Below are 88,034 nucleotides of genomic sequence, written 5' to 3' on the forward strand. Positions count from 1 at the left end.
TTGCCAAGTGCCCATTCAGATTACTGTCTGCATAGGCAAAGGGGTTTTGTAACGAGTAACGTACCCCTGCCTGTGCTGCAAGATGGATAACGCGGTCAAAATTCTCTTGAGTACACAGCACCAACACTTTTTCACGGTCTGTGATATCAAGAGGAATAAAGCGGAACTGCGGATATTGTTCAAGAATATGCAGGCGAGACTGTTTCAAACCCTGATCGTAATAAGCGTTCATGTTGTCGATACCGACAACTTCATGCCCATTTTCTAACAGTCTTTGGCACAATCTAAAACCAATAAATCCAGCACTTCCCGTGACCAAATATTTCATATTTGTTATCTTCTTTCGTTATTAAATGATGGTTTATCAATATTCTAGCATTAATTAGAGATAAACTACTTAGCCTCATCTTTATTGGCGACACCCAGCACATGATAAACATAGTGGCGGTAACCATCGAGTAACTGCTTATCTTCACAGTCATTTAGTTTACCGTCACACAAATGGCGCATCTTAATATTGGCTTCATAAAACGGTGATACTTTGAGATTTGCACGTTCCAATAACATTCCACCTAAGAATGAAATATCTGTTAATTCACCCGACTTTATTGAAGTGCCTGATTTCAGATTATCTCGTAAGGTGAACTGCGTTGTATACGCAGGTGAAGAGAATGGAGACTGGTATTTATTTAAACTGATACCCGGTTGATGATCCCCAAAATAGAGGAACATAAGTGGACGTTGACGTTTTTCCATAAACGCAACAAAATCACGAATAGCATCATCTGAGTGGACAATTTTTTCCATATAGTGACTAAACTCACCGGCTGAATCTTTATTATCAAGTTTATCTTTAATCCCATAATCATCACTGTGTCCCTCTTTATAAGGTCCGTGTTCATACATGGTTAAAGAGAAAATAAAGACCGGTTTATCGGTTTCTTGTGCCAAAATTTCTTTCACATACTTCAGCATATCTTCCGTGCTGATCGTCCATAAATTATCTTGCAACTTACCTGGGTAACCCAACTCCTGCGGTTGAATAATTCGGTCAACCCCCAAGGTTTCATATGCATGCCCAGAGTGATAAGCCCCTTTATTAAACGGCGTCAGTACGACCGTATAATAGCCATTCGCTTTCATCTCTTTAAATAAGCTGTTATTTAAATGGTCAACGACAAAATAGAACACGCCACTTTTTTGTGCACCAAAATCATCGCTATTTAATCCAGTTAATGCCGAAAATTCGGATAACCACGTACCACCGCCAAAGGTTTGTACGCGCATCGGACTGTGTGCAACCAAATTAGCATCTTGCTGGAACATAAATAATTCTGGCAATTTAGTTCCCGCAGGCAAATCGTAAACTGTTGGATTAACTGTAGATTCTTGTAATAGCAATACAATGTCAGGCTTTTCGGTTTGCACGTTATTCACAAGAGAAATATTCGCGGCTTTTTGTTCGAAATAGCTAGAATCGCCTACAAAATGCGGTGATTTATATTTTGCATTCTGTGCAGACATAACCAAGTTAGTGACTGTACCACGCCCTTTAGGTAAGGTTTGTGACCATTTATCGAAGTAATGCGTACTTGCCCAATCAGCACCGAAATACCCTACAACAATCATAAGCACACTCACCACTCGGGATATCCATCGTTTGCAGGGTGTGGACAAACGCCAACTGATCACACCATTGATGATAAGCAGAATAAATAATCCGAGAACCGCCACTCCCGCTAACCAATAGTGGCCTAATGTCCCTAAGTTAGAGGTATCCGTCATCAAATTAATGTCCGTGAAGAAAAGTTGCTCTTTGTAATAGTGCACTTTCAACTGGTTAAACATTTTGATGATAATAAACAGGGTGCTTGTGATAATTGCAGAGAAAAGCCAGCGTGCTGTCAGCGTAAATAGGGCGCCAAAAATGACAGCATAAACACAAATGGAAATCAGACCTGGGTAGATAACGCCGCTTTTTTCAAAGACTAAAAATAGCGAGCCAATAAAAATCAGCGCCAGATAAATACTCGCAATTAGTTTTTTATTCATTTGATTTCCACAATTCAAAAAATATCAGGGTTAATAAAACAGCCAACATTATAACGACGATAACACGACAATTTATTCAACGAAAATGCCTTTGTCTCGTAAATAATGCCCATCCTCTTTACGTCGAGTGAAACCACTCTTGTCAAAAAACTCTAAAATTTGGATGGCGAGCTTACGCCCAATACCGAGCTCATTACGAAAATCAGCGGCAAAAATCACCTCATGCTCAGTACAATAGCGCAAAATAATCTGCGCAAATTGACGAATTTGTTCACTGCTATAGTATCTGTCTCTCACAATCGCAATGATGAGTCCCATTTGCGCTGCTTTTTTCAAAACGCGGCGAATCGTGTCTTCATCATGACCTGTTTCTACCGCAATATCACGGACCCAACGTGCTTCAGGATGAGAAAACAGCCCTTCCACTTGTCGCCAAATCTCTTGTTGTTTCGCATCAAACACTAACCCATGTTGCGGCATATGCAGCCAACCACGAGTCTGTTTTATAGTTCCCTCGGCAATCAAATCGTTAATCAGTTTGAAGACCAAGTTTTCTTCCATCGTGGGTAATGCCATGCGTTTTAAACGCGCTTTACCAACGCCAATCTGATCGCTATGAACTTCATTAAAGTTTTCAAGGGATTGGATAAGCTTATCTTTGGCAACCTGCGCTTTAAACTCAGACAACACCACATCCCCGACACGCACAATTGCCACTTGCTCCAATAGCGAATTTAATGCGAATTGGGTGAGCTGACGCGCCCAACCGTAGTTGTTTAAGTTTAGCTCACCGCTGGGTAGCTGTAAGTTCAGCTGTGTAAGCTCATCATTCGTTGTACACAGGCGGGATAACCAATCAAGAAATTCAGGCTGTCTTTTACCACGACGCGGAGAGACTAAGCGGATAACTCGAGCGCCCGCCAGCGTTTGTCGTGCACTGATATCACGGATAATTAAGCGATCGTTATCCACCAGCCACAGTGGTGTATCTAAAATCAACTCAGCCAACATCGGCGTTTCGCCCACTTCTGTGAGCAAGGAGACTCGCCCTGTAATATGGCTAGCACCATGGTAAAGGTGCACTGACTGCCAATGCTTGAGTGGGGCATCACACGCGAGCTCCACAATCACACGAGATGCAATAAACGCAGGCTGTTCTGCAAGTAACCAATCACCACGGGTGATCGACTCTTTATCGATATTCCCGGTTAAGTTAAGTGCAACACGGTCTCCTGCTTGCGCAAACTCGGCCATTTGGTTTTGGCGATGGATCCCACGAATACGCACCGGGGTATCTGCCCCCGTGACCCATAAAGACTCACCTACACTCACTTTGCCTGCCAGCGCCGTTCCTGTTACCACAATCCCCGCGCCTTTCACATGGAAAATACGGTCAATCGCTAAACGAAAACGTCGTTGCAAATCGATATCAGCATCTTGTTGTTGATGCAGCTGTTGTAGGTATTGGCGCAGTTCATCAATACCTAATCCTGTACTGGCTGACGTGATAAAGAGGGGAGCATTTAACCAACCTTGACGGCGCAGCTCTGATTGAACTTGTTGAATGACTTCATCCACGCGATGCGCATCAACACGGTCGGCTTTCGTTAAAACAACCGTAATAGCTTGGCAGCCCGCAAGACGTAAAATAGCGAGGTGCTCAAGGGTTTGAGCCATCACCCCATCATCACAGGCGACCACTAACAGTGCGTGGTTAATACCACCAATACCCGCCAACATGTTAGCGAGGAATTTTTCATGCCCAGGAACGTCAATAAAACCGATTGAACACCCATCTGACTGAGGCCAATAAGCATAGCCAAGATCAATGGTCATTCCCCGTTTTTTTTCTTCCGGCAAGTGCGCCGTATTAACGCCTGTCAGCGCTTGAATTAAGGATGTTTTACCATGGTCAACATGACCCGCAGTCGCAAAAATCATGACAATAAAGCCTGTACTAATCCGTGTTCATCATCAAGACAGCGTAGGTCTAACCATAATTTGCCATCTTTTAAACGACCAATCACGGGTTGAGGTAATTGACGCCAATCGCTAGCAAGACGTTCTAAGCCGCCGCCTTTCCCATCAAGGGGAGCAAACGTAATGGCGTAGCTCGGTAATCGGTCTACGGGCAGTGAACCACTACCAATCTGCGACAAACACGGTTCCGCTTCCACGAAAAAACGGTCGCCATAATACGCTTGTAGCTTCACTAAAATATTGTCGGCACTCTGTTTGATAGTATCTTGAGAACGCGTTAACCAGCGCAATGTTGGAAGTTCAGCAGTTAATTTTTCCGGCGTCAAATAGAGCTTCAGGGTCGCTTCTAATGCTGCCAGTACCATTTTATCCACGCGAAGTGCACGTTTTAATGGGTGTTTTTGAATGGCATCAATCCATTTTTTCTTACCAAGAATGATCCCCGCCTGAGGACCTCCTAGTAGTTTGTCTCCAGAGATGGAAACCAAATCAATGCCTTGAGATAAATATGCTTGTGGCATTGGCTCCGCGGGTAGCCCATAGGCAGTCATATCAATCATGGAACCACTGCCTAAATCAATCGCTGTCGGTAATTGGTATTTTTGCCCTAATTCCGCCAGCGCTTCCCCTTCGACTTCCGCAGTAAAACCTTCAATACTGTAGTTACTGGTATGCACTTTCATTAATAACCCAGTTTGGTCATTAATCGCATTTTCATAATCCCGTAAATGCGTTCGGTTAGTCGTACCAACCTCGACTAACTTGCATCCCGCTTGAGCCATCACATCAGGAACACGGAATGCCCCCCCAATTTCCACCAGCTCACCACGGGAAACAATGACCTCACGCTGCTGGGCAACCGTCGCTAATAACAGTAAAACAGCCGCCGCATTGTTGTTCACAATACAGGCATCTTCAGCACCAGTAAGTTGACACAGTAAGTCAGCAATGGCGCGGTCGCGATGCCCGCGCGTTGCGCCATCAAGAGAATATTCTAAGGTAACGGGTGAACTCATGACTTGCGAAACTGCATGAACCGCAGCATTGGACATCACTGCACGCCCTAAATTGGTGTGCAACACTGTCCCCGTCAAATTGTAGACGTTTCTTAATGCGCTTTGTTGCAGCCTATCATGGCGAACAGAAAGTTCTGCTAACCAATCACCGTGCCAATCCGGTAAACATCCGTCTTGTGCAATAGACGTTCGAGCTTGTACCTGCATTTCTCGTAAACATTCGGTTACCCAATGCAAACCCGATTTTTCCACCAATATTTGCGCTTCATCGAATTGCAAAAGCTTGTCGATGGCTGGCAGTTGACGATATAGCGCGGCATTTGATTCAGCCATAGTCACTCTTCTCTTACTGTGCTGCTAACGGTTATTTTTCGCCGGGGAATAAGAATGGGTTAATGCTGCTACGGGCAAAACCTTCTTCTTCCATACGTGCATCTAAAATGATCGAGGCTAAATCATCTGCCACGGCTTCCACTTTCGCTTCTTTTTCTTGATATAGCACTTTCAAGTAACTGCCGCAGTCACCACAACTTTCTGCCTTCACTGCAGCATTTTCATCATCTAGTGACCAGTAGTTCAGATCGCGAGTTTGTTCGCAGTTACTGCATTTCACACGGACCATGTGCCACTCTGTTTCACACAACGTGCAGTGCAGATAACGTAAGCCTTGAGTTGTACCAATTTGGACAATGCTCGATACTGGCATGCTGTTGCATACAGGGCAAAAATGACGATGGTCGCCATGTTCAGCTCGCGCTTTACCTGGAATATTTGCTGCCATCTGCGCCCAATACACAGACAATGCCGCCCAGATAAACATCGATTTATCCGCAGGGACTTTTTCGAACTGTTCGTTTAATAACGCAGTTGCCATCTCTTCGAGTTCAGCTTCAGATGCTTTTTCTAAGTTTTCAAGGGCAGTACGTACAGAATCCGGTACGATCGGCATCAATTCAGCAATGATTGAAGTCAGTAATTTGTGCCAATGTGCCGTGCGAGGGAACGTTTTTGCATCTAATGGTGGCGTATTTGTTGCCGTTGCACGAGCTAAAACCGCTTCCATGTCCATCTCTAATGGATTGTCATGTTGAGCATTATTTTGCGCTGTTGCCACTTCAGCGGCGAAGTTCAGATAATCTGCAAAAGGATGCTCACCAATGCCTAATTCTTTCAATCTTTCGGCACGACGTTGGTAAAGGTTTTTTAAATTCGGGAATAAAACAGGCGGAATAAAACCGATGCCTTTCTCTTTTAATCTTTCTTGACCTAATTCTTCTTTCGGGACGATACGAATACCCATTGCTCTCTCTCTTTTATATTTTTTATAACAACTTACTCCGAGAAATTGCCTATTCGCATTTCCCCGCAAGCCTCTAAGAAAATATTCGATTAACCAGCAAGTCTTGCCGTTGTACCCGTCAGGATAAAACAAAAGTCACTGATAGGCTACTCTAGCCCTCGAATATTCACCGTCATTAACCCTTACTTATATAAGGGAATAACAAATTCATATTAGGGTGTTTTTATTTGATATAAATACCGTTATTTCCATGATGTTGATTAGATTGCCGCATATAATGGTATACACTTTCTCCGCACATAAGGTGACAATATGACGTCATTATTTAACTTCGAAGCGAAGTCTCACACACCTTTCTTTTTATTGCTTGCCTTTATTGGCGGATTTGTCGATGCCTGTTCATTTGTCATATTTGAAGTTTTTACCGGTCATCTGACGGGAAATAGCATTCTCAGTATGATTTACCTCGCCAAAATGAATATTGGTATGCTACTCCTCTCTGCAATCTCCATATTAGGATTTTTTGCAGGAACATTTTTGGGTTCGTGGGTTAGGCTCAAGCATAGCGCAATTGTGTTATACCGCTTTGTCCTAGGTCTGGTATTTATAATTTTTAGCAGTGTTTTTATTGTTTACTTTTTCATCCAGCCGTTATATTCCCCAGACTTAGCCATTTTACTCATTAGCTTATCAATGGGGATTCAGAATGGTTACTTTAATAAGGCGGGAACTGTCGGGATCCATTCAACCTATGTGACTGGTATGACGACATCCTGCATTAATGCCTTTTTGAAAAACGTCTCCGGTGACAGTAGCAAAAAAGTCTTACTGTTTGCGGTACTCTCGTTTATTGCGGGTGGCTTAGCCGGCGGGGTGTTATCCGTTCATTACCAGTACGTCGGATTCTCTGCGGTATTACTTCTCTTGGGATGTGCACTGATTTATAGCTTTACAATCCGTGATTAACCCAACCCTTTTTCACCATAAAAAAGCCCACAATAGAGTTGTGGGCTCAGACCATTGACAAACCCATTCGGTTTGGAAATGGCTCTTTTGGATTGTAAAATTAACAAGGAAAATCAATTTATTGATTTTCGCCTGATAACACAAAGAGGGAAAAACCACGCTTTTATCCCTCTTTGTCAGCAAGCCAAGCCCACAACAGAGTTGTGAGCTTGATTCATCGAGATAAAACCCTTAGTTTTTCTCTTGCTGCTCTTTCTGCTGTTTCTCTTTAGCAACCAGCTCACGATACCAACGCGGGTGGTGCTTTCTCGCCCAACCACGTGTTACCCAACCTTCAACCATCGCACGTACTGAGCCTTTGACCCAGATTGCTGCATAAGCGTGAACGATAATCATCAGGATCAAGCCAATAGCTGACAGCGAGTGAATAATAATCGCTGCGCGATACACTGGAATTGGGAAGTAATCCGCAAAGAATGGACGCCACATAATCACGCCACTCACAACCAGTGCCAACAAGCAGATAGTGACGACCCAATACACCCCTTTTTGACCAAGGTTGTATTGTCCTACATCACCCGCTTCTTCGTTTTTCAGGACTTTACCGATATTTTTCGCCCACTTGATATCATCTTTATTGATGAAGTTATGGTGAAAATAACGGAAGAACATAAACACGAACAGCAGGAACATCGCCGTACCCACGAATGGATGCAAAATTCGAGACAGCTGTGGAGTGCCTAAAATGTTCATAAACCAGTTCAAGGATGGGAAGAAAAAGCCCAACCCGCTGATGGCAGTGAACAAGAAGCAAATCACAACCGCCCAGTGATTGATCCTTTCAATCGGTTTGTGGCGAATAATTTTGTCGTTATCATCTGGCATCATTTCTGATCCTCCCCTTCTTTTGATTTCGAAGTGTCAGATGACATTGCATCATGCAAATCTTCTAGAGCCTCTTCTTCATCTTTCTTGGAGACGCGGTTTGGACCAATTCCCACATAGTGGAAAATCGCCGCCGCAAATGTTGCAGCAAAACCTACCGCTGCCATCGGTTTCCAGATACCTTTCCAGAAGGTGACTGTTGGACTGATGGTCGGATTTTCAGGTAACCCATGATACAACTGCGGCTTATCCGCGTGATGCAATACGTACATAACGTGCGTACCACCCACACCTTGCGGATCGTATAAACCTGCATTTGCATAACCACGCGTTTTCAGCTCTTCAACACGCTCACCAGCCATGCCAATCATGTCTTCCTTCGAACCAAAGTGAATGGCTCCTGTTGGACATGTTTTCACACACGCTGGCTCTTGACCGACTTCAACACGGTCAACACACAGCGTACATTTGTAAGCACGGTTGTCTTCCTTGTTGATGCGTGGCACGTTGAACGGGCAACCCGCGATACAGTAACCACAACCGATACAGTGTTCAGATTGGAAATCCACGATACCGTTTTTGTACTGGACGATAGCGCCTTCTGATGGACATGCCTTCAGACAGCCAGGGTCAGCACAGTGCATACAGCCATCTTTACGGATCAGCCACTCAAATTTATCGTTCTCTTCAACTTCAGAGAAGCGCATAACCGTCCATGACTTCGCGGTTAAATCCGTTGGGTTGTCATACACCCCAACGTTAGTCCCGATTTTGTCACGGATATCGTTCCATTCGGAACACGCAACCTGACACGCTTTACAGCCGATACAGGTTGTGACGTCAATCAGCTTTGCAACTTCTTCCTTATAGTCCCGCACCTGAGGTGCGGGAGTCAGGGAATTGGTGGCAGAGCGACGAATAATGTCCTGTGATTGCATTGACATAATTTATCTCCTTACACCTTTTCCACATTGACAAGGAATGATTTAAATTCCGGCGTCTGAGTATTCGCATCACCAACATAAGGTGTCAGCGTATTCGCAAGAAAGCCTTTCACCGCTAAACCTTCAAAGCCCCAGTGAATTGGAATACCGATGGTATCGATGTCTTTTCCATCCACTTGTAGGGTTTTAATTCGTTTGGTGACAACCGCTTTCGCTTTGATGTAACCCCGCTTAGAACTCACCTTAACCGTATCACCTTGCTCGATGCCTTTCTCTTTCGCTAAACGTTCACCAATTTCAATGAACTGTTGAGGTTGGATAATGGCATTTAACAACGCATGCTTAGTCCAATAGTGGAAGTGTTCGGTTAAGCGGTAAGTCGTGCCCACATATGGGAACTCTGTCGCTTTACCCATTTGTGCCCAGTCGTCTTTAAACACACGAGCAGCAGGGTTTGAAACCACATTTGGATGCAGTGGGTTAGTATCTAACGGCGTTTCGATTGGTTCGTAGTGCTCAGGGAACGGACCTTCTGCCATTTTATCCAGCGCAAATAAACGACCCATACCTTCTGGCTGCATGATAAATGGACCTACACCGCTTCCTGGTGCCGCAGTGCTGTAGTCAGGAATATCCATACCTACCCACTTGCTACCATTCCACTCAAGGATTTGACGCTTAGGATCCCACGGTTTACCCATTGGGTCAGCGGATGCACGGTTATAAATAACGCGGCGGTTCAGTGGCCATGCCCATGCCCAACCTAATGTATTACCCAGACCCGTTGGGTCGGAGTTATCACGGTTAGCCATTTGGTTACCTTTCGGCGTCCAGCTACCAGAGAAGATCCAGCAACCACTTGCTGTAGTACCGTCATCACGTAATTGAGCAAACGAGCTAAGCAGTTCGCCTTTTTTCACAATCACATTGCCATCAGCATCTTTCAGGTCTTCTAACGCATAGCCGTTACTTTCTTGAGCCACTTCTTCCGGCGTTGGGTTATCGCGGTCAAGGTAGTCCCACGTCATGCTCAGAACCTGCTCAGGTGCCGCGCCGCCTTCAGCTGCGTACATTTGGCGTAGACGATGATAGATACCTGACAGGATTTCACCATCACTGATAGCTTCACCTGGGGCGTCCGCACCTTTCCAGTGCCACTGTAACCAACGCGCGGAGTTTACAATCGAACCGTTCTCTTCAGCGAAGCAGCAAGATGGCAGACGGAACACGGTCGTTTGAATTTCTTCCGGTTTCACATCGTTCATTTCGCCGTGGTTTTGCCAGAAGTTTGCAGTTTCTGTATTCAGCGGATCGATAGTCACTAAGAATTTCAGCTTAGAAAGTGATTTCGAGACTTTGTTTTTGTTCGGGAATGAGGCTAATGGGTTAAAGCCTTGGCAGATATAGCCATTCACTTCACCTTTATCCATCATGTCGAAATAACGTAAAACATCGTAGCCCTGATCCCACTTAGGTAACAGGTCGAAGCCCCAGTCATTCTCTTTCTGCGCTTTATCACCATAGAAAGTCTTCATTAAGCTAACGAAGAATTTAGGGTAGTTACCCCAATAGTTCACTTGCCCAGCAACTGTTGCCTTCGGCGTGTTCGCTGCTAAATAGCTTTCTAAGGTCGTTTGTTTTTCTGATGGTAACGTCAGGTAGCCCGGTAAGCTCTGTGATAACAGACCTAAGTCAGTCAGACCTTGGATGTTTGAGTGTCCACGCAATGCGTTAACACCACCACCTAACATACCCATGTTACCCAGCAGTAACTGGATCATCGCCATGGTACGAATATTTTGCGCACCGATGGTGTGTTGGGTCCAACCCAGCGCGTATAAGAAGGACGCTGTTTTGTCTTTCGCGCTCGTTTCTGCAATGTATTCGCAGACTTGTAAGAAGTCTTTGATTGGCGTACCACAGATGTTGTTAACCACTTCAGGGGTATAACGGCTAACGTGTTCTTTCAGTAAGTTCAGAACACAACGCGGATTTTTCAGAGTTGGATCGCGCAGCGCTAAGCCGTTCTCATCCATCTCATAGTTCCACGTCGTTTTATCGTATTGACGTTTTTCAGCGTCATAGCCTGTGAACAGACCGTCATCAAAACCGAAATCTTCACGGATAACTAAGCTAGCGTTAGTGTACGCCTCAACATATTCACGTTGAATTTTTTCGTTATCCAGCAAGTATTTAATAACACCTGACAGGAAGGCAATATCAGTACCTGAACGAATAGGCGTGTAAAAATCCGCCACAGCCGCAGTACGGGTAAAGCGAGGATCGATTACGATTAATTTGGCTTTGTTATGGATTTTTGCTTCCATCGCCCAGCGGAAACCAACTGGATGCGCTTCTGCCGCATTACCACCCATAACAACGACTAGGTTTGCGTTTTTAATATCAACCCAGTGGTTGGTCATCGCACCGCGACCAAATGTTGGAGCAAGACTTGCTACCGTTGGTCCGTGTCAGACACGCGCTTGGTTATCCACGGCAAGCATGCCGAGGGCGCGACTAAATTTTTGGGTGACAAAACCTGTTTCGTTACTTGCCGCTGATGCACACAGCATACCGGTGGTTAACCAACGGTTGACCGTCACACCATCTTTATTCTGTTTAACGAAGTTTGCATCACGGTCTTCTTTCATTAACTTGGCGATGCGGTCAAACGCGTCGTTCCAAGTGATGCGTTTCCACTCGTTAGTGCCTGGTTCGCGAACTTCTGGATATTTGAGTCGACTTTCACTGTGGATAAAGTCGATTAATCCTGCACCTTTAGGACAAAGTGCACCACGGTTTACCGGATGATCCGGGTCCCCTTCGATATGAAAAATGCTTTCTTTCGCATTTTTCGCGCCATCACCTAGGCTGTACATTAACAGCCCACAGCCGACAGAACAGTAGGTACAGGTATTTCGAGTCTCTTTAGCACGCAATAATTTATACTGGCGTGTAGAGGCTAATGCAGTTGCTGGAGCAAAACCCAGCGCCGCTGCCGTTGTACCTGCCATACCGCCAGCGCAGATCTTAAAGAACTGCCTTCTGCTGACTTGCATGGGGGATCTCCTCATATACATTGCTCATGTTTACCTAACTTCATCACCAAGTTTGAGGTAAACTGTTCTTATTCAACGTCTTCCTTACGTATTCAGGTTCATTGCCTGATAAATGGTGTAAATTCTTTTTACCCATATCGAATATTATGTATCATTAGTGATAGGAATTCATCTAATGTATGAAACAAATACTACAAATAACTCTAGATTATCTAAAATGATCGGCGTTCACCCTACAACTGTGCAACAAAAAAATAACCTCGGTTCACTGGTTAATGATTTCGTTGCAGAAGAAATCCCTATCGCGCTCGTCTATAACGGCATATCCCATGTGGTAATGATGGCGACACCAAAAGATCTGGAGGATTTTGCTGTCGGATTTTCATTATCAGAAGGGATTATACAATCCCGTGATGAAATTCGCGGAATTGATATTGTTCAAGGCTGTCATCGAGGTATTGAGGTGCATATCGAGCTGTCGAGCCGCCGCTTTATGGCGCTCAAAGAGCGTCGGCGTAATCTTACAGGGCGAACTGGTTGTGGTATTTGTGGCACAGAACAACTCGACGAGATTTTCAAACCTCTCACTCCGCTGCCATTCACTCAAACATTTTCCTTATCTTACCTCGATAATGCCCTGCAAGAATTGAAGACAGTTCAAGAAATTGGCGCATTAACAGGTTGTACTCATGCTGCTGCATGGATTTCTCCTGAAGGTCATCTCGTTGGAGGATGCGAAGATGTGGGTCGCCATGTGGCGTTGGATAAGCTACTGGGAATGAAAAGCCGCTCTGACTGGCAACAAGGCGCTATTTTGGTGTCTAGCCGCGCAAGTTATGAGATGGTACAAAAAGCCGCAAGCTGTGGTGCGGAAATTCTGTTTGCGGTTTCAGCCGCAACGTCATTGGCGATTGAAGTCGCCGAGAAGGCCAATTTAACGCTAGTGGGTTTTTGCCGCCAAGGTAAAGCCACCGTATTTACCCATCCGAGTCGGGTGAGGGATTGAATCCAAACGTGAAACTATAAAGAAATTAAAAAGATAGTTTCACTTTTTCGCACCCATAAATGCACTGTTCGATGGTGTTTCTCTTATGCAGAAACCAACGACACTTTCACTAAAATATTTTTACTTGCCTCTCCATCCCATGAGCGTGCCTGTAATGGAATAATTCCTTCATAAACCTCCTGTTTTAATTCTAGATATGGATTATCTTCAGGGAGGTACTCTAATATAAGCTTGGCGTATTTATTCGACGATGCGCTCGTTTTTGTCGTATTCATTGAAGCTGAGGAGCCGTCCGTTTCACGCCATCCTCGAAGATTCACGAATATCTCGTCACCCGATTCGGTCTTTAATAATGCCCTGACTTTAGAATATGCAGTTTCATACAAAACCAAGAATGTGGGACCTTCATGACGATATAACGCAACAAATCCATGGTCATCACGCTCTTTTATCTGATAATCAACACAATTTTTTTGAGCGTGATTAACACTTAAGTTTAAAACGTCCGCGCTCTCTATTTCAAAAGGTGCATCGTAAGGATCATAGTTATCAAAAATAACGCGAATAACGTGATTTTTGATATTTTCCGTGCCATTTAATATTTTAAATACAATCCAAGATTTTATTACGCCATTTTCTTTAAGATCAATATCAAATATTTTCAAAGTAACGTCACCAGTCACTTTTTTATCCTCAAGATGAATTTGATACTCCCCACTGACTAAGCTGGCTTTAAAGGTAATTGGAAATATTTTCTGTGTGATTAAATTAATAGCCCCAACAGTTAATAAAGAGTGATTTTCTTCATTCTTTATTTTAACGGTATCAAAAAACTCAATATAACTATCAGAACCTAATGATATTGGAATTGTTGTTTCAGAGGCATTAATTGGCGTTAATTCTAAATTAGTTGATAATACATTACCTAATCCAATTACCGGTATATTACTATTTTCAATTAAACTGCCTATTTCTGCATTCAAGTTTTGAGCTGAAACTCCCACATTGACATTACTTCCCCCCCAATGCAGTCCGACAACTTCATGTGTTTCTCGTGAAATAACCGGAGAACCAGATGAGCCACCTTGAGAGTCTGCATTGTAGGTTATTTTTTTCCCATCATTAATGACGGTTAATATTTCAGCATATTCGCCATCTTTGATATCGCCAATATGCATTGGTCGTAATCCACCGTCACCATATTGAGGTATATAAATTTTATCCCCTTCTACAGGGTTATTTTGACTTAATGCTAACCCACCAAACAGTGCTTTTACATTGGAATAAACATAGTCAAAACTATCCAGTGTAAACAGTGCATAATCATAATCACCAATGCTAACACCATGTTTTAATACTTTTCCCGGCTTTAAGCGCACAGGTTCAGTCGCTGGGGATGTCGAATCACAAGATTCATTAAACCAGTTAAACCAAATTTCACCATTCTCTAAATCTGGGTCGCTTTCGACAACATGGTTGTTCGTCAGTAGATGGTTTTTATTCCCGATAAGTGAACAAGATGCTCGACCGCCAACTTTCGCTGCCGCACACGACAGCCCATGCGCGGCAATTTGAGTCCCTTCATAACAAATATAGGGTTTTCGCTCATCTTCGCCAATAATGACCTTTGGATTACTATCATGTAAAACATGACTTAACGTCAATGAATAGTCATGACCTAAATAAGAAGCTTTAGGTAAAATAACACGAATATTTACCGATTGACCTGGAATAAAAATAGCTGGCTCATCAACATTATGGAAAAATTCTCTCTGTAATATATTTTCACCATATTCAAACTCCACAAATGCGTTGGATGGTAAATTTATATTTGAAAAAATAAGATTTAAAAATGATGAATTCTCTCGTTCAACATAGAGTGCATGAACTCGACTTTTATTATTTTCTTTAATAATACTAATATTAACTCTTTCATTAGAAATATAATCTTGATATGTACCCACTTTAAATCCTTTCTATTTTAGAATCGAATAAAAACTGTTTTATCTGTAAAGATCGTTTTTATTATATTTAAAATCGATTACGTTAAAGAGCATAAAAATTGGTATTAGTTTTTATAATTTAATTGCGATGAGAAATATTAAAAAGAATAAATTTTCAATAGTAGGCAGGATTTTCTGTATTCTATGAAGAGATAACCACCATTTTCCCAACTCTGGGAAAATGGTTTTTGTTTTTATTTCACTTAATCACTTACCAATACAGAAACTCGAGAAAATACGCCCTAACAAATCATCAGAGGTAAATTCACCCGTAATTTCGCTCAGTTCTTGCTGAGCTAAGCGTAACTCTTCAGCCAATAACTCACCGGAGCGAGCATTCACTAACTGGTCATAGCCTTGAGCTAAATGGGTTGCCGCATTATTCAACGCTTGCAAGTGGCGACGACGAGCTAGGAACCCACCTTCTGTATTGCTATTGAAGCCCATGGTTTCTTTGAGGTGATCGCGCAGCAAATCAATGCCTTTTTCTTCACGGGCAGATAAGCGGATCAATGGATAACGAGCATCGGCGACAAACTCCACTGACTCACCTGTTTTATCGGCTTTATTACGAATAACCGTAACAGGCAACGTTTCTGGCAGGCGAGCCATAAATTCTGGCCAAATTTCTTGTGGCTCAGTCGCGTCCGTGGTGGTGCTGTCCACCATAAATAATACACGGTCAGCTTGCTCAATCTCTTTCCAAGCGCGTTCAATACCGATACGCTCCACTTCGTCGCTAGCCTCACGTAAGCCCGCGGTATCAATAATATGCAGTGGCATACCGTCAATATGAATATGTTCGCGCAGTACATCACGCGTGGTGCCTGCAATATCAGTAACGATGGCCGCTTCTCGACCCGCTAATGCATTCAATAAGCTAGATTTCCCGGCATTTGGTCGCCCTGCAATCACCACTTTCATGCCTTCACGTAACAGGCTACCTTGACGGGCTTGAGAACGAACTTGGTCTAAATCCGCCACAACTTCATTCAATTTGGCTTCAATTTTACCGTCAGATAGGAAATCAATTTCTTCATCTGGAAAGTCAATCGCAGCTTCCACATAGATGCGCAAGTGAGTGAGTGCTTCCACTAACTGATGAATATGAGATGAAAAAGCACCTTGTAACGAGTTCATTGCGGAACGAGCTGCTTGCTCAGAGCTCGCATCAATCAAGTCAGCAATCGCTTCAGCTTGTGCCAAATCAAGTTTGTCATTCAAAAATGCACGTTCAGAAAACTCTCCCGGATTGGCAATACGGATATTGGCAATCGTCAGAATTCGTCTGAGTAATAAATCAAGAATAACGGGACCGCCATGCCCTTGCAGCTCAAGCACATCTTCCCCAGTAAAGGAGTTAGGGCCAGGGAAATAAATCGCAATCCCTTGGTCAAGAACAGAGCCATCAGCATCACGAAATGGCAGATAATCGGCATAGCGCGGCTTTGGCAATTTTCCGAGCACTGTTTCAGCAACCAAAGCTGCCTGTGGACCGGATACACGTAAAATTCCAACCCCACCACGACCGGGTGCGGTTGCCTGTGCGACGATAGTATCGTTGATTTGCATGATGTTTCTCTGTCTATGACTAAAAAAATTGAGGCGACCCTAAGTGGATCGCCTCAATGTTACTATAGAATCTGGCTTTGTGAAGCCCTCTAAACTCGATAAGAATTTAGATTATTTCTTCTCTTTCTTATCACGGCTATGTAAGCCACGTTTTTCCAGACCACGATAAATAACTTGCTGCTGGATAATAGTGACTAAGTTGCTCACGATATAGTACAGAACCAGACCTGATGGGAACCATAAGAAGAACACGGTAAACACGACTGGCATGTACATCATGATCTTCTGCTGCATTGGGTCAGTCACAGTTGTTGGTGACATCTTCTGAATCACGAACATGGTCACACCCATCAGAACTGGCAGGATGTAGTACGGGTCTTGTGCAGACAAGTCTTGAATCCAACCAAAGAACGGTGCATGACGCAGTTCAACAGAACCCATCAACATGTAGTACAACGCAAGGAAGATTGGCATTTGAATCAGCAACGGTAAACAACCACCCAGTGGGTTTACTTTTTCTGATTTGTACAGCGCCATCATTTCTTGGCTCATACGTTGTTTATCGTCACCAATACGCTCACGCATTGCAGCCAGTTTTGGTTGCAGTAAACGCATTTTCGCCATTGAGGTGTACTGCGCTTTGGTCAGCGGGTACATGATACCACGGACGATAAAGGTGATAACGATGATGGCAATACCCCAGTTACCGACGAAACCGTGAATGAATTTCAACAGTTTGAACAGCGGTTGAGAGATAAACCATAACCAACCGTAATCTACGGTTAAATCTAAGTGAGGAGCCACTTCCGCCATTTCTGACTGAATTTCAGGACCAACCCACAGAGTTGAAGAATAGGTCGCTGCACCATTTGATGCGATAGTCAGAGGTTCACTCTTATAACCAACAATTGCTGATTTCTTATCGAGGTCAATGGTGTAGAAAGTGCTTTGCTCAGAAGAGGCAGGAATCCACGCCGTTGCAAAATATTGTTGCAACATAGCGACCCAGCCACCTTTGGTTGTCAGGCTTAAGTTTTTATCTTCGATGTCACTGAAACTATATTTTTTATAGTTATTTTCATCAGAAGAGTAAGCCGCACCACGGTATGTGTGCAGAGCAAAGTTGCTGCTTCCAGTATCACGCTGCTCTGGTAAAGCGATGGTTTGCTTTAATTGACCAAAGAACGCAAGTGTTAAAGGTTGCGCAGTTGGGTTTTGAATGTTGTATTCAACATCAACAGTATATTTGCCACGCTTCAGAATGTACGTCTTCTGATAAACCACACCGTTATTGTCGGTGAAGGTCATCGGAATGCGTAATTCGTCTTGACCATCTTTTAACTCAAAGCTCGTTGCATCTGAAGTATAAAGAGGACGTTGACCATTGTTATTCGCTGGGTTGTCTGGACCATGAGGACCAATCAGACCACTTTGAGCCTGATAAACAAAACCTGGTGTGGTTTCCAATAAGCGGAATGGGTCTGGTGAATTCAGGGTTGCAGGATAGGCTAACAGGTCAGCCTCATCAATATCACCACCGCGAGTATTGATACGAATATCAAGTACGTCGGTTTTAACGGCAATAAGCTTACCTTGTTCACTACCTGTGACCGCTTGACCATCATTGCTTGCGCTGCTCGGCATGTCCGTCTTTTGCTGTGAAACTTGAACAGCCTTGGTTTCCTGAGCAACTTTATCGCTCTCCCAAGCCTGCCAAACTAAGAACGACACGAACAACAAAGCGATGAGTAGAAGATTGCGTTGGGAATCCATCGTTATAATTCTCTATTATCATCAGTTTTTCTAGGTGGGACAGGATCATCTCCACCAGCGTGTAAAGGGTGGCATTTTAATACGCGTTTGGCAGTTAACCAACTACCTTTTAGCATACCAAACCTGCGCAATGCCTCAATTCCGTAATTAGAGCATGTGGGATTGAAACGACAACGAGGTCCTAACAACGGACTAATAGCCAGTTGGTAACCTCTGATCAGCATGATCAGGACTTTTGAGCCAAGCGACGGTGACGACGCCATAACTTATCCAATGATTCCGTAATCTGTTGATTGTCGAGATCGGCTACCCCTCTGCGAACCAGTACCACAAAGTCCATTGAAGGCAACTCATGTTGATGCAAACGAAAATATTCACGGGCTAATCGCTTGATACGATTACGCTCATGAGCACGTTTAACATTTTTTTTGGCGATGGTAAGACCGATGCGGGGATGCCCCAGCTCGTTTAGGCGACCAAGGATTGTTATCTCTGGGGAACTCGCCCTCTGCGGCTGCTTGAAGACATTGTCGAAATGCCTGGGAGTTAACAAACGTAACTCCCGGGTAAAAGCGAGCGTAACCACTATAGAGGGCTAGCTTTATTACTTAGATGAAACGGTCAGACGAGCGCGGCCTTTAGCACGACGGCGAGCCAGAACCTGACGACCATTTTTAGTGGCCATACGAGCACGGAAACCGTGTGAACGGTTGCGCTTCAGTACGGACGGTTGAAAAGTGCGTTTCATAACGATTTCTACCTAACTTTAAAATTTATTACTGATTCAGTAAACGCGTTGGCAACCAGTGGAAACTGATTTACACCTGTGCCTCTATCGCAACAATATAGAAAGAGGCAGGATTGTAATAAAACATAGGGGGTCACGTCAATAAAATGACGTAATCAAACCACTTTTTATTTAAACCTGGCTGACCGGTTTGCCGATATGTGCCGTGACAAGCTGCGTATGGAACTCAATTTATGCTGTCTTTTAAGCGAGTCTCACGATGTAACCACCAATTAACTCAAGCGTTTATTGACGTTACCCATAAAACCCATCTGCTTAAATTCGTCATAAAAAGTGACATTCGCAGTGTACACAGGGAGGAAGATTATACGGACTCCTCCCTAAAGCGCAAGGATCTTAGCGGGATCCGAAAATATTTTTTGATCTTGAAGGATAATTTCTATATATAGGCTAAAGTTATCCCCAGACATGTGGAAAATTTGTCGTTGCCCGCGATCATCCAGCAAAATTCTCCCCTATCAAAGCCGCCTTATCACATTTGCCTGTGGATAAAAAGCATAAAAACTGTGTAAAAGAATGGAGATCTTAGGTGAATTTTGCGGTATGATCGCAGGTCTATTTCTGATCAGAGGATCAGGAATATGTTGTGGATAGATATGGTGAGTAAAAGTTAGTCAAACACCTTCTCTGGCCCCCTATTCTCTTAGTGACCACGAAAAGTGACTAATGGAATAGTTACCAGTAAAAAATTCTTAACGAAATCCGTAATTCTTGTTTCATTGACCTTGTTAGGGGAGTCCAACGTGTCACTTTCGCTTTGGCAGCAATGTCTTGCCCGATTGCAGGATGAACTACCTGCCACAGAATTCAGTATGTGGATACGCCCTCTTCAAGCTGAATTAAACGATAATACACTGGCACTTTATGCCCCGAATCGTTTCGTCCTTGATTGGGTGAGAGATAAATACATCAATAATATCAATGAATTATTGAATGACTTTTGCGGTTCTGATGCCCCTGCTCTACACTTTGAAGTAGGCAACAAACCGATGATGGCTGCGCCGGTGAGTCCTCAAGTACGCACGCATAATGAAATGCCTGCATTCGCCGCGCCATCTGCACCTGTAAAGCCTAGCTGGGACAATTCAGCCAAAGTTCAACCCGACGTGTCATACCGTTCAAATGTGAACCCGAAACACACGTTTGATAACTTCGTAGAAGGTAAATCAAACCAACTAGCTCGCGCTGCGGCGAGGCAAGTGGCAGAAAATCCTGGCGGAGCTTATAACCCATTATTCCTTTATGGTGGAACAGGTTTAGGTAAAACGCACTTATTACACGCTGTCGGTAACAGCATTATGCAGCATAAGGCCAATGCCCGCGTAGTCTATATGCATTCTGAACGATTTGTTCAAGATATGGTCAAAGCATTGCAGAATAACGCCATTGAAGAATTCAAACGTTATTACCGTTCTGTTGATGCATTACTTATTGATGATATTCAGTTTTTTGCTAACAAAGAGCGTTCACAAGAAGAGTTTTTCCATACATTCAACGCCCTGCTTGAAGGCAATCAACAAATTATTTTGACTTCCGACCGTTATCCAAAAGAAATCAACGGAGTGGAAGATCGTTTGAAGTCTCGTTTCGGCTGGGGTCTGACGGTTGCAATTGAACCCCCAGAATTAGAAACTCGTGTTGCCATTTTGATGAAAAAAGCCGATGAAAACGAAATCCAACTGCCCGGTGAAGTGGCATTTTTCATCGCAAAACGCTTACGTTCGAATGTACGTGAGTTAGAAGGTGCGTTAAACCGTGTTATTGCTAATGCGAATTTTACAGGTCGAGCTATCACTATCGACTTCGTTCGAGAAGCATTACGTGACTTATTAGCACTGCAGGAAAAGCTGGTAACTATTGATAATATTCAAAAAACTGTTGCTGAGTATTATAAGATCAAAGTCGCTGATTTACTTTCTAAACGTCGTTCTCGTTCTGTCGCTCGACCGCGTCAGATGGCAATGGCACTGGCGAAAGAGCTGACAAATCATAGTTTACCTGAAATCGGGGATGCTTTTGGCGGTCGTGACCACACCACGGTGTTGCACGCTTGTCGTAAAATTGAACAATTACGAGAAGAAAGCCATGACATCAAAGAAGATTTTTCAAATCTAATCAGAACATTATCATCTTAATTGCTATGAAATTTATTATCGAACGCGAGCAGTTATTAAAACCGTTACAACAGGTGAGTGGTCCATTAGGTGGGCGTCCAACGCTGCCTATTTTAGGAAACCTTTTACTTCACGTAAAAGAAGGTACCCTGCAACTTACGGGTACCGACCTAGAAATGGAGATGATGGCCAATGTTCCGCTTACCCGTGAGCATGAAATTGGTGCAACCACGGTACCAGCGCGCAAATTTTTTGATATTTGGCGTGGCTTACCGGAAGGTTCTGAAATCCAAGTCGAACTTAATGATGACCGACTGCTTGTACGTTCTGGGCGCAGCCGCTTCTCATTATCCACCTTACCTGCGGCTGACTTCCCGAATTTAGATGATTGGCAAAGTGAAGTTGAGTTTTCTCTGCCTCAATCCATACTGAAACGTTTAATTGAAGCAACGCAGTTTTCAATGGCACACCAAGATGTCCGTTATTACCTCAACGGCATGCTGTTTGAAACTGAAGGAAATATGCTCAGAACCGTTTCCACCGATGGGCACCGCCTTGCGGTTTGCTCTATGGATATTGGTCAAGAACTACCATCACATTCTGTCATCGTGCCACGTAAAGGCGTCATGGAATTGATGCGTCTGTTAGATGGTGGCGATGCCTTATTGCAGCTACAAATTGGTAGCAACAATATTCGCGCTCATGTTGGCGACTTTATCTTTACCTCTAAATTAGTCGATGGTCGTTTCCCTGACTACCGCCGAGTTCTACCTAAGAATCCAGATAAAACCTTAGAAGCACGCTGTGATTTACTCAAACAAGCTTTCTCACGAGCGGCGATTTTATCTAACGAAAAGTTCCGCGGCGTACGTTTATTCTTCAGTGAAAACCAGCTACGTATCACTGCGAATAACCCTGAACAGGAAGAAGCGGAAGAAATTGTTGATGTTAATTACCAAGGCGGAGAAATGGAAATTGGCTTTAACGTCAGTTACATCCTCGACGTCTTGAATGCCCTGAAAAGCGAAAATGTCACACTGTTTTTAACGGATGCCGTTTCTAGTGTACAAATTGAAGACTCTGCAAGTCGCTCCGCCGTGTATGTTGTTATGCCTATGCGCTTGTAAGCAGTCAGTATGATCCTTTCGCGTTTATTGATCCGCGATTTTCGTAATATAGAAGACGCCGATCTCTCCCTTGCAACTGGGTTCAATTTTTTAATTGGTCCTAATGGGAGTGGCAAAACCAGTATACTGGAAGCAATTTATACACTTGGACATGGACGAGCCTTTCGCAGCATTCAGGCGAATCGCGTTATTCGTCATGACCAAGAACAATTTATTCTACATGGTAAACTGGGACACCCAGATACCGAACGCAAAGTACTATCACTCGGTTTAAGTAAGAATCGCGAAGGTGATAGTAAAGTAAGAATTGATGGCACCGACGGGCATAAAATTGCAGAACTGGCAAAACTCTTGCCAATGCAGCTTATTACCCCTGAAGGGTTTACCCTACTAAATGGTGGTCCAAAATACCGACGCGCGTTTATAGATTGGGGATGTTTTCATAATGAAGCCCTATTCTTTTCTACATGGTCGGACTTAAAACGTTTGTTAAAGCAGCGAAATGCGGCTTTACGGCAAGTAACTCGTTATGAGCAAATTCGCCATTGGGATCAGCAACTCGCCCCAATTTCCGAACAAATTAGCCAATGGCGCGGCGAGTATATTGCAGGTATTGCAGAAAATATTGAGCAAACCTGTAAACAGTTTTTACCCGAATTCTCACTTTCGGTCTCTTTCCAACGTGGTTGGGACAAAGAAATTGATTATTCAGAACAGTTAGAGCGGCAGTTTGAGCGCGATAGAGCGTTGACCTACACCTCATCAGGTCCACATAAAGCTGATCTGCGAATTCGAGCTAACGGCATTCCCGTTGAAGATATGCTCTCTCGTGGTCAATTGAAATTATTAATGTGTGCACTCAGGTTAGCGCAGGGTGAATATTTCACCCAACAGAGCGGGCAACAATGCCTGTATCTACTGGATGATTTTGCTTCAGAACTGGATTCTGGTCGCCGGCAATTATTAGCGGCTCGACTCAAAGCTACGCAAGCACAAGTGTTTGTAAGTGCTATTACACCGGCGCAAGTCAATGATATGATTGATGCCAACAGTAAAATGTTTAGTGTAGAGCAAGGCAAAATAGAAGTTCAACCTCAGGAATAGAAAGAGCAGGAAACGTTGATGTCGAATACATATGACTCCTCAAGTATCAAGGTATTAAAAGGACTGGATGCGGTGCGTAAGCGCCCGGGCATGTATATCGGTGATACCGACGATGGAACAGGTCTTCATCACATGGTCTTCGAGGTTGTGGATAACGCTATCGATGAAGCCTTAGCTGGTTTCTGTGACGATATCGTCATCACTATCCATGCCGACAACTCCGTCTCTGTACAAGATGATGGGCGTGGTATCCCAACGGGCATCCACGAAGAAGAAGGTGTTTCTGCCGCAGAAGTCATCATGACCGTTCTGCACGCCGGCGGTAAATTTGACGACAACTCCTACAAAGTCTCCGGTGGTCTGCACGGTGTGGGTGTTTCAGTGGTTAACGCCTTATCCGAAAAACTTGAATTAGTAATCCGCCGTGACGGTAAAGTTCACGAACAAATATACAAACACGGCGAGCCACAAGGTCCTCTAACAGTTGTTGGAGAAACAGACCAAACAGGGACTCGTGTACGTTTCTGGCCAAGCATGGACACCTTCAAAGGTGTGACTGAATTCGAATACGATATTCTGGCAAAACGCTTACGTGAACTTTCATTCCTGAACTCAGGCGTTTCAATCCGTTTAATTGATAAACGAGATGGCAAAGAAGACCATTTCCACTATGAAGGTGGGATCAAAGCCTTTGTTGAGTATCTGAGCCGTAATAAAACCCCAATTCACCCATCCGTATTTTATTTCTCTACTGAGAAAGACGGGATTGGCGTGGAAGTTTCCATGCAGTGGAACGACGGTTTCCAAGAGAATGTTTACTGCTTCACCAACAACATTCCTCAGCGTGATGGAGGTACCCACTTAGCGGGCTTCCGTGCCGCGATGACCCGTACCCTGAATAACTACATGGAAAAAGAAGGCTATCAGAAAAAAACGAAAGTCAGTGCAACGGGTGATGATGCTCGTGAAGGCTTGATTGCCGTTATTTCTGTAAAAGTGCCAGATCCTAAATTCTCTTCTCAAACTAAAGAAAAACTGGTTTCTTCCGAAGTGAAAACAGCTGTCGAAACCTTAATGAATGAAAAATTGGTTGAGTATTTATTAGAGAATCCAAACGACGCCAAAATCGTTGTTGGCAAAATCATTGATGCTGCACGTGCCCGTGAAGCTGCACGTAAAGCCCGTGAAATGACTCGCCGTAAAGGCGCGTTAGATTTAGCAGGTTTGCCAGGTAAACTCGCTGACTGCCAAGAACGTGACCCTGCATTATCTGAACTGTACTTAGTGGAAGGGGACTCTGCGGGCGGCTCTGCAAAACAAGGCCGTAACCGTAAGAACCAAGCTATTTTGCCACTGAAAGGTAAAATCCTGAACGTGGAAAAAGCGCGTTTCGACAAAATGCTCTCTTCCCAAGAAGTTGCGACACTGATCACCGCATTAGGCTGTGGTATTGGCCGTGATGAATACAACCCAGATAAACTGCGTTATCACAGCATCATCATCATGACAGATGCTGACGTCGATGGTTCGCACATTCGTACATTGCTGTTAACTTTCTTCTACCGTCAAATGCCAGAAATCGTTGAACGTGGTCATATCTTTATTGCTCAGCCGCCACTGTATAAAGTGAAACGCGGTAAGCAAGAGCAATACATTAAAGATGATGAAGCGATGGATGACTATCTGATCTCTATCGCACTGGACGGTGCTGAGTTACATTTAAGTGCGGAAGCCCCAGCCATGAAAGGCGAACAACTGGAAAAACTGGTTGTTGAATACAATGCAGCGCACCGTATTATTCGCCGTCTTGAGCGTTTATATCCACAAGCGCTGCTGAACAGCTTAGTGTATCAATCCACACTGACTGAAGACGCATTGAAAGATAGCGCCCAAGTTGAAGAATGGGCGAAAACTTTAGTGGCGCGTTTAGAAGAAAACGAGCAAGCGGGTAGCTCTTACAGCTATATTATTCATGAAAACCGTGAACGCCAGCTATTCGAGCCGACTATTCGTATCCGTACCCACGGTGTTGATAGCGACTACAACCTCGATTTCGACTTCGTACATGGTAGTGAGTATCGTCGCATCACCGAGTTAGGTGACATAATCAGTGGCTTAATCGAGGAAGGTGCTTATATTCAACGCGGTGAACGTCGCCAGAATATCGACAACTTCGAGCAAGCATTAGAGTGGTTAAGCCGTGAATCTCGTCGTGGCTTATCCGTACAGCGTTATAAAGGTCTTGGTGAAATGAACCCAGAACAACTTTGGGAAACCACCATGAATCCAGAAACTCGCCGTATGATGCGTGTCACTATCAAAGATGCAATTGCAACAGATCAGCTGTTCACCACATTGATGGGAGATGCCGTAGAACCGCGTCGTGCCTTTATCGAAGAGAACGCCTTAAAAGCCGCGAACATCGATATTTAATCGACTTACCGGCTCATTCATTTGATAACCCTATATTTCGGTATAGGGTTATTTTTTTATCTAATTTTAATCTTAAATATTTATTATTAATTTTATTTTAAAGTTAACTAATTTCACACTTTATTTAATTAACTAAATAGAATAATGAAATAAAATAAAGTTTGTCTTATTTACTTTCATTTTATGGAAAATAAAAATCACCCTATTAAGATGAAATAGATTTTTCCTTCTTCAAAAATCTATAGGTCTATAATGAACAAAATAATACCCTCGGTATCTTTAAGTCTGTTTTTGCTATTTAACATTCATCCAATTTTTGCTCAATCTGATTATTTAGAGGCACAAAAAACCATTCTTGATCAACGAAATCAACTCTTTAATGAACTCAAAACCCATGTTATTCCTCCCTATCCCGAGCCACATTCACAAGCCGCACTATGGGATAAAGAAGCCAGTCAACACGTTACACTGTTAACTAAAAAACGTAAAAAGAGCGCTGAAAAAGATCAACAAAGCACACCAGAATATATCTTTAATATTTACAGGGAATATTTATTTAATCAAAAAGGTTTTAATTATAATGATTTTAAAAAAATCGAGGCTTATAACCGTCTAGATAATTTATTTCAATTAGCCAGCTTTGCCTATGACCCTATTAAAAATAAAAATCGCTCAATGGATTTTATTCTAAAAGATCATTACTTACGAGGTCGCCCCAATCAAGTTCTCAATGAGAAAGGGGAATACATTCCAAACTATACCAATATCACAGGCTCCTCTTACCCCAGTGGACATACTTGGAGCGGATTTAAGCAAGCAGCAATATTTGCCACTCTTTACCCAGAAAAAGGCGCACAATTTTTTGATAGAGCCATGGGATATGGAGAGAGCCGTGTGATTGTTGGCGCACACTTCCCAACCGATACTATTGCCTCACGCGCCGCCCAATACTATCTTCTCGCTCATTTACTAAAAAATAACAAAACTGCCAATACATTTATTGGGTTAGCAAAAGACGTACGCCAAGAAATAAACTCTCAATGTGCTGCGAATACCGCCAAATGCAAACCACCTATCGGCCTGCTTCCCTCATTTGATGAAAATACCGGCTATTACAATAAGCAAAGTGAGCATCCTTCTCCCGCCGTTACAGCGGACCAAATACCCGCGAGTGCAGCTTATTTACTGCATTCCCGTTTTGCTTATCTCAATAAAGAACAATGGCGGGAAATTATTGCCGGAACCGCCTACCCACGCAATTCTTTAGCTGGCTGGAGTGTTAAACCGAATCAGCCTGATAGCTACTGGGGGCTGATTAACTTATCCAAAGCTTACAAAGGGCCTACGCATTTCGCTGAAGATTGGGTCGTCAATCAACGGGTAACTCAAGACGACGTTGCAAACGTCGGCATTACCGATATTTGGAGCAATGGCATCGATGGCAAAGGGCGATTAATCAAACAAGGAGAAGGCTCATTAACCTTAGCTGGAATTAACCGTTTTGCAGGGCTTGAAATACAGCAAGGTCGTGTGGTTTTAACGCAAGAAAACCACTTAACAGGCCCCGTCAATGTCAATGGTGGAAAGCTTGAGGTCAAACACATCCTACATGCGCCAGTTAACGTCACCAATGGCACATTAGCGCTCAGTCACAGCATCAAAAATACGGTGACATTAAACCAAGGAGCCCGATTTATTGCTTCTGGTTCAGTTGATGACTTAGTGATTAACGGTGGTGCTATCTTAACCCCTGGAGATAATACGAGAGACCCGACAAGGCATCTCACGGTGAATAACACCGCCATCTTCCAGCCCGGCAGTGAATTCTATGTGAGTATTCAAAAAGATGTAATACAGGAGTTTGACGCCCTACGTGCTGGCGGTACAGTGACCATCAACGGGGGCAAGGTCAACGTGTTCTTCGCTGAAGAATCAGAACCATTCAATGAACGGATACCTAGTCAAGATGAAATTCAGGGTCGATTCCGCACTCAATATGAAATTATTCGCGCCCCCAATATTCAAGGGAAATTTGACGGCATCGAACCTAACTATCTATTTATTGGTACTACATTAAATTATGGCGCAGACCCTCGTTCACCCACGATGCAACGTGTCACACTCAACGTCGGTCGTAGTGGCCTGACTTTTGATGCCTTTGCAAAGACGCCAAACCAAACCGCCATTGCTCACGCCCTTGAAGATCTCCCATTGAATAACACCCTGTATAAACGTTTAATCCTCAGCCAAACCACCGCAGGGGTTAACGATCTTCTTCGAACCTTATCCCCACAAATTCATATCGATACCCTTGCTAGCCAGTTAAATAACCATCGCCAATATCACGGTACGCTGCTGCAACAAACACGCGCATCAGAAAATATCGTCAAAGAGCGTGGCGATAACCGCGGTAACGTCTGGGTAAACGTACCTTATCATTGGGATAGAACCCAAAGCGACGGCAACGCATCCGGCTTTACCAATAGCAATTATGGGGTGTTCTTAGGGGCAGATAAGCATTTCTTTAATGATGATTTTATCTTTGGCATGAGCTCCGGTTTTACAAAAAATTCCGTCTCTGGAGGAGTCGGTCATAGCCATAGCAACAACTATTATTTAGCGGCTTATGGCTCTCTGCAATTGGCGCCAATCACCTTACGTGCAGGGCTTGGGCACACATGGCACACCATCAAAACTGATAGAACAGTCACCTCATCCATTTATTCCGATCACAATACCGCCGACTATAAAGGCAAGACCAACCACCTGTTTATGGAAGCCGCTTACCCGTGGAAATCGGCATTTATCAACGCCGAGCCGTTTGTGAACTTCGCCTTTACCAATGCGGAAAGTCATGGATTTAGAGAAAAAGGGAAAAAAGCCTCGCTCGTTACAGGTCGCCAATCCCTTGATGCCACCACTACAACGCTGGGATTACGTTTAGATAACCAGTGGAAAGTGGGTAAATCATCCTCAATCGATGTACACGGGGAACTCGGCTGGCAACATCAATATGACAAGCAGGAACGCGAAATGGCATTTCGATTTACCCAGCGCAACCTACTTGCACCACCGCTTAACTATCATGGTGTGAATGCACCGCAAGATGGAGTGACAATCAAGCTAGGATCGAATATTCAGATTACCGACAATACCAAGCTATCCGTGGATTACAGCCAATTTACGACCAAGGGATATTTAGAAAATAATCTTGATGCTAAGTTCCTTGTCTCATTTTAATGTTTAAAGTATAAAATTCAGCCATAAAAAATGGCACCGGTGTGTTTCGTCACGCAGGTGCCATGCCTATTTTTCTCGTTTAAGAATTGCGAACTACAGCAAAATTCTCAACATGCGGCGCAGAGGCTCCGCAGCTCCCCATAGCAACTGGTCACCCACAGTAAATGCGGACAGATACTCAGGTCCCATATTCAATTTACGCAGGCGACCAACCGGTGTACTCAATGTACCTGTTACCGCGGCTGGAGTCAGTTCACGCATGGTAATTTCACGGTCATTTGGCACCACTTTCACCCACTCATTATGGGAAGCCAGCAGCTGCTCCACTTCGTTCAGTGGTACATCTTTTTTCAGTTTCAATGTGAATGCTTGGCTGTGGCAACGCAGTGCGCCCACACGAACACACAGACCATCAACAGGAATAATATTGCTACCCGTTGCCAAAATTTTGTTGGTTTCCGCCTGACCTTTCCACTCTTCGCGGCTTTGACCATTGTCTAAGGCTTTATCAATCCACGGGATTAAGCTGCCTGCAAGCGGTACACCAAAAGCATCCGTTGGCATTGAACCGCTACGTGTAAAGTCAGTGACTTTTTTCTCAATCTCTAAGATAGCTGATGCAGGATTTTGCAGCTCTTTCGCCACTTGCGCGTGTAAAGAACCCATTTGCGACAGAAGTTCACGCATATTACGCGCACCCGCACCAGAAGCGGCTTGGTAAGTTGCGACAGAGGCCCACTCAACCAAATCATTAGCAAATAAGCCCCCCAGCGACATTAGCATTAAGCTCACCGTACAGTTACCGCCGACGAAGGTCTTAATGCCTTTATTTAAGCCGTCTTGGATATGTTTGTGGTTCACTGGATCTAAAATAATAATCGCATCGTCTTTCATACGCAGTGCGGATGCAGCATCAATCCAGTAGCCTTTCCAGCCCGCTTCACGTAATTTTGGATACACTTCATTGGTATAATCGCCGCCTTGGCAGCTAATAATAATATCCAGTGCACTCAACGCATCGATATCAAATGCATCTTGCAGCGTACTGCGATGACCACCAAAAACGGGTGCTTCAGCCCCATGTTGGGAGGTGGTAAAAAATACCGGGTGAATGACGTTAAAGTCCCCTTCCTCTACCATTCTTTGCATCAATACAGAGCCGACCATTCCGCGCCAGCCAATAAATCCTACATTTTTCATTCTCTTCACCCTGTCTGTTTACATACTTCACCCAAAAAATTTCAACCATCGACTTACCGACAAATCGAAACTGGAAATGACTTGGGAGATTAAATGGAGAATCATCAATCGATTGTATTAAACGTGACAAAATATGCATCAGTGTGCAAGTGAATTTCATCACTAATAGCAAGAAGATTAGTAATAACGCTAATAATTAGTAAGAAGTTATTGATTAAAAATTTCCATTTTGGAAAATACTATTTTCCAATTAATCCATACATTCCATCATCCAACCCAATTAAAATTAGCGGGTTAACCCTCACAACGTAGCGTATCTCATGACCAAATATGTCCTTTTTAGTTTCTGGATCGTCCTTATTTATCCTTTGGGTGTCGACCTTCATTTAACCGGCATTCCCTATATTGCCGCAGATTTACATGCCAATGAAAGCCAACTCCATGTGGCATTCTCCATCTATTTAGCGGGTATGGCATCCACCATGCTAATTGCGGGATGGTGTGCCGACCATATCGGTCGCAAACCCGTCGTGCTAGCTGGAACGACTATTTTCGCGATTGCATCCATTATTGCGGGAAATGCGACTTCCATTGATACCTTTCTCATCACTCGGTTCTTCCAAGGTATTGGTGCAGGTTTCTGTTATGTCGTGACATTCGCTATTTTACGCGATGTATTACCCCCCCAACGCCGTACCAAAGTGCTCGCCGCAATGAATGGCGTGACCTGCATTGCACCTGTGCTGGCTCCCGTCATTGGATTTGCGATTTTGCTCATTTACCACTGGTCAGTGATGTTCTATTTTATGGCAGGCTATGCGGTTATCAGCATGCTATTTTGCCTAATCTCGATTAAAGAAACGAAGCCCTCTTCTGCATCATCAACGAAACAATCAAATGCCCAACCGGCGATAGAAGAAAAGCTATTTAACACTTTCTTTGTTACCCGTTTGATTATCTCTTGCTTTGGTATGGGCGTAATCCTGACTTACGTTAACGTTGCGCCGATTATCTTGATGGAAAATCTGGGTTTCACGACGGGTCAATACTCCACTGCCATGACGTTGCTGGCGATGGTCAGTATGGGAACATCGTTCTTAATGCCGAAACTCATTTCAAAATTTAATAGCCGCTCGCTGCTCAATACGGCGTTAAGTTTATTTTTGATTAATGGCGTACTACTTTCAGTCTATCTGCTCGCACTTCCCCATTTAGCTCTGTTGTACATCGTATTTGCCTTCTGTGGCATAGGTTTCTCCATGCAGTTTGGCATTATTATGAGTCAAGCCTTATCTCCATTTGCGAAAAAAGCCGGTATTGCCAGCTCCGTTTTAGCTATCTCACAATTAAGCTGCGCCTCAGCCTACATTTGGATGATGGGTGTGATGGGTGTCCCTTCAGTGAGTATGCTGTTAATTATCTTGATTGCAGCAGGAATGATTGGCATGGTGTTACTCAGAATACCGACTACGCAGGTCAACCAACAGGTCGCTACATGTGAATAAGCAATTGCATCGATTAGACTTAAATTTACTGGTTATTTTGCAATATTTAGTGGAAGAGCGCAGTGTAAGCCTTGCCGCCAAACGGCTTGCTATTACCCCCTCCTCCGTCAGTAAGTCATTGTCTAAACTACGCCAATGGTTCGATGACCCGTTATTTATCCGCAGCCCGCAAGGGCTGGTTCCAACCCCATTGATGCATCGTATTGAAAAATCACTGCCTGAGTTTTTAAATTTATCTCACTATATTGCAGAGATCAGAGACACTGAAAAGCCACGAGGAATGACGTTTCGATTAATGATGGAAGCGCCCTTAAACCTCATCATGCTCCATGATTTATCCCTGAATATCCTCAATCAATACCCAGAATCCGAGGTCATTGTGCGAGATTGGGACTATAACTCGTTAGCAGCGCTGATCGCGGGAGATGCGGATATCGGATTAGTGGGTCGTGAAAGCTTCCATTCATCCAAAGAGTCTATTAATCATCTACCTGACATTCTGAACTTCGAAGTGTTATTCACCGATAAACCTCTGGCGTTTATCCGCAGTGACCACCCTATTTTGCAAGAAGAATGGACATTAGCGAATTACTTAAAATATCCTCATATCAGCACTGAATTTGGCAATCGCATTCCATGGGCCCTCGATGATTTACTGGAAACCATGGGGTTTCATCGACCCATTCATCTATCCTTCTCTACCTTTGAACAATCACTCTTAATGGCCTCTCGACCTGAGCACAACCTCATCACGAGCTCGCCGGGTTATTGCCAACACTATGTTAATGATTTTAATCTTGATTTAGTTTGTCGCCCTCTGCCTGTCGATGACATTTTATATCAGCAACTCGAAATCCCTTTCTTGATGCTGTGGCACAAACGTAACGCGTATAACTCAAAAACCTTATGGCTGAGAGAACAAATCAAAAACAGCATTCTTAACTTTGTAAATCCATAAAAAAACGCCATGGCAAGGAGTATGAATTGCCACGGCGAAAACAAGGAACGAAGAAACAGAGAATAACGGAATACTAGCCTTGGACTGCTTTAAAACGAGGATTAGTTTTACAAATCACATAGATACGACCACGACGACGCACAACTTGGCAATCAGGGTGGCGCTGCTTAGCGGTTTTTAATGAGCTGAGGACTTTCACGATAACTCCTAATAAAACAAATGTAATGTTATAATATAACAATAGTGGAATTAAAATCATCCCGCAATCATTTTTTGGGAAACTTTTGTATAATTAAGCCATTACTGACTCTCTATCATTATTTATCAAATAGATACATTTCTATTTAATGAAATAGACCAATTTGAGGAAGATGAAATGTATTACGGCTTTGACATGGGCGGCACCAAAATTGAGTTGGCAGTATTTGACCAAGCACTCAATCAAGTATGGCAAAAACGCGTTCCTACTCCAAAAGATGATTACCACGCATTACTCAATGCGTTTCGCGATCTCACCGCTGAAGCAGATGCACAATTTAGCTGCCAAGGTAAAATTGGTATTGGTGTTCCAGGTATCGTTAATCACTCGGAAGGCGTTGTATTTACAACCAATGTGCCAAGTGCACAATATAAACCCTTCATTCACGACCTCACTAACCTCTTAAATCGCCCAGTAAAAGTTGAAAATGATGCTAACTGTTTTGCACTTTCTGAAGCCTGGGATCCTGAATTCAAACGCTACCCTAGTGTACTCGGATTAATTTTAGGTACCGGAGTCGGTGGTGGATTTGTGATAAACGGAAAAGTGCTATCCGGAAAAAACGGGATTGCAGGGGAAATTGGGCACATGAATATGAGTGTTCGTGCTGCTAAGTATCTCGGTGATACTGTTCCGGAAATCGTCTGTGGTTGCGGTCAAACCGCGTGCTTTGAAACCTACCTCTCGGGTCCTGGTTTTGAACGTATTTATGCGGCATTTACCAATGAAAAACGTTCAGCTATCGACATTATTCAGTTATATCAACAAGGCGATCTAGCTGCTAAACAACATGTTGAGCGCTATATGATGGTGCTAGCCATGTTTATGGGCCAAGTGATTACTGTCTTTGACCCTGATTTGGTCGTGATCGGTGGTGGCTTATCGCAGTTTGATGAAATTTATCGCTTATTGCCTGAAATAGTCCCGCAATATTTATATGGCATCGCCAAAATGCCTGCCATTGAAAAAGCGCGTTACGGTGCCTCCGGTGGTGCTCGCGGCGCCGCATTCCTGAATCTCGTCGACTAACTCTCCGCTATGACATCTCTACTCCAACAATTATAAGGAGTAGAGGTGACGAACACCTCAAAATCAAAAAACGCAATTGAGAATCGTTATCAGTTATGTTATTTTCAATGAAACTCAATAATAATCAATGAGTTAAACGTCTTGCGCGATTCAAGGTCACTGCACAAAATTAATCATAGAAATCAGCGAGATATTGCAAAAATTTAGACTTAGACTAGTCCTATGTTGTTCGTTTGAAAAGTGCTTATGATTAACCAAATTCTGCTCATTTTTTGATAAATGTGCCATAAAAAACACAGGTAAAGGTCACTCACACCGCCTAACAAATGTCGACAAAGGTCATCATCCACGACCTCACTAAAGAGAAAAACTAATGAGTTTGTTTTTAGAGAATTGCCTGACTTTTCCTACCATTATCTTTAGCGGTTTACTCATTATTGTCCTTTTTTACTGGTTGTGTGCTGCTTTTGGTTTGTTAGATATTGATTTATTTAATATTGATACGGAACTAGATGCAGAGGGTATCGACCTCACTGGCTTCGCAGGTTGGCTCACTAAATTAGGTTTAGCGGGAATTCCCGTTACTATTATCTTGACGCTATTTACCCTATTTGGCTGGCTCATTAGCTACTTTGCTGCGCATTTATTTCTCCGATTCATCGATATGACCCTACTTCGCTACGCCGTCGGCGTAACGCTACTGGTGATTACCGCATTTATCTCCCTGCAATTGACGGCAATCTGCCTACGACCTATTCGTAACCGATTGGTTAACCTCAACAAACCAAAAACTGTCCATCAGTTAATGGGGAAGCTGGCAACCGTACGTTCCGGCACGGTAACCGAACAAAATGGGGAAGCCGTATTAGAAGATGGTGGTGCAGGGCTCATTTTGCAGGTTAGAGCACCTAGCGCAGACAATATCAAACGCGGCGATCGCGTCGTGATTATTAGCTATGACCCACAATCCCACAGTTACCAAGTCGTAACTGAAAATGAATTCCGACAGTAAAAACAAAATATAAACCACTTTGCTAATTAATAAAGAATGACGACATCGTCAGAACCCATGGAGAAGAAATATGGATTTGGCTGAATACATGCCTTTTTTAACGGTTGTTGGGGGAGTGATAATCATCATTCTTGGGTTTTTTGGCTTATTTAAAGCGTTCTATATCAAAGTCCCTCAAGGCACCGCTCTGATTGTCAACGACATGTCGTCACAACCTAAAGTCCACTTTACAGGGGCATTAGTGTATCCCGTTATCTACAAAAAAGAGTTTATGCGCATTTCGTTGCTCACTCTGGAAGTCGACCGCCGTGGTAAAGACGGTTTAATTTGCCAAGATAACTTGCGTGCCGATATTACCGTTGCCTTCTATTTACGCGTGAATGAAACCACGGAAGACGTATTAAAAGTCGCTAAGGCTATCGGTGTTGACCGTGCATCTGACCATCAAGCCGTTAGTGCCTTGTTTAGTGCTAAATTCTCAGAAGCCCTGAAAACAGTGGGCAAGCAATTTGAATTAGCTAAGTTGTTTGAAGACCGTCAAAATTTCCGCGACCGAATCGTCGATGTAATAGGCAAGGATCTGAACGGCTATGCTCTCGAAGACGTAGCAATCGACTATTTAGAGCAAACACCGAAATCTGCCCTTGACCCCAATAATATTTTCGACTCCGAAGGTATTCGTAAAATCACCGAAATTACCGCTATCCACAACATCGAAACTAACCAAAAAGAGCGAGATCAAGAGTTAGCCATTCAGAAAAAAAATGTGGAAACCCGCGAAGCCAGCTTGGCATTAGAGCGCCAACAAGCCGATGCTGAAGCTCGCCAAAAACGTGAAATCGATAATATCCGCGCTCGCGAACAAGCAGAAACCTTGCGCGTTCAAGAAGAAGAACGTCTCAAGTCCGAGCAAGCTCGTATTCAAACGCAGCAAGAAATTGAAATTCGCGAAGAAAACCGTATGCGTGAAGTCGAAGTGGCTCAGCAGAACCGCACTCGTGCTGTCGCTATTGAAGAAGAACGCGTTAACCGCGCTCGTGAACTAGAAATTGTTGCACGTGAACGCGAAGTTGAGTTGCAACGTATTGATAAAGAAAAAGCATTAGAAGAAGAGCGCAAAAATATCTCTAACGTGATTCGTGAGCGTGTAGCGGTTGAAAAAACTGTGGCTCAAGAAGAAGAGCGCATCAAAGAGGTTCGTGAGATTTCTGAAGCGGAACGTATGAAGCAAGTCACTGTGATTAACGCCCAAGCGGAAGCTGAGGAAGCCTTAGTCCGTCAAGTGAAAAGAGCTGAAGCCGATGAAGCGAGTGCCAAACACCGCGCAGAAGAAATCAGCACCATGGCACAAGCTGAATTGGAAGCATCCGCGAAACAAGCGGAAGCGAAAAAACGCTTAGCCGAAGGAATTGAAGCCGAGCACGCGGCATTAGGTTTAGCCGAAGCTCGTGTTCGCCAAGCCACAGCCGAAGCTGAAGAGAAAGAGGGTCTGGTTCAAGCGAATATTACCGCAGAAAAACTGTTAGCCGAAGCCCGTGGTCTGAAAGAAAAAGGCTTAACCGAAGCCCAAGTGATGGAAGCCAAAGCCCAAGCTGAACGCGAGCAAGGTCTTGCTGAAGCGAAAATTCTGGAAGAAAAATTGACCGCTCAAGCCCGCGGTGAAGAGCAACAAGCGAATGCAAAAGAGAAGCTGGGCTTGGCTGATGCCAAAGTTCTGGAAGAAAAACTGGCCGCTCAAGCGCGTGGTGAAGGTCAATTAGGTGCAGCGCAAGCCGAAGTGATTCGCCAACGCCTGAAAGCCGAAGCTGACGGTCTGACAGATAAATTCCAGTCAATGGATCACCTCAGTGATACAGCTCGCTCACATGAAGAATTCCGTATGCGTCTTGAGAAAGAGTTTGAGCAATCTATGGCATCCATTGAAGCGAATAAAGAAATTGCTCGCGAACAAGCGGATGTGCTGGCTGCGGCACTGAGCAAAACCAACATCGAAATTGTCGGTGGTGATGGTAACTTCTTCAACACGTTCTCCAAAGCACTGAGTTTAGGAAAAGCCGTTGATGGCTTTATGGATAAAAGCAGCTTTGCCAAGGAAAATCTTGAAAAGCTGGTAAACCGCGCCACAGAAGAGAAGAAAATTGATATTGCATCCTTACTGCAAAACCCTGAAGTGAAAGACTTAATCAATGGGTTTATGGCAGCAAAAGGCGCAACGCAAACAGCAAAAAATGTCGTCAGCAAGTCCGTTTCTTACGATGATAATCAACGCTAATCCATCAATATTTTCGCTTTTCAGGTAAGTTTTATACCTCAATATCGTCAAGTTACAGTTTATCTGTGACTTGACGTTTTATGAGCGTATCTCTTTTTAAGACCAAGGAAATTCGTTAAACATGTCAGAAACCCAAGATGTGAATCGCGAACAGGAAATTCTCGACAATGCCGTAGCAGAAGGTGGCGCGTATGAAATACTGCGCAGGCGCCTGACAGAACAAGGGCAGCAACTTCATCAAAAAGCGGCGCAACTGAATGACAGCCGACTGACTGAATTTGGTCAAAGCCAGATGGACATCATCGGGCGTATCCGTGTTCGTACTGAAAATAATTGCCAAGCCAGAGACATTGTTCGAGTCGGCGATTGGCTACTATTTGGCTATAACGTTTTTCTTGGTTTAAAAAAAGAAACGCACATTGAAGATGTTTTTTCACTCTACCAGCTCACTGAAAATGAAGGCGATTTTGATGTAGATGCTGTTCCTTATGAAGGCACCTTCCTCAGTGACACCCGCTTTGTTCAGGATTTTACTGAGCTCTACACCTATTACAAAAACACGCAGTTACTTCAATTAGTCGAACGCGATGGCAAGCTGTTAGCGAGCTTTCAAATTGGTGATCGGTTAACGGATGTGCGGGTTTTCCGCTGGTCAATTTCCAGCGATAAATCGCGTATTGAATACATCGATAATCGCGGTGAACGAGACATTGCCTTACCGCCAACCAACGATTTCGAATGGGTGCGTACCACACGAGAAAACACCGTAAATGGGCGCTATCCTCATATCAATATTCTCGATACCGTCTTTGTAGAAACGATTGGCGGCGACCTGACCATCAAATGTGAAAACAACACGGAAGATGGGCTAGGCATATATCGCGAAGCAGTACTTGATAAAAACCAATCCCTTGATGACGCCCAAATTGAATACGCACAGACTGGCAGCCTGATTTTACTCAAAATCCTGCCATATCGTGAAGAAAGCTGGCGTTATTTGGTTTACAACATCCTGAACCAAACCGTTCAGCGTATCGACGCGATTGGACAAGCCTGTGTACAGCTTCCTGAAGATCATGGCATTATTTTCCCAGGGGGCTACTACCTGCAAAATGGGGAGTATAAAACCTTTGAGCAGCCAATGGATGGGATGCGCTTTCGTCGCTTACGTCGTTCGCCCAATGGGGAAGATGTACTATATGTGTTTTACTCCCCCAACCAAGGTCGTATCGCCCTTTTCAACTACAATCTGATTGAACGTAAACTTGCAGTCCCATTAATTGGGCATGGTTATGCCATGCTAGAAGATGGCAAGATGGTCTTGTTCGAAGGGGAAAGTGATGAAGCCACCCGCGTTCACCCCATGCAAGTATGGCAAACGCCTTTTTATTCTGACGAGTTTGCAGACAAACAACCCGCTCGCGGTGGTTTTCTTGGGCGTATTGGCAACGCAGATTTAGTCCGTGGAATTTCCGAAATTCTCCATATCGCCAAAGAAATTGACGGTAACCACGTGTCAGTTTCACGCTACGAACAACTTAGCCAACAACCCAAAAACTTGCTGGATATTTTCTACTGGTTTAATGACGAGCAGTGCTTAGGCATTGGCAAGTTATTAAAAGAAATAACCCAAACCAGTGAGCTGGTTCTCGACGAGTATGAAAAAGTCGAAAGTATCCGCCAGCAATCCGCAAAATCCATGAATGAGGCAATCACTCGCCAAAAATCCTTACTTTCCCTCACGTTACCGGAAGGATGGACGAATATTCAACAATTTGTGGATGGATTAAATGCCTTAAATACCCAACAAGGACACCTGATTTCCCTACGGGAATTCCGCTATATGGATCTCACGACCCTCAGTGAGATGGAAACAGAAATTACTGACGCTCAGCAGCGTGTTTCTCAAGCTACCGCACTGTTTCTTGCCAGTGATAAAGCTCTACAACCGTTAAAAACTCAGCTGGCTACCTTTGAAGAGCAAATAGACAAGGCACAGACGAGTGCTCAGTTAGACACGCCAATGAATGACATGGAAAAAATGTCAGCGGATTTGGATATGCTCTCTAACTTAATGGCATCGCTAAGTTTCGATGATGTGACGCTACAAACACACATCATTGACGCCATTTCACAGATTTATGCGCAATTAAACCAATCTCGCGCTCGTCTACAACAAAAACGCAAATCCCAAACTAGCGTTGAAAGTGTGGCTCAATTTGGGGCTCAATTTCGTTTGTTTAGCCAAGGGATCACTAACGCACTCTCCCTTGCGACCGACCCTGAACGTTGTGATGATCAGCTATCTCGATTACTGGTTCAATTAGAAGAGCTAGAAAGTCAGTTTAGCCATCATGATGAATTTCTTGATGATATTTTAGCGAAACGCGAAGAGCTGCTGGAAACGTTTGAGTCTCATAAACAAACGCTCATTGATGACCGCCAACGTCGTTCACAGAATTTACTCACTGCCGCAGACCGATTATTAGAAAGCCTTCAACGCCGCACTGTACGCTTGCAAAACCAAGATGAACTGAATGCGTTTTTTGCCACCGATCCACTGGCACAGAAAACCCGTGAAATCATCGAAAAACTTCGGGAAATCAACGATAACGTTAAAGCCGATGATATCGATGCAAGGCTAAAAGCTTCCCGAGATCAAGCTATTCGTATTCTGCGAGATAAAACCGACATCTTTGAAGATGGCGGTAACATCATTAAGCTGGGTCGCCACCGTTTCAGTGTTAATACACAAGAGCTTGACCTCACTATTTTACCGAAAGATAACCAATTGTGGGTCTATCTCACGGGCACCGATTTCCAAGAGCCGATTGATAACGCTGAACTCGCGACCTTACAACCTTACTGGACAGCAAACCTTGAGTCTGAATCCGACACCGTTTATCGCGCAGAATACCTCGCTTATTCCATCATCTATGCGGCCGCAAAACGCCAAGATGGTTTAGATTATGACACCCTAAAGAGTGCCCTTTCTATCCCCGAGAAAATGGATAAATTGGTTCGTGATTTCGCCGCCCCGCGCTATAAAGAAGGCTACGAAAAAGGGATCCATGACCACGATGCCATTGCTATCTTGAAAAAGCTGATCCCTATCGGTGAAAGTGCTGATTTACTGCGTTTCAATCCAACCGCTCGCGCTATTGCCGCCATTTTTTGGCAGCATATCCAAAATCAGGAATACCCTGCTCAGTGGCCTGAGCGAGCAAGAACCGCGATGAACATTCGTCACTTATTCAATAACGATGACGCACTTCTCGACCTTCAAGCAGAGATCGAAGCAGATATCAGCTTATTCTTGCAAGATAACCCCATTGATTGCCAACTTCACCAGCAAGCTCAAGCCGCAGAATATCTGAGCTTTGCCTTAGCCAGAACGCCAATTGAGCTGATATACAGTAAGTATGCACGAGACTTAGTGAGTGCACTGCAAACACGTTTAGAAGACGCGCATATGTGGTTGGATTTTAACCGTTCACAACAAAACCTTGGTACACGTTATGCCCCACGCTGGGCATTACTGCAAAATTGGCTGCAAGGGTTATGTTCTATCGAGGAGTTTGCCCACCTACGCCCTTATATTCCAGGTGCGATTGCGATTATTATCTTAGATAAAATGGCATCCGCACGTTATAGCGAAGCCGATTTATACTTTAAAGTCAGTGGGCTACTAGGCGATCACCCCACTATCCATAACCAAACTCTCTCGCTAAGTTTGGATGACTATTTCAGCCGAATGCGCGAACAGCGTAAGCAATTCATTCCTGCATTTCGTCAATACCAAGCTTTGCGCCAACGTATTGTCAGTGAAGAACGCAGCCGCCTAAAACTCCATGAGTTCAAAGCGAAACCACTCAGCTCATTTGTGCGTAATAAACTTATCAATGATGTGTATCTGCCGATCATTGGCGACAACATGGCTAAGCAGATTGGCGCCCTTGGCGAAAATAAACGTACCGATTTAATGGGGCTATTGCTGATGATCTCCCCGCCGGGCTACGGTAAAACGACCTTAATGGAGTACGCGGCTGACCGCCTTGGCCTGATCTTTATGAAAATTAATGGTCCAGCCCTTGGACACGATGTGCTGTCTCTCGACCCAGAGCAAGCCCCCAATGCCACCGCTCGACAAGAGTTAGAAAAGCTCAATCTTGCCCTCGAAATGGGTAATAACGTGATGCTGTATGTGGATGACATTCAGCACACTCACCCTGAATTCTTACAGAAATTTATCTCCCTGTGTGATGGAACCCGCCGCATTGAAGGGGTATGGAAAGATAAAACCAAAACCTACGATATGCGTGGGAAAAAATTCTGCGTCGTGATGGCTGGTAACCCATATACCGAATCTGGCGAAGTATTCAGAATCCCAGATATGCTGGCTAACCGTGCAGATATTTATAACCTCGGCGAGGTATTAGGCGGCATGGATGATGCTTTTGCACTGAGCTATATTGAAAACAGCCTGACATCCAATCCTGTATTAGCACCACTGGCGCTGCGTGATTTAAACGACCTATACTTATTGGTGGATAAAGCCATGGGTAAATCCGTTTCTACCAATGCGCTCAGCTACCCCTACTCCGATGCCGAAATTAATGAAATAACCGCCGTTATTTCCCGCTTGCTAAGCTTGCGTGATGTCGTGCTGAAAGTGAATCAACAATACATTGCTAGCGCTGCACAGTCTGATAAATATCGAACTGAACCCGCATTCCGCCTACAAGGTAGTTACCGGAATATGAATAAACTCAGTGAAAAAGTTTCGTCGGTCATGAATGATGATGAACTGGAAAGATTGTTGGATGACCATTATCTCGGTGAAGCACAGTTACTGACGACGGGTGCGGAAGAAAACTTACTCAAACTGGCAGAGTTACGCGGTAGACTCAGCAAAGAAGACTCCGCTCGCTGGCAAAAAATCAAGAAAGATTTCTTGCGAAACAAAGCATTAGGCGGTGATAATGCCGATGTGGGCGATCGCGTAGTAACCCAACTCGCTCAATTGGTTGAAAGTGTACAATCTCTTGGACATCGATAATGAAAACTTGGCTAAGCCCGCGCATTAAACTGCTTATTACTCTTGCGGGTTTACTGATAGCGATTCAAATCGTCAATAGCTTAAGTGGCTATTCACTTGTCAGTTTCGGCATCCAGCCGAGGACAACCCATGGGCTGATGGGGATTATTTTTGCCCCACTGATCCATGGCGATTGGGCTCATCTTCTCAGTAATTTGCCCCCATTACTGATTTTAAGTGCTTTACTCCTACACGATTCCATCCGGAAATACGCTTATGCCAGCGCCTTCATCATTGTGATTGGCGGTGCCATCGTTTGGCTTATCGGCAGAAATGCACTGCACATTGGCGCTAGTGGCTGGATTTTTGGGCTATGGGGTTTGTTAATTGCCCAAGGCTTTTTTCGCCGAAAATGGCTAGACATCGTCATCGCCCTGTTGGTGCTGTTTTATTTCGGTGCAATGGCAAGCGGACTATTGCCCGTTCATCAAAAAATTTCCACGGAATCCCATATTGCAGGTGCGATTGCAGGGATTGCCTATGCGTGGATAGCCAATAAAAAATCGAAAATAGCGCAATCTGCTAATTCTCCGAAGGGCGCGCCAAAGTAACTCGATATACACAACGCCCCGCGCCATCTAGTAGATATTGTTCCCGCTCAACATGGACGCTTTCCCCTAATACTTCACGGAATAATGCAAGCTCGGAGCGGCAAAAATTTTGACACGCGGTCGCCGCTGCGCAGATAGGGCAATGGTTTTCAATAAACAACCAGCCATCCTCATCATGCTCAACTTTTGCCATATAACCTTCTTCGCTACGCACCTCAGCTAATGCCGTTAAGCATTTCTCTAATGGTAACCCTTGGCAACGTGCTAAATATTTACTGCGACTCTCCGCTTCTCGCTGCTCAATCAGTTTTTCTAGCCCTGACTCACCAAAAATAGTTTTTACTGAATCTATTAACTGCAAGGCGAGCTGAGCATGAGTATCAGGAAAACGCTGATGCCCCAATTCTGTTAATACCCAATTTTGTCGAGGACGACCCGCACCTGACTGAGCCGTACATTGAACCCCCTCTACTAGCCCTAATGACGTCAACTTTTGGACATGCTGGCGAGCCGCTTCCCCCGTTAAATTCAGATCATCTGCAATGACGGAGGTGGAAATAGGTCCTTTCGTTTTAATGCAAAACAGCACCTTATCCACCGCCTGAGTCAGATTTAGATTATCAAAGTAATTACTTGCTTTATTCATAGTGTGATTTTATTATCCAAGTCAATACTTGGATAATACCTCTTTCTTCACTCTTTCGTCCAGCAGGTCTGTGTATGAGCAATAAAACTGTCACTGAACTCAATGAAACAGGCACCGAACAACAAGGAAAATGGGCCGATTTACTCAGCGGTACCAATGCATTATTAACTATTGCTCTCACGGGTGGCGTTGCATTACATGCCATTAATATTTATATCGTCACCACTATCCTACCAAGCGTCGTCAACGATATTGGTGGTCTTGAATACTATGCATGGAACACCACGTTATTTGTGGCGACTTCCATTATTGGCTCAGCCTTATCCAGTAAAGTTCTGGACAGTTTGGGACCTAAATGGGCTTATCTCTTTGCTCTAGCGCTATTTTCCTTCGGTTCTATTTGGTGTGCATTATCACCTTCAATGCTGACGTTATTAGGGGGGCGCGCCTTGCAAGGACTGGGCGGTGGAATGTTGTTCGCACTTAGCTATGCGCTGATCCGGATTGTCTTTACGCCAAACTTGTGGTCTCGTGCCATGGGGGTCATTTCCGGTATGTGGGGGATCGCGACACTTTGTGGTCCCGCCATTGGCGGAATTTTCGCGCAGGGCGGTCATTGGCGCTGGGCTTTTTGGGCTTTACTGCCCGTCGCTGTTTTACTGGCAATCATTGTTATCAATCAACTACCTAGAAAAAAAAATCAACAACCACAGTCAAATAAAATTCCAGTTTTAGCTATTTCACTCTTGGTTATTTCCGTGCTTGCCATCTCAATCGGTAGCTTATCAGAAAGCTTACTCAGCAATCTTGTTGGCTTACTCATCGGTATTGCCTTGCTTATCACCATTGCGTTCATTGATGGAAAAAATGGAAAGCGTTTACTCCCTACAGGGGCTTACTCCCTGAAAACTCAACTTGGGATGATCTTCCTGACGATGTGCCTGCTAGTGGGAGGAATGACTACAGAAATTTATGTGCCTTATTTCTTGCAAACCATTCACCAGTTTTCGCCTTTGATGGCGGGGTATTTAACCGCAGTCATGGCGGCGGGTTGGACGGTGGGCGCATTACTGAGCGCCAATAAAACGGGCGCTATTGTCCTGCGTATTCTCAAGATGGGTCCGGTCATCATATTTATATCATTGGTTATTTTAGCGATACTGACACCCAATTTAGCATTAGTGGACTCTATGCTGCTGTTTGCTCTCTATTTACTCGCCATGATGGGGGTTGGTTTAGGCATTGGCGTATGTTGGCCACATTTGGTACTGCGGGTATTTAAGGCTGCGCCAAAAGGAGAAGAAAACCTCGCCTCTTCCTCTGTTATCACTACTCAATTATATGCGACCGCATTATCCGCAGCATTAGTGGGTGTGGTGGTCAACAATAGCGGGTTGATTAGCCCTGGAGGGTTAGTCGGAGCTCAACAAGCATCTGTATGGCTATTTGCTCTGTTTGCTATTAGCCCATTCTTGGCAGCAATTTTAATTCGCAAAGTTAAATAATTAAGTCGCTGAAGGATACTCAAACGTGAGTATCCTTTTCTTATATTAACTATTTTTTAAATAAAAATAATGGATTAGATATCATTCTATTAAGATGCTTATTGGTTTTGATTTCGATAAGCGACAAACATTCAGGACCATGCAGTACTTTTTGTTGATTCAAGCATGTTTGTTTAAATGCTGGTTCAAACAGATTTAACCGCACATACTTCTCGTGTAATTCAGGGTGCTCTTCCTGATATTCATGAATATTATCCGCAACCAATCGCCAGAAATCATCCTCATCTAAGCATTGGTTTTTATCTAAAATAACAGCCATATAGCGGAAGAAATAGTCGAATGATTCAGTCCAAAAGTGTTCAATTTTCTCACTGTCTAACATAGTGTAAGCGCGTTCAACTAGTGCCTCAGGTAACTCACCTTCATGGTTTAAAATACCGACCTCTTCCGCAATGTCCTTCATGAAAATGCCGGCAGGTTTGTCCTCTTCAATAATCAAAATAACGTTTTCACCATGAGGCATAAATACAACATCGTAAGCGTAGAAGAGATGCAATAGCGGCGATAAATAGCGTTTTAAATACTCACGTATCCATTCTCGCCCAGACAGACCGGATGCTTTGATTAATTCAATAAGGAAAGATGTACCGTGGTTATCAATATGGAGTAATGACGCCATGGTCATTAATCGCTGATTTTTATCGATTTTATCATATGGATTTTCTCGCCACAGTGCGGACAACATATGTTTTTGAGGTGATTCCTCAGTGATGACCCTTTCAAACAAAGTGTCACGGTATCCTATTGCGGCAACTTCTTTCAGTAGTTTGAAATTTTTATCAATCAAATAAGCATCTTGTGAAAATATGTTATCGAGACTTTCATTAACTGCCGGTGCCGTTTTCATTGCATAGGGGGAAAGCCCGCGCATAAATCCGGAATTAAAAATCGAGATGGCTAGCTTGATATAACGCTTATTTGGCTGACTGACATTGAACAGTGTTCGAATCGATTGCTGGGCCTTATAAGAATCAGAACTTATTCCTAAGTAAATAATTTTTTTACGAGCAATATCAGCTGCAAATCGAATTAAGACCTTTTCACGCCACTGCCACTGATGCACTGGCATCCAGTAGTAATCTTCGTTCAACACCTCATTCTGTTGAAGTACTTCATTGAAATGACTAATTTCCTCTTTAGAGAGCTCTGAATGGATTAAATCTTGGTAATTTAATGAGGAAATTGCACTGAACGTAGCTTTCTCTTTATAAACCGCAATCCACACAACATGTTGTTGAGCGCCACATTCTGGGGAATATTTAAGAGAATCAATGAAATCAAACCCATTGCACCCTTTATTGGCGACTAAAACGGGATGCCCTTCATCCATCGTAGATTCTATTAATTGATAATCGGCATGTATTAGTGCTTCGGCGTTAAGGCGATCCGCAGTTCGCTTATAGGCCCAACTGTTTAATGTCGAGATCATTTCATCAACATGTATGGGTAGTAGCGATTTATCTACCTCTAAAAACTCAAATAATTCAATGAACAGTTCTAAGGCATCAATAGGAACTTCTTGTTCTTGTTTATATTTTTTAATGGAATCGAGACAAATATCTAAATGCTCTAAGAGATACTTCTTCGCTTTGAAATGATAGCGAACCTGTTGGCTATCAATCTTAAAAACATAATTATCTTCACCGATTAATATCGGTGTGATAATTCTTTCATGGGTAAGCTCCGTTAGGAGCTTCTTTGTCATCATTTTGTTCGCCGCGAGCCAACTTTTTTGAGTCAAGTAATTATCACGGAAAATTAAACTATCACATTGTTCTAATTGCATAAATACCCTCATTTCTCATTCTTACCAGATTGAAAATGCAGAGTAAGTAAAATGCGATAGATAGACCATTTTAAAGGGTGTTAGATATACATACTTATTAGATAATTTTGAAATTAATGAAAAGTGCGCTTTTATTTAGCGCACTTTGTTCTCAATTTTTAGACCATATTATTTAGGCAATATAATTTAGACAACATTGCTTAGGCTGTACGCTTTTGGCGAAAGAAAAACGGCAACACAACAATACTCACCACCAGCACGATTATCGTGGCAATCATGACAGACATAAATGCGCTATCAAATGCCATACTCGCCTGATTTACTAAGAGATTTGCACTATCTTGCGGTAACCCTTCTGCCACAATTAACGCTTCATCGAGGCTATCGTAAGCTTTATCCGCGACAGATAGACTTTCGGGTAATGTTAACTTCGACGTATAAATTGCGGTCATCAACCCCCCCATAAACGTGACGCCCAGTACACTACCTAACTCATAAGCGACTTCCTCAATGGAGGCGGCCATCCCTGCTTTTTCATCTGGCGCATTCAGCATAATAGTGGTGGAAGCCGTGGTAAAAATGGCACCGAGCCCAAAGCCAACGCAAAATAAAAATGACAGTAACACAATGCCTGTAGAGGATTTGAACACCCACGTTAACCCTGCAACACCAATTAGCGTACAAGTGAATCCCAAAATCATCATCAATTTGGCACCGACTTTATGCAAATACATACCCGCTAAAGGCGCAGCGAGTACCGATGCGATAGGGATCGGAATAATGTACAACGCAGCCTCAAATGGGGTATACCCAAGAACCAACTGCAAGCGCTGGCTCAACAGCAATTCAACCCCCACAATAATAACCACAGACAAAATTGCCATCATAATCCCTGCAAAAAATTGCGGGTCACTGAGCAACTTGAAATCCAGCATGGGTTTTTCGGCGGTTAACTGTCGACGGCTAAAAATGACCAAAAATACAATGCCTACCACAGCCGCTATCAGCAACGTAAACCAATCAATATTCGGTTTACCCAGCTCTTTTAAGGCATAAATTGAGCCAATCAAGCCTACCAAAATAAATAAAGAGCCTAAATAATCAATAGGTTGATTAGAATTCTTACTACTTTTCGGAATTAAATAGAGTGCAAAAGGGATCACCAACAGAACCACTGGTACGTTGATCAAAAATACAGAGCCCCACCAAAAATGATTAAGCAATATACCACCAACTAGGGGTCCTATAGCCGCACCACCGGATGCCACAGCAGACCAAATACCAATCGCCAGCGCTCGCTCTTTAGGATCTAAAAATACTTGGCGAACAATTGCTAACGTCGCTGGCATACTAATCGCAGCACCGACCGCTAAAAAACCACGAGATAAAATTAAGCTGAATGCTGTTGGTGAAAATGCTGCACACAAAGAGGCAAGTGCAAATAGAGGCAATCCAAGTAGAAACATAAATTTATGCCCTACTTTATCACTTAACATTCCCGCAGCAGGTAAGAGACCTGCCACGACTAACGGATAAGCATTCATAATCCATAATTTTTCAGATGCTGTTGCACCTAAATCATGGGTTAACTTAGGTAACGCGGTATATAGTACGGTGACATCAATGACGATGAGAAATAACACACTCGACACTAATAGGAGGATAATCCAACGTTTATAATCTGTTATCATAAAATCTTCTCAACTTGTTTAATTGATCACCTTGATGGATGATCGTGTTACAATATAATTCCATACGTACGTATTGAAAAGAGGTTTTTTTTAAATGGGACGTCAACGAACGATTGATCGTGAGAAAGTGCTGGAAGCAGCAGAAGAGATTGTTATCAAACAAGGTGCTACTGCACTCACGATTGATGCAGTCGCCAAATCAATGGGGATTTCCAAAGGTGGAGTCCAATACTGCTTTGGTAATAAAGAAGCGTTAATTGATGCGATGTTTGAACGTTGGGGTCACTCTTATGATGAAATTTTTAACCAAAAAATCGCGGAGGATAATTCCCCTGAGGGTCGCGTAATCGCCCACATGAAAGCCACTGCCGATCACGATAAAACCAGTATTGCCAAAGGTGCTGCGTTAATGGCATCACTGCTTCAGACGCCTGAATATTTAGAAAGTACTCGTAAGTGGTATCGAGAACGTATTGCAAACTTAGATTTATCGACTGAAAGGGGTAAACGTGCCCGACTGTTATTTTTAGCCACTGAAGGCGCCTTCACGTTACGCTATTTTGGTTTAATGGATATCGATGACGAAGAATGGCAGGGGATTTTTACCGATATGATCAGCGAATTTAATAAGCCTTAATCGCAAGGCATATATTGCTATATGCCTCTACTTGATTGTTATTTGTTATTTCTTATTTTTTATCGTAAACACTCGGTACAAATACATTTCGTTCGATCATTTTTTCAATTTGCTTGTTCAAAATGGTTTCGCGATAGTGTTTATGATTACCCTGTGGCTCATTCAGATACGTATTTTTTGGGTAGATTGGATTTTCATAAATGAGCTGGGCGCATTCAGTTCGAATATCTTTCAGCCAGTTACTGACCGAAGCATTCGCGCGATGATAGCGCATCGCTTCAATGTCAATCACCCCGTAAACATAGGTTGACCCGTTAGTATCTTCTTGTTTACCAACAATTTTACCTTTGTAGTCGACTATCAGTGAACGGCCGCCACCACAGTCAATAGGCGCTTGCGTGGTTGGAAACATATACATTGAGCCAATATTAGGCGCGACAACATAGAAGTTATTTTCCAATGCTCGGGCACGGTTGGATATCTCAAACAAGTCATTTTCAGTAAATGGTGTCGGTAATGATGCTCGATACACCACTTCAGCTCCATTTAATGCCAGACCTCGACCATTTTCAGGAAAATTTCCTTCCATCGCCATCATGATCCCTAAACGACCAATTTCGGTATCAACAACAGGCCAAAAAGACTGTAATGAGCGTCCATATTTTTTAATCCACTCATCATACAGATCATGAGGAGATGCCGACCGCTCACAGGGCAGTAAAGAGGACATTTTATGGTGTTTCAGAATAATGTTACCTTTCGGGTCAATAATAAACCCGACGTTAAACATAATTCCCGGCCAATCAGGATCACGTGTTTTCGCCTGCGCCATGATGTAAACATTTTGAGATTTCGCTAACTCACCTAACCTATCGGTTTCTGGGCCTGGGATATCAATAGCCCCGTCTTTTAAGAATTCCGCAATAGGCAAATCCAGCGCTTCATCATTGAAGCCTTGTAATGCACCCTCCGGGAGGACGAGTAACCTCACGGGAAGATCTAATGAAGATAGCCACAGCGCACCATGGGATAGCTCTTCAAGATGGTCGATATTTTTCATAATATCGCTACGCGTTTTTATTCCCCACGTTGTTGGCACTAAACCCACTACACCATATGGCTTTATCATAATAATTCTCCGATTTTATTTTCGAGTTACCTGCATTTTGCATTGTTCAAAAATCAAACTCATCGAATATTATTCATATGTTAATTTTATGTCAAATATATATTAATTTTCATTTTATGGATATTTACGCTTAGTTTCATCACTATTCATAACTAATATTTCAATTAAAAATTTAAGCTATAAACATATTAATAACCTGCTATAAACCCTATTTATTACAAATATAACCTAACGTTACTTTTGTTTTATACAGTTGCAAATCAATTTGTTACGTAATTTTAAATCTTTTTAATTTCTGCATGAAAGTAATATAGGAATACATTTTCATTTATAAAATAAAAGGAGAAATAAATATAAATCTTAAGATTTATTAATATTTAATACAAAAACAAAAAATGCATGAAATATCCGCTTACTGCATTTATTGTACATTTCATTAACATTTCTATTGTGATTTAACTTAAAAAAGTAAAGTGTATTGTCGGCTTTTCAGATTTAAAAAATATACGTACTTGCCATTAAAAAAATATCGATCGAATAACGATTAGAGAGTGATTTATGACAATACAAACATCTGAAATTACATCTGTATCCTCAAAACGCACGACCTTTAAAGTCATGCTGGTTTGCTGGCTAAGCATTTTATTTGAAGGTTATGACGTCGGGGTTATGGGTGCGGTTTTACCCACACTCTCTGAATATAAAGAGTGGAATTTAACCCCAATTGAATTAGGCGCCTTGAGCAGTTATACCCTCGTGGGAATGTTCTTTGGTGCTTTTATTATCGGAACGTTAAGCGAGTTATATGGTCGACGACGCATGCTATTAATCTGCGTTACGCTGTTTTCGTCCACCATGTTAGCCACCGCTTTAGCGCCAACACCTTGGTTTTTTGGATTAATGCGATTTATCGGTGGTATCGGTCTTGGGGGGGTTATTCCTGTCGCTGCCGCCCTCACAATAGAATATTCCCCAACCGAAAAAAGATCGTTCAACTATGCCATCATGTACTCGGGCTATTCACTCGGTATTTTATGTGCTGCACTCGTTGCTATCGCTATTCTTAGCCAATTTGGTTGGCGTGGCGTGATGATAGTCGGTGCTTTACCCTTGCTGTTAATCTGGCCGATGTCTCGCCTGTTACCTGAATCTATTGAATACCTCAACAATCGAGGGTTACACGATAAAGCGAAAAAATTGGCTGAAAAGCTTGAAGTTACCTATCACGAACCTGTGAAACACGAAAAACAAGCTTCCCGCAGTTTAAAAGAAGTGGTTGCGATTATCTTTTCCAAAGACTACCTACGAGCAACTTGCTGTTTCTGGGTTGCGCTGTTTTGTGGTGGTTTCATTGTTTACGGGCTCAATACTTGGCTACCCTCCATTATGCGTAAAGAGGGTTACGATCTGGGCTCCAGCTTAACCTTCTTAGTGGTGTTCAGTTTGTCTTCAGCACTAGGTGGGTTATTCCTCGGGAAAGTCGCCGATAAATGCGGCGCTAGAGGAACTGTTGCGTTCTTCTTTATGCTTGGCGCTATGGGTATTGGTTTGATGGTATTTAAACAAAATATCTATATGAACTATTTACTTGTCGGTCTTGCTGGGATTGGCTGCATTTCTGCACCACTCATCCTAACGGGCTATGTTGCGCATTTCTATCCATCAAGCGTACGGGCTTCTGCAACCGGTTGGACAATGAGTATTTCCCGTGTAGGTGCCATGTCTGGACCGATGTTTGGAGCGTATATTGCCAGCTTGGGTGTCGCAAGTAGTTGGAACTTTGCAGCATTCTCAGCCGTAACCGTCATTGGCGGTATTGCTGTCATGCTACTTCCTAGTAAGCGTCTATAGATAATAGATAAAAAATCCCCTCTACCATTGAGAGGGGATTTTTTATCTATTATCTATTCAGGATTATCACCAAAAACGGTTAATTTGCTCACGCAATGCTTCAGCCGTCGCTTTTCCTTTTTCCCCGACCAACGCTCGACCGGCAATAAAGGCTTTCGCTTTGATGCCTTCAAAAAGGTGAATATCTTCTGGCACAATACCGCCTGTTATCGACAATTCGAGACCTAAATCAGAAAGTTGGCGCATTTTGGTAAGATCTTCAGGCCCCCAACCGACTCCGGCTAATTCAGCATCACGGGAACGGTGGTAAATCGCCTGTTTGATCCCTAAATCCACCCAGCGCTGCGCATCGTCTAATGTCCAATTACCATACAGCTCAATTTGAATTTCACGCTTAAATTCATCCGCCACTTTTTTACACGCAGTGATGGTGGCAATATGCGCGGCCGCAGAAACCGTGATCCAATCGGCTCCGGCTTCGAATGCCATTTTGGATAAAATAGCGCCACCATCTGTCGTTTTCATGTCACACACAATAATGTGGGATGGATGATTACGACGCAGCGTCGATACCGCATTCATTCCTTCGGCAAAAGCTAAAATGGTACCAATTTCAATTACATCAACAAAAGACTCAACGTTATTAGCGACTACCAGCGCATCTTTCAGATTCGTTTGGTCTAATGCAATTTGAATTAAAGGTTTAGTCATTTGATTATCCTAGTGTTTTAGATTAATTCGGAGATTTCATACATAGCGGCTTAAGCTAATGCAGCATCAATCACCTGATAAACATCTTCAGCGCTGGTACAGCGGCGAATTTTATCGAGGTCAATCCCCGTTTCGCTCTCCTCATCATCCAACACTTGAGTCACTTCCATTAAACCTTCCATATGCTCATCAGAAGAGCTACCCGCTAAAGTGATCAAGACATCTACAGGTTCACTTTCCCCATCAAATACAATGGGTTCTTTAAGAGTGACTAAAGCAAAAGCTGTTTTTAAGACACCATTTTCAGGGCGAGCATGAGGCAAGGCTAAATTAGGAGCAATACAGATATAAGGACCTAACTCTTTGACGCTGCTAATAATTGCTTCATGGTAGTCCGGTAAAATCGCACCTGATGCAATGAGCATATCGGTGCCAATCTTAATCGCATCCTGCCAATTATCCGCCGAGGCGTGTAACTGAATGGAATTGTTCTCCATTAGAGATTGTTTAAAACCCATGGCATTGCTCTCCTATGGTCATGGACACTCATCACTGAATACCCATGACAAATTTAGTTATTGGATTTATTTCGATTCACTAAAGTTATTATGAATAATTGACAGTAATTCATCGCCGAATGAGTTCGGGTTTAACATGTTCTGAACGCCCAGAATGAATTTGCCTTCCCCTGCATCCATTTCGGATGAGAGATGCTTGGATGAAACAATGATATCGGTGTTCGCCAATTTTGATTTGTAATCCGAGACCGCGCAGGAATCCATAACATGAGGAATGCCCTTACTTTCAAGATATTTGGCAATTTTCATTTTCATCATCATTGATGAACCCTGCCCATTACCACACACGGCGAGGATACTGACAGGTCTAGCACTGCTTGAAATAGGTTGCTGGGTTTGCTCGTTCTCAATATTCTGCGCTACCTGTGGCTCTACCACCGCAGCCGCTTGAGCATCTTCTTCCGCACGCAATCTTTTTGATGCAAAGTACATATAAACAAATGACAGTCCAATCAACACAAAGAAAAAATATTTTGAGAAAGAGAGACCTTGCATCACAGGTGGGAAAACTAATGCCCAGTCAGCCATTCCCATCCAGCCGCTAAAATCCGTTCCTTGTTGGCTAAATAACGATATCGCCCATGCCGATCCAAAGACCTCAATAATCCCCATCACAAAACAGATTTTCATAACGGCTTTCCAGCCACCAAAATGGTTAGCAAACACCCCTATCGTGGCATTAGAGAAGAACATCGGAATAAAGCCTGGAATAATCATGATCGGAGAGCTTAATCCCAACATGATTAACACCGCAGTAAACTGACCTAATGCCCCCCACATGAAACCAAACACCATTGCATTTGGCGAGAATGCGTAAATTGCGGCGCAGTCAATGGCAAGGACAGCATTAGGAATAACACGCTCAGAAATTCCTTTAAATGCTTCAGACAGCTCGGCGACAAACATCCGCACCCCAGTCACGATGATCTGAATGGCGACTGCGAATTTCAAACCGGTTTCTAAAATATAGATACTCCAATGGGTTTTCCCTGCCATTTCTTGCAGGTTAGTTAATCCAAAGGAAAGGAGGATGATACCGAAGAAAACCGTCATAACAATGGCAGTGGCAGCAATGCTATCATGGAAAATATGCAGCCATTTCGGCAACTTAAGATTATCGACGCTATCATTTTTATCACCGAGCTTATGCGCTATTTTGGTAGCAATCCATGATGCGACTTGTTGCTGGTGACCAATTGAAAACCCAGCTCCACCAGTGACAGATTCCGTTGGCTTAAACATAATATTGGACGAAATGCCCCAATATAACGCCATCAGAATTGCAGAATAGATAATGGTTTCCCACATACTGGTTCCCAGCACAAAATAGAATACTGCAATCAACCCTGCTTGCTGGAACATGATATGCCCCGTCAGCATAATGGTGCGTATTCCCGTAATACGACGGAACAGAACCAACAGTATGTTAATACCCAATGCAATCAGCACCGTATAACCCACCCATGAATAGTTATCTCCCATGGTTTCCATGGTCGCCATCATTGAGGTATAAGGGTCAATAACTGAGCCGGTAAGGTGATGATACTCTGACATTTTGGCAATGACAGGTTTAAAACTGGAGACTAATGTGTCGGCACCCACTTGCACTAACATAAAGCCGACGATGGTTTTAATGGTTCCTTTTAGGATGGTCGTACCATCTCTCTTTAGAAGCCAGTAGCCAATCAACGTGACTAATCCCAGTAATAACGGGGCTTTTGTCATCACTTGGCTGTAAAAAATATAGAATGAGTCGTACAGAAAATCCATATTTTTACCCCTAAATCAAATTTAGTGTGAATTATTATCTTATTTAAAAGTACATTACCCTGATCACAGACAAGCATTATCACGCTATAATCAAACAGTTTATCAATTCAATCACTCAAATACATTTTGCAATCATAAGTAATCATTAAGTGCTCATTTATGATTGTTTAAAGTGATACTTTTTGACCAGCAAAAAACCCTACATTTGCTGTGTCGATCACAACAAATATAGTAAAAATGATATTTTACAGTTAGTTATATGTTTTATTTAACATGGGTAATTTTTGAAATTAGTAAGTTGACAATTTTCATTGTGATCATATAGAATCAAATCTAATCATTTTGAATCAAAAGTTGTCATACTGACTATCACCACTCACGACGAAAAATGATTATACAGAAATAAGGCGCGACACATGAATGAGACACAAAGACATCATGAAATTTTGTCTTTATTGAAAGAAAATCAAATCATTAACGTATCTTTCATTACAGAGCATTTTAATATCTCGCCTGCAACCGCCCGTCGAGATATCGCCAAACTGGATGAGCAAGGTAAGCTCAAAAAAATACGTAATGGTGCGGAGCGCATTGAAGAGAAAAAACGCAAATGGTCACCACTGAATATCAACAGTACCGATCATTACGAAGAGAAATCACAGATTGCGGTAAAAGCAGCGGAGCTTTGCCAACCCGGAGATAGCGTTGTTATCAACTGTGGTTCCACCGCATTTTTGCTAGGACAGCAGCTTTGTGGAAAAGGCGTGCAAATTGTGACCAACTATTTCCCGCTAGCCAGCTACTTGATTGAAGAAGAACACGAGGACGTGATTCTGATTGGCGGGCAATATAACCGAATACAAGGTATTTTTCTTAACCCAGCCCTCAGCACATTGATGGGCTATGCCGGAAACTGGATGTTTACCTCAGGGAAAGGGTTAACGGAAGCAGGGCTGTATAAAACAGATATGCTGACTGCCGTTGCTGAGCAACAGATGCTTGATCGCATAGATAAACTGGTTGTCGTTGTGGATAGTTCAAAAGTGGGAAGTCAAACTGGCATGCTTTTTTGCCCCACAAATAAAATTGACTATCTGATCACAGGTAAAAGCGCCGACCCGAAAATTCTCCAAGCCATCAAAGCCCAAGGCACGCAAGTCATCCTTGTATAATTAGACTAACAATCTAATTCAACGAATTAACAAATTTATTCTGTATTTCGCCTTATTTTCATTAATAAGGCGCTAATCCCCTACATTTGAAATTCTGGATAGGAAAGGTGTTGCTATGAGTAAAGTAAATGAAATTACCCGTGAATCTTGGATTTTAAGCACATTCCCTGAATGGGGAACATGGTTGAATGAAGAGATTGAAAAAACCGTTGTAGAGCCAAATACCTTCTCTATGTGGTGGCTAGGCTGTACAGGTATTTGGTTGAAAAGCGCAGGCAACACCAATATTTCCATCGATTTTTGGTGTGGAACTGGCAAAAAGACACAGAAAAATCCGCTGATGAACCAGCAACATCAAATGATGCGAATGGGGGGTGTTGAAGCATTACAGCCTAACCTACGTACCTCAATCTTCCCTCTTGATCCCTTTGCAATTAAAGATGTTGATGCCATTTTGGCATCCCATGATCATGCCGATCATATTGATGTTAACGTCGCTGCGGCGGTACTGCAAAACTGTGGCGATCATGTGAAATTTATCGGCCCACAAGCCTGTGTCAATCTGTGGACTGGCTGGGGTGTACCAGAAGATCGCTGTATTGTGGCAAAAGTCGGTGATGTGATTGAAGTGGGCGACATGAAAATTCGCGTACTGGATTCATTCGACCGAACAGCGCTAGTGACCTTACCAAAAGGTGTTTCGTCCTATGACAAAGCAATTTTAGATGGTATGGATGACCGTGCAGTGAACTATTTAATTGAAACCACAGGCGGTTCGCTCTATCACTCTGGTGACTCTCACTATTCCAACTATTACGCCGCACATGGTAACCGCTACAATATCGATGTTGCACTGCTTTCTTTCGGTGAAAACCCGCGTGGCGTCACTGATAAAATGACCTCATCCGATATTTTACGTGCCGCAGAGTCTTTAGATTGCACCACCGTCATTCCATTCCACCACGATATTTGGGCAAACTTCCAAAATGATCCACGTGAAATTGAAGTGCTGTGGAATATGAAAAAAGAGCGCTTACAATATAAATTTGCCCCATTCTTCTGGCAAGTCGGAGGAAAATATACCTACCCAACGGATAAGGGGCGTATGCATTATCAGCATTTCAGAGGCTTCCAAGATATCTTTAAAAACGAACCTGAATTGCCGTATAAAGCCTTCTTGTAAGGTTGATATCGATTAAAAAAACAAAATCCGGTAAGGCGCATTCCTTACCGGATTTTTATTATCTTAATAAAACCGCTAACTTTATGTTAATCACAAAAATAGTGATTAAGGGATCACGCCCAGCAATTTAAACCAAAAATAATCCAGCGGCACCAAGAGGAAAAAGGTCAAAATAAACAAGATAAGGCACAATCTAATCCCATCCATTAACGGGACTTTTCCCATCCCCATCGCTACGACGATCGGAGACGCTTGGTAAGGCAACAATGGTGTTGAATAACCAATCACTTGCACCATAAGAACCGCAATCAGTGGGAAACCGGTAGCATTAGAGAGTGACTCTGCTAATGGGGTATAAAGCGCAGGAACACCATTGGCTGTCACTACAAAATTTAAACCGCTGGTCAGACCCACCAAACTACCAAAATCTATAAATGGGTTATTTGGATCAAGTGGTAGCATCTTCTGTAAGTAAGTACCAACCACCATGCCTACATTGGAATAACTCACTAATGTGGCAAGGCTCAAAATCCCTGCTACATAAATACACGTGCGGATATTCACGGCTTTCACAAACTCGTCATTGGTGACAAACCCGACTTTCGGCAGTAAACAAAAACACGCGGCCACCAGCCCAACCCACGCAGGAGAAATATCATGAGCGGTATCCGTGATCCAAAATAACAACGTTATCGCTAATACGATGCCTAGCTTTTTCTCATCACGGCTCATCGGCGGTAAGGTTTTCTGCTCAGCTACTGGCTGCAATTTAGCGGGAAATAGGAAATAAATGCACAGAACAACCAACGAACCTTTGATAAGCCCTAAGATCGGCATATGCAGGAACAGATAATTTAAATAGGAAAGTTTAAGGTGATACGTGGTTTCTATTGCCCCCGCCATCACTAAATTAGGCACGTTGGCAGGCAATATTGTTGCCGACAGTTGGAAAGTACCAAAACCCACCGCCAGCGCTAATCCAATGCGTCCTCGGCTACCACTTTGTAACCCAACTTTGTCCGCAATCGCCATGACAATTGGCATTAATAATGCGATTCGCCCCATATTCGACGGCATAATAAATGCCAGTCCATAAGCGAGGATTACCACACCAATAATCAGCTTTAGCCATGAACTCGTGAAACGCCCTGAAATATGTTGAGCGATACGCTCCGCCAGCCCCACTTTATTGATGGCAAACCCGAGAATGAATCCACTCAGTACCAACCAAAATGCTTCTGAGGTAAACCCAGAAAAAATGACATTGGTCGGTGCTAAATGTAAACATGCCGCTGCGGCTAAAAACAGTAATGCAACCAGATATTCTGGTAACTTCCCTGTCGCCCAAAACCCTATTGTGATTGCGATGACAACCGCACTCAACCATTCTATGTCTGCCATCCACGTCGCCTTTATCTTGGTTTTATTATTTTCAATTATTGCTCGAAACTGCATCAAGAAAATTAAGTATACGTGAAATTAATACTCTATAGATGTATATATAACAAACTAAATACCATCGGTTTGTTATAGTTTATAAAGGTGACTTTATATACATTTAACTTTATTTTTTAACACTATAATAAATAAAGTAAACAATATGATTATACCGATTCCTTACTCAAAATATGTAGACCACCTCATCACCCAAAATAAAACAATCCCCAATGAATTAACTAAATCACAGCTCCATATCTTGGCTGTTAACAATATTCAATCTCAATTAATAAAGAGCAAATCTATTGAAATGATTGATAAATTTTCAGCTCAGATCCAATGCGGTAATATTTCGGTTAAAAATCTAAGAAAAATTGGCGAGGGTAGCTACGGAAATGCATATCGTTTTGAAAATTACGTTATAAAAGTGCCAAAAAAACCAGACCAGTTCGCACCAGAGTACGCTACCTGCAAAAGAACTTCGCGTATATTAAATGAAATCAATGGTCATCATTTTTCCAGAACCTCCACCTTACCCGATACAGGCCAGCGTATTTTAATCACTAAATTTGTCGATGGTGAAGATGCCCAACCATTAGAAGCCTTTGATTTTATAAAATCTCACCAACGTATCCTTCATGATTTTTATGTACAGGGAAATGTGAAGAAAGATAAACAGGGTAAATTATATTTAATCGATGCTGATCAAGTCACTCTATCTTATCAAGGCCGACGAAATTCAATAGCGAGTGAAGAGTTTTATGAAGATTTTGAATGTTTTCGTGGAGAGGAGCTGGTGGTTCCCAAAAGAATGAAATCGCCAGAAAAATACAGTTTAGACTGAATATCTTGGTGGTAATAAAAAGCCAGTATAACTAAATCCGCCATACTGGCTGTATTTTTAAAGCAGTGGATGATTACTCAACCGTCACCGATTTAGCGAGGTTACGCGGTTGGTCTACGTCAGTCCCTTTGATTAAGGCGACATGATAAGACAGGAGTTGTAGAGGAACAGTATAGAAAATTGGTGCAATTAACTCTTCCACATGAGGTAGAGAAACAATTTTCATATTTTCGCTCGCTTCAAAACCTGCATCTTGGTCAGCAAACACATACAGTAAACCGCCACGCGCACGCACTTCTTCAATGTTAGATTTCAGCTTTTCTAGCAATTCGTTATTTGGTGCAACGATGATGACTGGCATATCCGCATCAATGAGTGCCAATGGACCATGTTTCAATTCGCCCGCAGCGTAAGCTTCTGCATGAATGTAAGAGATCTCTTTCAGCTTCAGTGCGCCTTCAACGGCAATAGGGAACTGGTCACCACGACCTAAAAACAGTGCATGGCTCTTATCAGAGAAATCTTCAGCTAATGCTTCAATCACTTTATCCTGAGATAACATGCTTTCAATGCGCGCTGGCAATGCATGCAGAGCCGTCGCGATACGCTCTTCTAACTCTGGTTTTGCCCCTTTGAGGCGGCCCATGTAAGCCACCAACATTAACAATACGGTTAGCTGGGTTGTGAATGCTTTAGTCGACGCAACACCAATTTCCGCACCGGCTTTGGTCATCAGGGAAAATTCAGATTCGCGAACTAATGAAGACGCACCCACGTTACAAATTGCCAGCGATGTTAAGTAACCTAGCTCTTTCGATAAACGTAGAGCCGCTAATGTATCCGCCGTTTCCCCTGATTGGGAAATGGTGATCATTAAGCTACCTTTACGGTGAGCGGGTTTACGGTAACGGTACTCTGACGCAATTTCAACATCACATGGAATACCAGCGAGTGATTCAAACCAGTAACGCGCAACCATACCTGCGTTATAGGAGGTTCCGCACGCTACGATTTGGATATGATCAACTTGAGACAGAATTTCGCTGGCTTTCGAACCTAATTCGCTCAGGTCGATGCCATTATCTTGGCTAAAACGCCCTTCAAGAGTGTTCTTAATTGCCATCGGCTGTTCATAAATCTCTTTTTGCATGTAATGACGGTAAGCGCCTTTATCACCTGCATCGTATTGAACATTCGATTCAATCTGTTCACGCTCAACTGGTGCGCCTTGCTTATCAAAAATACGCACAGTGCGACGAGTCACTTCAGCAATATCCCCTTCTTCAAGGTAGATAAAGCGACGAGTGACTGGCAATAATGCCAATTGGTCGGAAGCTAAGAAGTTTTCGCCAACACCAAGACCGATAACCAGTGGGCTACCCGAACGCGCAGCAACGAGTAAATCAGGATTACGGCTATCCATAATCACAGTGCCATAAGCACCACGTAATTGTGGGATCACGCGCTGAACGACTTCCAATAATGTACCGCCTTGTTGCTGTTCATGATGAACAAGGTGCGCAATAACTTCGGTATCAGTATCTGAACTGAAGATATAACCGAGTTTTTTCAGCGCTTCTTTCAGCTCTAAATAGTTTTCGATAATTCCGTTGTGAACAACGGCGATATAACCTGAGGTATGAGGGTGAGCATTACGCTCACTTGGAATACCATGAGTCGCCCAGCGAGTATGCGCGATACCCGTTCCACCAGAAACAGGATTTTTTTCTGCTTCTTCCGCCAGCATTTGTACTTTACCGACTTCACGTAAGCGTTGCAGATGACCTTCATGATCAACCACCGCCATACCCGCAGAGTCATAACCACGGTATTCTAAACGGCGAAGACCTTCTAACAGAATTTCCGCGATATCACGTTGTGCGACAGCACCAACAATTCCACACATATTAAGTTATTCCTAAATAAAGGGGTTATTCCCCTCTTATTGTCGCAACCTGATTATTGTTCAGCTTTCGCTGTTCCCCAGCCTTGTAGAAACGGGGAATTTTATTGTTTTATTTGTTTGCTACTTTTGTAGCGATTTTTATATTAAAAAAACTGACCGACATTGCTTAGACTGCTAATTCTTAGATAACTAATTCGTTCATAGCTAATCATAGGAGAGACTTGAATATCTCTCCTCTATATTTACTTATGTTTTATTTACTTATTTTTTCTTTACTGGGCGCTGCCAGTTTTTAATGTGCGTCTGTTTCACGCGGCTCACCACCAGCTCACCTTCGTTAATATCACGAGTGACCGTGGTACCAGCACCAATGGTTGCGCCATTAGCCACACTGACTGGGGCAACCAACTGAGTGTCTGATCCAACAAACACATCATCACCAATAACCGTTTTAAACTTATTCACACCATCATAGTTACAGGTAATCGTACCCGCACCGATATTCACGTTACTACCAATTTGTGCGTCACCTAGGTAACTTAAATGCCCTGCTTTAGAGCCTAAGCCCAGAGACGCATTTTTCATTTCAACAAAGTTACCCACATGGGATTTTGCCGCTAATTTAGCACCTGGGCGTAAGCGAGCGAAAGGACCAACGGTACATTCCGTGGATAATTCAGAATTTTCAATCACAGAGTATGGGCTGATAATTGAGTTATCGCCAATCACACAGTTTTTAAGGACACAGCCAGTTTGGATCTGAACGTTATTACCCAGTGTTACGTTACCTTCGATGATCACGTTGGTGTCGATCACCACATCACGCCCATGAGTTAAGGTTCCGCGAATATCAAAACGGGCAGGGTCAATCAGCATCACGCCCGCTAACAGTAATTTTTCAGCTTGTTCTTTCTGGTAGATGCGCTCTAATGCAGCTAATTGCAGACGGTTATTCACCCCTTCCATTTCACTAAGATGGCTCGGATGCACAGTCGCAATTTTGTTACCTTCTTTATGAGCAAGCGCAATAATATCGGTAATGTAATACTCACCTTGGGCATTATTATTGTCCAGTTGGCTTAACCAGCGCTTAAAGTCTTTCCCGCTTGCCACCATAATACCCGTGTTGATTTCTTGGATTTTACGCTGCTCTTCGTTGGCATCTTTTTGCTCAATGATACCAACCACTTCACCATTTTCACGAATAATACGGCCATAACCCGCAGGGTTATCGAGAATAACAGTGAGTAAACCAATACCGCCTTCCGGCTTAGCTTCAACGAGTCGCTGTAATGTATCTTTAGCGATCAGCGGTACATCGCCATACAGCATAACAATGTCTTCATCATCTTGGAAATGCGGTGCAGCTTGCTGCATAGCATGACCCGTACCCAATTGTTCTGCTTGTAGAACCCAATTGAGGTTTTGTTCACCCAGTTTTTCTTTCAGTAAATCACCGCCATGTCCGTATACCAGATGAATATCCGACGCACCGATTGATTTCGCAGTATCAATCACATGCTGAACCATTGGTTTACCTGCCAGCAAATGCAGAACTTTAGGTAAGTCTGAATACATCCGTGTGCCTTTACCGGCAGCTAAAATCACGACACTTTTTCTTTGCACAGTCATATTTTCCTGAAACTCCAACTTTGGGGTGAAAGTAAACCTATTTCCTGCATAAATTACTACATATTTCGCACAAATAAAAAAGCCAGTTAGTCAAACTAACTGGCTTTTTCTATATTGCTATCATTACATAAGCTTTTTAGTTAACTCGATAACTCGAAGTTTCGCTATTGCTTTTGCAAGTTCTGCTGATGCCTGAGCATAATCAACATCGCCGTGTGCTTTGCGGACATGTTCTTCCGCTTTGCGTTTAGCTTCCACTGCACGAGCTTCGTCTAAATCTTTACCACGGATCGCTGTATCAGCGAGTACGATAACGCCAGTTGGTTGAACTTCTAAAATACCGCCGGAGAGGTAAATTAGTTCTTCTTCACCAAATTGCTTCGTAATGCGTACCATGCCCGGTTTTATGGCAGTCAGCAGCGGGGTATGCTGCGGATAAATCCCCAACTCACCTTCACTACCTGTCACCTGAATTTTTTGTACTAAGCCTTCAAACATCTGTTTTTCCGCGCTTACTACTTTCAGGTAGTATGTCATTGCAGCTACCATATCAACCTCTCGTCAGATGGATTAAAGCTTTTTCGCTTTTTCCACAGCTTCTTCAATGGTACCAACCATGTAGAACGCTTGTTCTGGCAGGTGGTCGTAATCACCGTTCAGGATGCCGCTGAAGCCACGGATAGTGTCTTTCAGAGAAACGAACTTACCTGGTGAACCAGTAAAGACTTCTGCAACGAAGAATGGTTGAGACAGGAAGCGCTGGATCTTACGAGCACGAGCAACAACCAGTTTGTCTTCTTCAGACAGTTCGTCCATACCTAGGATTGCAATGATGTCTTTCAGTTCTTGGTAACGTTGCAGAATAGACTGAACGCCACGCGCAACATCATAGTGCTCTTGACCAACGACCAGTGGGTCTAATTGACGGCTAGTAGAATCCAGAGGGTCAACCGCAGGGTAGATACCCAGAGACGCGATTTGACGGCTCAGAACTACCGTTGCATCTAAGTGAGCAAAGGTTGTTGCTGGTGATGGGTCAGTCAAGTCATCCGCAGGAACGTAAACCGCTTGAACGGAAGTGATAGAACCAGTTTGAGTTGAGGTAATACGTTCTTGAAGAACACCCATCTCTTCCGCCAGCGTTGGTTGGTAACCTACCGCTGATGGCATACGACCTAACAGTGCTGATACTTCAGTACCTGCCAGTGTATAACGATAAATGTTGTCAACGAACAGCAGTACGTCACGACCTTCGTCACGGAATTTTTCAGCCATAGTCAGACCAGTCAGCGCAACACGCAGACGGTTTCCTGGTGGCTCGTTCATCTGGCCATAAACCAGTGATACTTTATCCAGAACGTTTGAGTCTGTCATTTCATGATAGAAGTCGTTACCTTCACGGGTACGCTCACCAACACCAGCGAACACTGAGTAACCTGAGTGCTCAATCGCGATGTTACGGATCAGTTCCATCATGTTTACGGTTTTACCAACACCCGCACCACCGAACAGACCTACTTTACCACCTTTCGCGAATGGACAGATTAAGTCCATTACTTTGATACCGGTTTCCAGCAGTTCAGTTGAGTTAGCTAATTCTTCGTAGCTTGGTGCAGCACGGTGAATAGACCAGCGCTCTTCTTCCCCGATATCACCTTTCATGTCGATTGGTTCACCCAGAACGTTCATGATACGTCCCAGAGTTGCTTTACCGACTGGTACTTCGATTGGGTGCTCTAAGTTTACAACTTCTAAACCACGGCTCAGACCATCTGATGTACCCATTGCGATACAACGGACAACACCACCACCTAACTGTTGTTGAACTTCCAACACCAGTTTTTCTTTACCGTTAATAACCTCAAGAGCATCGTACACTTTTGGTACGTTATCTTGAGGGAACTCGACGTCCACAACGGCGCCGATTACCTGGATAATCTTTCCAGTAGCCATCTTGAATCCTCTACGTAATTCGTAAACCTAGCTGTTAAACCGCGGCAGCACCAGAAACGATCTCGGTCAGTTCCTGAGTAATGCTAGCCTGACGAGCTTTGTTGTAAACCAACTGCAACTCTTTGATCAGGTTTCCACCGTTATCTGTAGCGGCTTTCATCGCTACCATTCGAGCGGCCTGCTCACTAGCTAGGTTTTCAACGACGCCCTGATAAACCTGCGACTCGATATAACGACGCAGCAGGGTATCCAGCAACGCCTTAGGATCGGGTTCATATAAATAATCCCAAGATTTCTTCTTCAGCGTTTCGTCATCGCTTGCAGGCAATGGCAGTAACTGAAGAATCGTTGGCTCTTGAGACATTGTATTGACGAACTTGTTGTTCACCACATACAGTTTATCTAAACGCCCTTCATCATAGGCTTGTAGCATAGAGTTAACTGGGCCAATCAAGTCAGAAAGGGTTGGGTTATCACCCATTCCGGTTACTTGCGAAACGACATTGCCGCCTACAGAACCGAAGAATGCTACCGCTTTAGAACCGATTAAAGCCAAATCAACCTGAACGTTTTTCTCAGACCACGTTTTCATGTCTGCCAGCAGTTTTTTGAACAGGTTAACGTTCAAACCACCACACAGACCACGGTCTGTTGAAACAACCAAATACCCGACGCGCTTAACTTCACGCTCTTCGAGATATGGATGTTTATATTCCAGATTACCTAATGCAAGGTGACCAATCACACTGCGCATGGTTTCTGCATAAGGACGGCTGGCTGCCATGCGTTCCTGCGTTTTACGCATTTTGGACGCCGCGACCATTTCCATCGCTTTAGTGATTTTCTGCGTGTTTTGCACGCTTCCAATCTTGGAACGTATCTCTTTTGCGCCGGCCATTTCTGCTTCTCCTTATTAACCAGACGGCCCATAAAAATTCACGGGCCGAATAGTATTACCAGGACTGGGTGGCTTTGAATGACTCGAGCAGTTTATTCAACTTAGCTTCGATATCATCGTTATATTTGCCCGCCAGACCAATTTCGTTCATAAGGTCAGCATGCTCGCGCTGTGCAAATGAAACTAATGCAGCTTCGAATGCACCAATTTTTGCTAACTCAACATCGTCCAGATATCCACGCTCTGCAGCGAACAGAGACAGTGCCTGCTCTGCTACTGACATTGGTGCATACTGTTTCTGTTTCAGCAGTTCAGTTACTTTCTGACCATGGCTCAACTGTTTACGAGTTGCGTCATCGAGGTCGGAAGCAAACTGAGCAAACGCTGCCAGTTCACGGTATTGAGCCAGTGCTGTACGGATACCACCAGACAGTTTCTTAATGATTTTAGTCTGAGCAGCACCACCAACACGAGATACTGAAATACCTGGGTTAACCGCTGGACGAATACCAGAGTTAAACAGGTTAGATTCCAGGAAGATCTGACCATCTGTAATAGAAATTACGTTTGTTGGTACGAATGCAGAAACGTCACCCGCTTGAGTTTCAATGATTGGCAGAGCAGTCAATGAACCTGTTTTACCTTTCACTTCACCTTTCGTGAATGCTTCTACGTAATCAGCGTTAACGCGAGCAGCACGCTCAAGTAAACGTGAGTGCAGATAGAAAACATCACCAGGGTATGCTTCACGTCCAGGTGGACGACGCAGTAACAGTGAAATTTGACGGTATGCGACAGCCTGTTTAGACAGGTCATCATAAACGATCAGCGCATCTTCACCGCGGTCACGGAAATATTCACCCATCGCGCAGCCAGAGTATGGTGCTAAGTATTGCAGTGCAGCTGATTCAGATGCAGTTGCAACAACAACAATGGTATTTTCCAGAGCGCCGTGCTCTTCCAGTTTACGTACTACGTTAGAAATAGTTGATGCTTTCTGTCCGATAGCAACGTAAACACATTTGATGCCAGAATCACGTTGGTTGATGATTGCATCGATCGCCAGAGCTGTTTTACCAGTTTGACGGTCACCGATGACAAGCTCACGCTGACCACGGCCGATTGGAATCATCGCATCGACTGATTTATAACCAGTCTGTACTGGTTGATCAACTGATTGACGGTCGATAACACCCGGAGCAATAACTTCTACAGGAGAGAAGCCATCGTGCTCAACAGGACCTTTACCATCAATTGGTTGGCCCAGAGTATTCACTACACGTCCTAACAGGCCACGGCCTACTGGAACTTCAAGAATACGACCAGTACATTTAACTTTCATGCCTTCTGCTAAATCAGCATAAGGACCCATCACAACAGCACCAACAGAGTCACGCTCTAAGTTCAGTGCGATTGCGTAACGGTTGCCAGGCAGTGCGATCATTTCACCCTGCATGACTTCGGCTAAACCGTGAATACGAATGATACCGTCGTTAACGGAAACAATCGTACCTTCATTGTGAGCTTCACTCACAACATCGAACTGAGCAATACGCTGTTTGATCAGTTCGCTGATTTCGGTGGAATTCAGTTGCATATGCTCCAGTCCCCTTAAGACTGCAAGACGTCAGTTAAACGCTCTAAGCGACCGCGGACACTTCCGTCAATGACGAGGTCTCCAGCACGAATGATCACTCCAGCAATAACAGACTTATCAATTTTGCAATTCAGCTTAACTTTGCGTGACAGACGTTTTTCCATCGCTGCAGAAATTTTAGCTGACTGCTGTTCACTCAGTTCGTTCGCAGAAAGAACATCAACTTCAACAGTTGATTCCAGCGTATCGCGCAATTGAATAAATTGAGCTAATACTTCTGGCATCGTTGTTAAACGACCGTTTTCCGCCATAACACGAATCAGATTTTGAACATGCTCGTCAATTTCATCTCCACAAACAGAGATAAACGTTTTAGCTAATGTTTCTGGTGCAATAGAACCAGAAAGCAGCTCACCAACCTGTGCATTGCGCGTCACCTCAGAGGTGAAGGCCAGCATTTCCTGCCATTTAGCAACAGCTTGGTTTTCCACAGCAAAGTCAAAAGCTGCTTTGGCGTAGGGGCGAGCTACAGTAGCGATTTCAGACATGCCCCTCCCTCCTTACAGTTCAGCGACTAGTTTATCAACGATGTCGCTGTTAGCAGCTTCATCCACGGAACGTTCGATGATCTTCTCGGCACCTGCGATAGCAAGCATCGCAACCTGTTTACGTAACTCTTCACGTGCACGTTTACGCTCAGCATCAATTTCAGCTTGCGCTTGTGCTACGATTTTTGCACGTTCTGCTTCTGCTTCCGCTTTAGCTTCATCAATCATTTGAGTGCGTTGTTTATTCGCTTGCTCGATGATGACTTGAGCTTCAGCTTTCGCTTTTTTCAGTCGGTCGGTTGCGTCGGTTTGCGCCAGTTCCAGGTTCTTTTTAGCACGTTCTGCGGAAGATAAACCGTCAGCAATTTCTTTTTGACGTTTTTCTATGGCCGCCATAATTGGTGGCCATACATACTTCATACAGAACAAAACAAACAGGACAAACGCGATAGCCTGGCCGAGGATTGTTGCATTTAGATTCACAGACAATACCTCTTATTTATTAGTTAGTTAATGTTCTTAATATGTGCCGTAACGTTAATTAGGCAACAGCGAACATTACATATAAGCCCAGACCAACAGCAATCATCGGAATAGCATCGACCAGACCCATTACGATAAAGAACTGTGTACGCAGCAGAGGAATTAAATCTGGCTGACGAGCAGCGCCTTCTAAAAATTTACCACCTAGGATGCCGATACCGATCGCAGCACCGATCGCCGCTAAACCCATCATAATAGCGGCAGCCATGTACAGCAGATCCATACTCAGGTTTTCCATGACAGTCTCCAGTTTGTTTCAGTTAATACAATTATTGATAATAAAATTAGTGCTCTTCAGATGCCATCGACAGATAGACAACAGTCAGAACCATAAAAATAAAGGCTTGTAGCGTAATAATCAGTATGTGGAAGATAGCCCAAGGCAGGCTTAACAACCACTGTGACCACCACGGAAGCAGAGCCGCGATAAGAATAAAGATCAATTCACCTGCATACATGTTACCAAACAGTCGCAGACCGAGTGATACAGGTTTTGACAGCAGGCTAACCCCTTCAAGAATCAAGTTTACAGGGATAAATACCGGATGGTTGAAAGGCTGCATAGTGAGCTCTTTCGTGAATCCGCCAATTCCTTTCATCTTGATGCTGTAAAAGATTATTAGGATAAACACACCAATTGCCATCGACATCGTGATACTTACATCTGCGGTTGGAACAATACGCAGAGCAGGTAAACCTAAATAGTGCTCACCGATGTATGGGATGAAATCAATTGGAAGTAGATCCAGAAGGTTCATTAAAAATACCCAGACGAACACTGTTAATGCCAGAGGGGCAATAACTTTGCTCTTCCCGTGATACATATCACGGACTGAGTTATCAACGAAACCAATGATCAGTTCTATTGCAGTCTGTAACTTACCGGGTACGCCACTAGTCGCATTGGCTGCAACTTTTCTAAATAGCCACAGGAATAAAGCCCCGAGAACTACTGAGAAAAAAAGCGAGTCAATGTTTAACGCCCAAAACGTTGGACTAGCGTGGGGATCGACCAACTCAAAGGTACGTAGATCCAGCTGAAGGTTTCTCAGATGGTGACCTATGTACTCATTTGTAGTCATCACTTCTCCTGATGCAGACATGATGCCTCTTACCCTTTTGTAGTTTAAAAATACTTACCGTTTTACAACGGCTGGTGCAACAATCTGAACAATCAGCACCGCTAAATAGGTCAAACCCAGTGGTGTTAGTGACGCTTTAAACACACCAAAAGCAACAACTAAGACAGTAATTGTTGTAACAACCTTTAACCCTGCTCCTAATGCAAAGAACCAGGCTATGCGGATAGGTTCATCCTCTTCTTTTGCTTTTTGAAAGCGTGATAGCAGCATAAATACGATATTTGGTAACCAGCATGCTAACCCACCAGCAAGAGCAGAGGCCCCCCATTCTATACTATTTGCACAGAAAGCCCCACTGAGGATTACAAAAGTTATTAACTGAATAGACAGTTGCTTAGTCGCATTACTGCCATAAAGGGAAACAAACATAACTTGTGTACTCCCAGCTCTCTCAGCCTAAGAAACGCTAAGGGTTGTATAAAACTGCCTTTGCTTAAATGTGTCAAGAGACAAAAACGTGCAAATTATACGGGCAGGCGAAATGAATTCAATCAGTAAGTAGCGAAAAGGTGAATAAATATTTAATTTTTTCGAGATAGCGCAGAATTAAGACAGGTGAGATTAATAATTTATTAACGATTAGTCGCCTAAAAATAACTTTATGTGATTAAGATCACAACAAATAGTAATCTCTTGATTAATAACCACACTCTTTATCTGGTTAGGAACCTATTTTTAAGCCATAAATCAAATAATTAAACTTGTTATTTTTTACACAAAAAATAGCAAATGATAATTTGAATATTTCATTATTAATGCTAAAACGATTTAGTAAAAATATTAGATTGGGAATATTATTACCCTTAACGTGATTATTTTTGATATATATTGGTTAATACCATGTAAATAATAAGTGAATTTAAAATAATTTTATTTTAATTAAATATAAAAATAGCCGTAACATTGTAAATGTACGGCTACCGCTCTAAAAGATAAAATAATTTTGCTCACAATTAAGTTATTTTTTTAATAGCTTAACCAAGTGCCGTTGCTCATCCAATTCAGGAATTTTTAGCTCTGTGATTGACTCAATTTCAAAACCCTCAGGGAGCTGCGCTAACTCTTCATCACGAACCACGCCTTTTAAGGCATAAAAGCGCCCTTCTTTCGCGGGAAGATGATGACACCAGCTCAACATGTCATTAAGTGAAGCAAAAGCTCGGCTGATAACCCCATCAAATCCCTCATTGGCAGGATACTCTTCCACTCTAAATTGCACAGGTTCAATATTCGTCAGACCGAGTTCATGTTGAACCTGCTTAAGAAAGCGTACACGCTTCCCTAAGCTATCAAGCAATACAAAGTGAGCATCTGGACGGACAATGGCCAAAGGAACGCCAGGAAGCCCTGGACCGGTTCCTACGTCGATAAATTTGTTACCCTTGAGATGTCCGTTCACCACGATGCTGTCCATGATGTGGCGAACTAACATTTGTTCAGGCTCACGTACCGACGTCAAATTGTAGGCTTTGTTCCATTTATGCAGTAAGCCAACATAATCAACTAATTGCTGTTTTTGCTTATCCGTCAGTTGGATATCGGCTTTTGCCAATAGCTTTGTCAGTTTGCTGAGTAAATCCATATTATGCACTCCGACGTAGCATGCCTTGCTTCTTCAGCCAAACAAGCAGAATCGAAATTGCTGCTGGTGTGATCCCTGAAATACGTGAAGCCTGACCGATAGAAGTTGGTTTGTGGTCATTCAGCTTCGCCATAACTTCGTTCGAGAGACCTTTGACTTGTTTGTAATCTAAATCCACAGGAAGCAACGTGTTTTCATTACGTAATTGACGCTCGATCTCTTCTTGTTGACGTGCAATATAGCCTTCATATTTCACTTGAATTTCAACTTGATCTGCGGCTTGAGGATCTTCAACGCCTGGAGCAAACAAATTCAACGAAGTCAGCATTTGATACGTCATTTCAGGACGGCGTAGTAAATCTTCACCATTCGCTTCTTTGGATAATGGCACGGTCAAAATTTGGTCAATTTCTTCATGGTTATCTGATTTAGGGTGAACCCAAATGTCTTTTAAGCGTTGACGTTCTTTTTCGATCAATTCGACTTTTCGGTTGAAGTGTTCCCAACGAACATCGTCAACTAAGCCTAATTCACGACCTTTTTCAGTTAAACGTAAGTCCGCATTATCTTCACGTAACATCAAACGATATTCCGCACGCGAAGTGAACATGCGGTACGGTTCTTTGGTTCCTAATGTGCACAGATCGTCAACCAGTACGCCCACATAGGCTTGGTCACGACGTGGGAACCAACCATCTAAGCCAAACGCGTGTTGTGCAGCATTCAGACCCGCTAATAAGCCTTGTGCTGCGGCTTCTTCATAACCTGTGGTTCCGTTAATTTGACCAGCAAAGAACAAGCCTTCAATAAATTTGCTTTCCAGCGTTTGTTTCAGATCTCGTGGGTCAAAGAAATCGTACTCAATAGCGTAGCCAGGTCGAACGATCCTTGCATTTTCCATCCCTTTCATAGAATGGACAATTTGCATTTGTACATCAAATGGCAGGCTGGTGGAGATCCCATTAGGGTAAATTTCGTTACTTGTTAAACCTTCTGGTTCTAAAAAGATCTGGTGAGCGTTTTTATCTGCAAAGCGCATCACTTTGTCTTCAATTGAAGGGCAGTAACGAGGACCTATCCCTTCGATGATCCCTGCATACATAGGGCTGCGATCTAAGTTATTACGGATCACATCATGGGTTTGTTCATTGGTATAGGTGATGTAACAAGGCACTTGCTGTGGATGCTGCTCTTGTGAACCTAAAAATGAGAATACAGGCATTGGGTCGTCACCTAGCTGTTGTGCCAGTTGACTGAAATCGATCGTTCTTGCATCAATACGTGGTGGAGTCCCGGTTTTTAAGCGATTTACACGTAATGGTAATTCTCTTAAGCGTTGAGATAACGTAATGGCTGGAGGATCTCCTGCACGACCACCACTGTAATTTTCTAAACCAATGTGAATTTTTCCATCAAGGAAAGTACCCACAGTTAATACCACAGCTTTGGCTTTAAATTTTAAGCCCATGCGAGTAACAGCTCCGGTTACTCGGGTGTTTTCAACAATCAGATCTTCAACAGGTTGTTGGAAGATCATCAAGTTTGGTTGATTTTCTAATGCCGTTCTAACCGCTTGGCGATATAGCACGCGGTCTGCTTGTGCTCGAGTTGCACGAACAGCAGGACCTTTGCTTGCATTGAGCGTTCTAAATTGAATACCCGCTTTATCTGTTGCGGTTGCCATTAAACCACCAAGGGCATCAATTTCTCTTACCAGATGTCCCTTACCGATCCCACCGATGGCTGGGTTGCAAGACATCTGGCCCAATGTATCAATATTGTGAGTCAGTAATAGGGTTTGACGCCCCATACGTGCAGCTGCCATTGCTGCCTCAGTACCGGCATGACCACCACCAATTACGATGACGTCAAATTGCTCTGGATAAAACATGTGTGAACCTTAACGTTAGAAAATGCGGATTCTGCATTCGAGGAGTGAATTCTACTCAAGTTTGTTGGGGAGACCAAGCCCTGACCTCCCGCCTATATAATATAAAGATCTTTTTTATTTAAAGATCTCTTTATTAGATCTTTTATTAGGATCGACCATTTCTGTGGATAAGTGATTTTTCACTTTAAAGATCATCAAAGTGTAAAGGATCATATACTGTGAATGATCCGTGATCCTATTGCGTATAAGCTGGGATCTAAATAGGGACTTATGCACAGGTCTTGAACGACCTAAAACTTATAATCTGGATAACTACCGGTTAATACCATGATCTTACCGTAGTTATCCACAGTTGATTGCTGCTAATTTGAACAAATTAGAGTTCGTTTGCCCAAATTTTAACCCATTCTCCTGCTGGATCTTCAGGGATTTCGTGTTGCTGAACATCAATTTCAAAGCAATCACCGATCCTTTTCGCGCCATTTTCTTGTAATAAAGTATCTAGCGTGTGGATCGCACCACAAAAGGTATCGTATTCCGAGCTACCAATACCTACGGCACCATACTTGATCTTACTGAGATCAGGTGATTGAGACTGGATAGCTTCAGCAAGAGGTTGAATATTTTCGGGAAGATCCCCTGCGCCATGTGTAGAGCTAACCACCAGCCATAACCCTTCAAGCGGTAAGTCATCTAATTCAGGACCGTGCTGTATATCCGTTTCATAGCCGAGTTCTTCTAAAATCTCTGCCATATGCTCTGAGACATATTCGGCACTGCCCATGGTACTACCGCTAATTAAGGTTACTTTTGTTGCGCTCATGGTTATTCTCTTTCACATTAACAGGGCGCTATTGTACGCTGTGAATGAGCTGGGATCTACCTGTGGATAATGTGGTTATATCATTTTTTTTTCTAAGGGTTGATCGTACGCATGATCGGGTTTTGTAAGGAGATCAGCGTTTCTGTGGACTGTATTTCATCTATGGTCTGGATTTTGTTGATAAGTACGTCTTGTAGAGAATCTATCGATCGGCACATGACTTTAATAAAGATACTGTATTGACCTGTTGTGTAGTAAACCTCAACCACTTCTTCTAAAGCATCCAATTTTTTAAGGGCTGTATGGTAGTCTTTAGCACTTTTTAAAATGATCCCGATAAAACAGCAGACATCAAAGCCGAGTTGTTTTGCACTGATATCAATACGTGTGCCTTTTATGATCCCCGCTTGCTTCATTTTTTCCACTCGCACATGAATGGTCCCTGGGCTTACTGAGAATTTTTTGGCTAATTCAGCATAAGGTGTACGCGCATTGACCATTAATTCGTGAAGTATGTCACGATCGAGATTATCGATTTGATAATTTTCAGGCATTATTTAGTCTCCATTTTGATGATTATTCATTTTTATACCCATTTTTTTAATCAAAATAAACAGTAAAGGCTTTTTTTAATGATGGATGTTGAATTTATACCTCATTTTGTTGCTTAATCTACACATCGGCTAATTACAGCAAACAAATTATGGGTAATATTATGGACAAGTCATTCATCGAACATCAGCAACAAATCAGTTTTGTTAAATCTTATTTCTCACGTTTACTTGAAAAAGAGCTTGGTCTCATTGAAGTTCAAGGTCCTATCCTGAGCCGCTTAGGCGATGGTACTCAAGATAACTTATCAGGCTGTGAAAAAGCCGTTCAGGTAAAAGTGAAATCCATTCCTGGTGCAACGTTTGAAGTGGTGCACTCTTTGGCTAAATGGAAACGCAAAACCTTAGGTCGTTTTGGTTTCAGCGAAGGTCAAGGTCTGTATACACATATGAAAGCGTTACGTCCGGACGAGGATCGCTTAACCCCAATCCACTCCGTCTATGTTGACCAGTGGGATTGGGAAAAAGTGATGGCAGATGAGGAGCGTACACTTCCTTATCTGAAGCAGACAGTGGGTAAAATCTATAAGGCAATAAAAGAAACAGAAGCTGCCGTAAGTAAAGAATTTGGTTTGGCACCGTTCCTGCCAGACCAAATTCACTTTATCCACAGTGAAGAGCTGCTAAAACGTTACCCAGACTTAGACGCGAAAGGTCGCGAGCGTGCAATTGCTAAAGAATTTGGGGCAGTATTTTTAATCGGTATAGGTGGAAAACTGTCTAGCGGCGAATCCCATGATGTTCGTGCTCCAGACTACGATGATTGGACCACAGAAAACGAAGATGGTTTTAAAGGCTTAAACGGTGACATCATTGTCTGGAACCCTGTACTACAAGATGCGTTTGAAATCTCTTCAATGGGGATCCGCGTAAGCCCAGAGTGCTTAACTCGCCAGCTGGCATTAACTGGTGATGAAAAACGTATGGAGCTGGAATGGCATCAAGCATTAGTGAAAGGTGAAATGCCACAATCTATCGGGGGTGGTATTGGTCAATCTCGTTTAGTGATGTTGCTGCTACAACGCAAACATATTGGTCAAGTTCAGTGTGGTGTTTGGTCACCTGAAATGACTGAAACCGTTGAAGATATGCTGTAATTATCGATTAAAACGGCGCAGTAATCGGTTTTTTAGCCCTGTATCAAAACGCCAGATATGATCAAATATCTTCATGATACCGGGCTTCCCATAATTTGAGACAGATACCGCATGGAAGCGGTATTTACCAACTTTTTGAAGGGATTTTATTTTTTGGATCAGCTCATCAGGTAAACGTTGAGCCACAAAATCCGAAATCACAACCGCATCCGCATCACTCCACTGTTTTGATTCTAATTTTACGGTTGTTTCGCGTAAACATGCCGCTAAGTCAGTACCTCCACGAAATGTTTGGTGTAAGAAGCGCATACACTGTTCTAAACCATCTGCCGAGAGAAGATCATAATGGACTATTTCAGTGGAAAACAGCATGACATGGCAGGCTCGATTATCCGCCAGCGCAATTTTCATTAAAGCCAGACAAAAAGCTTTTGCACAGCGCTCGTTAATGCCTCCCATGGAGCCTGAAGTATCGATACAAACAACAAACGGTCCCCGAGGCTGTTCTTCATGCTGATGATGGGTTACTGGGCGCAAAACCTTGCGTTCCTGCCAACTTTCCCCTTGCAATCGATAGGTAATGAGCTGTTTCTCTAGTAGCTTTCGGTAAAATTCAAATTCGATATCTTCTAGCCCTAACATTGCGAGTTCAGCGGGTAATAACCGCAAAATATCATCACTTTGGTTTAAACCATTCACTTGTTCAGGCACTGTTTCTGGGACTTTTTCCATTACCGTCATCGGTTCAAGGATGACGTTATCATCCAGAAGAGATTTTGCAGATTGGCTGCGTCCTAACAGCTGGGCTATTTTCTCCAGTTCAGGTTGCTGACGTAAAAAATCACTGTAGCGGGCAATCAACTGGTCATTATAAGAAGCAGGGTTACTAAACCCTTTACTAAGATCCCATAAACGTCCTGAAGAGCGTTCATTTTCACCTAAAATATCCTCAAGGTTACCACTGAGAGCTAAGCGTCGTTGTAGTTCCGCCAACAATTGCTCTTTTTCTTGTTCTAGGAGCTCTTTATGTAAAGTTGTTACTTGTAAAATTAAACTGATGCGCCAGCGTTGAACAATCAAAGATTGCCGTGCACTCCGATTTTCTATTTTCCCTTTTTGCAGTTGTAATGCTTCACGGTAAAACGGTGAATCCAGCTGCTCTAATCTGGCGATGACACTGGGTAATTGAGAGAAAAAAGTATCCGTGGGTATCCCTAATGATTTTTGGTATAGCCCAAATTCTTCAGATAATTGCTGTGGAACTAAAGCATCTTGTAGTTTTTGCTTAAGATCTTTTTTCCAACTGGAGAGATCTTTTAAGAGCGCTTTTTTTAATCGCGGGTGCTTTTCAAAAAAAACGGCCAGCTGTGGGGTAGCAAGAAGAGAAATAATAATCTCCTCAATGAGCTGGCTTTCATTCACGGAAAGCAGTAACTCTAACGACGCTAGGCTCATCATAATTAGTTAGCCACTTTGCCCAGTATTTGCTGACGGAGCTGTGTTAATTTATCGGTAAGCTTCATGAAACTCTCTTCGACACCTGCCAGCCAATGTGCTTCGATAAATAGATTGGGTTGTTGTTTTTCAAATTGATATTTTGCCCCTTGAATCTCATTTTGAATGGTATCCAGTTTATCTAACCACTCTTTATTATTTGTGGCGGGTGTCGCAGCGACGTTTTTATTTTGCAAATATAAGGTTGATGCTTGATGGCTGACATCTAATAGCTGGATTTGGTTTAAATTATTCACTTCAGCTGCCAGTTCTTGGGCGAAACCAATACCATTAAGATGGGCAGATAATGTAGTCCCTTTATTTAAGAAATTCACCAACGCCTTTTTCTCAGTCGTGATAAATGTCACTTTCATATTATGCAGCTGCAATGGGCGATGTAAAAAGAGGGTCATACGTCCTTCGCTGATATTTTCAGGTAATACATAAGAGGCTTTGCGTGCAAACATCGCATTATTTTTTAAAACCTTAAACGCATCTTGATTATTTTGATCTTGCGTGGATGACATCCATTGTTGGTAAACTTGCTCAATTTCTCGCGTAAATTTACGTTGTTGCCAGCCATCTTCTTGAACGAGAGATTTGATCAACTGAGGCAGTAAATTCATAGACTGCATATCGTGCCATAAACAATCTTTGAGCAGCACAATATCCAAAGGTGAAACTGAATCCCGACCGTTAAAGAAAGCACTTGCCTGTAATAAATAAACGGCCTTCTTCCAGCGTCTATCAGAGACATATAAATTCTTTTCTGTTGCATCAATCTGTTGGCGTAACTGATAAATCAGTTCAAAACAATGATCGGGCAGCGAAATTTTGGGAATTTCTTTTTGCCATTCTCGGTACTCTTCTTCACTGATTTTTAGGTGATCAGGAACCAAATTCTCTTCTTGTGGATATTTGCCCGTTAATAAAGCACGGAAGTTTTGTTTTTCTTGAACTTTATCCAGCCAAATTCGCAGTAACATCCTATCAAAAAGTGCTTCAAGGCTATTATCAGCATCCGGCAGTTCATTAGATGCCGTCACTAATAAGCGCATCGGGATATTTTTTTCTACGTCCCCATTACGGAATTTACGCTCATTAATGGCGGTCAATAAGGTATTTAAAATCGCTGGACCCGCTTTCCAGATCTCATCCAGAAAGACAACTTCCGCATCCGGTAGATACCCTTTGGTTAACCGTTCATAGCGACCTTCATCTTTTAAGGCTTGAATGGATAGTGGTCCAAATATCTCTTCAGGAGTAGAAAAGCGAGTCATTAAATATTCGAAGGCATTAGCTTGGCGAAATGCATATTTCATACGACGGGCAATTAAGCTTTTCGCTATTCCCGGTGGTCCCAATAAAAATACGCTTTCTCCGCTGAGAGTCGCGAGTAAACACAAACGAATAGCTTGCTGACGTTCATACAAGCCACCTTCAAGGTAGTTGCTCAATTGGGCTATCCGTTCAGCTAATTGCATAAGGGGTTCCTTTTCTCTAAATAACTCGTCTAAGGGTTAGAGGGAGATGGTTATTGACCAAGCTATTGCTAGGTTATCCGTCCTTTTATTCATTGTGCAATCAGTTTCGTGATTTTTCTTTGATATTATTTGGCATAAAGCACACCTAATATCCGTGTGTTGGCGAATTGAATATTTACTGAGCAGGAACGATTCAGCGATAACTTATTCAATAAGTTAGCTTTTTATGCGTAAAAATAGGCAAACGAAACGTTTCGATAGTGATCACAAAACCAAGATAAGAATATTGAGTTGTGACTGTTCTTTACTATTATTGTATGAGCGAAACGTTTCGCTTGCGATGTATCGAAACCCCATAGTAGAAAAAACAGACTAAAAACGGTGGTAAAGAATGAAAAAAGGTATGCTGCTTAACGCTAATATTGCTGCCGTGATTGCGAAATTGGGTCATACCGACCATATCACGCTTGGCGATGCTGGCTTGCCAATTCCTACTGGCACAGAACGTATTGATTTAGCAGTGACACAAGGACTACCGGATTTCATGTCTGTTTTGCGGGTCGTTACCCAAGAAATGCAAGTAGAAAAAGCAATACTTGCCCAAGAAATCAGCAAAATAAATCCACAAATGGAAAAAGCTATTTTAGCCCATCTTCGTGAATTAGAAGCAGCACAGGGAAATCACATTGAAGTCATTTATTGCAGCCATGAGCATTTCAAACAACGAACTCATGATAGTAAAGCCGTGATCAGAACAGGGGAATGTTCACCCTACGCAAATATCATTCTTTGTTCCGGTGTGACTTTCTGAGGTGACTATGCAACCTTTATTAGAACTAATCGGCATTGATAAAGCTTTCCCCGGAGTAAAAGCACTCTCTGGAGCCGCTCTAAAAGTCTACCCAGGTAGAGTGATGGCGCTAGTGGGAGAAAATGGTGCCGGTAAATCCACCATGATGAAAGTGCTCACGGGGATTTACAATAAAGATGCGGGAGCGATCCGTTACCTTGGTAAAGACGTGGCATTTAATGGTCCAAAGAGTTCCCAAGAAGCGGGGATCGGGATCATTCACCAAGAGCTAAACTTAATTCCAGAATTAACCATTGCTGAAAATATCTTTTTAGGTCGCGAGTTTGTAAACAAGTTTGGCAAAATTGACTGGAACAAAATGTTTAGTGAGTCAGATAAACTCCTCCAGCGACTCAATCTTAATTACGATAGTCACCAAACCATTGCTGAATTATCCATTGGTGAACAGCAAATGGTCGAAATTGCTAAAGTTCTCAGTTTCCAATCTCAAGTCATCATTATGGATGAGCCGACAGATGCACTGACTGATACCGAAACCGCCTCACTCTTTCGCGTGATTGAAGATTTAAAATCCCAAGGCTGCGGGATTGTGTATATCTCTCACCGTTTAAAAGAAATTTTCGAAATTTGCGACGATGTGACCGTTTTTCGTGACGGCCAGTTTATTGGTGAAAAGCCCGTCAGTGAATTAGAAGAAGAAAAACTGATTGAGATGATGGTCGGACGTAAGCTGGAAGACCAATATCCGCGAGTCGATGTGCCTGTTGGTGATATTCGTCTTCAAGTTGAAAATATTTCTGGTCCCGGTGTAACCAATGCTAGTTTCACACTAAGAAGCGGTGAAATTTTAGGTGTTTCAGGTTTGATGGGCGCAGGACGTACAGAGTTGATGAAAATCATCTACGGCGCAGCACCGAAAAAATCCGGCAATATCCAGCTAGAAGGTAAAAACGTTACCTTAAAAACCCCGCAAGATGGTTTGAATAACGGCATCGTTTATATTTCCGAAGACCGTAAGCGCGATGGTTTAGTACTGGGGATGTCAGTAAAAGAAAATATGTCCTTAACTGCATTAGGTTACTTCAGCCACTTTGGCGGTACATTAAAGCATGGTGAAGAGCAAATGACCGTAGGGGATTTTATCCGCTTATTTAATATTAAAACCCCATCCATGGATCAGATAATTGGCAATTTATCTGGTGGTAACCAGCAAAAAGTGGCAATTGCCCGTGGATTAATGACCCGTCCAAAAGTTCTGATTCTTGATGAACCAACCCGCGGTGTTGATGTTGGGGCAAAAAAAGAGATCTACCAATTAATTAACCAATTCAAAAAAGAAGGGCTGAGTATCATCCTCGTTTCTTCAGAAATGCCTGAAGTCATTGGGATGAGCGATCGCATTTTGGTTATGCATGAAGGGCATATCAGCGGCGAATTCTCCGCCAAAGAAGCAACGCAGGAAGCCTTAATGGCGGCCGCAGTCGGTAAAAATTACGGCTCAGTTCAGGAGTTAACAGCATGAGTTCAACAACCGCACCATCAAAACGCTACTTCAGCAAAGCATGGCTAATGGAGCAAAAATCCTTAATCGCCCTATTAGTTTTAATTGCGATTGTTTCAACCTTAAGCCCCAACTTTTTTACAGTAAACAACTTGTTTAACATCCTTCAACAGACTTCTGTGAACGCTATCATGGCTGTGGGAATGACATTGGTTATTCTGACTTCAGGTATTGATTTATCAGTCGGCTCACTACTGGCGCTAACCGGTGCTGTTGCGGCATCTATGGTCGGTGCTGATGTTAATGCATTTGTTGCAGTGGCAGGCGCTTTAGCGCTCGGAGCAGCAATTGGGGCATGTACAGGTGTGATTGTTGCCAAAGGTAAAGTACAGGCATTTATTGCAACATTAGTGATGATGTTATTACTGCGCGGTGTGACCCGTGTTTATACTGATGGTAGCCCAATTAATACTGGATTTAGTGATAACGCTGACTTGTTCGGTTGGTTTGGTATTGGTCGCCCATTAGGTATTCCTACCCCTGTATGGTTAATGGTTATCGTCTTTGCTGCAGCGTGGTACATGCTGCACCACACTCGCTTAGGTCGTTATATCTATGCGTTAGGTGGAAATGAATCAGCAACCCGCTTGTCGGGGATTAATGTCGATAAAATTAAAATTATCGTTTACGCCTTATGTGGCTTATTAGCTGCTCTGGCGAGTGTCATCGAAGTTGCACGTTTATCATCAGCTCAGCCAATGGCAGGTAATGGCTATGAATTAGATGCGATTGCCGCGGTTGTCCTCGGTGGTACAAGTCTTGCTGGTGGTAAGGGGCGTATAGTTGGTACGCTGATTGGTGCCTTGATTCTCGGTTTCCTAAATAACGGATTGAACTTATTAGGTATTTCTTCAAATTACCAAATGATTGTTAAAGCCGTTGTGATTTTATTAGCAGTGCTCGTTGATAACAAAAAATAGTAATTATGACCCCTACCCGATAACGACAGGAATTTTCTTATGAAACTGAATAAATTAGCGACTTTATTTACCGCATTTGCACTAACAGCAACCGTCAGTGTGAATGCGATGGCAAAAGAGAGCATCGCGCTGGTTATTTCAACCCTGAACAACCCATTCTTTGTGACCATGAAAGATGCAGCACAAAAAGAAGCGGACAAACTGGGTTATGAACTGATTGTTTTGGATTCTCAAGATAACCCAGCGAAAGAGTTAGCGAACGTACAAGATTTAACGGTGCGCGGCACCAAATTAATGCTGATCAACCCAACTGATTCTGATGCGGTGGGCAACTCAATTCTGATGGCAAACAAAGCAAAAATTCCTGTTATCACCTTAGACCGTGCAGCTAATAAAGGTGAAGTGGTGAGCCATGTTGCTTCCGATAACCGCATGGGCGGAAAAATGGCGGCAGACTTTATCGCCAAGAAAACGGGTAATGACGCTAAAGTGATCCAATTAGAAGGTATTTCTGGAACTTCTGCGGCTCGTGAGCGTGGTGAAGGTTTCAATGCGGGTGCGAAAGAGCATAAATTCAACGTATTAGCGAGCCAGCCTGCGGATTTCGACAGAACTAAAGGCTTGAACGTTATGCAAAACTTACTGACAGCACATCCTGCTGTTCAGGCTGTTTTTGCGCAAAATGATGAAATGGCACTCGGTGCATTAAGAGCGCTGCAAACTGCGGGTCGTGATGATGTGCTAGTGGTTGGATTTGATGGCACAAATGACGGTATTAAGGCAGTCCAAGGCGGAAAATTAGGTGCGACAATTGCTCAGCGCCCAGATCAAATTGGTATTGTTGGGGTACAGATCGCAGATAAAGTATTAAAAGGCGAAAAAGTAGAAGCAACAGTTCCCGTTGAATTAGAACTCGTGGTAAAACAATAATTCCATATAAAGTAACAATCCTTGATAAAACAAGAAGATTGAAGAACCGCCGTGAACTATAGCGGCGGTTTATTTAATTGCGTAGCAAAAGGAAATAAATGTTATGGCAGCAGCTAAACTGGTTGTTTTAGGCAGTATCAACGTTGACCACATTCTGAATGTGCAACAGTTTCCCCAGCCAGGTGAAACTGTAAGAGGCGATCGCTACCAAGTTGCCTTCGGCGGCAAAGGGGCTAACCAAGCTGTGGCGGCAGGACGTAGTGGTGCTGATATAACATTTATTGCTTGTGTTGGTGATGATGATGTTGGCATTAGCATCAAAAAACAGTTACAAAAAGATACCATCAAGATTGACTGCATTGACTCTGTTGCAGGTGAAACAACAGGGGTCGCTCTGATTTATGTTAATGGTCAAGGTGAAAACATCATTGGGATTAATGCGGGGGCAAACGGACACCTTTCTACTGAACGATTAGCGGCTTATCAACAAAAAATCATTGATGCAGATGCCTTATTAATGCAACTAGAATCTCCGATTGAAACGGTACAAATGGCAGCTGAAATTGCTCGCCAACATCAAACTAAAGTGATCTTAAACCCTGCGCCTGCACAAGCGTTGCCTGATTCGCTGTTGTCGCTGGTGGATGTTATTACACCAAATGAAACTGAAGCTGAGCATTTAACGGGGATTGCTGTTAATGATGACGATGGTGCGCAAAAAGCAGCACTAGCGCTTCATCAAAAAGGTATTCATAAAGTGATGATTACATTGGGTGCTAGAGGCGTTTGGTATAGCGAATCAGGTAAGCAAGGTAAAATAATACCGGGCTTTAAAGTGAAAGCAGTAGACACCATTGCAGCAGGTGATACATTCAATGGGGCGTATGTAACTGCGCTACTTGAAGGCCAATCCGATGAAGATGCTATCATCTTTGCTCACGCAGCTGCGGCTATTGCAGTTACGCGCCCGGGGGCACAACCTTCTGTTCCATGGCGTAATGAAATTGACCAGTTTCTTCTTCAATAGGATTAATTTGTGGCAACTATGAAAGATGTTGCTCGCCTTGCGGGCGTATCAACATCCACCGTCTCCCATGTTATCAACCAAAATCGCTATGTCAGTGAAAGTGTGACCTCACGGGTAAAAAGTGCAATTGAACAACTCAATTATGCACCTTCAGCCTTAGCGAGAAGTTTGAAAATGAATCGCACAAATACAATCGGTATGTTACTCACTGCGAGTAATAACCCTTTTTATGCTGAGGTGGTGCGTGGAGTCGAGCGTAGTTGCTACGAACTGGGTTACAGTTTGATCCTATGCAACACGGAAGGGGATCTGAAACGCATGGATCATAGCTTAGAAACTTTGCTGCAAAAGCGCGTTGATGGGCTACTTATTATGTGTACTGAAGTGCAGGGACCATCCAAAACTGTTTTTTCCCGTTATCCATCGGTTCCAACAGTGATGATGGACTGGTCTCCATTTGAATCTGCTGGCGATATTATCCAAGATAACTCGTTCCTTGGTGGTGAAATTGCAACACGTTATTTAATTGATGCTGGTTTTACGCGAATCGCTTGTATTGCCGGTCCTCAAGATAAATCCCCAGCGCAGGCGCGTTATCAAGGCTTCCTTCATGCCATGAAAGCAGCATCGCTGAATATCTACGATGAATACATTATCTTCAGTGATTTTGAGTTTTCGGGTGGATTTGACTCGATGAATAAACTCTTGGCACTACCGAATCCCCCAGATGCTATTTTTGCGGGGAATGATGCGATGGCGGTCGGTGCTTACCAAGCGATTTACCAAAAAGGCATGAAAGTGCCTGACGACATTTCCATTATTGGTTATGACGATATTGCACTCTCTTCTTATATGATCCCGCCACTCACCACGGTTCATCAGCCGAAAGATGAACTTGGTCAGCAAGCGGTTAACCAACTTATTTATCGAATGGATAATCCAGATGCTGAACCATCTGTTTTAGTCTTAACGCCAAAACTAGTGGAACGTCAATCAGTGAGGAAACGCTAATTCTGCGTTTTCTCGGATTTTTTGTCTTTAATTAAATTATCACCATCGGTTTTACTGAGTAATAGAAACACAAAGGCAGAAAGTAACGTGATAGCTCCGATCGTAATAAATGTGTAATGGAAGTTATCCACAACATTGCTATTTGGCTGATTATCAAAAAAGCTCAAAATGGTAGCACTCACCGCGATCCCAAAACTAATAGACAGTTGCTGAGTCACGGCTAACATACTGTTGCCGGCGCTAGCGTTATTATCTGTTAAGTCCGCTAAGCAAATGGTATTCATGGCAGTGAACTGTGTGGACATCACCATTCCTAAAATAAACAGTGGGATAATGAGCAAGTAAATCGACATATCGGGGCTTTGCAGTGAAAATTGTGAAATCATCAACCCGATAATTACCGTGACAGTAAACAGCGTATTTCGATACCCAAATCGAGTTAAGATTCTGGTGACTGCAGATTTAGCTGTAATTGACCCAATCGCCAGCGGAGCCATCATCATTCCTGCCACAACGGCTTCATAACCAAATCCTACTTGCAGCATCAATGGCATTAAGAATGGAATACTTCCAGTACCTAATCGAGTGGCGATGTTACCGCTAATACCAATGGAAAAGGTTCTCGTCTTAAATAAGTTGAGCGGAATAATCGCATGCTTAATGCGCCTTGCGTGAAGTATATAAAGAAGAAGGCAAAGAAAACCGCCCAGAACTATCGCTAAAGGTATATAGCTAGATAATGATTTATCGCCAAACAGATCCAGACTGACTGAGAGCATGACCAAGCCAAACCCGAATAGGATAAACCCGAGGGTATCAAACTTACGTTTCGGCATTTTAAAATCAGGCATATGCTTTAATGCATAAATAATACCGAGTACACCAATAGGGATATTAATAATAAATATCCAATGCCATGTGGCATAGGTGACAAGAATCCCGCCTAACAAAGGTCCTAATATAGGACCGACTAATCCAGGAATAGTCACAAAGTTTAAAATTGGCAAGAGTTCACTACGGGGGTAAGCACGGATCAATGCGAGTCTTGCTACAGGCATCATCATCGCACCGCCAATTCCTTGAATCACTCGTGAAGCCACTAACACTGTGAGTGAAGGAGAAAGCGCACAGAGTAGTGAACCTAGAGAAAAGAGAGAGACGGCAATAATAAAGATACGTCGAGTGCCAAATCTGTCTGCGAACCAACCACTCACTGGGATTAGTAACGCCACGGTTAAGGTATAGCTCACAACGGCAGATTGCATCGCTAATGGGGAATGATGCAAACTTTTGGCAATATCAGGTAGTGCCGTATTCAATATAGTGGCATCCAACGCTTGCATAAAGAAAGCCATCGCGGCAATCCACGGCAAACCCGACATATTTTTAGCAGTCTTAAACATCCGTTACCTATTGATAATTTGGTGAGCGAATTCGTTCTATTAGCTTATTTTTGCATTGTCGTTAATAAGGTATAGCAGAGATCGCAAGCTTCACGACTCTTACCATTAATAATAGCATCGGCAAGTTGTTGGTGAAGTTCTACTTCTATTGCATCATTTTCCGTTATTGCATCAAAGTAAAGTTGATATACCGATCTAAAGAGATTGGCGAACGAAATTAAAAATGGATTACAGCACGCACGATAGATAGTTAGATGAAAACGAAAATCGACTTTTATCCAATGAGACCTATCAAACTCCTTATCGAGGAGAGTCATCTCATTAGACAGTAATTGCAGGGTCTGTTTTTGTTCTTCTGTGGCGTTTAGTGCTGCGAGATAACAAGCTTGGGGTTCAATGGCGAGACGAACAACTTGAAAGTGTTTAATCACCACGGATTTTTCTTCACTGTTAATCCACCAATTTAGCAAGTCTTGATCGAGGAAGTTCCAATTAGAAGCGGGCATCACTCGAGTACCAATTCGGGGGCGTGCTAAAACCATACCTTTCGCGGCTAATATTTTAATGGCTTCTCTGATGGCTGTTCGGCTGGCATTAAACTGTTTTGATAACTCTAATTCGCTGGGAAGAATAGTATCAGATAAATAGGATTCTTTTAAAATGAGCTGCCCAAGACTCCGAGCAATAATAAAAGAGAGGTTTTTTTGTGAGGCATTTTGTTGTTTACTCAATTCCATGATTTATCCCATGCAGATACTAATCACTGATATGTTACGTGAGTAAATCAATTATTGCTGCTGAAATAGTCAAAAAACAGTAGTAATTTACGGTATTAAGTCATATTTGGCTAAAAAAAACGCGAACGAAATAAATATGTAAAAAAACACTTGCGGGATTTCTGCGA

General features: G+C 43.0%; 70 protein-coding genes. 27 read left to right on the top strand and 43 right to left on the bottom strand.

What is annotated here, in order from left to right:
- From PR795_RS16495 to fdhE, 5 genes are all read right to left on the bottom strand, one after another.
- On the bottom strand, window positions 1–328 hold a 328-nt coding region (locus PR795_RS16495; protein ID WP_272516954.1), incomplete at its 3' end, for an SDR family NAD(P)-dependent oxidoreductase.
- A gap of 65 nt (window positions 329–393) precedes the next feature.
- A complete protein-coding gene (locus PR795_RS16500; protein WP_036978802.1) occupies window positions 394–2,052 on the bottom strand; it encodes an LTA synthase family protein in 1,659 nt (552 codons plus the stop codon).
- Between the two features lie 72 nt (window positions 2,053–2,124).
- Window positions 2,125–3,993 carry a selenocysteine-specific translation elongation factor gene (gene selB, locus PR795_RS16505; RefSeq protein ID WP_181480406.1) on the bottom strand — a complete coding sequence of 623 codons (1,869 nt, stop codon included), beginning with the start codon at window positions 3,991–3,993 and terminating at the stop codon, window positions 2,125–2,127.
- The gene (gene selA, locus PR795_RS16510) at window positions 3,990–5,381 is read right to left on the bottom strand and encodes an L-seryl-tRNA(Sec) selenium transferase (RefSeq protein ID WP_272516955.1); all 1,392 of its coding nucleotides are present in this window, start codon (window positions 5,379–5,381) and stop codon (window positions 3,990–3,992) included. The genes selB and selA overlap by 4 nt, the downstream gene beginning before the upstream one ends.
- Window positions 5,382–5,412: 31 nt before the next feature.
- The gene (gene fdhE / locus PR795_RS16515) at window positions 5,413–6,348 is read right to left on the bottom strand and encodes a formate dehydrogenase accessory protein FdhE (protein ID WP_006663241.1); all 936 of its coding nucleotides are present in this window, start codon (window positions 6,346–6,348) and stop codon (window positions 5,413–5,415) included.
- 312 nt (window positions 6,349–6,660) lie between these two features.
- On the opposite strand from fdhE, the gene PR795_RS16520 reads away from it, so the two are divergent.
- Complete coding sequence (locus tag PR795_RS16520) at window positions 6,661–7,314, top strand: YoaK family protein (protein WP_006660601.1); 654 nt, start codon at window positions 6,661–6,663, stop codon at window positions 7,312–7,314.
- A 231-nt stretch (window positions 7,315–7,545) separates the two neighbouring features.
- On the opposite strand, the gene fdoI is transcribed toward PR795_RS16520, so the two are convergent.
- The 3 genes from fdoI to fdnG are packed head-to-tail and all read right to left on the bottom strand — an operon-like array spanning window position 7,546 to window position 12,202.
- A complete protein-coding gene (gene fdoI / locus PR795_RS16525) occupies window positions 7,546–8,202 on the bottom strand; it encodes a formate dehydrogenase cytochrome b556 subunit (protein ID WP_006660603.1) in 657 nt (218 codons plus the stop codon).
- A complete protein-coding gene (gene fdxH, locus PR795_RS16530) occupies window positions 8,199–9,143 on the bottom strand; it encodes a formate dehydrogenase subunit beta (RefSeq protein ID WP_006663242.1) in 945 nt (314 codons plus the stop codon). The genes fdoI and fdxH overlap by 4 nt, the downstream gene beginning before the upstream one ends.
- Window positions 9,144–9,154: 11 nt before the next feature.
- Window positions 9,155–12,202, bottom strand: a complete 3,048-nt coding sequence (fdnG, locus tag PR795_RS16535; RefSeq protein ID WP_154630360.1) for a formate dehydrogenase-N subunit alpha — start codon at window positions 12,200–12,202, stop codon at window positions 9,155–9,157.
- A gap of 175 nt (window positions 12,203–12,377) precedes the next feature.
- Between fdnG and fdhD the strand changes: the two genes are divergently transcribed.
- Complete coding sequence (fdhD, locus tag PR795_RS16540; RefSeq protein ID WP_036966985.1) at window positions 12,378–13,208, top strand: formate dehydrogenase accessory sulfurtransferase FdhD; 831 nt, start codon at window positions 12,378–12,380, stop codon at window positions 13,206–13,208.
- A gap of 83 nt (window positions 13,209–13,291) precedes the next feature.
- On the opposite strand, the gene PR795_RS16545 is transcribed toward fdhD, so the two are convergent.
- The 6 genes from PR795_RS16545 to rpmH form a co-directional block, all read right to left on the bottom strand.
- Complete coding sequence (locus tag PR795_RS16545) at window positions 13,292–15,172, bottom strand: trypsin-like serine peptidase (protein WP_154630359.1); 1,881 nt, start codon at window positions 15,170–15,172, stop codon at window positions 13,292–13,294.
- Window positions 15,173–15,418: 246 nt separating this feature from the next.
- Window positions 15,419–16,783 (bottom strand): tRNA uridine-5-carboxymethylaminomethyl(34) synthesis GTPase MnmE, encoded by a 1,365-nt coding sequence (mnmE, locus tag PR795_RS16550; protein ID WP_006660609.1) that lies wholly within the window; start codon window positions 16,781–16,783, stop codon window positions 15,419–15,421.
- 111 nt (window positions 16,784–16,894) lie between these two features.
- Complete coding sequence (yidC, locus tag PR795_RS16555) at window positions 16,895–18,556, bottom strand: membrane protein insertase YidC (RefSeq protein WP_006660610.1); 1,662 nt, start codon at window positions 18,554–18,556, stop codon at window positions 16,895–16,897.
- A gap of 2 nt (window positions 18,557–18,558) precedes the next feature.
- Window positions 18,559–18,819: a membrane protein insertion efficiency factor YidD gene (gene yidD, locus PR795_RS16560; RefSeq protein ID WP_006660611.1), complete on the bottom strand. Its 261-nt coding sequence runs from the start codon at window positions 18,817–18,819 to the stop codon at window positions 18,559–18,561.
- Complete coding sequence (rnpA, locus tag PR795_RS16565; protein WP_006660612.1) at window positions 18,783–19,142, bottom strand: ribonuclease P protein component; 360 nt, start codon at window positions 19,140–19,142, stop codon at window positions 18,783–18,785. Before rnpA ends, yidD begins: the two co-directional genes overlap by 37 nt.
- A gap of 18 nt (window positions 19,143–19,160) precedes the next feature.
- Window positions 19,161–19,304 carry a 50S ribosomal protein L34 gene (gene rpmH / locus PR795_RS16570; RefSeq protein WP_004906236.1) on the bottom strand — a complete coding sequence of 48 codons (144 nt, stop codon included), beginning with the start codon at window positions 19,302–19,304 and terminating at the stop codon, window positions 19,161–19,163.
- Window positions 19,305–20,107: 803 nt separating this feature from the next.
- Here rpmH and dnaA point away from each other — a divergent pair.
- From dnaA to PR795_RS16595, 5 genes are all read left to right on the top strand, one after another.
- The gene (gene dnaA / locus PR795_RS16575; RefSeq protein WP_006663248.1) at window positions 20,108–21,499 is read left to right on the top strand and encodes a chromosomal replication initiator protein DnaA; all 1,392 of its coding nucleotides are present in this window, start codon (window positions 20,108–20,110) and stop codon (window positions 21,497–21,499) included.
- A 5-nt stretch (window positions 21,500–21,504) separates the two neighbouring features.
- The gene (gene dnaN / locus PR795_RS16580; protein ID WP_181480408.1) at window positions 21,505–22,605 is read left to right on the top strand and encodes a DNA polymerase III subunit beta; all 1,101 of its coding nucleotides are present in this window, start codon (window positions 21,505–21,507) and stop codon (window positions 22,603–22,605) included.
- Window positions 22,606–22,614: 9 nt separating this feature from the next.
- On the top strand, window positions 22,615–23,709 hold the full coding sequence (gene recF / locus PR795_RS16585; protein ID WP_006660616.1) for a DNA replication/repair protein RecF: 1,095 nt from the start codon (window positions 22,615–22,617) through the stop codon (window positions 23,707–23,709).
- Window positions 23,710–23,727: 18 nt separating this feature from the next.
- Window positions 23,728–26,142 (top strand): DNA topoisomerase (ATP-hydrolyzing) subunit B, encoded by a 2,415-nt coding sequence (gene gyrB / locus PR795_RS16590; RefSeq protein WP_036962507.1) that lies wholly within the window; start codon window positions 23,728–23,730, stop codon window positions 26,140–26,142.
- 252 nt (window positions 26,143–26,394) lie between these two features.
- Window positions 26,395–29,382: an autotransporter domain-containing protein gene (locus tag PR795_RS16595; RefSeq protein ID WP_181480409.1), complete on the top strand. Its 2,988-nt coding sequence runs from the start codon at window positions 26,395–26,397 to the stop codon at window positions 29,380–29,382.
- A 93-nt stretch (window positions 29,383–29,475) separates the two neighbouring features.
- Here PR795_RS16595 and asd read toward each other — a convergent pair whose 3' ends face one another.
- Entirely contained in the window at window positions 29,476–30,582 is a 1,107-nt protein-coding gene (asd, locus tag PR795_RS16600; RefSeq protein ID WP_006660620.1) for an aspartate-semialdehyde dehydrogenase, read from the bottom strand.
- A 320-nt stretch (window positions 30,583–30,902) separates the two neighbouring features.
- Between asd and PR795_RS16605 the strand changes: the two genes are divergently transcribed.
- Window positions 30,903–32,087 (top strand): MdtL family multidrug efflux MFS transporter, encoded by a 1,185-nt coding sequence (locus PR795_RS16605; protein WP_006660622.1) that lies wholly within the window; start codon window positions 30,903–30,905, stop codon window positions 32,085–32,087.
- Complete coding sequence (gene yidZ / locus PR795_RS16610; protein WP_036962498.1) at window positions 32,080–33,045, top strand: HTH-type transcriptional regulator YidZ; 966 nt, start codon at window positions 32,080–32,082, stop codon at window positions 33,043–33,045. The genes PR795_RS16605 and yidZ overlap by 8 nt, the downstream gene beginning before the upstream one ends.
- Window positions 33,046–33,118: 73 nt before the next feature.
- On the opposite strand, the gene ykgO is transcribed toward yidZ, so the two are convergent.
- The gene (ykgO, locus tag PR795_RS16615) at window positions 33,119–33,244 is read right to left on the bottom strand and encodes a type B 50S ribosomal protein L36 (protein WP_006660624.1); all 126 of its coding nucleotides are present in this window, start codon (window positions 33,242–33,244) and stop codon (window positions 33,119–33,121) included.
- A gap of 177 nt (window positions 33,245–33,421) precedes the next feature.
- On the opposite strand from ykgO, the gene nagK reads away from it, so the two are divergent.
- The 5 genes from nagK (at window position 33,422) to PR795_RS16640 (ending at window position 43,266) form a co-directional block, all read left to right on the top strand.
- Entirely contained in the window at window positions 33,422–34,333 is a 912-nt protein-coding gene (gene nagK, locus PR795_RS16620) for an N-acetylglucosamine kinase (RefSeq protein ID WP_006663253.1), read from the top strand.
- Between the two features lie 373 nt (window positions 34,334–34,706).
- Entirely contained in the window at window positions 34,707–35,345 is a 639-nt protein-coding gene (locus PR795_RS16625; protein WP_006660626.1) for an OB-fold-containig protein, read from the top strand.
- Between the two features lie 70 nt (window positions 35,346–35,415).
- A complete protein-coding gene (locus PR795_RS16630; protein WP_272516956.1) occupies window positions 35,416–37,617 on the top strand; it encodes a hypothetical protein in 2,202 nt (733 codons plus the stop codon).
- Between the two features lie 121 nt (window positions 37,618–37,738).
- A complete protein-coding gene (locus PR795_RS16635) occupies window positions 37,739–42,676 on the top strand; it encodes a DNA repair ATPase (protein ID WP_181480412.1) in 4,938 nt (1,645 codons plus the stop codon).
- Window positions 42,676–43,266 carry a rhomboid family intramembrane serine protease gene (locus PR795_RS16640; RefSeq protein ID WP_006660629.1) on the top strand — a complete coding sequence of 197 codons (591 nt, stop codon included), beginning with the start codon at window positions 42,676–42,678 and terminating at the stop codon, window positions 43,264–43,266. The genes PR795_RS16635 and PR795_RS16640 overlap by 1 nt, the downstream gene beginning before the upstream one ends.
- On the opposite strand, the gene PR795_RS16645 is transcribed toward PR795_RS16640, so the two are convergent.
- Window positions 43,238–43,912 (bottom strand): helix-turn-helix transcriptional regulator, encoded by a 675-nt coding sequence (locus PR795_RS16645; RefSeq protein ID WP_006660630.1) that lies wholly within the window; start codon window positions 43,910–43,912, stop codon window positions 43,238–43,240. The genes PR795_RS16640 and PR795_RS16645 overlap by 29 nt on opposite strands.
- 74 nt (window positions 43,913–43,986) lie before the next feature.
- Here PR795_RS16645 and PR795_RS16650 point away from each other — a divergent pair, with 74 nt between their 5' ends.
- Entirely contained in the window at window positions 43,987–45,417 is a 1,431-nt protein-coding gene (locus tag PR795_RS16650; RefSeq protein WP_181480414.1) for an MFS transporter, read from the top strand.
- Window positions 45,418–45,466: 49 nt separating this feature from the next.
- Here PR795_RS16650 and PR795_RS16655 read toward each other — a convergent pair whose 3' ends face one another.
- Both PR795_RS16655 and PR795_RS16660 read right to left on the bottom strand, forming a co-directional pair.
- Window positions 45,467–47,263 carry an IucA/IucC family protein gene (locus tag PR795_RS16655; protein ID WP_272516957.1) on the bottom strand — a complete coding sequence of 599 codons (1,797 nt, stop codon included), beginning with the start codon at window positions 47,261–47,263 and terminating at the stop codon, window positions 45,467–45,469.
- Window positions 47,264–47,463: 200 nt separating this feature from the next.
- Complete coding sequence (locus tag PR795_RS16660; RefSeq protein ID WP_036966955.1) at window positions 47,464–48,954, bottom strand: MFS transporter; 1,491 nt, start codon at window positions 48,952–48,954, stop codon at window positions 47,464–47,466.
- A 94-nt stretch (window positions 48,955–49,048) separates the two neighbouring features.
- On the opposite strand from PR795_RS16660, the gene PR795_RS16665 reads away from it, so the two are divergent.
- Window positions 49,049–49,591, top strand: coding sequence for a TetR/AcrR family transcriptional regulator (locus tag PR795_RS16665; protein WP_006660634.1), 543 nt, complete (start codon window positions 49,049–49,051; stop codon window positions 49,589–49,591).
- Window positions 49,592–49,643: 52 nt separating this feature from the next.
- Here the strand turns inward: PR795_RS16665 and PR795_RS16670 are convergent, their stop codons facing one another.
- The gene (locus PR795_RS16670; protein WP_006660635.1) at window positions 49,644–50,720 is read right to left on the bottom strand and encodes a nitrilase-related carbon-nitrogen hydrolase; all 1,077 of its coding nucleotides are present in this window, start codon (window positions 50,718–50,720) and stop codon (window positions 49,644–49,646) included.
- A 558-nt stretch (window positions 50,721–51,278) separates the two neighbouring features.
- Between PR795_RS16670 and PR795_RS16675 the strand changes: the two genes are divergently transcribed.
- A complete protein-coding gene (locus tag PR795_RS16675; RefSeq protein WP_006663261.1) occupies window positions 51,279–52,571 on the top strand; it encodes an MFS transporter in 1,293 nt (430 codons plus the stop codon).
- A gap of 66 nt (window positions 52,572–52,637) precedes the next feature.
- On the opposite strand, the gene PR795_RS16680 is transcribed toward PR795_RS16675, so the two are convergent.
- The 3 genes from PR795_RS16680 to PR795_RS16690 form a co-directional block, all read right to left on the bottom strand.
- Entirely contained in the window at window positions 52,638–53,282 is a 645-nt protein-coding gene (locus tag PR795_RS16680) for a 3-keto-L-gulonate-6-phosphate decarboxylase UlaD (RefSeq protein ID WP_006660637.1), read from the bottom strand.
- 50 nt (window positions 53,283–53,332) lie between these two features.
- On the bottom strand, window positions 53,333–53,800 hold the full coding sequence (locus PR795_RS16685; RefSeq protein WP_006663262.1) for a PTS sugar transporter subunit IIA: 468 nt from the start codon (window positions 53,798–53,800) through the stop codon (window positions 53,333–53,335).
- Between the two features lie 66 nt (window positions 53,801–53,866).
- A complete protein-coding gene (locus PR795_RS16690) occupies window positions 53,867–55,630 on the bottom strand; it encodes a PTS ascorbate-specific subunit IIBC (protein WP_181480418.1) in 1,764 nt (587 codons plus the stop codon).
- 416 nt (window positions 55,631–56,046) lie between these two features.
- Here PR795_RS16690 and ulaR point away from each other — a divergent pair, with 416 nt between their 5' ends.
- Window positions 56,047–56,802, top strand: coding sequence for an HTH-type transcriptional regulator UlaR (gene ulaR / locus PR795_RS16695; RefSeq protein ID WP_036962470.1), 756 nt, complete (start codon window positions 56,047–56,049; stop codon window positions 56,800–56,802).
- Window positions 56,803–56,917: 115 nt separating this feature from the next.
- Window positions 56,918–57,985: an L-ascorbate 6-phosphate lactonase gene (gene ulaG / locus PR795_RS16700; protein ID WP_006660641.1), complete on the top strand. Its 1,068-nt coding sequence runs from the start codon at window positions 56,918–56,920 to the stop codon at window positions 57,983–57,985.
- A 105-nt stretch (window positions 57,986–58,090) separates the two neighbouring features.
- On the opposite strand, the gene PR795_RS16705 is transcribed toward ulaG, so the two are convergent.
- Window positions 58,091–59,386 (bottom strand): SLC13 family permease, encoded by a 1,296-nt coding sequence (locus tag PR795_RS16705; protein ID WP_181480420.1) that lies wholly within the window; start codon window positions 59,384–59,386, stop codon window positions 58,091–58,093.
- 199 nt (window positions 59,387–59,585) lie between these two features.
- Here PR795_RS16705 and PR795_RS16710 point away from each other — a divergent pair, with 199 nt between their 5' ends.
- Complete coding sequence (locus PR795_RS16710) at window positions 59,586–60,266, top strand: hypothetical protein (RefSeq protein ID WP_006663265.1); 681 nt, start codon at window positions 59,586–59,588, stop codon at window positions 60,264–60,266.
- Window positions 60,267–60,339: 73 nt separating this feature from the next.
- Here the strand turns inward: PR795_RS16710 and glmS are convergent, their stop codons facing one another.
- From glmS to asnC, 15 genes are all read right to left on the bottom strand, one after another.
- Entirely contained in the window at window positions 60,340–62,172 is a 1,833-nt protein-coding gene (gene glmS / locus PR795_RS16715) for a glutamine--fructose-6-phosphate transaminase (isomerizing) (protein ID WP_006660644.1), read from the bottom strand.
- A 261-nt stretch (window positions 62,173–62,433) separates the two neighbouring features.
- Entirely contained in the window at window positions 62,434–63,804 is a 1,371-nt protein-coding gene (gene glmU, locus PR795_RS16720) for a bifunctional UDP-N-acetylglucosamine diphosphorylase/glucosamine-1-phosphate N-acetyltransferase GlmU (RefSeq protein WP_272516958.1), read from the bottom strand.
- A gap of 123 nt (window positions 63,805–63,927) precedes the next feature.
- Entirely contained in the window at window positions 63,928–64,353 is a 426-nt protein-coding gene (locus PR795_RS16725) for a F0F1 ATP synthase subunit epsilon (RefSeq protein WP_006660646.1), read from the bottom strand.
- A gap of 21 nt (window positions 64,354–64,374) precedes the next feature.
- Window positions 64,375–65,757 carry a F0F1 ATP synthase subunit beta gene (atpD, locus tag PR795_RS16730; protein ID WP_006660647.1) on the bottom strand — a complete coding sequence of 461 codons (1,383 nt, stop codon included), beginning with the start codon at window positions 65,755–65,757 and terminating at the stop codon, window positions 64,375–64,377.
- A 34-nt stretch (window positions 65,758–65,791) separates the two neighbouring features.
- Window positions 65,792–66,655: a F0F1 ATP synthase subunit gamma gene (gene atpG, locus PR795_RS16735; RefSeq protein WP_006660648.1), complete on the bottom strand. Its 864-nt coding sequence runs from the start codon at window positions 66,653–66,655 to the stop codon at window positions 65,792–65,794.
- A 55-nt stretch (window positions 66,656–66,710) separates the two neighbouring features.
- Window positions 66,711–68,252: a F0F1 ATP synthase subunit alpha gene (atpA, locus tag PR795_RS16740; protein WP_006660649.1), complete on the bottom strand. Its 1,542-nt coding sequence runs from the start codon at window positions 68,250–68,252 to the stop codon at window positions 66,711–66,713.
- A 14-nt stretch (window positions 68,253–68,266) separates the two neighbouring features.
- Window positions 68,267–68,800, bottom strand: a complete 534-nt coding sequence (gene atpH / locus PR795_RS16745) for a F0F1 ATP synthase subunit delta (protein WP_006660650.1) — start codon at window positions 68,798–68,800, stop codon at window positions 68,267–68,269.
- Window positions 68,801–68,812: 12 nt separating this feature from the next.
- A complete protein-coding gene (gene atpF / locus PR795_RS16750; protein WP_006660651.1) occupies window positions 68,813–69,283 on the bottom strand; it encodes a F0F1 ATP synthase subunit B in 471 nt (156 codons plus the stop codon).
- A 58-nt stretch (window positions 69,284–69,341) separates the two neighbouring features.
- Entirely contained in the window at window positions 69,342–69,581 is a 240-nt protein-coding gene (atpE, locus tag PR795_RS16755; RefSeq protein ID WP_004246596.1) for a F0F1 ATP synthase subunit C, read from the bottom strand.
- A gap of 46 nt (window positions 69,582–69,627) precedes the next feature.
- A complete protein-coding gene (gene atpB, locus PR795_RS16760; protein ID WP_006660652.1) occupies window positions 69,628–70,446 on the bottom strand; it encodes a F0F1 ATP synthase subunit A in 819 nt (272 codons plus the stop codon).
- 33 nt (window positions 70,447–70,479) lie between these two features.
- Window positions 70,480–70,854 carry a F0F1 ATP synthase subunit I gene (gene atpI, locus PR795_RS16765; protein WP_006660653.1) on the bottom strand — a complete coding sequence of 125 codons (375 nt, stop codon included), beginning with the start codon at window positions 70,852–70,854 and terminating at the stop codon, window positions 70,480–70,482.
- A 589-nt stretch (window positions 70,855–71,443) separates the two neighbouring features.
- Window positions 71,444–72,067, bottom strand: a complete 624-nt coding sequence (gene rsmG, locus PR795_RS16770; RefSeq protein ID WP_006660654.1) for a 16S rRNA (guanine(527)-N(7))-methyltransferase RsmG — start codon at window positions 72,065–72,067, stop codon at window positions 71,444–71,446.
- 1 nt (window position 72,068) lies between these two features.
- Window positions 72,069–73,958, bottom strand: a complete 1,890-nt coding sequence (mnmG, locus tag PR795_RS16775; protein ID WP_272516959.1) for a tRNA uridine-5-carboxymethylaminomethyl(34) synthesis enzyme MnmG — start codon at window positions 73,956–73,958, stop codon at window positions 72,069–72,071.
- 376 nt (window positions 73,959–74,334) lie between these two features.
- Window positions 74,335–74,781, bottom strand: a complete 447-nt coding sequence (mioC, locus tag PR795_RS16780; protein WP_006663267.1) for an FMN-binding protein MioC — start codon at window positions 74,779–74,781, stop codon at window positions 74,335–74,337.
- 92 nt (window positions 74,782–74,873) lie between these two features.
- On the bottom strand, window positions 74,874–75,335 hold the full coding sequence (gene asnC / locus PR795_RS16785) for a transcriptional regulator AsnC (RefSeq protein ID WP_272516960.1): 462 nt from the start codon (window positions 75,333–75,335) through the stop codon (window positions 74,874–74,876).
- A 161-nt stretch (window positions 75,336–75,496) separates the two neighbouring features.
- Here asnC and asnA point away from each other — a divergent pair, with 161 nt between their 5' ends.
- Entirely contained in the window at window positions 75,497–76,489 is a 993-nt protein-coding gene (asnA, locus tag PR795_RS16790) for an aspartate--ammonia ligase (RefSeq protein WP_006663268.1), read from the top strand.
- Here asnA and viaA read toward each other — a convergent pair whose 3' ends face one another.
- Together viaA and ravA are read right to left on the bottom strand one after the other, a co-directional pair.
- Window positions 76,490–77,947 (bottom strand): ATPase RavA stimulator ViaA, encoded by a 1,458-nt coding sequence (viaA, locus tag PR795_RS16795; protein ID WP_006663269.1) that lies wholly within the window; start codon window positions 77,945–77,947, stop codon window positions 76,490–76,492.
- Between the two features lie 2 nt (window positions 77,948–77,949).
- Complete coding sequence (gene ravA / locus PR795_RS16800) at window positions 77,950–79,467, bottom strand: ATPase RavA (RefSeq protein ID WP_006660660.1); 1,518 nt, start codon at window positions 79,465–79,467, stop codon at window positions 77,950–77,952.
- Window positions 79,468–79,858: 391 nt separating this feature from the next.
- Between ravA and rbsD the strand changes: the two genes are divergently transcribed.
- From rbsD to rbsR, 6 genes are all read left to right on the top strand, one after another.
- Window positions 79,859–80,278, top strand: a complete 420-nt coding sequence (gene rbsD, locus PR795_RS16805; RefSeq protein ID WP_006663271.1) for a D-ribose pyranase — start codon at window positions 79,859–79,861, stop codon at window positions 80,276–80,278.
- 7 nt (window positions 80,279–80,285) lie between these two features.
- Complete coding sequence (gene rbsA, locus PR795_RS16810; RefSeq protein ID WP_272516961.1) at window positions 80,286–81,800, top strand: ribose ABC transporter ATP-binding protein RbsA; 1,515 nt, start codon at window positions 80,286–80,288, stop codon at window positions 81,798–81,800.
- Entirely contained in the window at window positions 81,797–82,759 is a 963-nt protein-coding gene (gene rbsC / locus PR795_RS16815; RefSeq protein WP_006660663.1) for a ribose ABC transporter permease, read from the top strand. Before rbsA ends, rbsC begins: the two co-directional genes overlap by 4 nt.
- Before the next feature lie 39 nt (window positions 82,760–82,798).
- Entirely contained in the window at window positions 82,799–83,689 is an 891-nt protein-coding gene (rbsB, locus tag PR795_RS16820) for a ribose ABC transporter substrate-binding protein RbsB (protein WP_006660664.1), read from the top strand.
- A gap of 103 nt (window positions 83,690–83,792) precedes the next feature.
- Window positions 83,793–84,716 carry a ribokinase gene (gene rbsK, locus PR795_RS16825; RefSeq protein WP_036962448.1) on the top strand — a complete coding sequence of 308 codons (924 nt, stop codon included), beginning with the start codon at window positions 83,793–83,795 and terminating at the stop codon, window positions 84,714–84,716.
- Between the two features lie 9 nt (window positions 84,717–84,725).
- Complete coding sequence (rbsR, locus tag PR795_RS16830; RefSeq protein ID WP_006663274.1) at window positions 84,726–85,727, top strand: ribose operon transcriptional repressor RbsR; 1,002 nt, start codon at window positions 84,726–84,728, stop codon at window positions 85,725–85,727.
- On the opposite strand, the gene mdtD is transcribed toward rbsR, so the two are convergent.
- Together mdtD and PR795_RS16840 are read right to left on the bottom strand one after the other, a co-directional pair.
- On the bottom strand, window positions 85,724–87,130 hold the full coding sequence (gene mdtD / locus PR795_RS16835) for a multidrug transporter subunit MdtD (protein WP_006660667.1): 1,407 nt from the start codon (window positions 87,128–87,130) through the stop codon (window positions 85,724–85,726). The genes rbsR and mdtD overlap by 4 nt on opposite strands.
- Before the next feature lie 44 nt (window positions 87,131–87,174).
- Complete coding sequence (locus PR795_RS16840) at window positions 87,175–87,867, bottom strand: FadR/GntR family transcriptional regulator (RefSeq protein ID WP_006663275.1); 693 nt, start codon at window positions 87,865–87,867, stop codon at window positions 87,175–87,177.
- Between the last annotated feature and the right edge of the window lie 167 nt (window positions 87,868–88,034).

This window comes from Providencia sp. PROV209 (genome assembly GCF_028479485.1).
Lineage (GTDB): Bacteria > Pseudomonadota > Gammaproteobacteria > Enterobacterales > Enterobacteriaceae > Providencia > Providencia alcalifaciens.

Bases quoted from the DNA above. Each gene is read 5' to 3' on its own strand.
- PR795_RS16500 (WP_036978802.1), bottom strand. From the start codon at position 2,052: ATGAATAAAAAACTAATTGCGAGTATTTATCTGGCGCTGATTTTTATT.
- selB (WP_181480406.1), bottom strand. From the start codon at position 3,993: ATGATTTTTGCGACTGCGGGTCATGTTGACCATGGTAAAACATCCTTA.
- selA (WP_272516955.1), bottom strand. From the start codon at position 5,381: ATGGCTGAATCAAATGCCGCGCTATATCGTCAACTGCCAGCCATCGAC.
- fdhE (WP_006663241.1), bottom strand. From the start codon at position 6,348: ATGGGTATTCGTATCGTCCCGAAAGAAGAATTAGGTCAAGAAAGATTA.
- PR795_RS16520 (WP_006660601.1), top strand. From the start codon at position 6,661: ATGACGTCATTATTTAACTTCGAAGCGAAGTCTCACACACCTTTCTTT.
- fdoI (WP_006660603.1), bottom strand. From the start codon at position 8,202: ATGATGCCAGATGATAACGACAAAATTATTCGCCACAAACCGATTGAA.
- fdxH (WP_006663242.1), bottom strand. From the start codon at position 9,143: ATGTCAATGCAATCACAGGACATTATTCGTCGCTCTGCCACCAATTCC.
- fdhD (WP_036966985.1), top strand. From the start codon at position 12,378: ATGTATGAAACAAATACTACAAATAACTCTAGATTATCTAAAATGATC.
- mnmE (WP_006660609.1), bottom strand. From the start codon at position 16,783: ATGCAAATCAACGATACTATCGTCGCACAGGCAACCGCACCCGGTCGT.
- yidC (WP_006660610.1), bottom strand. From the start codon at position 18,556: ATGGATTCCCAACGCAATCTTCTACTCATCGCTTTGTTGTTCGTGTCG.
- yidD (WP_006660611.1), bottom strand. From the start codon at position 18,819: ATGGCGTCGTCACCGTCGCTTGGCTCAAAAGTCCTGATCATGCTGATC.
- rpmH (WP_004906236.1), bottom strand. From the start codon at position 19,304: ATGAAACGCACTTTTCAACCGTCCGTACTGAAGCGCAACCGTTCACAC.
- dnaN (WP_181480408.1), top strand. From the start codon at position 21,505: ATGAAATTTATTATCGAACGCGAGCAGTTATTAAAACCGTTACAACAG.
- recF (WP_006660616.1), top strand. From the start codon at position 22,615: ATGATCCTTTCGCGTTTATTGATCCGCGATTTTCGTAATATAGAAGAC.
- gyrB (WP_036962507.1), top strand. From the start codon at position 23,728: ATGTCGAATACATATGACTCCTCAAGTATCAAGGTATTAAAAGGACTG.
- PR795_RS16595 (WP_181480409.1), top strand. From the start codon at position 26,395: ATGAACAAAATAATACCCTCGGTATCTTTAAGTCTGTTTTTGCTATTT.
- asd (WP_006660620.1), bottom strand. From the start codon at position 30,582: ATGAAAAATGTAGGATTTATTGGCTGGCGCGGAATGGTCGGCTCTGTA.
- PR795_RS16605 (WP_006660622.1), top strand. From the start codon at position 30,903: ATGACCAAATATGTCCTTTTTAGTTTCTGGATCGTCCTTATTTATCCT.
- nagK (WP_006663253.1), top strand. From the start codon at position 33,422: ATGTATTACGGCTTTGACATGGGCGGCACCAAAATTGAGTTGGCAGTA.
- PR795_RS16625 (WP_006660626.1), top strand. From the start codon at position 34,707: ATGAGTTTGTTTTTAGAGAATTGCCTGACTTTTCCTACCATTATCTTT.
- PR795_RS16630 (WP_272516956.1), top strand. From the start codon at position 35,416: ATGGATTTGGCTGAATACATGCCTTTTTTAACGGTTGTTGGGGGAGTG.
- PR795_RS16635 (WP_181480412.1), top strand. From the start codon at position 37,739: ATGTCAGAAACCCAAGATGTGAATCGCGAACAGGAAATTCTCGACAAT.
- PR795_RS16640 (WP_006660629.1), top strand. From the start codon at position 42,676: ATGAAAACTTGGCTAAGCCCGCGCATTAAACTGCTTATTACTCTTGCG.
- PR795_RS16645 (WP_006660630.1), bottom strand. From the start codon at position 43,912: ATGAATAAAGCAAGTAATTACTTTGATAATCTAAATCTGACTCAGGCG.
- PR795_RS16650 (WP_181480414.1), top strand. From the start codon at position 43,987: ATGAGCAATAAAACTGTCACTGAACTCAATGAAACAGGCACCGAACAA.
- PR795_RS16655 (WP_272516957.1), bottom strand. From the start codon at position 47,263: ATGCAATTAGAACAATGTGATAGTTTAATTTTCCGTGATAATTACTTG.
- PR795_RS16660 (WP_036966955.1), bottom strand. From the start codon at position 48,954: ATGATAACAGATTATAAACGTTGGATTATCCTCCTATTAGTGTCGAGT.
- PR795_RS16665 (WP_006660634.1), top strand. From the start codon at position 49,049: ATGGGACGTCAACGAACGATTGATCGTGAGAAAGTGCTGGAAGCAGCA.
- PR795_RS16670 (WP_006660635.1), bottom strand. From the start codon at position 50,720: ATGATAAAGCCATATGGTGTAGTGGGTTTAGTGCCAACAACGTGGGGA.
- PR795_RS16675 (WP_006663261.1), top strand. From the start codon at position 51,279: ATGACAATACAAACATCTGAAATTACATCTGTATCCTCAAAACGCACG.
- PR795_RS16680 (WP_006660637.1), bottom strand. From the start codon at position 53,282: ATGACTAAACCTTTAATTCAAATTGCATTAGACCAAACGAATCTGAAA.
- PR795_RS16685 (WP_006663262.1), bottom strand. From the start codon at position 53,800: ATGGGTTTTAAACAATCTCTAATGGAGAACAATTCCATTCAGTTACAC.
- PR795_RS16690 (WP_181480418.1), bottom strand. From the start codon at position 55,630: ATGGATTTTCTGTACGACTCATTCTATATTTTTTACAGCCAAGTGATG.
- ulaR (WP_036962470.1), top strand. From the start codon at position 56,047: ATGAATGAGACACAAAGACATCATGAAATTTTGTCTTTATTGAAAGAA.
- ulaG (WP_006660641.1), top strand. From the start codon at position 56,918: ATGAGTAAAGTAAATGAAATTACCCGTGAATCTTGGATTTTAAGCACA.
- PR795_RS16705 (WP_181480420.1), bottom strand. From the start codon at position 59,386: ATGGCAGACATAGAATGGTTGAGTGCGGTTGTCATCGCAATCACAATA.
- PR795_RS16710 (WP_006663265.1), top strand. From the start codon at position 59,586: ATGATTATACCGATTCCTTACTCAAAATATGTAGACCACCTCATCACC.
- glmS (WP_006660644.1), bottom strand. From the start codon at position 62,172: ATGTGTGGAATTGTTGGTGCTGTCGCACAACGTGATATCGCGGAAATT.
- glmU (WP_272516958.1), bottom strand. From the start codon at position 63,804: ATGACTGTGCAAAGAAAAAGTGTCGTGATTTTAGCTGCCGGTAAAGGC.
- PR795_RS16725 (WP_006660646.1), bottom strand. From the start codon at position 64,353: ATGGTAGCTGCAATGACATACTACCTGAAAGTAGTAAGCGCGGAAAAA.
- atpD (WP_006660647.1), bottom strand. From the start codon at position 65,757: ATGGCTACTGGAAAGATTATCCAGGTAATCGGCGCCGTTGTGGACGTC.
- atpG (WP_006660648.1), bottom strand. From the start codon at position 66,655: ATGGCCGGCGCAAAAGAGATACGTTCCAAGATTGGAAGCGTGCAAAAC.
- atpA (WP_006660649.1), bottom strand. From the start codon at position 68,252: ATGCAACTGAATTCCACCGAAATCAGCGAACTGATCAAACAGCGTATT.
- atpH (WP_006660650.1), bottom strand. From the start codon at position 68,800: ATGTCTGAAATCGCTACTGTAGCTCGCCCCTACGCCAAAGCAGCTTTT.
- atpE (WP_004246596.1), bottom strand. From the start codon at position 69,581: ATGGAAAACCTGAGTATGGATCTGCTGTACATGGCTGCCGCTATTATG.
- atpB (WP_006660652.1), bottom strand. From the start codon at position 70,446: ATGTCTGCATCAGGAGAAGTGATGACTACAAATGAGTACATAGGTCAC.
- atpI (WP_006660653.1), bottom strand. From the start codon at position 70,854: ATGTTTGTTTCCCTTTATGGCAGTAATGCGACTAAGCAACTGTCTATT.
- rsmG (WP_006660654.1), bottom strand. From the start codon at position 72,067: ATGGATTTACTCAGCAAACTGACAAAGCTATTGGCAAAAGCCGATATC.
- mnmG (WP_272516959.1), bottom strand. From the start codon at position 73,958: ATGTTTTATCCAGAGCAATTTGACGTCATCGTAATTGGTGGTGGTCAT.
- mioC (WP_006663267.1), bottom strand. From the start codon at position 74,781: ATGAGCGCAACAAAAGTAACCTTAATTAGCGGTAGTACCATGGGCAGT.
- asnC (WP_272516960.1), bottom strand. From the start codon at position 75,335: ATGCCTGAAAATTATCAAATCGATAATCTCGATCGTGACATACTTCAC.
- asnA (WP_006663268.1), top strand. From the start codon at position 75,497: ATGGACAAGTCATTCATCGAACATCAGCAACAAATCAGTTTTGTTAAA.
- viaA (WP_006663269.1), bottom strand. From the start codon at position 77,947: ATGATGAGCCTAGCGTCGTTAGAGTTACTGCTTTCCGTGAATGAAAGC.
- ravA (WP_006660660.1), bottom strand. From the start codon at position 79,467: ATGCAATTAGCTGAACGGATAGCCCAATTGAGCAACTACCTTGAAGGT.
- rbsD (WP_006663271.1), top strand. From the start codon at position 79,859: ATGAAAAAAGGTATGCTGCTTAACGCTAATATTGCTGCCGTGATTGCG.
- rbsA (WP_272516961.1), top strand. From the start codon at position 80,286: ATGCAACCTTTATTAGAACTAATCGGCATTGATAAAGCTTTCCCCGGA.
- rbsC (WP_006660663.1), top strand. From the start codon at position 81,797: ATGAGTTCAACAACCGCACCATCAAAACGCTACTTCAGCAAAGCATGG.
- rbsB (WP_006660664.1), top strand. From the start codon at position 82,799: ATGAAACTGAATAAATTAGCGACTTTATTTACCGCATTTGCACTAACA.
- rbsK (WP_036962448.1), top strand. From the start codon at position 83,793: ATGGCAGCAGCTAAACTGGTTGTTTTAGGCAGTATCAACGTTGACCAC.
- mdtD (WP_006660667.1), bottom strand. From the start codon at position 87,130: ATGTTTAAGACTGCTAAAAATATGTCGGGTTTGCCGTGGATTGCCGCG.
- PR795_RS16840 (WP_006663275.1), bottom strand. From the start codon at position 87,867: ATGGAATTGAGTAAACAACAAAATGCCTCACAAAAAAACCTCTCTTTT.